Below are 115,343 nucleotides of genomic sequence, written 5' to 3'. Positions count from 1 at the left end.
TTTTTTAGGACTCCAAATGGTTCCTTCCAATGCAACTTGAAGACTTTCATTATCATCTTCTAATTGTTCAATATATTTGATGGTTTCCTCGATAATAAAAGAGTTGGGTTCTTCGCTGATTGACTGAAGTTGTTCTGCTAACCATGTATTTCTCATTTTTCTTCACCTCAAAATGTAGTCTATCATAGGTGAGCTTTTTAGTAATGAAACTTGCTTATTGGTTTTTCATTAAAGTAGCATAAATTCGTTCAATATCCGCTTGGGTACCTCTTAATTCATAGTCAGCTAAGAAGGGGAAGTTAAATTGTTCCGCATACTGTTTAGCTGTCAGGCAGTATTGGTGGTTAAAGTTTTTATTGCCGCTGCCCACCACGCCAGAGCAATAACGATAATTATTTTCAAAAGCAAGATATTCTCGCATGACTTCTGTTAAAATTTCGGTATTGCCGTTGTTGATGCCATCGCCACCATCTAAATAGGTAGGCACAAAGGTAAAAAATGGTTCTGTTTCTACTTCTAACGGAGAATTTTCCGAAATTTCTTTGAAAGTAATCGTAGGATTTTTTTCGTTGTGCTGATGTTGCTCTTCAGCATAAGTTGTTAAACGTTGAACAAATGAGCGTGTATTACCAGAGATTGAAATATATCGTATATTCATCAGAGATCCCTCCAAATAAATTTAATTGTTTACGTAAGTATAGCACATCTATGTGAAAAAAATTCAAGATCAATAATTATAAAGCGAAAAAAATAATGCCTTTTTATTACCTATTATAAAAGTGAAAATTTGTTATTTTAATTCATTTGGGTAAGTATTGAATTTTGCGAAAAACTTTGCTAAGATGGTAGAGTATTGAATAAAGAATGGTTGGGCGAAAGCTTCAAGGATTCAGTTCTTCAAGGGGTGAGAAGAACAATTTTTGAGTTTGCGCCTTTTTGCATACCTAAAACAAAAGGGCTGAGCGTATCTCTATTTCGCTAGTCCTTTTTCTTATATGCTAAAGGTGTAAAAACTAAGGAGGTGGAGACAATGGTACAAGAAGTACTAGAGCAAATCAAGGCAGCGGAAGATGCGGTGGAAGAGCATCGGCAACAAGCTAAGATGAATTGTCGTTTATATGAAGAACAGAAGCAAGAACGTTTAGCTGAACTACGTCAAGAGAGTGAAGAAGCTGTTGAAAAAGTGCTGACGGATTCACTAGCAACGCAAGAAAAGATGTTACAACTTGAAAAAGAACAACTTTTAGATGAAACAAAGCGCACTGAACAAGCGCTTCACGAACGTTACGAAGCGAACAAAGAACAAGTCATTGATTCAATTATTGAGAGGGTGAAAGACGTTTATGGCAGTTAGTAAAATGGAAAAAATGACAATAATTGCCGCTGCCGAAAAAGAAGCAGCAATTCTACAAGCCATTCAAGGCTTGCAAATTGTCGAAGTAAAACGGATTTTTCATTCGCCTGAAGAAGAACAAGCCTTAAAGAGTCAATATTCTTTTTTACAAGCAGAACAGTCAACTGAACAGCTACGTAAATATGAAACGATGCTACAACAATTGCAAGAGCTTCTTTTATTTTTGACACGCTCTTCAGGAAAAGGGTTAAAGATAAAAAGAAAAGTCTATACTTTGGAAGAGTTGGAACAAACCTTTGATGAAGAAACATTACAAAGCTATTTGACGGAATTAAAGAATATTCAAGAATCTTTGAAACAAATTCAAACGGATCGTCAAGGATTAGAAACCGAAGAAGAATTATTAGGCCGCTGGCAATATCTGGATGTTCTACCGCACAAACAGCAGTTAAAAAGTAGTTATGTCGTTCATGGTTCGATAAATCTAGCCAATAAAGCCAGTTTCTTGAGCGCTTTGTCTCAATGGCCAACGGTTTATTTTGAAGAAATTTATCAAAGTATGCATCATAGTTACTTTACACTCGTTTACCTGAAGGAACATCAGCAGAGTGTAACCGAGTTATTAAACCAATATAGTTTTGAACCACTCCAATACCGTTATGATGTTCCGCCTAAAGAGGCATATCAACAAGTCAAAGAACGATATGAAATTTTACAAAAAGAAGAAAAAGTCTTAAAGCAACAACTGGCTTCTTATCATGATTTTTATGAAACGTTTTGCTTGGCTGAAGAAGTCTTATTGGCGGTTATCCAAAGAGAACAAGCACGTCAACATTTGTTAAATGCTTCATCATTTTTCATCTTGCAAACGTGGATTCCAGTCGAAGAAAAAGCCGATATTTTGACAGCGATTGAAGAAAAAGTTCCTAAGGACGAAATAGCTCTTACTTTTGAAAATCCTACGAAGGCGGAAATTGAGACGGATATACCAGTTAAACTAGCGAATAATAAATTGGTGCAGCCGTTTGAAATGTTAACAGAGATGTATAGCTTACCAAAATATGAAGAAGTTGATCCGACACCTGCGATGATGCCGTTTTATCTAGTCTTTTTTGGCATGATGGTAGCGGATATTGGCTATGGCTTACTGATGCTACTCTTGTCTATTATTGCTCTGAAAGCATTTGTTTTACCGAGAGGCATGAAACGTTTTGCCGACTTTTTCTTGATTTTATCATTTCCAACAATTATTTGGGGCTTCATTTACGGTTCGTTTTTCGGTGCAGCATTACCGCCAACAATGTTTGGAATCAAATCACCATTTCCGATTTTATCAACGACCGAAGATGTAAATACGATTCTTATTTTATCGGTTATTTTTGGGTTTATCCAATTGGTTGTCGGTTTAATGATTAATGGGATTCAGTTATCAAAACAAAAGCGCTATTTAGATAGTATTAACGAAAGTTACGCTTGGTTAGGGATTTTGTTTGGTTTAGCATTGTTAGTCGTTGGTAAATTAGTGGTTAAAAATGAAGGCTTATTTACAGCAGGTGCGATTTTAGCAAGCCTTTCTGCCATTGCAATTATTGTGATTCCAATGATTCAATCGAAGGCCAAATTAAAAGGCTTAGCCAAAGGACTGTATGGACTATACGGTGTGACAGGTTATGTCGGTGATTTAGTTAGTTATACACGTTTGATGGCGTTAGGAATTGCTGGGGGAAGTATTGCTTCAGCGTTTAATATGCTCGTAGAGTTCATGCCGCCAGTTGCCCGTTTTAGCGTGGGCATCTTGCTGTTAATTGTTTTACATGCGTTAAACATATTCTTATCGTTATTAGGTGCGTATGTTCATGGCGCACGTTTGCAATATGTTGAGTTCTTTGGAAAATTTTACACAGGCGGTGGCCGGGCGTTTAATCCGCTAAAAACAAAAGAAAAGTATGTCAATGTTGAGAAAAAATAGAAAATTATTTATTGGAGGAAAATAGAGATGATGGATTACTTAATTAATAATAATGGTGGAATTGTTTTTGCAGTATTAGGAATGGCAATGGCGACAATTTTTGCTGGGATTGGATCAGCCAAAGGGGTTGGCTTTACTGGGGAAGCAGCAGCAGCTTTAACGACGGAGCAGCCAGAAAAATTTGGTCAAGCGTTAATTTTACAGTTATTACCAGGTACACAAGGACTATACGGTTTCGTTATTGCTTTCTTAATTTATATTAACTTAGGAAACGATATGAGTATGGTTCAAGGATTGAACTATTTTGTAGCAGCTTTACCAATTGCTTTTGCAGGATTGTTCTCTGGGATTGCCCAAGGTCGTGTAGCCGCTGCGGGGATCCAAATTTTAGCGAAGAAACCAGAACATGCAACAAAAGGAATTATCTATGCTGCCATGGTTGAAACTTATGCCATCTTAGGGTTCGTAATTTCCTTCTTACTTGTATTGAACGTCAAATAATTGAGGAGGCAGATGGATGGATGCCATTGAAAAAATCATCAGTGAAATTAAGCAACAAGGAAAGCAAGAAGTCGAAGCCTATGTCACCAGTGAACAAACGCGCATCGATCAAGAATTCCAAGCAGCACAACAAGAAATTTTGCTGAAGCAAGAACATGAAATAGAAAAACGACAACAACAATTATTAAAAGAATTTAAACAACGCCAACAACGGCAAACACTAGAAATTCGTCAGTATGCATTAAATAAAAAACAAGCATATCTTAACCAATTATTTGACGAAGTGGTCTTAAAGATGAGTGAATGGTCAGCAGAAGAATTTCAACAATTTATGAAAGCACAATTAGGTTCACTTGAATTAACAGGAAAAGCGACCATTCTTTTAGGCGAGTATTCTCAAACGAAAGTGACGCAAGAATGGCTGACCGCTCTTTCTGATGCTACTGTTCAATGGGAGCTTTCAGAGGAAGTTGTTCCAAAAGAAAGTGGCTTTATCGTTGCAAAAGACGGTTTGGATTATAATTTTCTCTTTTCAGCATTAGTTGAAGAGATTCAAAAAACAGAAGGCTTTAAAGTAGCAGAAAAACTTTTCAGTTAAGAAGGGAGGACGTAGCATGAGAAAACCAACGTATCATCAAATTAATCCGCTGATTCGTTTAAAAGAAACGGAGCTGCTTTCTGAGCAACAGTTTCAACAACTTTTAGAAGCGGAAACAGTTGAAGACGTTAAAAATATGTTAAAAAGTACGGTTTATCAACCTTATTTAACCGAAACTTTTGAAGAAAAATTTGACTACCATTCTTCTGAAGCGCTGGGAAGTCTTTATCGCTGGTTATATGAAATGGCTCCAGAACCAGCTGTAGTAACGTTGTATACGATGCGTTTTACCTTCCATAACTTGAAAATTTTGACGAAAGCTGAGCGAACAGGTAAAGATTTTGATTATCTTTATTTAGAAGATGGTCGTTATTCTCTAAACACAGTCAAAAGTGCCATTCATACAAAAAACTCTTCCGAACTTGAGCCAGCGTTGTTAGAAGTGATCCGTGATGTTTTTGCCTATCTGGAAGAAGGCGGTTTGCCACAAGCAATTGATATCCTTTATGATCGAGCATTTTTACAGCAACAGCGAAAATTGGCGGATGAATTGGGCTATGAAGAGTTAACGAAGGAAGTCATCGCTTTTATTGATTTAACCAATCTATCAACGATGGCTAGAGGGATTGTTCAACATCAAAACAGTAACTTTTTATCAACCGTGATTTCTAGCGCTGGCAGTCTCTCAAAGAAAGAGCTGTTGACCTATGCGGAAAAGTCACTTGTAGAATTTACAGCATTTGTCAGAACAACGAATTACGGACAACTATTAGAAAAGATTATCAATAAAGAAACCAATGAATTAAATTTATTGGCTTTTGAAAAACTCAAAGATGATTACCTGACCTCAATGTATGAAAACGGTCGGACGGTTGCTTTTGGGCCGCTCCCATTACTAGCCTTTTTGAATGCGAAAGAAGTTGAATGGAAAAATTTGCGTTTAATTTTGGTCGGAAAACATAGTGGGTTTTCAAATGAAAAAATTCGAGAAAGGATGCGAAAAGTCAATGGGGTATAAAATTGGTGTCATTGGAGACAAAAATTCAATCTTACCATTTAAACTGTTTGGCTTTGAGGTCCATCATGCCATTTCAGAAATGCAAGTTAGAGAAGCCATTGAAACTATGGCAAAAAATAAGTTTGGGGTCATTTTCATAACGGAAGAAGCCTCTACTTTAGCAGAAGAAACGATTGAACGATACAAAGAACAAGTGACACCAGCGATTATTTTAATCCCAAGTCATAATGGTACAATCGGAATCGGTTTAAGTGAGATTGAAAAAAATGTTGAAAAAGCAATTGGACAAAATATTTTATAATGCAAAGGAGAATGAGCGTGCAAATTGGAAAAATTGTCAAAGTTTCAGGTCCTTTGATTTTAGCTGAAAACATGTCAGATGCTAGTATCCAAGACATTTGTCATGTAGGAGATTTAGGCGTTATCGGAGAGATTATTGAAATGCGAGGCGACGTCGCTTCGATTCAAGTATATGAAGAAACAACAGGCATTGGACCAGGAGAACCAGTTATTTCAACAGGAGAACCATTATCTGTTGAATTAGCCCCAGGTTTAATTGCCGAAATGTTTGATGGTATTCAACGACCATTGGATACATTTCAAGAAGTAACCCACAGTAACTTTTTAGGCCGTGGCGTTAAAATTGATGCGTTAGATCGTGAGAAAAAATGGACGTTTGAACCGACTGTGTCAGTTGGTGAAGAAGTGTCGGCAGGTGACATCGTCGGTGTGGTTCAAGAAACACCGATTATTCAACATAAAATTATGGTGCCTTTCGGCGTTTCAGGAACGATTGCCGAAATTAAAGCAGGTGACTTTGCCATTGATGAAACAGTTTACTCAGTGGAAACGGCTAAAGGAACGGAAAGTTTTAGCATGATGCAAAAATGGCCCGTTCGGCGGGGACGTCCCATTTTAGAAAAACTAAGTCCCAAAGTACCGATGGTGACCGGACAACGCGTAATTGATACCTTTTTCCCAATTACGAAAGGCGGAGCGGCAGCAGTTCCAGGACCATTTGGCGCTGGAAAAACAGTCGTTCAGCACCAAATTGCCAAGTGGGCCGATGTCGACTTAGTCGTTTACGTTGGTTGTGGGGGAACGCGGGAATGAAATGACAGATGTTTTAAATGAATTTCCAGAATTAATTGATCCAACAACTGGTGAGTCTTTGATGAATCGGACGATTTTAATTGCGAATACGTCAAATATGCCGGTGGCGGCACGGGAAGCCTCGATTTATACAGGGATTACCATTGCAGAATATTTCCGTGATATGGGTTACTCAGTCGCAATTATGGCGGATTCTACTTCTCGTTGGGCAGAAGCGTTACGAGAAATGAGTGGTCGGTTAGAAGAAATGCCTGGTGATGAAGGCTATCCAGCCTATTTAGGTAGTCGCTTAGCTGAATATTATGAACGAGCAGGACAAGTCATCGCGTTAGGAAAAGATCATCGTGAAGGAAGCATTACAGCGATTAGTGCGGTTTCGCCATCTGGTGGGGACATATCAGAACCTGTCACTCAAAATACGTTACGCGTTGTTAAAGTATTCTGGGGCTTAGATTCCCAATTAGCACAAAAACGTCATTTTCCTTCTATTAACTGGTTGCAAAGTTATTCTCTTTATTCCACAGAAGTAGGGCAATATTTAGACTTGGAATTGCAAGGAAACTGGGCCGCTATGGTAGCTGAAGGGATGCGGATTTTACAAGAGGAATCTCAATTGGAAGAAATTGTTCGCTTGGTTGGGATTGATTCCTTGTCGGATAAAGACCGTTTAACGTTGGAAACAGCCAAATCATTACGGGAAGACTATTTGCAACAAAATGCTTTTGATGACGTGGATACGTTCACTTCTCGAACAAAACAAGCGAAAATGTTGCAATTGATTCTAACTTTTGGTGAAGAAGGTCAAAAAGCCTTAAGTTTAGGCACTTATTTCTCTGAGTTAATGGCGGGAACAGTTGAAATCCGCGATCGCATTGCTCGTAGCAAGTATTTACCAGAAGAGGAATTAGAAAAATTGGATCGTTTACAAGCAGAAATTAAAACAACGATAAAAGAAATCATTGCTGAAGGAGGAATGACGAATGATTAAAGAATATCGCACAATCAATGAAGTCGTTGGTCCTCTGATGATTGTTGAAAAAGTAGCAGGCGTAAAGTACGAAGAATTAATTGAAGTACGCATGCAAAATGGCGAAATTCGCCAAGGGCAAGTTTTAGAAATCAATGGAGATAAAGCGATGGTCCAAATTTTTGAAGGAACGAGTAACATCAATATTCGTGATTCAAAAGTTCGCTTTCTGGGACATCCTTTAGAATTAGGGGTTTCGCCAGATATGATGGGGCGCGTTTTTGACGGCTTAGGTCGCTTAAAAGATAATGGACCAGAATTATTACCTGAGAAAAAATTAGATATTAACGGCGAAGTTATCAATCCAGTCGCTCGTGATTATCCCGATGAGTTCATCCAAACAGGGATTTCAGCGATTGACCATTTAAATACCTTAGTTCGTGGTCAAAAATTACCTGTTTTTTCAGCATCTGGCTTACCTCATAAAGAATTAGCGGCACAAATTGCCAGACAAGCCAACGTGTTAAATAGTGAAGAAGAATTTGCCGTAGTTTTTGCGGCCATTGGGATTACCTTTGAAGAAGCGGAATATTTTATGGAAGATTTCCGTCAAACAGGCGCAATTGATCGTTCAGTCTTGTTTATGAACTTAGCGAATGATCCAGCCATTGAACGGATTGCAACGCCTAGAATGGCTTTGACAGCCGCTGAATATTTAGCTTATGAAAAGGGCATGCATGTCTTAGTTATCATGACGGATATGACCAATTATTGCGAAGCGTTGCGAGAAATTTCAGCAGCACGCCGTGAAGTTCCAGGACGTCGTGGTTACCCAGGTTATCTTTACACGAACTTAGCAACGTTGTATGAACGGGCAGGCCGAATTCGTGGCTCAAAAGGTTCCGTAACACAGATTCCTATTTTAACAATGCCAGAGGAGGATAAAACACATCCAATTCCCGATTTAACTGGCTATATTACAGAAGGGCAAATTATCTTGTCCCGGGAACTATATAAGAGTGGTATCCAACCACCAATTGATGTATTGCCATCACTTTCCCGTCTTAAAGACAAAGGAACTGGCGAAGGCAAAACGCGCGGGGATCACGCAGCGACGATGAATCAATTGTTCTCAGCTTATGCACAAGGGAAACAAGCCAAAGAATTAGCTGTCATTTTAGGAGAATCAGCTCTTTCCGATGTCGATAAAATTTACGCAGCCTTTGCCCAACGTTTTGAAGAAGAATATGTCAACCAAGGATTCGATACAAACCGTTCGATTGAAGAAACGTTAGATCTTGGGTGGGAACTATTAAGTATGCTACCGAGAACAGAACTAAAACGAATTAAAGAGGATATGCTCGATCAATATTTAACTGAAGGGAAGTAGAAAAATGGCTCGATTAAATGTTAATCCAACCCGTATGGAACTTTCCCGATTGAAAAAACAGTTAACTACGGCCACGAGAGGTCATAAGTTGCTGAAAGACAAACAAGATGAATTGATGCGACGGTTTATTGCGCTAGTCAAAGAAAACAATGAGTTACGTATTCAGGTTGAACAAGAAGTGACGGATGCGTTATCAAATTTTGTATTGGCAAACGCAACGTTGAACGAAGCCTTTATTGAAGAGTTAGTGGCAATTCCAGCCGAAAAAGTTGAATTAGAAATTATTGAACAGAACATCTTAAGTGTGCCAGTTCCTAAAATGATTTTTGATTACGATGAATCGGTTCAAGAAGCACCCTTAGATTATGGCTACGTGAATTCAAACAGCGAGCTTGATCAAGCTTTTGCTAAAATTTCAAGCATTTTACCGAAATTATTAGCACTTGCAAATGTTGAAAAGACGTGCCAATTATTATCAAAAGAAATTGAAAAAACGCGTCGTCGTGTCAACGCCTTAGAGTATATGACGATTCCACAATTAGAAGAAACAATTTACTACATTCAAATGAAATTAGAAGAAAATGAACGTGGCGAAATTACACGTCTAATTAAAATTAAAAGCATGAACAAAGAAAATTAATGGTTAGAAAGAACGAGTGCGAAGCCAGTTGGTAGCTTTCGGGCTCGTTTTTAATAAAAAAGGGAGTGGAAAAAATGAAAAATGAAGAACGCCGCAAAGCGATTGCACTGAATTGTCAAAAGTATGAAAGTGACTATGCTCGCTTGGTGGAACCAATCAATGAGCTACTGTTAAACTTGGGAGCGACTATTTCAGAAGAAGCCGCGAAGCAAATCATTCTGAATGTAAAACGATATCATCACGGCGTGAAATATCTTCCTGAGTGTCATTTAGATGAAAGTAACCAATTTATCGAAGATGGGCTTGAAGCTCTTAAAAAGGGAGATTTAGGCAACGGTGCGTTACAACTATTTGGGGCTGGCTTAAACTTTGCTAGTTTTGCAGCAAAAGCACAAGGAACCAAAAAAATTGATGCCCACCAAATGTTGGCAGAACGTTTTACGAAGTTGTTGTCTGTACAAACGGATAATAATAACAAACAATAAAAATACCCTTGGTTTATTAAGGCGTCTTAATAAACCAAGGGTATTTTTTAACTGTTATTGATTAGGATATTCAGACACCTGTAATTGCCATAACTTATCTGTCACTGAAGCAATAAACGCAGCACTCTTAGCATTATCAGGTCCTTTCGTAAAAATTGCTAAAGCAAAGGGGTGAGGTGTTTCTAAAATCCCCATATCATGAATAAATTCATCATAGGAACCAATTTTATGAGCAACTTTTCCTTGAGTTGTGGGAGTTTCCATTCTTTCATGGAAAACACTTTGTTTCATAGAATCATAAATCGCTTGGTAATCTGGTTTTGTTGCTTTTTCAGTATATAATTTTTGTAGAATAACAAGCGCATCTTCCGAAGAAAATTGTGGCTCTTCAATCGAAGGCGTCTTGTGCAAATAACGCTGATACATTTCTCGTTTTGCTTTTGCATCACCACCCAATGTGTCATAGAGCATATTTTTAGCGATATTATCAGAATAGGTGATGGCATATTCTTGTAACGTTTTTAATGGATATTCTGGTTGGATATTATAGGCAATGATCCCAGTTCCTTCTTCATAATCTTCTTCGGCGTTATAGGGAATCAGGTCTGTCCATTTTTTTTGACCAGAAGAAACCGTGTCGGCGACTAGCATCGTCAGTGGTACTTTAATAGTACTAGCTGTATAAAATTCATGTTGGCCATTCACGGAACGTTGTTCGCCAGTTTCCAAATCCAAATAACTAATCCCGACCGTTCCTTCAAATTCTTTGACAGAAGCGACGAGCAGGTCATTTATTTTATCAAAAAATACTGTATTTGCTGAATTATTTTCTTCCTTGTCTTTCGTATGCTTCTCATGTTTGGCGGAATCAATTGTAACTTTTTGTTCAGATTCTTTGGCATAATCTTCGCCACGACTTGAGAAGAAGAAGCCCACAATTAGGAAAAAGCAAAGAAAGAAAATGGTGCCGTATAGTGAGAGTTGCTGTTTCTTCAATGTAAAACCCTTTCCGTTTCTCTAATAGATATTTTTCTCAACTCCTCCATTTAATCATTTTTCGGATAAGAGCGCAAGCGTCTTTTTAACGGCACTACTGGTTTTGTTTCATTTGTTTTTGGAGTGCTTGCGATTGCTTTAATAGCTCTTTGCCGATAGTGGTATCTTTCACCAATAGCCGCTGTAAGGGGCGATCGATGACTTGTTTGATGGAATGAATGTCTTGATTATTTAAAATGGCTGTTTCTTTACTAGAAAAAGATTTATGCGCGGTCAGTTGTAAACCAAACGAGTTGTACAACAATGTATAACCAGCAATTCCAGTAATTGTCTGATAAGATTTTGAAAAGCCGCCGTCAATTACGAGAAGCGTGCCATTTGCTTTGATTGGCGATTCGCCTTTTGTTCGTTTAACTGGTGTATGGCCATTAATGATATGTCGATTTTCACCAGTCACTTCAAATTCATCTAGGATTCTTTCACAAACTTCAACCGTATCACGCAAAGAGTAATAAGGATTCTTTTCTTCGTAATGTGTTTCTTTTTCAGCGAGAAAATAACGCTCGAAGGTTTTCATAGCTCGTTTACCAAATAATGAGGAACCTTCGCCACACCAAAGATACCATAAACAATCTGTTGCATAGTCATCTGTGCTAGCAGGCTGAGCATAAGCTTCTTCTAACATTTCCTGAAAGAAGTCAACTAAAGCTTTTCCTGAATAGGAGTGGCCTTTAAATGTATAAGCTTGAAAAGTACCGTCCGCATTCAGAGGCAGACAGCCGTGGATCAATAAATTTTGATTATACACAAGGTAAAGAGAGGCTTTTTCCATTAGAAAGCGCATGTGTTTTGTTAACCGCGGTGAAGACTGAAATTGCGTTAATAAATCATCAATTATCTGTTTTTCCTCACGTGTTAGTTGGTAAGGCTGCTCTTCAGAAACGGTTTGGAAACAGCTGTTAATTAATGTATAACGACATTCGTCAAAAGTAATAGTTTCCCCTTGAATCTTATCTAGGCGTAGCCGATGTGCCAAGTTAAAATCAGGGCGTCGACCAATAATTTGGCCTTCTAGTTTTTCTTGAATAATGGTAATGGCTTGTTGCACACGCATCGCTACTTGTTTTTCATCTTCAGTTAACGCACGATAGGGATTTTTCTTGGGTGCAAAAGCAGGATTTTCTTTATACGTTTCTAAACTAAATTTTTTTAAGGCGGTTAAATCGATAGCATAACGTTCTTCTAACAAATCTAAATTTCCATAGCGAGCACAAATACGTACTACATTGGCTAAACAAGCCAGTGAACCACTATAAGCAGCCAGCCAAATCATATCATGATTGCCTAGTTGAATATCCAAGGAGTGATAGGACATTAATCGGTCCATAATTTTATCTGGTGCTGGCCCCCGGTCATAGATATCCCCAATAACATGTAGGTGATCGATAATCAGACGTTGGATTAGATAAGCTAATTCTGTCACGAAACGTTTGGCTTCACCTAGTAAAATAATTTTTTCAATAATTTGTTGATAGTAACCGTTTTTGGTTGTTGTTTCATCATATTGATAAATCAATTCTTCGAGAATATACCCATAGGTTTCAGGAAGGGCTTTGCGAACTTTAGAACGTGTGTACTTCATCGAAGAAGAACGGACGATTTCAACCAGACGGCGAATCGTTAATAGCCACCATTCATAAGAGAGGGCGCTTTCATTTTCTAAAAGTGTTAATTTTTCTTCTGGATAGTAGATAATAAAACAAAGCTCGTCCATCTGATGGGCATTTAATTCTTGTTTAAATAAAAATTGAACTTTTTCTCGGATTCGCCCAGAACCATTTCTTAAAATATGGTCAAAAGCTTCAAATTCACCATGTAAATCACTGACAAAATGTTCTGTTCCTTTCGGTAAATTCAAAATTGCTTCCAAATTAATAATTTCTTCAATTTGTTGATCGCGGTTCAGTGTAGCCAAGTCATCTGCCTTCTTTCTTTTTCGTATATACCAATTTTTATTTAAAAGATTAAAGTATTGATAATAAAGGTTTTTTATTCGTATGCCAATTATTGTAGGCTATTTGGCGAAAAAAAGCAACAGGAGAAAGTCAGAGAAAAATGTGGAAAATTATAGGAAGCTACTGGGTTTTATGCTATGATTTTTAATAAAACAAAATGAAGGGGCGGGAAAACATGTTATTTGGTACAGCAAAAATGAATCGGGAAAATCATTTAGAAATCGGTGGTTGTGACACCGTAAAGTTGGCGCAAAAATTCGGGACGCCGTTATTTGTCTATGATGTCGCTCATATTCGCGCACAAGCACGTGGTTTTAAACAAACGTTAAATCAATTAGGTATCAAAAATAAAGTGGTTTATGCAAGTAAAGCATTTAGTTGTTTAGCTATTTATCAAGTGTTAAAGGAAGAAGATATTGCTTGTGATGTTGTCTCTGGTGGAGAACTATTCACAGCTTTAAAAGGGGGAATGGAGCCAGCGGAAATTGAATTCCATGGAAATAACAAAACCCCTGAAGAATTACGTTACGCCTTGGATAACAAAATAGGTACAATTGTCATCGATAATTTTTACGAAATTGACTTGTTGGAAGAATTATTAGCTACACGAAACCAAACACAAAAAGTTCTTTTTCGGGTGAGTCCTGGCGTGGATGCAGAAACACATGATTACATTTTGACAGGCCAAGAAGATTCAAAATTTGGTTTTGATGTTGCAAGTGGCCAGGCAACAGAAGCGCTCGTTCGCCTTTTATCAAATCCCTCTTTTGATGTGCAAGGGGTCCATTGCCATATTGGCTCGCAAATTTTTGCTGTGGAAGGCTTTTTAGCTGCTGTTGAAAAAATGTTCACTATTTTAGAAGACTGGCGGCAAGTCCATCAATTTACAGCACGTGTTTTAAATATGGGTGGTGGTTTTGGTGTGCAGTACACGCAGCAAGATGAGCCATTAGCACCAGCAACATTTGTTGAAAAAATTGTTTATTCCTTGAAAGGTCATTGTGAACAATTAGGGTATCCACTGCCTGAGCTTTGGATTGAACCAGGCCGCAGTTTAATTGCCGAAGCGGGCACAACGATATATACAGTTGGCGCGCAAAAAGAGGTTCCTGGTGTTCGTCATTTTGTTTCCGTAGATGGTGGCATGGGTGATAATATACGGCCTGCTTTGTATCAAGCAGTTTATGATGGTTTTCTAGCGAATCGTGATGGGCATGATTCAGTCAAGAAAGTCACAGTGGTTGGTAAATATTGCGAATCAGGCGATGTCTTACTCCGAGATATTTTATTGCCAGAAGTTAAAGCAGGGGATTTATTGGCCATTAGTAGTACTGGGGCTTACGGTTATTCAATGGCAAGTAATTACAACCGAAATCCTCGACCAGCGGTGGTTTTTGTCGAAGATGGACAAGCAAAATTAGTTGCTCGCCGTGAGACATATGAAGATATGACAACGTTGGATTGTTGATAGATTAAAAGTAGCCGCCTCTTTTTGAGACGGCTGTTTTTTTTCAAAAAATAACAAAATGTAAGGGTGATTTCTTTCAGAAATGAAAAATCCATAGTATATTAAATGAAGAAGGAAATACTTTAGAAGAGGGTGTGATTTGCAGATGAAATGGCTCCTCGGGTTACTGATCATTTTTGCAATGATTGGCGTTGTTTTTTCTGTTTACATTGCCAATTATTTTTTGAAAATCGCGTTGCTTAAAGACAACCCTTGGTATCATAAAAAAGGGCATCGGTTATTAAATCCTGATAATTTTCAAGAACGAGAAACAAGATATACTAAAATAGAAGAACAACAAAAACAAGAAGGCGAAGCTTTTTGGACAGAGTCTTTTGCTGAAGATCGTTGGTTGAAAATTAAAGATGAAACATTGTATGCACGGTGCTTTATTCCTTATCCAGATAACCATCGTTGGGCGATTTGTGTGCATGGTTATCGTTCAAACGGAAAACGCGATATGGCATATACTGCATTACGTTTTGCAGAAGAAGGCTACAATGTTTTAGTTCCCGATTTGCGTGCGCACGGGAAAAGTTCAGGGAATAAAATTGGGATGGGATGGCTGGATCGGTTAGATTTATTAAGTTGGATTAGTGAAGTTCTTGCCATTGATATGGAAGCAGAAATTATTTTAGTGGGCGGTTCCATGGGAGCGGCTACTGTCATGATGGCAAGTGGTGAAAAGTTACCAACGAATGTCCGCGGATTAATAGTGGATTGTGGCTACACTTCTGTTTATGATGAATTTAAATACGTCCTACATGAATCTTTTCATTTACCCGCTTTTCCTATTTTAACAATTGCTAATCAATTAGCATTAAATAACTATGGCTTTCAATTGAAAACCGCTTCTTCCGTGAGACAATTACACAAAAATACGTTGCCCACATTCTTTATTCACGGTACAGGTGATCGCTTTGTTCCAATGACAATGTTTGAAGAAAATTTAGCGGCAACTCAGGGGATACAAAAAGGTCTCATTGTTGCTAAAGCACCACATTTATCTTCAAGTGTCTACGAACCTGAAAATTATTACAGTAGTATTTTTGAATTTTTGGAAGAAAACTGTCCTGCAGTAAAAACAACATCCGACTAAAAAAGACATGGATTTTCATGATCCCATGTCTTTTTTTGTCTGACTCGTTTAGCTAAATTTAAAGTGCTTAAAAAGAAAAATAACGGCGCCAAACTACCAAGGCAAAGGAACCATTTCATTGAATAAGTTAACTCTTGCTGTAAAAGAGATTCTCGTATATAGCTGAAACCTTCGCCATGGACCCGCAAATAAATATAAATGTAAGCAAAAAGAATCACTAAAGGCAAAATACAGACTTCTAATATTTCCAAAAGATAAGGAAAGGTTTTATTTAATAATTTGAGGCGTGTCTTATTCAATAGATAAGCAAAAATGAAAATTGACCATAAAAAACCAAAAAAACTAATCAAATAAAAAATCAGATTCGCACTTCCTGCATTCATAAAAGCTTTCGGGAAAAGTAGTCTGCCGATGAATGTATTTTTAATTGTAAAAGGAACATCAAAAATGGAAATATAAAGACAAAAAAGTACTAATGTTAACAAGGCATGCCAAATCTTTTTCTCCATTTCATTTAAAAAATATCTAATTACTTGGTACATTTCCATAAACTGTCGCTCCGTGTTTGAAATAATCGTAGTTTTGACTATACCATAGCTGTTCTCAATTTTCTTGAAAAAAATACACGCAACCAGCCTCGACTATACGAAACACACAGAGTGTCTAAAAAATAAGTTGCCGATCGCATTTTTTCGCATGCTAGTGTTGCACTTCTGTTTCGCTGGTGTTTTCTAATTGCTGATTTGTTGATTAAAAAAGGGCAGGAGGGAGCGTTTTTTTAGTATAATAATATAAAAGAATATAGAAAAAATCGTAGGATGGGAGTTATTCAAAGTGGCGGAGATTACAGTTAAGACAATTTCAGCGAAAGATGATTTAAAGAAGTTGCTTTTGGGTCAAGAGTATGACCAACAGCAGCCAGTTAAAAATATTTTAAAAGCTAGAACATCGAATGTCCATATTGAAAAGTACGAGGTTGTGGAGGATGTTTTTTTAAAGTTAACTGGGAAGGCGACCGAGCACAAAGATATTATGAACTCATTTTGGACAACGTATAAAATTATGTTACAACTTGTTTATCCCAATTTCTTTAGACCAGCGGAAGTAATTGGGGAAAATCAAGAAAGCTATTTAGAAAAACCTTCTGAACAGAATTTGCTTGCAGTAAATAGCAAGTATCCGCCTCATGATTCCGGGACATCGGCTGTGATTTCGGACCGATATTTAACTTATTTTGACCAAGCTTTTCCTGACTATTTACCAAATCCTGTACCCAAAAAATATACATGGAATGAATTCCTTCTCGACAATTTTACTAACTTTGAGCGAGTTCATCAGGACCCACAATTAAAGCGTTTTGCCGAACTTACCCATTCAATTGGAAACATTACAGTAGTTCCAATAGGATTTAACAGCGGAAGAAGCTTATCGTTTAAAGATTATTGGGATTATTCCTTAGAACAACTTTCGATATTTTTAGCTTCATTTCATTCATGGGAAAGCTACGTTCATACGTATGAGATGCAACCATTTTTAAATGAACAGTATCAACCAGTAGCGCTATGGAAAAATCATTTGAAAAAAGACTCGTTTATCTTACCTCAGAATATAGAGGAGATAAATGAATATTTAGTTCAAGTAAATCAACGAATAGAAAAAAGAGGGCAGCGAATAGTGAATCGGTTGTAATGAAATAAGAATCGCCTTTTCGCTAAATGTTGAAAGACTCGAATCTTGTGCTCTTTTATTGACTCAGAAACAGAGAACAATTAAACTACTAGATTAGTATCAAAAAATAATTGCGTATAGGGATAACCAGTCGCATGTTTAAATAATTTTTAGGTCTTATGTACGTAACAAAAGTTATTAGTACGAAGCAATCATTTTAGAAAGGAGCTTTTATGCAATTCACATTATTAAATCAAGGAAATCAAGCCTATTGGGAAGCAACCTACATAGAAGCTTTTCCAGAAGAAGAGAGACTGCCGTTTGATCAATTATTGACGTCTTCTCAAGCAGGAAAATTTCATTTGTTTGTTATTCAAGAGGCGGATGAGAACGTGGGGATTTTGTTAAATAGTCAAATTGCACCTGAAGCAACCTATGTCTTTTTCTTCGCAATTGATCAGCACCACCGAAACAAACGATTAGGCTCAACCGTGTTAGCGTTATTGAAGACACGTTATCCTAAGGGGGTTCTTTTAGAAAGTGAAGAAATTGGCAAAAATGCAGCGAATGAAGCCCAAAGAGAAAAACGTTATCAGTTTTATGAAAGAAATGGCGTGCTGGATACAGGGTATCTGATTATGGATAGAGGGCTCACTTTTCATATCATGTTTGCTGGAGCGTCAGGCTTCGGTGGAACGCAGCTACAGTTTTTATTAGACTTCCATCCAGTAGCAAAAATTTGGAAAAAGCCAAGTATTGATGGCATCAGGTAGTTTTTTTCAAATAAGTAAATTAAACAAACAAAAAAACATATGAAAGAACGGACCAATCGGTTCTTTCATATGTTTTTTATCATTAGTCTCGAAATAACTAGCGAATACCCAAAGCAATTCGTGCGTAACGGCTCATTTTATCCGTTGTCCAAGCAGGATACCAGACTAATTTTACTTCGATATTATTCACTTCAGGAATATCTTTTAAAACACCATGGATTTGTTCTGTTAAAACATCTGCTAACGGACAACCCATTGTGGTTAAGGTCATTTTGATGACAGTATCACCAGTTTCTTCTGCAAATTCAACTTCATAAATTAGTCCTAAATTAACAATATCGATGCCTAATTCAGGGTCAATCACTGTTTCTAATGCAGTTAAAATATCTTCTTTAATTGCTTCAACTTCTTCGGTTGAACGTTGTTGAGGTTGTTCACTCATTCGTCTTCTACTCCTTTGCAAGTTGCCTCTTTACTATCATACCTTTTTTAAGAATGTTTGTAAATGAGAAGTATCTCACATGTCATGGAATTTACTGATTTATTAAAAAAGCTCATAAAATTAGAAATTCATTTTATTTTAATTGAAATCTCATTATTTTGTTGACATTAGAAAACAATGAGTTTAGAATGATCGATAACAATCTAAATTTAATTTTTGGATATTTTTAAAAAACTGAATTTTCAGTCAATTGGAAATATCAAAGGGAGGATTTTATGAAAATTAAGCAGGTACATGTTAGGGCATCGAAAATTAAACTGAAAGAAACATTTACGATCGCTTTGGGGACGATAGAATCAGCGGATAGTGCAATTGTGGAAATTGAAACAGAAGAGGGATTAGTTGGATATGGAGAAGGAGGGCCAGGCATTTTTATTACCGGTGAAACGTTGGCTGGCACGATTGAAACGATCGAATTATTTGGCCAAGCAATCATTGGCTTAAACCCCTTTAATATTGAGAAAATTCATGAAGTGATGGATAAAATATCTGCTTTCGCTCCAGCGGCAAAAGCAGCAATCGATATTGCTTGTTATGATTTGATGGGTCAGAAAGCTCAACTGCCTCTTTATCAATTGTTAGGCGGCTATGATAACCAAGTAATAACGGATATTACACTAGGTATTGATGAACCAAATGTGATGGCACAAAAAGCCGTCGAAAAAGTCAAACTAGGTTTTGATACATTAAAAATTAAAGTCGGAACAGGAATTGAAGCTGATATATCAAGAGTAAAAGCGATTCGTGAAGCAGTTGGCTTTGATATCAAGCTCCGCTTAGATGCGAATCAGGCTTGGACGCCCAAAGATGCAGTTAAAGCGATTCAAGAATTAGCAGATTATCAAATTGAATTAGTGGAACAGCCAGTTAAAAGACGCGATTTAGAAGGTCTAAAATACGTTACTTCACAAGTTAATACGACAATTATGGCTGATGAAAGCTGTTTTGATGCTCAAGATGCGTTGGAATTAGTTAAAAAAGGCACAGTCGATGTTATCAATATAAAATTAATGAAGTGTGGCGGCATTCATGAAGCGCTGAAAATTAATCAGATTTGTGAAACAGCAGGCATCGAATGCATGATTGGTTGCATGGCGGAAGAAACAACCATTGGCATCACGGCTGCTGCCCATTTAGCTGCTGCTCAAAAGAATATCACACGAGCAGATTTAGATGCGACATTCGGTTTAGAAACTGCGCCCGTAACTGGGGGCGTATCCTTAGAAGCAAAACCATTATTGGAATTAGGAGAAGCAGCTGGATTAGGCATTTCTCATTAAAAAAGGAGTAAAGCAAATGAAGTATGATTTAAAGTATCTTAGTGTCCCTTTGCCTGAGGAAATTCAAAGGGTGAAAGAATTTGGCGATTTTGCAAGTGCGGATATTGCCATTGATTTTTGGTTGACAAAAGAACTTCCGCAGGCATTAAAAGAACGTTTGATAATTGAAAAAGATGTCATTAAAATGATGCGTATGAATGAGTATCCTCATAGCTTTGCAAAAGCTGATCAAATGATGAGAGATACTTTTCAGGATTATCAAACAGAGGAATTAATTCGTTTAAAAGAAACGGGATTAGTGGACTGGGTTTATATTGACGGTGAACCGTATTTCCAACTTCGATTTTTGGCCAATTTAATTAAAACAAATGCGGCATATGTTGCACGTTTACGGGAAGCAGAAAGCAATCAATTAGAAATTCTCCGCAAAAAAGAACTAAAAGAGAACATCGAACAAATGCAAAAAAACGGTGGTAGAAAAGTGAGAACAACAATTAAAGCCACCATTCAGGTGAAAAAAGAATTTGAGCGTCCAGGTGAGCGTGTTCGTGTCCATTTGCCGCTGCCCAAAGCGTGTCAACAACAATCAGAAATTGAAATCCTAGCTACGTCACCTGAAGCAACCTATATTGCGGCAGAAGATGCGCCTCAACGAACACTGTGTTTTGAAACAATCTTAAAAGAAAATCAAACGTTTACAGTTGAATATTGTTATGTTAATCGGATGGTTTACCAACAGTTAGAAGAAAATAACGTAGACAAAATGCAACCAAGCTTTGATTTAGAGGAACAGTTACCGCATATTCGATTCACGCCTTATTTAAGAAATTTAGCAGATGAGATTGTGGGCGATGAAAGTAATCCCTTAAAAAAGGCACGCTTGATTTATGACTTTGTGACGACAAAGATTCATTATTCTTTCATGCGTGAATATTTTACAATTTCCAATATTTCAGAGTATGCTGCAACTAATTTAAAAGGTGACTGCGGCGTGCAAGCGATTTTGTTTATCACGCTTTGTCGGATTGCAGGGATACCAGCCAAATGGCAATCGGGATTATATGTTTCTACACATTATACAGGCTGTCATGATTGGGCACAATTTTATATAGAACCGTACGGCTGGCTCTTTGCGGATTTGTCTTTTGGCGGAGGTGCTTACCGAGACGGGGATAGACAGCGGTGGAATCATTATTTCGGCAATTTAGATGTTTTTAGAATGGTCGCAAATAGTGAGATCCAGGCAGACTTTCAGCCGTCAAAAATGCAATTGCGTGCAGACCCAATTGACAACCAGCGGGGAGAATTTGAGTACGAAAATGAGGGCTTGCCCTACGCATGCTTGATAGTTTCGCAAGAACGGCTTTCCATGGAAGAGTTGCCATTTGATTGACACATAGGGGGAATAGTATGAAAAAGTTAAAAATGATGGGGATTATGTTATTTGTTAGTACGGTCTTGGTAGGTTGTGGCACAACAGCAGAAACAAAAATAGACGAGAAAGCAACTGAGAAAACCAGTGTCTCGAAAAAAGTTTTAAATTTAATGGAGAACTCGGAAATCGGTTCAATGGATTCTATTTTTACACAAGATGAAGCCAGTATTAACGCACAGTCCAATGTCTTTGAAGGGTTATATCAATTGGATGAAAAAGATCAACTAATACCAGCTGCCGCTAAAGAGATGCCTGAAATTTCTGAAGATGGCAAACGATATACCATTAAACTAAGAGAAGATGGTAAGTGGTCCAATGGTGATGCTGTAACAGCCAATGATTTCGTTTTTGCTTGGCGTAAATTAGCGAATCCCAAAAACCAAGCCAATTACTTTTTCTTGTTAGAAGGAACGATTCTGAACGGAACAGCTATTACAAAAGAGGAAAAAGCACCAGAGGAATTGGGTGTCAAAGCGCTTGATGATTATACTTTGGAGGTTACTTTGGAAAAGCCTGTACCGTATTTTACGTCGTTATTGGCATTTTCTCCATTTTTCCCACAAAACGAAGCATTCGTGAAAGAAAAAGGGCAAGCCTATGGCACTTCTAGTGAAATGATTGTATCTAATGGTCCATTTTTAATGAAAAATTGGGATCAGTCAGCGATGTCGTGGGATTTTGTGCGTAACCCCGACTATTACGATAAAGAAAAAGTAAAATCAGAAACGATTCATTTTGAAGTTCTTAAAGAAACCAATACCGTTTATAATTTGTACGAATCAGGTGAATTAGATGTGGCTGTCTTAACAGGAGATTTTGCTAAACAAAATCGAGACAACCCAGACTATGAAGCAATCGAACGGTCAAAAGTATATTCCTTACGTTTAAACCAAAAAAGAAACGAAAAACCATCCATTTTTGCAAATGAGAATGTCCGCAAAGCTTTAGCTTATGCTTTGGATAAAAAAAGTTTAGTCGATAATATTTTAGCAGATGGTTCAAAAGAAATTTATGGGTACATTCCAGAAAAATTTGTATATAACCCAGAAACGAATGAAGATTTTCGTCAAGAAGCAGGCGCCCTTGTCAAAACAGACGCCAAAAAACCCAAAGAGTATTTAGATAAAGCAAAAGCAGAGCTAAACGGAGATGTAGCCATTGAACTTCTTTCAAGAGATGGTGATAGTGACCGAAAAGTTGCTGAATTTATCCAAGGTCAGTTACAAGAAACGTTGCCAGGTCTCACTATTAATGTCAAAACAGTTCCTTTAAATAATGCGATTGAATTAATGAGAAAAGGAGATTATGAATTGTCTGTTGGCATGTGGGGACCCGATTATCAGGATCCAATGACTTTTTTAGAAAGCTCAGTTAGTGGTAACCGTATGAACTATTCTAGCCCAACGTTTGATCAACTAATTGAAGAAGCAACAACTAAATACGCAAATGATCCTGAAACTCGTTGGCAAACATTAATTAAAGCTGAAAAAGTATTGGTGGAAGAAGATGCCGCTTTAATTCCTTTATACCAAGAGGCCCGTAGTCAGCTTGTACGACCAGGTGTCAAAGGCATTCAGTATCATAACTTCGGTGCAACGAGCACATATAAGTATGCCTATAAAGAATAAATTAGTGAACGAGCGTGGGACAAAAATCACTTTGGATTTTTGCTCCACGCTCAAAAACTGATAAACGGCGGGAACAGAAGCAACACTACGCGTTGCTCCGATCTCAACAACTTCTAAGGTGTTTTATCGACATGCGTCTCGTCACAGTACAGCCTTCAAAAGAGCTACAGCTCTAAGAGTTGCGATGTTTCACTGTGAAGCATGAACAGATGAAATCATCGTACCTACTTGGTCTCCCAAAATTAAAGAACACCGGGTAGGTATCATGCAACATCAACTCGTTCCTCGTTGTGTTTTATGACAATTTTCGGAAATTCCTTCTTATTGCTGAGAAACACTATTTGCAAAGCAAATAGATGTTGAACAGTACCTATTTGGTTCTCGGAGTTAAACACTTCTGTCCTGACCTCTTCCCGATAAGAGCTTCTTTTTTATTAATAGTCAACAATTAATAAAAAAATAATTGAAAAAGGTTGACAAAAATAATGATACTCGTTAGAATAAGCACTGTTAACAAATGAATAGCGTTTTCATGTGACTAGATAATACTAGGCATGGAAGAATTTCGTAATATAATGTGGTGTACAATGGTTACGCAACATGTTTAACGGGATTGTTCTATGCTTTTTTTGTTGTTTTCACTGAAAATGTTAGAATTACTTCTGCAGAAGAGGGTCATTTATGAAAATTAAAAAGGTGCTAAATCAAAATGCTGTACTTGTTCTTGACGAAGGACAGGAGAAAGTAGCTGTCGGTAAAGGCGTCGGGTTTAATAAGACTAAAAATGATGTCTTATCTCGACAATTGGTGGAGCGGATGTTTGTGATGGAGCCAGAAGGACTGAAAAAACTTCAAGTACTGCTATCACAAATTGAAGACAAATACTTTTTAGCGAGTGAAGAAATTATCCAACATGCTGAAACGGTATTGGGTGAAAAGTTGAATGAACATATTAATATTGGGTTGAGTGATCACATTGCTTTTGCAGCTGAAAATATTCAAAATAATATTATTGTTCGGAACAAGCTTTTAAGTGAAATTGAGATTTTATATAGTGAAGAATTTGCTATTGCTCAATGGGCTGTAGAATATTTAACACAAACCTTAGAGATTCCATTTAGTTATGATGAAGCGGGGTATATTGTAATTCATATCCATAGTGCTCGCAGCGGGCGTACTGATAATAGTAAAAGTATCCGTGAAGTTACAATCGTTTCTGAAATTATTCATTTAATCGAGCAGGAATTGGCTATTGATATTCATGATGATAAAAATAGTCTCAGTTATTCACGTTTGGTGAATCATTTACGTTTGTTTATTCATCGCTTCCAACAAAATCAATATGCTGTTTTAGATGAAGAAATTTTGGAAGTCGTAAAGAAAAAGTATGCTGAAAGCTATGAAATCTCAAAAAAAGTACAAGTCTTATTAATGAGAAATTTTCATTATCAAGTACCAAATGAAGAACTTGGTTATTTATCGATTCACATTGAACGATTAAGAATGACCAAATAATAAAAATTAAATAGTTTATGTGAGGAGTTACGTATAATGAAAGCGTATATGCAAAGAATGGGACGTTCGTTAATGTTACCAGTTGCTGTATTACCGGCGGCTTCTTTATTAGTCGGTATTGCTAACTGGATCGTGGGAACAATCGGCGCTAGTCCAGCCACAACTTTTCTAATGAATGGTGGTTTGGCTATCTTAAACAACTTAGCATTATTATTTGCGGTTGGTTTAGCGTTAGGAATGTCAAAAGATAAAGATGGATCGGCAGCATTAGCTGGTTTAGTCGCTTATTTAGTACCAAAAACTGTTTTAGCGCCTGCTTCTATCCAAGCCATTAAAGGCTTCAAGGATATTGCTGAAGTAAACCCAGCCTTCAACAGCATGGACAACAATGTCTTTGTCGGGATTGTCGCTGGTTTAGTTGCCGCGGCAATGTATAATCGTTTCTCTGGTGTGAAATTGCCAATGGCTTTATCATTCTTTAGTGGAAAACGTTTAGTTCCTATTATGTCAGCTATTTCGATGTTAGCAATCTCAGCTGTCTTATTCTTCTTCTGGCCAGTTGTTTATAACGGATTAGTTGCTTTTGGTAAAGGAATCTCTAGCTTAGGTTTCGTAGGAGCTGGCTTGTATGGTTTCTTTAACCGACTATTAATTCCAACAGGCTTACACCATGCTTTGAATTCTGTTTTCTGGTTTGATGTTGCTGGTATCAATGATATTGGGAACTTTTTAGCTGGTCAACAAGCGTTAGATACTGGTAAAGCAATTGTAGGACAAACGGGTATGTATCAAGCTGGTTTCTTCCCAGTAATGATGTTTGGTTTACCAGCAGGCGCTTTTGCTATTTATCAATGTGCACGTCCTGAGAAGAAAAAAGTTACAGCTTCATTAATGTTAGCTGCTGGTTTTGCGGCTTTCTTTACAGGCGTAACTGAACCTTTAGAATTCTCATTTATGTTCGTTGCTTGGCCTTTATATGTTTTACATGCAGTCTTTACAGGTATTTCTTTAGCATTCGCTGCGTTTATGCATTGGACAGCTGGCTTTGCCTTCAGTGCAGGTTTTGTAGACTTCTTCTTAAGTTTAAAAAACCCAGTCGCGAATCATCCAATGATGTTGGTGGTTCAAGGACTTGTCTTTGCAGCAATTTACTACTTCGGTTTCCGTTTTGCAATCACTAAGTTTAACTTAATGACACCAGGACGTGAAGAAGGCGATGGCGAAGAAACGCCAGATGTTGCAGAAGGCGACAACAAATTTGCTTCTCTAGCTCGTCGTATTTATGATGGTTTAGGCGCTGATGCTAATGTAACTTCTATTGATAACTGTACAACTCGTTTACGCTTAACAGTGAAAGATACAGGCAAAGTGGATCAAGCAAAAATTAAAGCAACTGGGGTTCCAGGTGTGAAAGTCATTGATGACACCAATATCCAAGTGATCGTTGGTACGGAAGTACAATTTGTTGCTGACGAAATGCAACGATTATATAACCACCAAGCGCCAGCAACACCAGTCAAAGAAACACCTGTTTCTCAACCAGTTGTTGAAGAAAAAGCACCAGTTTCAACGAAAGAAACTGAATTATATTCTGTAGCGAATGGGAAAGTTATTCCTATTTCTGAAGTACCAGATGATGTTTTCTCAGCAAAAATGATGGGTGACGGTTTTGCTGTCGTACCAACAGACGGCGAAGTTTCAACACCCGTTGCTGGTAAAATTACTAGCATTTTCCCAACAAAACATGCGTTAGGTATCCAAACAGATTCAGGCATTGAAGTATTATTACACATGGGTCTAGATACTGTTGAGTTACAAGGTGGACCATTTACATTACATGTTGAAGAAGGCCAAGTTGTAAAACAAGGCGATAAAATTGCAACCATTGATTTAGCCGCATTAGAACAAGCTGGCAAAAAATCAGATTTAATTGTTGTTTTCACAAATCAAGATATCGTTGCTCAATACGATTTACAAAAAGCAGGTCAAACGACTTCAATAAATGATGTAATCGGGAATGTTACCGTAAAATAAAAGTAAAAAAGGGCTAGCCGCAAGGCAGCCCTTTTTTTGTATTCTTTGAAAGTATTAGTGTCTGTAGAGCCAGTAATAAAAATCGCTTGCTCTACAGGTTTTTATTTATAAATAGCCTTAGAAAGTTTCGCATAATTGAACACTTTAACTACTCACAAAAATGGCCAATGTAACGGACAAAAAACAAGGAAGCGTTTTCTTTTATATGGATTATAATAAATATATCAAGGAGGGGTTGCTATGAGTTCGAAAAAAGAACGTGGACAAAAATTGTTGTTACTTCTCTCAAAAAAACAAGATTATATGACTGCAGAAGAATTGGCAAACTGCCTAAGTACTTCTCCTAAGACAGTTTATCGTTTGATAAAAACAATTAACGATGAATTTTCAGAAGGTTCACTCATATTATCTGAGAAAGGACGAGGATATAAGCTAGACTATGAACGATTTATGGAACAGAATCGACATTTAGCCGAAAAAGAAAGTGATTTTTCGCCAAGGGAAAGACGCAATCGAATTCTGGAGGAATTGTTGTTAGCTTCTCCACAAGCTAAAAATGTTTATGAATTATTTGCAAGATATTATGTTGGCGATTCTGTGATATTTAGCGATGAACAACAATTATCCGAAGATTTAAAGAAATATGATTTAACACTCAAACGGAAAAATCGAACGTTGGCAATTATCGGTGAGGAAAGAGCTATCAGGAAAGCCATTTCCGATAGAATACAACTGTTGAACATTATCGATATTGAGGACCTTCGAAACAACAAAGCATTAAATTTTAATAATTATGATGTCCTTTTTACGTTAGATCAAGTCAGGAACATTGAAAAGAAACTGGATATTACTATTCCACATCCATATAACGTAAACATCTTTTCACATCTTTATATCTTAATTAGTCGTTCACGAAAAGTAGCTATTTCTGAAAAATACCAATTATCTAACGAAGAAGAACAAGAATTAACAAAGGACTTAGTACTCAAAAAGGTCGCGCAAACAACGATTCAACAGATTGAAACTTATTTAAATAAGAGACTGCCTAACGTTGAAATTTATTACTTATATCAATATTTGGTTTCTTCTAGGATGCAAGGTTCATTTAGTAAAGTAACTAATTTTTCTTTCAAAGTAATGCAAATTACTCAATTTTATTTAGAGGAAATGAGTGCACAACTAAAAATTTTAACTGATAATGATCAGCTACTTCTTGAATTGGCTAGTCATATAAAACCAATGATAAATCGTCTTGAAAACGGCATACATGTTAAGAATAGTTTATTGGATCAAATAAAAATGACGTATGAAACAATTTTCAGAAAAATTGTGCAAGTTTCTAAGCAAGTAAGTAAAAACTATCAACTACCGGCTATAAACGAAGACGAGAATGGGTTTATTACATTGTATTTTGCGCGAATGATTGAAACCAATCAGTTACCTATTCGTACTTTGATTATGTGTACCACTGGAATTGGCACTTCAGAACTATTGAGAGTAAAAGTTGAAAAGAAATTCCCTGAATTACAAATTGTTGAAATTATTGCCACACGAAATATAAGGAAATCATTAAAAGATTATTCTGATATTGAATTGATTCTTACAACGATTCATTTACAGGAAAAGGTCCCCATTAAATCATTGTTGGTAAGTGCCATGTTTACAATGGATGATCAGTATCGATTACAAAGAAAAGTTGAGGAAATCTATCATGAACGTTAATCCTTTATACCAAGTTTTCCTAAACCAAGAACTTCTTTCAAAACAGCAAGTATATCAATTCATTGCAGAAACAGCAGCACCTTTGTTAACGCCCGAAGAAAAAAAGCAGATGGAGGAATCTTTGGTAAATCGTGAGAAGATGGGAAGTAATCAGATTGCAGAGCAAGTTGTCTTGCCACATTTAGAGAATGCACTCTTGAAAAAAAGTGAAATATATCTGATTGGCTTAAAAACAGAAATCCAAGCATGGACGGCAGACATTAAGCAAGTGAAATTAATTATTGTCATCTTACTAAAAGAAAATGAACGGTTAAAAGTAAAAAAAGAAATCAGTCGATTTACTAGAAAATTAGCAAATGAAGACTTCTTAGAAAAGTTGTTGCGTTTAAAAACAGAAACAGATTTTTATAAAATTATAGAAAAATTTGAGGAGGAAAAATAATGAAGATAGTCGGCGTAGCAGCCTGCACAGTAGGAATTGCTCACACATATATCGCACAAGAAAAATTGGAGAACGCTGCAAAAAAAGCAGGAGTTGAGATTCATGTAGAAACACAAGGGACCATTGGGATTGAAAACAAACTAACGGATGAACAAATTAAGGAAGCGGACATTGTTATATTAGCCATTGATGTAAAAATTTCTGGAAGAGAGCGTTTTGATGGGAAACGAATCATTCAAGTACCTACAGAAGTTGCTGTAAAATCACCCACTAAACTAATTGAAAAAGCAGAAGAAGTTATGACACAAGAAAAGTAACCTTCTAGGAGGAATTGTAATGGAAGTAAAGGATATCATTGACTTAAAAACCGTTAAAACGAATATGAATGTAAATACAAAAGAGGAAGCGTTAAAAGAATTAGCCAATCTTTTGCTTGAAAATGGCAATATTTCAGATGAAAAAGGCTTTATAAAAGATATCTATGTTAGAGAGGCGGAAGGCCAAACAGGCATCGGAAACTATCTAGCCATTCCACATGGCAAAAGTGCGTATGTAAAAAAAATAGGCGTGGCCATTGGTATTAATGGTACAGAAATTCCTTGGGAATCTTTAGATGATAATGGCGTAAAAGGAATCATTCTTTTTGCTGTGGGTAATGATCATAAAGAAACAACTAGCCATCTTAAACTATTATCATTGTTTGCCAGAAAACTCGGAAATGATGAAGTAGTGAGAGAATTCCTTCAATCAAAATCGCCAGAGGATGTAGTAAAGGCATTCTCTTAATGAAATTACTAAGACAGCATATTGTGGATATTTTCTACAGAAGAATCCACAACAGTAATTTTTTTAAATAGAAAATAAAATGAAAAGAACAATGTTTAGGAGGATAAAAATGAAAAAACTAAAAGAGTTAAATCTTAAAGGTCATTTATTAACAGCAATCTCATATTTAATTCCAATTGTCTGTGGTGCTGGCTTTTTAATTGCAATTGGTATGGGGTTTGGCGGCTCAAGTCAAGGAACCTTGGTACCAGGTGAATTTTCGCTTTGGGATGCTTTAGCTACTATGGGTGGCGCTGGCTTAGGCTTACTTCCGGTTGTTATATCTACTGGCATTTCTTTTTCAATCGCCGGTAAACCTGGAATTGCTCCAGGCTTTATTATTGGTTTAACTGCGAATGCAGTTGGTGCCGGCTTTATTGGTGGTATTTTAGGTGGTTACTTGGCAGGATATCTTGTATTAGCTATTTTAAAATATGTGAAATTACCAAACTGGGCGAGAGGGTTAATGCCAACATTAATTATTCCATTTTTAACCTCAATTACTGGTGGATTAATCATGGTATATATTATCGGGACCCCAATAACGGCATTTACTTCATTATTAACGAACTTTTTAGATAGCTTAGGTAACTCGTCATTATTAATTTTTGGTGGTGTAATTGGTTTATTAAGTGGTATAGACTATGGCGGACCCATTAACAAAACTGTTTTTGCCTTTGTTTTGACAATGCAAGCGGAAGGACTTAATGGACCAATTACAGCATTGCAATTAGTAAATACAGCAACGCCAATAGGCTTTGGATTAGCTTTCTTCTTTGCTAAATTATTTAGAAAAAATATTTATACAAAACTAGAAGTTGAAACGTTAAAGTCTGCCGTACCAATGGGCGTGATTAACATTGTTGAAGGTGTTATTCCTTTAGTTATGAATGATATTGTCCGAGGAGTCATTGCTACAGCGATTGGTGGCTTCGTGGGTGGCGCAACAACAATGATCTTAGGGGCAGATGCGACAGTTCCATTTGGCGGTGTTTTAATGATTCCAACAATGAGTAAACCGCTGGCTGGCATTATTGCAATTGTTGTAAACGCTGTGGTTACCGGTTTAGTTTTAGCTATTATTAAGAAAGATGTAACTGAGAAAGATATGGAAGCGTTAGTAGAAAAAGAAGAAGAGGAGATAAACTTGGAAGATATTCAGATTTTCTAAACAAAATGAAAAAGCGCAACAAAATTAATGCAATTTATATTGCCTGTCAGAGATGTGTCAACGTCTGAATATAACGAGTTAGAAAAATTTTCAAAAACATCAACCAAATAATCAGATAGAAAGAGTTGAAAATTAGAATGAACAAAGTTGAATTTTCTCCGTCACTAATGACGATGGATTTGGACAAGTTTAAACAACAAATCACCTTTTTGAATGATCATGTTGCTTCGTATCACATAGACATTATGGATGGTCACTATGTGCCAAACATTACATTATCTCCGTGGTTTATTGAGGAGTTAAGAAAAATTTCGAAGCTCCCAGTATCTGCCCATTTAATGGTTACGAATCCAAGCTTTTGGGTACAACAACTAGTAGATATCAAATGTGAATGGATTTGTATGCATGCAGAGGTTTTAGATGGTCTAGCATTTCGCTTAATTGACCAAATTCACAATGCTAATCTTAAAGCAGGGATCGTCCTTAATCCCGAAACGCCTATTGAATCAATCTTTCCATATATTGAATTGTTGGATAAAATCACAATCATGACCGTTGATCCAGGCTTTGCTGGCCAGCGATTTATTGAAGGAACACTTGATAAAATTGTTGCTCTTCGTAATTTACGTGAAGAAAAAGGGTATCGTTATGTAATTGAAATGGACGGCTCATCGAATAGAAATTCATTTAAGCGAATTGATGCTGCAGGACCTGATATTTATATTGTTGGTAGAAGCGGATTGTTTGGATTGAATGAAGATATTGAAAAAGCTTGGAGAATGATGAGTAGAGACTATGAAGAAATGACTGGGAAAAAAATTCCATAAAACATTTGACTGTTTGTTAAAAGAATAGATAAGTTGTATAAAGTCAAGCCTAGAAAAGAATTTTGTTCATTCTTATCTGGGCTTTTTTGATGCAATAAATAAGCGCCAATAGAACAAAATTACTTGTTATTCTATTCTAGGTGAAAACGTTCAATCTTGCGAAGTTACGGTTTGTTCACAAAAAAGTTACTTTTATTAAATAAAACTAAAGAAGTAACAAAAACTTCGCTTTTTTCAGTTATTTCAAGTAACATAGAACGTATCTTAAAAGAAAAAGTTTGGATGATTCGATGCGTAGAGTAAGAAAAATAATTTATAAAATCATGCTACTTTTGTTTGTTGGTTTAGTTGCTGGTCTTGGCTATCTTGGCTATAAAATACATCAAAATGTTGAAACGGTAATGACCTTTGAAAAACAAGTAGAAGCAGAAGTCAAAAAAAATAAAATACCTGAATACAAAACATTAGCTTTAGCGATTATCTATACAGAATCTAAAGGGAAATCTGGCGATATTATGCAGAGCAGTGAAAGTGTTTATGGACAACAAGAAGTGATTGAAACACCAGAGGAAAGCATCGCACATGGCGTCAAATTTCTCGCGGAAGCGTTAGCGAAAGCAAAAGAAGCTGGCTGTGATGAATGGACAGGCGTACAAGCATATAATTATGGACTGGATTATATTCAGTTTGTTAAAGAACGCGGCGGGAAACACACGACAGAGTTAGCAGAAGAATATTCAAGAGAAGTCCTTTCGCCGTTGCTAGGGAATGACCAAAATACGAAATATCGTTATTATCGTTGGCAAGCGTTAGTTTACAATGGTGGTTACCTTTATCAAAATGGTGGCAATATGTTCTATGCGGAAATTGTCAAAATGAATCGTTGGTTTATTGAAAAGTTAAATTAAAACGAGAAAAGTCTAAAGAATTCTTTCAACTTACAGGAATTTTTTAGGCTTTTCTTGCAGTTTCATGAAAATGCAAGTAAACTAGAAGAGATGTAACTGATTAATTGAAAAGGTAGGGAAAGAGCTGGATGTTGAATAAAGTCGACCTGAAAAAAGGGTTAAGTACAGAAGAAGTTGCCAAGCAGAAAGAGTTAGGCCTTCAAAATAATTATGAGGAAAATGTAGCAAAATCTACAAAAGATATTATTTTTGATAACGTCATGACGTTATTCAACTTTTTAAACTTTGCAATCGCTGTTTGTTTACTATTTGTCGGAGCGTATTCCAATCTGGCTTTCTTAGCGATTATTATTGTGAACATGTCAATCGGGATTTTCCAAGAAATTCATGCCCGTAATTTAGTTCAAAAATTATCTATTGTGGCAAAAGAAAATGTTCATGTTGTTCGAAATGGCGTACAACAAGAAATTGATACAAAAGAACTAGTTATGGAAGATATTGTTATTATCTCTGCAGGGGAACAAGTTCCTTCTGATATGGAAGTTATTGACGGTAAAGTCGAAGCGAATGAAGCGTTGTTAACAGGTGAATCAGATTTAATTGAAAAGGAAATCGGCGATACCTTGCTTTCTGGAAGTTTCATTGTTAGCGGACAAGCCTATGCCCGTGTTATCCACGTTGGTGCCGAAAACTATGCTGTGAAAATCACCCAAGAAGCCAAAGTGCATAAACCAATTCAATCAGAGTTAGTCAATTCGATTCGTAAAGTCTCTAAATTTACAAGTTGGGTGATTATTCCTCTAGGGATTATTTTATTTGTTGAAGCTTTTTGGTTAAGAGATGCTGGCATTAAAACATCTGTTGTTGCTTCTGCAGCTGCTTTGTTAGGGATGTTACCAAAAGGATTAGTACTATTAATTAGTATTGCGCTGACAACAGGTGTCATTAAGTTAGCCAAAAAACGTATTCTAGTACAAGATATGTACTCAATTGAAACATTGGCCCATGTGGACACTTTGTGTTTAGATAAAACTGGAACGATTACAGAAGGTAAAATGAAAGTGCAAAAGGCGATTATCTTGCATGACAAATATGAAGAACTTTTCCCGCAGATTATCGGAAGCTACCTATCTGAAAGTACGGATAATAATATTACAATGCAAGCAATTCGTGATCATTATGAAGTATCCAATCGATTTGGCGCAAAAGAAGTCTTGGCTTTTTCTTCTGAACGAAAATGGGGAGCTATTGAATTTCCAGAAATTGGGACAGTTTATTTAGGGGCTCCTGAGCGTTTGGTAGACGATAGTCGGTTGCCAGAAGCTGTCTTTACAGCACAAGAGAATGGGTATCGCGTCTTGATGTTAGCCATTGCGGAACAACAACCGTTAAACGAAACCAAAATGCCTTATTTAGAGCCATTAGCAATTCTAGAAATTGATGATCCAATTCGCCAAAATGCCAAAGAAACACTGGCTTATCTAAAAGAAGAAGGAATCGACTTAAAAGTAATTTCTGGTGATAATCCGGTGACTGTTTCAAATATTGCTCGTCGTGCTGGGCTACCCAGTTATGAGTCTTATATTGATTTGTCGACCAAAACGACAGAAGCAGAAGTGCGTGAAGCGGTTCAGCAATACACGGTGTTCGGACGTGTATCGCCTCAGCAAAAACGAACCATTGTACGTGAGTTGAAAGACACAGAGCATGTGGTGGCGATGACCGGCGATGGCGTCAATGATGTTTTAGCGTTACGAGAAGCGGATTGTAGTATCGCCATGGCAGAAGGAGATGGCGCTACTCGGCAAATTTCTAATCTAGTTTTGCTAGATTCTGATTTTACAACGTTACCAGATGTCTTGTTTGAAGGACGACGTGTGGTAAATAATGTAACCCGAGTTTCCAGCGTTTTCTTCATTAAAACGATTTATTCGTTTATTCTCTCAATCATTTGTGCCTTAACAGCCATTGCGTTCCCGTTCATTCCGATTCAAGTGACCTTGATTGATTTAGCAATTGAAGGATATCCAGCCTTCTTCTTATCTTTCGAAGGGGACAAGCGAAAAGTTGTCGGGAAGTTTTTACCAACGGCTTTGAAAAATGCGTCTGTTAATGCGCTTTTAGTTGTAGCGAATATCATTGCTGTTTATCTAATTGGACAAAATCAAGGATTTTCTTCTTTAGACACCACGACGTTAATGTATTATTTATTAGTTGGAATTAGCTGTATGGCTGTTGTTCGAGCATGTCTGCCTTTAAATCCATTACGCATTTTCTTGGTTTTCAGTACCATTATTGGTATTTATGTAGCAGCTATGTTATTCCACAACATTTTAGAAATTGGTTTCTTAACTTCGCAAACAATGGGTCTCTTCTTTATTATGATGGCCATTAATATTGTGGTGCGTGTAGCAATTGGTTTCGTACAAATGAAACGTGCTGGAAAAACAATTAAAGATTTATAAAAAACAGAGGTTGAGCTAAAAGTATTCGTCTCCAGAAATGCAGTTCTTCTTTAAATCTTGAAGGAAGTCGGAGCAAGCTTGATGTTTAACTGATTATTTTAAGAGTTAGTGTCTGGGGCAGGAGTCAGGATGACTTTTGTCCTAGATACTTTCTTTTTTTGTTGAGTTGAAACAAGATACTTGAAAAACAGAGATTATGTGATACAATAAATCATGTGTAAATGTGTCCATTGGAATTCGCACTGAAATGACAGTGCGTTTTTTAAACGGTCAATCACATGAGTTAGCACAATGCTATTCTTAGGAGGTGAGGACAATGGCACAACGCATTCCTCAGGAAGTCATTGAGGAAGTTCGTCACCGAACGAATATAGTAGATATTATTGGGCAGTATGTCCAGTTAAAAAAATCCGGTAAAAATTATATGGGTTTATGTCCGTTTCACGAAGAACGTTCCCCTTCATTTTCAGTAGCAGAAGACAAACAAATTTTTCACTGTTTTGGCTGCGGGAAAGGTGGAACTGTTTTTAATTTCTTGCAAGAAATTGAAGGCATTAGTTTTCCAGAATCCGTGAAACGTGTTGCAGATTTGGAACATTTATCTGTGGACTTTGATTGGTCAGAGCCGCGTGAAGTAGCGGATACCCCAGAAAACCAACAAAGACGGAGTTTGTTACAACTGCATAGTAAAGCCGCAGAACTTTACCATCATATTTTAGTGAATACTAAAATTGGCGAACCCGCATTAAACTATTTATTAGAGCGGGGGTTAACACAAGAACTAATTGAGACCTTTCAAATTGGATTTGCGCCGCAAAAACGTGATTTCTTAAGTCAAGTTTTTAAAAATGAACAACTGGATGAAGCGCTTTTTGAGCCTTCGGGGCTGTTTGTCCAAAGAGATAACGGTACGTTTTTGGATCGTTTCTATCAACGAATCATGTTTCCAATTAATGATCCCCAAGGCAATGTCATCGCCTTTTCTGGTCGCTTGTTAAAAACAGCTGATTTTCCAGGGGATGAGATGCCTAAATACTTGAATAGTCCTGAAACAACACTTTTTAATAAGCGAGAAACGCTGTTTAACTTTGATAAAGCCAGAAAAGAAATTCGTAAAGAAAATACAGTCTTGCTTTTTGAAGGATTCATGGATGTTATCGCTGCTTGGCAATCAGGCGTAAAAAGCGGGGTGGCTTCAATGGGGACTAGTTTGACCAATGAACAAATTCGGCGTTTGGAACGGGTCGCTAAGGAAGTAGTTATTTGTTACGATGGCGATAATGCCGGTGTTCAAGCCACAAACCGTGCGATTCAATTATTGCAAGAAAACAGTCATTTTGACTTGAGTATTGTCAGCATCCCTGAAAAGCTGGATCCTGATGAATATGTGCGGAAATATGGCGCAGAAGCTTTTCAAAATTTAGCCAATCATGGCCGAGAAACAGTTTTTAGTTTTAAAATGAACTATCATCGGTTAACTAGAAACATGAATAACGAAAAAGAACAATTGGATTATGTGAACGAATTGTTACGGGAGTTAACCAATGTTCAATCTCCCTTGGAACGTGATCGTTATTTAAACCAAATTGCTCAGGAATTTCAACTTTCTGTTCATAGTTTAGAAGAACAATTCAATCAATTGAAGCAAGCGCAACGTTCAGTCCAACGGCAAGAAAGGCAACAATTTTATCAAGATGAAATGATGCCACCACCAATGGAAGAGCCTGTTTTTGAAGAGAATCACGTCCAGAACAAGTTACCGTTAACACAAGTTCAAAAAGCAGAACGTTCCTTATTATTTCGTTTAATGAATGAACAAGGAGTACGGCAAACCATTCAACAATTGCCAGATTTTTCATTCGCTCATGATGAATACCAAGAATTATATTTCTTGCTAGAAAGTTATGCGACACTGCATCAAAGTTTCGACATTGCCGATTTTATTAATTTCTTGCAAGATAATCAAACCAAACAATTAGCAATTGAAATTGCGTATCAGAATTTATCGGAAGAAAGCTCTGAGCGAGAAGTTGCCGATTTATTACATGTAATTGCCTTATCAAGTATTGCAGAGGCAATTGAGCAGAAAAAGATTCAACAGCAAGAAGCAAAACGAGTGGGCAACCAACAGCTTGAAGCCGAATTAACAATGGAGATTATCCAATTGGCTCGACAGCTTAAAGCTCAACGAACATTTACTTAAGCAATATAATGAATAGAACTAAGCGTTTTGTTCATTTTATTTTGATAAGTCCCAGTGATTTATCAGTTATTTCAAGCGTGAACCGAAAAATGAAGGGGGCCTTCTTTCATGGAAAAAGAAACAAGTAAAAAATATGAAGCTGCAGTGGCAGCATTTATCAAAGAAAACAAGCCTAAAGGAACAGTGGTTTATGATGATCTAGCGAATCAATTAGCCACACCGTATACTTTGGATGCAGAAGCTATGGAAAAATTGATCCAAAAAGTTGAAGATGCTGGTATCAGCGTGGTCGATGAAAATGGAGACCCAAGTGAACATAGCTTGAAAAAAGATGAAAAAGAAGCGGAAAAGGCCCAAGCAGAAGACTTATCTGCGCCAACAGGTGTTAAAATTAATGATCCCGTGCGTATGTACCTAAAAGAAATTGGGCGCGTTCAATTATTAACTGCCGCAGAAGAAGTTGAATTGGCACTTAAAATTGAAGAAGGCGATCAAGAAGCAAAACAACGTTTAGCAGAAGCCAACTTACGTTTGGTTGTTTCAATTGCCAAACGATATGTAGGTCGTGGTATGCAATTCTTGGATTTAATTCAAGAAGGTAATATGGGCTTAATGAAAGCTGTTGAAAAATTTGACTACCGTAAAGGGTTCAAATTCTCTACGTATGCTACTTGGTGGATTCGTCAAGCGATTACGCGGGCAATTGCGGACCAAGCTAGAACAATTCGAATTCCTGTTCACATGGTTGAAACAATCAATAAATTGATTCGGATTCAACGCCAACTATTGCAAGATTTAGGTAGAGAACCAACGCCAGAAGAAATTGGTGCGGAAATGGATTTACCAACAGAAAAAGTTCGTGAAATCCTAAAAATCGCACAAGAGCCAGTCTCTTTAGAAACACCAATTGGTGAAGAAGATGATTCACATTTAGGTGATTTCATTGAAGACCAAGATGCTACCAGTCCTGCTGAACATGCAGCTTACGAATTGTTAAAAGAACAACTAGAAGATGTTCTGGATACTTTAACAGACCGTGAAGAAAATGTTTTACGTTTACGTTTTGGTTTAGATGATGGTCGGACACGTACGCTAGAAGAAGTCGGAAAAGTTTTCGGTGTCACTCGCGAACGTATTCGTCAAATTGAAGCAAAAGCGTTAAGAAAACTAAGACATCCTTCTCGTTCAAAACAATTAAAAGACTTTTTAGAATAAACATACCGTTTAGCGGCTCTTTTCGTGCATGCGAGAAGAGCCGCTTTTGATTTTTAAAAAGTCTCTAAATGTCATTGCTAGTTATTGGAAGAAGGCGCAAGTTGTGGTAAATTAGAAGTAATGGAATATTAGCAGAATGTGAGGCGGAAGAATGACAAAAAAATGTCCGAAGTGCGGGAACGAATTCGATGCAGAATTAACGACCTGCCCAACATGTGGCTATTCACTAACTGACACAACAGTTGATAAAGAAGAAGCGGAAACGACTTCAACAAATATAGATTTTGAAACACAGGAAAATGAACAACACGAAGATCAATTAAATGAGAATATTGAATGGTCTGAGTTAAAAGATATGAGCTTAGGCCATGTGATGGAACTGTTTGGCGAATCACCAGAAGAAGAAAGTAATGATGACAAAAAAGAAGAGTCGACAGAAGATAACTTAATAGTCTCTGATTCAGAGGATGTTTCTGGTCTAGAAACATCGCTTCAAGAAGGGGCTAGTGAGGAGACTCATGATTCGGTGGAGAAGTCGACACCAGCGACAGAAGAGACGCCTACTCATTCAACAGAAGAAAAACTAGCAACGGACGAAGCAGTTAATTTAGAAGAAACAACGGAAGAAACAACTACTGTTGAAGCAGAAACAGCTGAGGTATCTAAGACGGTGAAGTCAGAAGAGGAAGCTTTAACAGAGATTTCAGGAACTGAAGTTATCTCTACTACTTCTGAAGAAGAAATTTTTTCACAACCACCGATAGAAGATCAAGATGTAACACCAAACGAAACTTTGCAAGCTTATATTCAAGCGCATCGAGCAGATACAGAAATGTCTGAAAATCCATCAGAAGAAACAGCAGAGACCCAAGAGTTAGAAAACAGCGGTGAGGCAGTATTAACCCAAGCCGAAACACCAACTGAATCCATTTCAGATTCTGAAGAAGGGTTAACAAGTGCAGCGTCGCTAGAAGCACCGAGCGACGCTGATGCAACCGAGGAAAAAGTTTCAAATTCAGGTGTGATACCACCGATGAATGAAACTGGGAATGCTCAACCAGCGCCTGCTCCGAAGAAACCATCAAAAAAAGTGGCTTTCGTTGCGCTTGCGGTTGTTTTATTAGCTGGAGGTAGTGCTTGGGCGTATCATGATCAAACGCAAAAAGCTGCCGCACAAGAGGCGGCGGCACTAACCAAGAAAACAGATACGCTGAAAGATGAACTAGCAGCCTTTTATACCACGAAGGAGCAAGCTTTTATTAAACCCGATATGGTGACTGTTAGTCCAGAAAAACTCTCAAAACAAGTCGCGGAAATTAAAGATTCAGAAGAGTATTCTCAATTAAATAAACAAATTCAAACATTGAAAGAGAAGCAACAAACCATTCAACAAATCAACCAATTATTTGAGGCGCCGATTGTCAATGGCAATGAGTTGAAACCGGCGATTCTAGCTGCTGATCAACCAATTTCCGTAAAGAAATTAACAGGAAATGATCCATTTAACCAATTGATGAACCAAGCAATCGATCAAGCGAACCAACAATACAACCAATTACAAAAAGCTAAAAAAGCGGTTGAGGTCATTTATAAAGATGGAAAAACTACCAATCAGCTGAATCGAGACACGTATCAAGCTGCTAAGGCAGAAGTAGATAAAGTAACAAGTGATAAGCTGAAAAAAGAACTGGTAAAACAAGTCACGACAGCTGACCAAGCGTTAACCAAGGTTGAAGAAGAACAGAAAAGAATTGCAGAAGAACAAGCTGCCGCAGAGCAAGCAAAACAAGCAGAAGAACAAGCAAAACAAGCTGCTGCCGCGAAAAAAGAGAACGCTAAGAAGGAAGAACCAGCAAAAACAGAAGCGAATGGCTACACGGCGCCGAACAGTGACGGGGTTTACACTAGTCCGCTTTATGCGCCAGATGCTGCTGATATCGCTGATAGTAGCAATCCAGCGTGGACATGGGCACCAGGTGTGAAAGAAAAAGTCTTAGACACAGTGATTGCTCGTGGCTATGTGGTTCCTGGCGGATATTCTTTAGAACCTGCCAAAATTGTGAATGGCGAAGGTTACTACAATCTTTATGCAACAAACAATCAATCAAAATTATTAGAAGGCACTACAGAGAAAAATGTTCACATGTATTTAGTTACAATCAATGCTAAAACAGGTTGGTTCAAAGGGAACGCTTCTCGTAATGCAGGGCAATAAAAGAAAATAGAAACAATCGAACGAAAGCGGAAATCTTTTGTTCGATTGGCTTTCCTTGAGGAGTTAATGATAAATGAGAGAATTACTAGCAACAACATTTACCGGCATTGTGGTCGATGAAAATGAACAATTTTATTTTGTTCAAAAAAATGGTATCACATTCCGTTTAAAAAAAGAAGAAGGTACGCATGCTATAGGGGAGGCTGTAGAAGGCTTTGGTTATTTAAATCAAAAACAAGAGCCAGCACTGACAACTACAATTCCTACTGTGCGCATTGGTAGCTATGGCTTTGGTACTGTCACAGGAACGAGACGTGATTTAGGTGTCTTTGTGGATGTTGGCTTACCAGATAAAGATGTCGTTATTTCGTTGGATGAATTACCAACCATGCGGGAACTTTGGCCTAAAAAAGAAGACCGAGTAATGGTTACTTTAAAAGTGGACAGTAAAGACCGCATTTGGGGCGAATTAGCAGATGAAAAAGTCTTTAAAGCCATGGCAAAACGCGGGAATGCTGAAATGCAAAACCAAAACTTAACCGGGCATGTGTATCGTCTGAAACTTGCAGGAACGTATATTTTAACTGATGATTTATACATTGGATTTATCCATCCTTCTGAACGATTCCAGGAACCACGTTTAGGTGAAAAAGTAGTGGGGCGTGTGATTGGCGTGCGGCCGGACGGCGTATTGAATCTTTCATTAAAACCAAGAAGTCATGAAGTAATCAGCGATGATGCGTTAATGATTCTAACTTTCTTAGAAAGAGCAAACGATCACCAAATTCCTTTCACCGATAAATCAAGCCCTGATGAAATTAAACAAACCTTTGGCATTAGTAAAGCTCAATTTAAACGCGCCTTAGGCCATTTAATGAAACAAAAATTAATTAAACAAGAAGATGGTAAAACAATTCTAATTGGCTCGTTGGAACAATCAAAAGAAAAAAATTAAGGTAGCTAATTGAGAATATCTTGCAAATTACAGTTATTTCTTTTATAATTATTTTAATTTGATTGATAAATTAAGTTTCTTAATTTGTAATCATTCTAAACAAGGAGCTGTAATAATGGATTCGACTGCTGCTTTAAAAAAGACAAAAAAACAATTACATGAATCAGGCTTTAAATTAACACCACAACGGGAAGCAACCGTACTTGTATTATTGGAAAATGAAAAAGATCATTTATCAGCAGAAGAAATTTACTTCTTGGTAAAACAAAAAAGTCCGGAAATTGGTCTAGCAACAGTCTATCGAACGCTAGAAATTTTAACAGACTTAAAAGTCGTTGATAAAGTGAGCTTTAACGATGGTTTAGCTCGCTATGATTTAAGAAAAGAAGGCGCCAAACACTTTCACCACCATTTGTTATGCTTAGAATGTGGCACAATTGAGGAAGTGGAAGAAGACTTGCTTGGTGAAGTAGAGCAAATTGTTGAAAGTCGGTATCATTTTTTAGTCAAAGATCATCGCTTAACTTTTCATGGTATTTGTCAAAGTTGTCAAAGTAAACATTAAAAAAACTGCCTTGCATTAATTTATGCAAGGCAGTTTTTTATTCATTGGAATTATAAATTAGCGAATTTTTCCAATAAGCGAATCATTTGGCAAGTAAAACCATATTCATTGTCATACCAAGCCACAGTTTTCACTAATTGGAAATCGCCAGCTGTCGTTACTTCTGTTTGCGTTGGGTCAAAAATCGAACCTTCTGTCGTGCCGATTATGTCTCCAGAAACAATTTCACGATCATCATAACCGAAAGAAGGGTTATCAATGGTGTGTTTTTTCATTGCTTCATTTACTTGATCAGCTGTTACTTTTGTTTTTAAAATGCTAACTAATTCTGTTAAGGATCCATCCACAACGGGAACACGTTGGGCATGGCCTTGTAATTTTCCATTAAGTTCTGGAATAACTAAGCCAATTGCTTTAGCAGCACCAGTTGAATGGGGAATAGTATTGTCTGCAGCAGAGCGTGCCGCACGAAGATTTCCGCCACGAACAGGGCCATCTAATAGCATTTGTGTTGATGTGTAGGCATGAACAGTTGTCATGGTACCAACTTCAATACCAAATTCATTATTTAAAAAGTAAGCCATCGGTGCTAGACAGTTTGTCGTACATGAGCCGGCAGAAATGATTTTATCGTTGGCATCAAGTGTATCATCATTGACGTTATAAACGATTGTTTTCATTGCGCCTGCAGGAGCAGAGATAACCACACGTTTCACACCTGCATCTAAATGAGCTTGTGCTTTTTCTTCAGAGGTATAAAAACCTGTACATTCAAGGACAATGTCTACTCCGTTTTCTTTAACCCAAGGGATTTTACTTGCATCTGGTTCTGCGTAGACACGGGTTTCTTCGCCGTCCACAACAATGCCATTTTCAGTGGCTGTCACGGTGCCAGGATAGGTGCCATGCGTAGAGTCAAATTGTAATAAGTGAGCCAACATTGTTGGGCTAGTCAAATCATTGATTGCCACAACTTCAATATCATCAGAAACTTCTTTTATTCGGCGAAAGGCTAAACGACCAATTCTTCCAAAACCGTTAATTCCTACTTTGACTGTCATAACAAAAATTCCTCCTTTAGATGTTTGTGTTTCTTTGGACCCTTGCTGAAAAAGTGATTTTCTTCAACTATCTATAGTATGAACCTCTAAAATTTTTTTGTCAAAAGACTGATAGCGAAGCGACAAAAAGAAAGCGAAAGATTCATGAGAAATTTTGCTTTTTCCAACGATAACTAACTAGAATTGCTAGACAAACGGTTGTTTTCCCGATACAATAATAAAGACTTTCGAATCACGCTTTTTGAGGTGATTAAAGATAGTAGAAGTAGAATAGGAGGACAAATTATATGTCCATGTTTTTAGATCAAGTGACGATTGATGTCAAAGCTGGTAAAGGCGGCGACGGAATGGTTGCTTTCCGTAGAGAAAAATATGTACCAGACGGGGGTCCCGCTGGTGGTGATGGCGGTCGCGGTGGCGACGTTGTTTTAGTTGTTGAAGAAGGATTACGCACATTAATGGATTTCCGGTTTAATCGTCATTTTAAGGCGACACCTGGAGAAAATGGTATGAGTAAAGGAATGCACGGTCGTGGTTCAGAAGATTTACTTGTCAAAGTTCCACCAGGTACAACAGTTCGTGATGCAGAAACTGGAGCCTTAATTGGGGATTTAATTGAGAATGGTCAAACCTTAGTAGTAGCAAAAGGCGGACGCGGTGGTCGCGGGAATATTCGCTTTGCTTCCCCAAGAAACCCTGCACCAGAAATTGCCGAAAACGGCGAACCGGGCCAAGAACGTAAAATCGAATTAGAATTAAAAGTCTTAGCAGATGTTGGCTTAGTTGGGTTTCCTTCTGTAGGGAAATCAACGTTACTCTCTGTTATCTCGTCCGCTCGTCCGAAAATTGGTGCCTATCATTTTACGACGTTAGTTCCAAACTTAGGGATGGTGACTACTAGTGACGGTCGAAGCTTCGCTGCAGCAGATTTGCCAGGCTTAATTGAAGGAGCTTCTCAAGGTGTCGGCTTAGGAACACAGTTCTTACGCCACATTGAACGGACGCGTGTTATTTTACATGTCATTGATATGAGTGGCATGGAAGGACGCGATCCTTACGAAGATTATTTGGCAATCAATAAAGAATTGGCTTCACACAATTTACGTTTGATGGAGCGACCTCAAATTATTGTTGCCAATAAAATGGACATGCCTGAAGCAGAAGAGAATTTAGCGAAATTTAAAGAGCAACTTGCGAAGGAACGCACCGATGAGTATGCTGATGAGCTACCTATTTTCCCAATCTCTGGGGTTACTCGTAAAGGTATTGAACCTTTATTAAATGCAACAGCTGACTTGTTGGAAGTAACGCCTGAATTCCCATTATATGAAGATGAAGTGGTAGAGGAAGAAACCGTTCGTTATGGCTTCCAACCAGAAGGTCCAGAATTTACGATTGATCGTGAACCAGATGCTTCATGGGTTTTATCTGGTGAAAAATTAGAAAAATTATTTGAAATGACGAATTTCGATCATGATGAAACAGTAATGCGTTTTGCACGTCAATTACGTGGTATGGGTGTCGATGAGGCATTACGAGCACGTGGCGCGAAAGATGGCGACATTGTTCGGATTGGTAATTTTGAATTTGAATTTGTCGAATAAGCATAAAACCAGTTCACTCAGTGAACTGGTTTTTTATTTTAAAATTAGTATTAAATCAGCGAATAGATTGAAATAATATTTTTAATAGCTTATAATTTTAAATGTAACAAAATAACAAACGAAAGGAGCGAAATTGAAATGGAAAACAATCAAGCAATGGTTCCTAAGTTTTCAGTTAAAAGTGCCGGTTTTCTTTTTAGTATGGGGCTCTTATGTGGTGTCCTGTTGCCGAGTGTTTTATTATGGACTTTCAGTCTGCCGTTTAATATTGGTGCCATGATTTTTTTGCCTGTTGGGATTGCTTTTGCGTTAGCGTATAGTCATTATTTTATTGAAACGAAAACAGGTTTTTGTAAGCGTTTTATTTGGTTGTTTTTAATTTCTCTTATTTTATTAGAGCTTATCTCTTATTTATGGCTGATTAAAGGAGTTATTTTTTAAGAGAAAAACAGAGGAGAGTGTTATTTATGTTAGATAAACTGACTGTTTGGATTGAAAATCATCTAGCTGGACCAATGGCTAAAATTGCCAATCAGCGCCATTTACGTGCGGTGCGGGATGGGATTATTGCGACATTACCTTTAATTATTGTCGGTTCTTTTTTTCTAATTATTGCGTTTCCGCCGTTACCAGAATCTTGGGGCATTACTCAATTTTTAACAAGTAATGCTGCTACAATCTTATTGCCTTACCGAATGACAATGTACATTATGGCGTTATATGCGACTTTTGGCATTGGCGCTAGTTTAGCGAAATCATATAATCTTGATCAAGTCTCTGGAGGGATTTTGGCTACGATTGCTTTTTTATTAACATTAGTACCTGTAGCGATTCCTGAAGAAGCCAGTAAAGCAGCTGGCGTTTCTGGGTTTGTTTTACCAATGGCTAATTTGGGTGGTGCAGGGATGTTTGTCGGGATTGTGACGTCAATTATTGCTGTCGAAATCTATCGAGTGACAGATAAGTCTAAGTTCAAAATTACAATGCCTGATAACGTTCCACCTGCTGTTGCTCGTTCATTTGAATCGTTGACTCCGACGTTAATTGTCATGTTATTGATTGGTTCAATCACTTATTATTTAGGCTTTGATTGGCACACATTTGTAGGGAACTTAGTAGGACCACTAGTTCAAGCAGCGGACTCTTTATTGAGTGTCTTGTTGTTAGTCTTTTTAACCACATTTTTCTGGTTCTTTGGGATTCACGGCGCTTCAATCGTAGGATCGTTGGCGCGTCCTCTATGGCTACAACTATTAGAGGAAAACACGACTGCTAAAGCAGCTGGCGAAGCATTACCTCGGATTGCGGCAGAACCTTTTTACCAATGGTTTATTTGGATTGGTGGTGCTGGAGCCACAATTGGTTTAGCTATATTATTAGCCTTCCGGGCAAAATCAGAATATGGTTCAAAACTAGGAAAAGCTATTTTAGCACCGTCTATTTTTAATATTAATGAGCCAGTTATTTTCGGTGTACCGATTGTCTTAAATCCTATTTTAATGATTCCTTTTATCTTTGCACCAATGGTTTTAGCAACGATTGCTTGGTTTGCCACAAAATTAGGTTTAGTAAGTGAAGTTGTCTTTACCGCTCCTTGGACCTTACCAGGACCAATTGGCGCCTTTATGGCGACAGGCGGCGATTGGCGTGCTGCTGTTTTGAATATTGTTTTAATTCTAGTGGCCATCTTGATTTACTATCCGTTCTTTGTAGCTTATGATAAAAATGAGCTTGCCAAAGAACAAGGCAAACAAATAGAAGAATAAAGAGTGCAGCCGTTTAGTGTCCAGAACAAAAGGTGATGACCTTTTGTTCTGGACACTATTTGTTTATAGGTGATGAAAATTCTCAATTTTTTTGAAATGTATAGAAAATTTTGAGAAAAGAAACGCATAAAAAAGTGTAAAATATTATATATATAATGAAAATGGTTTTCTTTTGTGTGAACATAATAAAGTTATTGTTAACTAAAAGAGAAAAGGGGTATGAAAATGGTTAGAACGAAGGTATATACAAAGGAAAAAATCTTAAACGTAGCTGAAAAAATTTTAGTAGATAAAGGTTTTTCTAATTTAACTGCTAGAAATATTGCAGATGCTATGGGGATTTCTACGCAGCCAATTTATTTAGAATTTGTCAACATGGACGATTTAAAACGAACCTTAATTAAATCGTTATTTCATCGTATGCAATTATTTTATAAAGCAGATGTCGGTGCCTCAGACCCAGTGATTGCATTGGGTCTGAACTTTATATTATTTGCCCAAAAACATCAAAAAATCTATACGGCGTTATTTATGAAAGCACATGGTTATGAAGAAGAATTGCAGCAAATGCTTCAAACTTTTTTTGAAGAGCATTTATTATTGGATAAAAAATATGTACAAATGGACAAAGGAAAATTTGTCGAATTATTTCCTAAAATGGTGGTAATCTATTTAGGTTTAGCCACAGCGGTTACAATGAAAACAATTGACTTAACTAAGAATCAAGAAATTCAATTATTAAGTCAATTATTGATAGAAGAGTAGTGTTTTGTTATTTATTCAAAATAACAAAAATACGACATAAGTCTGAGAAAAAACTGGTCGTTGCGCCCGAGGAAGGATTGTTTAAAACTTGCTATACTTTGGAAGAAGTAACAGAGAATAATTACTCGGGAGGATTTATGTGATGAAATTTATTAAATTTTTAGTGGTGACAGCAATTGTTATTGGTGGTGGTTTATTTGGGGCCAAGTTTTACGCAGAGAAGAACTCTGGCGAATTAGCTGGTGTGTTAGATCAATTAAATCCATTGGTTAAAGAAGGAAATGTGTATGTTAAAACAAAGAAAGCCGATAGCGTTAATGGCTATGGAATTGCTAGTTATACGCAAGTAGCCGCAGATGAGGAAGGCAAAACGCGAGAAATAACTTTCACAGCGGACCATGAATTAAAAACAGATCATTATCTAAAAGTCTCAAATAAAGGGGCCCACATCAATACGTATGAAGAGGTCAATCAAGACTAAGTACCAGAAAAGGCATTACAAGCGATTCAAAAATAACAAAAAGTCAGAACGTATCTTCAGCGTACGTTCTGACTTTTTGTTATTTTTTTGCTTCTTGAAGAATATTGATTTTTTCAATTTTAACATCGGTTTTTGGTTTATCATTGGCACCAACTTCGACTTTGGCAATTTTATCGACAATATCCATTCCTTTGGTAACTTGACCGAAAACAGTATGTTTTTTATCAAGAGAAGGATAGCCGCCTTTTTTGTAAGCATCAATGATTGCTTTTGGATAATCATCATATAAAAGACCATCAGATTGATCATCTGTATTTTGGACAATAAAGAACTGACTGCCGTTAGTATTAGGTCCTGCATTCGCCATTGATAACGCGCCACGAATGTTATATAACTGGTTTGAAAATTCATCTTCAAATGGTTTATTCCAGATGCTGTTTCCGCCAGTTCCATCACCGCTAGGATCGCCACCTTGGATCATAAAGTTATTGATGACGCGGTGGAAAGTCAAGCCATCATAATAGCCATCTTTGGCATGTTTCATAAAGTTCTCAACAGTTTTTGGAGCCTGTTTAGGAAATAGTTTGATTTCAATATTTCCCATTGAAGTAACCATTTGGACTAAGTCTTGATCTTCGGCAACTTTGTCATCTAGTTGTGGTAAATCTAGTGAATTTAAGTCGACCGAGTCCTTTGTTTTACTTTCGCTGGATTTAGCGACAGAATCACTCGTTGCGGTCGTGCCTTTATTATTGGTTGTGTTACAGCCTGCTAAAAGCAAGGTGAATGCTGCAACTGAAGCAACAGCAAGCATTTTCTTATGTTTCATCTGTTTTCCTCTTCCTTTCACACTGACAATTAGGTTCTTTTTTATCATAACAAAAGAGAAGATAACAAACCAGTGGAATTTTTATAAGATTTCCTATAGGAAAGGTGTAGACCACTTTTGTTTTTTTTGCTACAATGTAAGCAGATACATTATTATGTTTTACAATTTAGGAGGCAATCACATGGGAAAATTAGGTATTTCAATTTATCCAGAACGTTCAACATTTGAAAAGGACAAAGCATATTTGGATTTGGCTCATAAATACGGCTTTAAGCGTGTCTTTACTAGTTTATTGCAAATCAATGATGATCGGGAAAAGGTATTAGCAGAGTTTAAAAAAGTCGTAGATTACGCCAACCAATTAGGTATGGAAGTGATGGTCGATATTAATCCTGCATTGTTCGAACAATTAGGCATCTCTTATGATGATTTATCATTTTTCCATGATATGGGCGCTTACGGTATTCGTTTAGATCTTGGTTTTACTGGGCAAGAAGAGGCGAATATGACAAGAAACCCTTATGGCATTAAAATTGAAATTAATATGAGTTCAGGGACAAGTTATGTAGATAATATTATGGCCTACTCACCAAACACAGAAAATTTACTAGGCTCACATAATTTCTATCCACATCGCTATACCGGCTTAGGCTATGATCATTTTGTTTATTGTTCAGAAAAATTTAGAAAATATAATTTAAATACGATGGCGTTTGTGAACTCACACGATGCTACATTTGGACCATGGCCGACACAAGATGGATTATGTTCTTTGGAAGACCACCGCGATTTAGAAATTGCAACGCAAGTTAAGCATTTAGTTTTAACAGGATTAATCGATGATATTTCTGTCGGAAATGCTTATGCCTCAGAAGCAGAATTAGCAGCAATGGCAGAAGCCTTTCATGCACCGTATCCTTCGATCAAAGTGGATACAGAACCAGAAATCACAGAAGATGAAAGAATTGCATTGTTCGATAACTTACACAGTTATCGTGGAGATCGTTCTGATTACGTTTTGCGTTCAACGATGACACGTGTTTACTATAAAGATCGTCCTTTCCCAGCTCATACAACGAGAGATATTGTTCGAGGCGATGTCTTGATTGACAACGTTGGCTATGGACAATACAAAGGGGAAACACAAATTGCTTTAAAAGAAATGAAAAATGATGGCCGTGTAAATGTGGTTGGTCGTATTTCTGATGACGAACGTTTCTTATTAGAATTTTTGAAACCATGGTCAAGTTTTAAACTTATTGAAAATAAATAATTTTTAGTTTCCTATAAATAGATAAGTGGAGCATAGCGTAAAAGGTAATATTTTTGTGCTATGCTTTTTTGTCGCAACAAAATTGTCCCATTGTAGTGGTAAAGAAAGATGGCTGAATCTTTGAATGGTAGTTGTCAAAAAAAGGGCGACAACTTATAATGAATCATACAGTTTAAATAAAAGGAGTACGTAGATGAATCGATGGTTAAAAATTTTGATTGCGCTTATTGTAGTAATTGCAATTGGTTTAATTGCGGCAGGCTTATATTTTTATAATTATGCAGTAGTTCCAGGAAAGAAAGACTTTATAAATGAGAATACCCCAGGGTCAAAAGTGGTCCAGACACCTGAAGGCGCGTGGTTTAAAGATGACAAAAATCGACAAGAATGGTCAATTACTTCGGAAGATGGGCTACGTCTAAAGGCCATTTATTTACCAGCCGACAAAAAAAGTAATCGTACCGTTATTATGGCGCATGGTTATATGGGTTCGGCAGAAACGATGTCTGTCTTTGCGAAAATGTATCATGATTGGGGATACAATGTGTTAGCGCCAGATGCGCGTGGTCACGGGAAAAGTCAAGGAGATTATATTGGGTTCGGCTGGCCCGATCGTAAAGATTATGTCCAATGGATTGAGAAAGTTTTAACCGAAAATGGTCAGCAAGAACAAATCACTTTATACGGTGTCAGTATGGGTGCTGCTACAGTCATGATGACGAGCGGGGAAAAATTACCAGATAACGTGAAAGCCATTGTGGAAGATTGTGGCTATTCTACAGTCAATCAGGAATTGCAATATCAATTGAAAGAGCTTTTCAATTTACCAAGTTTCCCATTAGTTAATGTTACTAGCGGGATTACGAAACTTAGAGCTGGCTATTTCTTTGGGGAAGCAAGTGCTGTTAAGCAATTGCAAAAGAATCATTTACCAATGCTCTTTATTCATGGTGAAAATGATACGTTTGTGCCGTTTAGTATGTTAGACGAAGTTTATAATGCAACCCAAGGACCTAAAGAGAAATATGTCGTGCCTGGAGCAGAGCATGCGAAAGCTTATAATAAAAACCCAGAAAAATATAAGGAAACAGTAGCTGCTTTTCTAGATAAATATATAAAATAACAAATTTATTCTTTACTAATAGTAGCAACAACAAAAGACTTGTTCTTAAGTTAACGACTTAGTGAACAAGTCTTTTGTTGTCAGTTGATTTTTTTTAATAAGTTGGAATTTACCCATGCAATCTAGGGCATAATCTGATAGGATAGTACTAGAAATGAGGGAAGGATAATGGAAGAACAATTAGTCGATTATTTACACTATTTACAAATAGAGCGGGGCTTATCAAATAACACACGACGGAGTTACGAACGAGATTTAAAAAAATACGTAGCCTTTTTACAAGAACAAGGCCTGCATTCTTGGGACGAAGTTGACCGTTACATGATTACAGAATTTTTGCAATCCCTTCACGAAGAACAGCAAGCTTCAGCAAGTGTGATTCGGATGATTTCTAGTTTGAGAGGATTTCATCAATTTTTACGTCAAGAACGCTTAAGCGAACATAATCCGATGCAACATATTGACTCCCCCAAGAAAGTTCAAAAATTGCCAAGTACATTATCTGTTGACGAAGTGACTCGATTAATTGAAACGCCTGATACAAGTAAACCACTAGGTATGCGGAATCGTGCTATTTTAGAAGTGATGTATGCAACGGGCCTGCGAGTTAGTGAACTAATTGAAATAAAATTAGGGGATCTGCATTTATCCATTGGTTTATTGCAGACAATCGGAAAAGGGGACAAAGAACGAATTATTCCTTTAGGCGATTATGCGATTCAATGGATTGAGCGCTATATGAACGAAGCCAGACCTCAATTGATTAAAAACCATCCGAATGAAACACACCTGTTCGTTAATCATCATGGCGAACCGTTATCTAGACAGGGCATTTGGAAAAATTTAAAACAGATTGTTCGAGAAGCCCAGATAGAGAAAAATATTACGCCGCATACATTGCGGCATAGCTTTGCGACACATTTGTTGGAAAATGGCGCAGATCTTAGAATCGTGCAAGAATTATTAGGACATGCAGATATCTCCACGACACAAATTTATACACATATTACCAAACAACGAATGGCAGATGTTTATAAGGAACATTTTCCTCGGGCTTAATTTGCGAGAATGCCCACAAACGAATAAATTTATGGTAAACTAGGAAGTCGAGAAAAGAAAGTAGGTGTCGTTTTTGCAAGAAATTAATTTAAAACTAGATGTCTTTGAAGGACCACTGGATCTTCTACTACATTTAATTCAAAAATTAGAAATCGATATCTATGACATTCCCATTACAGCAGTAACTGAACAATACATGTCTTATATTCATGCGATGCAAACCTTAGAGTTAGAAGTCGCTGGAGAATATCTAGTCATGGCTGCCACCTTAATGGCTATTAAAAGTCAGATGTTGCTTCCAAAACAAGAGCTTGAAATCATTGATGATGAAGATTTTTTTGAAGAGGAAGACCCACGGGAAGCTTTAGTAGCTCAGTTATTGGAGTATCGGAAATTTAAATATGCAGCGACTGTTTTACATGAAAAAGAAGAAGAACGTAAACTCTATTATACAAAAGAACCAATGGATATGGATGATTATAAAGAGGAAGATACAACACTACCGCCTAATCAAATTAATACAATTGATTTATTTCTAGCCTTTCATGCCATGTTAGAAAAGAAAAAAAATCGCCAGCCTGTTGAAACAACTGTTGCTAGTGACGATGTTTCCATCGAAGAAAAAATCACCGCTATTTCAGAACGTATGCGTCAAGTACAGAAAGGGAAGGCAGTGTCGTTTGATTCTTTCTTCGATTCTTATTCCAAACAAGAAATTGTGACAACGTTCATGGCTCTTTTAGAATTAATGAAAACAGGCGTGATTTATGCTGAACAAGAAAATAATTATAGTGAAATTTTGTTATTTAATACAGAAACCCAGCAGGAAGATACAACAGAGGTGGAGGAAACACAGTGACATTAGTTAGTCAAATTGAAGCAATTTTATTTGTGGTTGGCGAAGAAGGAATTGGCTTGGAAGAGCTTGCGTACTTATTAGAGAAGTCAACAGCAAAAACCTATGAAGAATTAACGAAATTGAAAGAACATTATGCTTCTGACAATAAATCGGCGTTAAATATTTTAGAAGTCGGCAATCATTTTGTCTTAACAACTAAGAAAAAATATGCCTCATTACTAAAAAAATATGCGCAATCGCCTATGTCGAACGCCTTATCACAAGCGGCGCTAGAAACATTATCCATTATTGCTTATAAGCAACCAATTTCGCGTATTGAAATTGATGAAATTCGTGGCGTACAGACTTCTGGCTCTATCCAAAAGTTAGTTGCCCGTCAGTTGATAGAAGAAAAAGGCCGCGTCGATGGTCCTGGTAGAGCAATTTTGTATGGCACAACGAAGTATTTTATGGATTACTTTGGGTTGAAAAGTTTAGATGAATTACCAGATATCCAACAAATGGAAGATGAATTAGAAGAAGAACTACCAATGGATCTATTTTTTGATCGTTATCAAGAAACGAACCCAATGTCTGAAACAACAGAAGGCGAGGAAGCTTAAACAATGGAAAGATTACAAAAAGCAATTGCTCATGCTGGGGTGACTTCGCGTCGCAAAGCAGAGGAATTAATTGTCAAAGGCCGCGTAAAAGTCAATGGCCAAGTGGTCAAAGAATTAGGAACGCAAGTAAGTAAACAAGATACTGTTGAGGTTGATGGTGTACCAATTTATCAAGAAGAATATGGTTATTATTTATTCTATAAACCAAGAGGGGTTATTTCTGCGGTGTCTGACGATAAAGGCCGTAAAGTAGTAACGGATTATTTTACAGATGTTACTGAGCGAATTTATCCAGTCGGTCGTCTGGATTATGATACTTCTGGGTTGTTACTTTTAACGAATGATGGAAGTTTTTCACAAAAATTAACCCATCCTAAACATGAAGTAGATAAAGTCTACGTAGCAAAAATTAAAGGTGTACCTACTAAACGGGATCTATTGCCATTAGCCAAAGGCATTCGCATTGATGGCAAACGCACAGCACCAGCCAATTTTCAAATTCTTTCAGCGGATATTAAAACAGGTAGCAGTGTCGTGGAATTAACGATTCATGAAGGACGTAATCATCAAGTGAAGAAAATGTTTCAAGCTGTTGGTTTCCCTGTTCAAAAATTAAAACGTGAACGTTACGGTGAGTTGACCTTACAAGGTTTGCGACCAGGGCAATATCGTGATTTAACTAAAAAAGAAATCAGTCAATTATTAAATCAAGCTAAATAAGATAAAATGACTCGATCTCTTCGCGCTTATGGCGAAGGGATTGTTTTTTTTGAGAAATGAAACAATCAATGAAATTTAATAAAAAAGCTTAGTTAGTTGCATTCATTGTTCAAATGGGTTACACTAAGTAAGTAAAAAAATATAATACAAGGTTCGTCTTCAGGGGCAGGGTGTAATTCCCGACCGGTGGTTATAGTCCACGACTCGTTTTTAACGATTGAATTGGTGTAATTCCAATACCGACAGTATAGTCTGGATAAAGAAGATAGGGCTTATTTGAGACGCTTTTTCATCAGATAATCCTACTCTATTTTTCCCTGCAGAAAAATAGAGTTTTTTTGTATGACAAAGAAGCGAATCAAAAAGTTCGTTGAAGATGGGTCCTTAATTGGAAGATTTCAGATGAACAACAAGGTACAAAAAATGGTCAGCATTGCAATGTTGGCCGCAATCGGTACAGTATTACAATTTGTGGCATTTCCGATTATGCCGGCGTTTAGTTTTTTGAAAATCGATTTTAGTGATATTCCGATTCTACTCGGAATGTTCTTGTACGGACCGTTAGCAGGAGTAATTACTGCTTTTGTTCGTTCGTTGCTACACCTGTTCTTAACCGGACTAGCACCGCAAAATATGGTGGGAGATTTCGCTAGCTTTTTAGCAAGTAGTATCTTCACCTTGCCAATTTTTTATTTCTTTGGTAAAAAGAAAAATATCCGTACAAATCGGATAGTGGGCTTAGTAAGTGGGATCTTAGCCTTGACAATTTTCATGAGTATTGCGAATTATTTTGTCATTACACCCATTTACTTACAATTATATGGTGTGACCACACAACAATTTTTAGGAACATCTTTAGCAAGCTATGTGGCGATTGGTATTGTGCCATTCAACCTTATTAAAGGCCTCTTAGTCAGTGGTGTTTTTCTAGTACTACATGCGAAGTTATTGCCATGGCTATCAAAAAAACAACATACTATTCAGAAAAAAACACCGTTAACAAAATAAATGATAAAAAACCTGCTGTTGAACAATGTTTGACAGTGGGTTTTTAAAATTTACGCCTAAAAGAAAAGAGGTTGTCATAATCTGTCATCATTCTGTTAAAAAATACTAAACCATCTGCATTGTAATTTTAACTTTCCCTTGGTATGATAGAAATCATCAAAGAAAGAGGAGTTTTCCTGAGTGAAAAAGTGTAAAAATTGTCGTCACGTGAATCGTGATACGGAGTCCTTTTGTGAAGAATGCGGCGCTCCGCTAATGAATGAATCAATGCATCAAGAGGAAAACCAAGCACAACCATCAATGAATAAAGGGAACGAATCTACTCCTCTCAGATCAAAAAGAAGCTGGATCTGGGTGTTTCTTTTTGTGTTCATCGTTCTTGGAGCGGGTAGCTATTTTCTCGGGACGCATTATTTTTCTAAGGAACAACAAATTTCTCATTTTATTGAAGCGATTGAGAATGGTGATGCCCAAGAATTAAGTAAAAAAATGAGGACGAACGAGTCTGAATTTCAAGTGAATCCGCAAAGCATTAAGCCTTTAATCACTTATTATCAAAAAAATCCAACTGAGCTAAAAAAATTAGAAAAAGCGCTATTAAAGGATAAAAAGCTACATGGTTTAACTATTCGTGAAACAAGTCAAACAGCATTTTTCTTTCACCGTTATCAATTCATTTTAACGCCTGTTTCTGTTCAGTTAACGACGAATCAGCGCGGTGTGACGCTAGCAATGAACGGGCGGGAAGTGGGCACTTCCGACTCAACCACTTATCAAAAGGAATTGGGACCCTTAGCGCCAGGACAATATACCTTTACAGCCACAGTGAAAGATAGCACCGGCGAACCTGTTATCACAGAAGAGTATCGTTTATTAGAAGAGGAAAATTATATTTCTAGTATTCCTTTAGATTTTAAACGAATGAATTTTGTTGTGGAGAGCAATCTGCCAGACGCAGATATTTATATTAATGATCGGAAAGTTGGTACGCTAACGAATGGAAGCAAAACGATTGGCCCTTTGTTCTGGTCCAAAGGGATGACGATTCAACTTAAAAAGACGATTAATGGAGAAGAAATTCAAACATCAAAAGAAACGATTGGTGAAAATGATTTTGTCGAAGCGCTCTCCGATAATCCAACGCTACAATTGAATTTTCCGTTAGCTAGCGACTATGATGCCCGCAAAGCGCTAGAAACCTTTTATCAAGCATTTGCCAAACAAGTGAAAAGTCATACGGATAGTACAGAATTTGCTAAAAAATATCTCGTTGATGGGGAAAATAATCCTCAATTTCCTTCTTTTATTGAAGCACTTGAACGATTACGTGAAAAGAAATCGACCGATGTTTCACCAGATTTTGAAGTGACCATTAATACGCTACAATTGGATGGTAAAGAAAATTACCATGTCAATTATTATTTAGAAGCTAAAAATTCTAAAGCAAAAGAAAATGGTCTTCGTTATGAATGGATCAATGGCCTAAATGATCAAATTCATTTAGTCAAAGAACCGCTAAAAGAAGGACAATTACAGTTTGTTTCGATAGATGAGCAAACACTTGCTTGGCTCGAAAAAATACTCTAAGCAAAAATGAGTGCTAAATTATTTAGCACTCATTTTTGCTTATTTCTATTGCACGCGTGGGACATTTGCGGTACGCTTTTAACACATTCTCGCGTTCGTTTTCTGGAATAAATTGTTGTCGAGCATGCGGCTCGTCTTTAAAAAGGACAATCCCATGATCATCATAATCAAATATATTGGGCGCATAAACTTGACAAAGTCCACAAGCAATACATTTTTCAGGAACTAAACGTGATTGCATAAACAGTGACACATCCTATCTAAAAGAGGTTTACTATGGAAGCAACTTTTATTTTAGCGTTATTATCTCATGGATACAAGGTACGTGCATCAACTTTGTATCATCTTTTAAAAGGCAAACGGACTAGCTCTGTTTTGATTTATGGTTTTTTATATGATTGTTTACGGTTCATTGGCTGGTGGCCAACGATTTCCGAACAAGCCTATTTTCAATTTCTTGAAAAACTTTCGAAGGCGAAACAAATTCAGTATCACAAAGAGACAAATGAGATTCAACTAACAAAAGAAGGGCAACTATTTTTAAAGGAGCACCATTTTTCGTTGCTGGATTATCCTGCAATTGATCTTTATCGTTTTGGCAGAAGTGATCGAGAAAGTTGGCAACTCATTCAATTTGCCGTGCAAGTGACTTCGTATTTATCATTTGAGGAAAAACAGTATATTCCACTTTTATCAACACCGATTCCGCAACTATATTTGAAACGATGGTTACAACAAGACAAGAAAGAGCAGCGCGTTCAATCAATCAAAGGAGAACTGTTGCGAGGGTTTGAGTTACTACCTGAAGCAGAAAGCGACTATTTGGTTGCGCAACTTTCTGGTTATCAGCAAACTGGCAAAGTTCCTCAGCAATTAACAAGCCATAAGACAGCTCTTGAACAGCGTTTATGGCATACGCAAGCGGTTCATCATTTACTGCAGTTGATAATGTACGGAGGAAACTATCCTGCTTTACAAACGCTTGTATGGCCGTATCTAGAAAAAAATCTAAACCAAAGTATGCAAGAAACCCAACGATTGTTAACGGAAGGCAAGACGCTTCAAGAAATTGCTGAGCAACGAAAAATAAAACCGAGTACCATTCATGACCATCTATTAGAGTTGGCTATTCAAGGGCAGCTGCAGGCGTCTGTTTATCTTGAAAAGGAGGCAATACTCCAAAACTTGGCTCAAACAGAACAAGATCCGCGGTTGTGGGTGTATCGGGATTGGCGAGCGCAAGAAGCGACGCTTTCTTATTTAGATTTTCGGTTATATCAAATCCAACAAATTTGGCAAGAAAAGGAGTGAGTGTTGTTGACATTAGAACAAGAATTATTCACTCGATTTGGTTACGCAGCGTTTAAGCCTGGTCAAAAAGAAGTGATTACAAACTTACTTGACGGTATGAATACATTGGCTGTTTTGCCAACAGGCACTGGCAAATCATTGTGTTATCAATTTGTGGGTCAGAAGTTAGAGGGACTAACGGTAATTGTTTCTCCCTTACTTTCGTTAATGGAAGATCAGGTGCGTCAATTACAAAGACAAGGAATTAAAGGTGCGGTTGCCTTAAACAGTACGTTACAGTATTCAGAAAAGCGTTATATTTTAGCGAAAATGTTCCAATACGATTATCTGTTTTTAAGCCCAGAAATGCTTTTGCAGCAAGAAGTACTTAGTGTGTTACAACGCCAAAAAATTGCATTATTTGTGGTGGATGAAGCCCATTGTGTTTATCAGTGGGGCGTCGATTTTCGCCCTGAATATAGTAAATTAGATCTGGTCCAAAAACAGCTAGACTTTCCTTTGACCTTGGCGTTAACTGCCACAGCGACACCCGTTGTACAGCACGCAATTATAAAACAATTATTTTCTCATGGCAGCTATCAAGAAGTTCTTTCTTCAGTGAATCGAAAAAATATTGGCTTGTTCGTGAAGGAAACGTCAGAAAAAGAAGAAGTGTTACTAGATTACTTATCTAAAACGGCTGGTAAAATCATTATCTATTGCGCCACGCGCAACAAAACAGAACAAATTAGTCAACTTATTCAGGCGAAAACCAGTTTTAAGGTAGCCTATTATCATGGGGGCTTGGAGGCTAGTGAACGTAGTCGCTTGCAAGAACAATTTATTGATAATCAAATCGATATTCTTTGTGCAACGAATGCTTTTGGGATGGGAATCGACAAACCTGATGTTCGTGGAGTGATTCATTTTGATTTGCCTGATAGCTTAGAAAATTACCTGCAGGAAATCGGGCGAGCTGGACGTGATGGTCAAAAAAGTTGGGCGCTATTATTGTATAAAAAAGGGGATGAATTTATTCATCGGTTTTTCTTAGAAGAGACAAGAGCGAATCGAGCGACCTTAAAATCGCTGATTGAAGGAGAAGAACAAGCAGGTTTGTTAGAAAATGCCACCGAGTTACAACAAAAATGGGTCCAAGGCTATTTAGCCAAGGATTATTCTTTTGAAGAGCTAGAGCATCGTTTAGAGGAGAAAGAAAAAGATCGCCAAGCACAATTAAGAGGGATGCTGACGTATATTGAAACCACAACCTGTCGAAGAACGTTGATTCAAACTTATTTTCAAGAACCGATTGTCAAACAATCACCGGAAACTTGTTGTGATAATTGTGCGTTATTCTTTGACATTTACCAAGATTCAATAGTAAAATCGAACAAGACCAGCAATCAAAATGAAGAAGGTTGGCGTTCTAAATTTCTAAAATTATTTAAAGAACGTGATTAATTCATTTTTTTAGTCGGCAGTTGGCAAAAGCTATGATATAATAACAAGCGAGAGAAGTTTAGGAGGAAATTAGCAGTGAGTAAAAAGGACAAAAAGAAAAACCAAGCTCGTGAGCCATGGGAACAATCAATTTATGAACCTGATCAAAATGGTGGTGGTTCTCGTTTAGCAAAACGCCAACAGCAACGAGGAAATTCATTATTTCTAACTGTTTTAGTTATTTTGCTATTATTAATTATTGCCATTCCAATTGGGACTTTCTTATGGATGATGCAAGACAAGAAACCGAACGAAAGTGCTAGCAAAAATAGCCAGCCATCTTCTTCATTAGTCCAATCATCATCAAAAGAGAAGAAAAAAGAAAGTACGTCAAAATCAGTGGAAAGCTCAGAACCAGCAAGCAGCCAACCAGCTGAAAATACAACACCTTCAAGTTCTGATGCTGCTGCACAGCAACAACAGGACCAACAAGCACAACAACAACAGCAACAGCAACAACAAGAGCAGCAACAACAACAAGAAGCTCAAAATCAACAACAGCAACAAGCGCAGAACCAACAACCTGTTTATGATACCGTTCAAAGTGGCGAAGGGGCACGTCAAGTTGCCGAACGTAACGGAATGACATTAGAACAAATTTTAGCGTTAAATCCTGGGATTGATACATCTGTGTTTTATCCAGGACAACCATTACGTATTAAATAATCCAGAAAAAGAGGTTTGGACAGCACTTTCAAGGGCTAAACCGCGACGGATGATTACATGAGAATGCCAATAAGCAGAAATTTCCGAAAGATGTTTTGCGTCTTTCGAGGGATTTCGGCTTATTGCTTTTTCGTTAGAGACTCGTCATCAGTTTAAATCCAAGTTCTTTTCTTCTGATTTTAATATAAAAGAAGAAGCGCATTTTAAAGGATGCATATCAGTTAAGGAGTTTTTTCATGGGGAAAATCAGTATTGCTATTGACGGACCAGCTTCGTCAGGCAAAAGTACAGTTGCAAAAATTTTAGCAAAACAATTGAATTATGTGTATTGTGACACGGGTGCCATGTACCGAGCGATTACGTATCTGGCCTTGCAAAATCAAATCGACATTCAAGCGGAAGAGCCATTAGTAGCGCTTTGTGTCAACCACACTATTTCTTTTCAGCAAGCAGAGAATGGCCAACGTGTTTTTATCGACGGTCATGAAGTGACCGAAGCGATTCGCCAGCCAGATGTAACGAATGCTGTTTCAGCTGTTTCAAAACATGCAAAAGTTAGAGAAGAAATGGTGGCGTTACAACAGAAAATTGGTCAAGCCGGCGGAGTTGTCATGGATGGTCGAGATATTGGTACTGCAGTTTTACCAAAGGCCGAAGTAAAGATATTCTTGGTGGCTAGCGTTGAAGAACGTGCAGAACGTCGTTTTAAAGAAAATCAAGAAAAAGGGATTGAGACGGATTTTGAAACCTTGAAGGCGGAGATTGAACGTCGGGATTATTTAGATTCAACCAGAGAAGTATCACCCCTTGTCCAAGCAAGTGATGCTGTGAAAATCGATACAACAGGGTTGACGATTGAAGAAGTCGTCGCCGCCATACAAAATGTGATTAAACAAAAAGGTTTTGAACTTTTTTAAAGAATTTTAAGAAAAATAGAAGAAATCGCTTTATTTTTTTACAAAAATCTCGTACTATGTAAGTATATATAGCTAAGTTTTGGAATTTTTGTTGGCATAGGAGGATAAGAGGCATGACAGATTTTGAAGACAAACAAGTAGCAAACAACGAAACAATGGAAGATGCAATGAACAGCGTTCAAGAAGTCAGTGTTGGCGATATTGTTAAAGGCGAAGTTTTAGCCATTGAAGACAAACAAGTTGTTGTCGGCATTGAAGGAGCGGGCGTTGAAGGCGTTGTTCCTGCAAAGGAATTATCGACTTTACCAGTTGAAGATGTACACGAACTTGTGAAAGTCGGTGATGTGTTAGATTTAGTTGTTATCACATCAATTGGCAAAGATAAAGAAAACGGCAGTTATTTACTGTCAAAACGCCGTTTAGATGCTAAAAAAGTTTGGGAAGAAATTGAACAAGATTTCCAAGCGGGCAAAGTAATCGAAGCACCTGTTACAAATGTTGTTAAAGGTGGTTTGGTTGTTGATGTCGGTGTTCGCGGATTTGTTCCTGCCTCAATGGTTGAAGATCATTTTGTTGCAGATTTTTCTGAATATAAAGGTCAAACACTAGCATTTAAAATTATTGAAATCGAACCTTCAGAAAACCGCTTAATTCTTTCACATAAAGCAGTTGTTGAAGCTGAAAAAGAATCGAAAAAAGAAGAATTACTTTCTTCTTTACATGACGGAGACGTTGTTGAAGGGAAAGTAGCTCGTTTAACAGATTTCGGCGCATTCATTGATTTAGGTGGCGTGGATGGTTTAGTTCATGTTTCTGAAATTGCTCATCAGCATGTAGGCAAACCAAGTGATGCGTTAACTGTTGGCGAAGACGTTCAAGTAAAAATTCTTTCAATTAATCCAGAAGAAGGACGTATTTCTTTATCTATTAAAGAAACATTGCCTGGACCATGGACAGATATCGAAACAAAAGCAGCCGCTGGGACTGTTTTAGATGGAACAGTAAAACGCCTAACAAGCTTCGGTGCCTTTGTGGAAGTTTTCCCTGGTGTGGAAGGATTAGTGCATATTTCTCAAATTTCTCACAAGCATATTGCAACGCCTCATGAAGTCCTTCATGAAGGGGATCAAGTACAAGTGAAAGTTTTAGAAGTTAATCCAGAGGAACATCGTATTGCTTTAAGTATCAAAGCGTTAGAACCAAAACCTGAGTCTCAAGAAGAACCAAAAGAAGAACAGGAATATGAATTGCCTGAAGAAAATACTGGCTTTACCATGGGCGATATTTTAGGTGACGCTTTATCTGATGCGAAAGAAGAGGAATAACACGTTACTTTCTTGAAATTTATGAGTTTGATATAGCCGTAAACAGATCGGCTATGTCAAACTCATTTTTTCTTAAATTGGTTAGAAAATCAGCAGAAACTAAAACTTTTCTTGCACTTTAAGGTTTGATTAGGTAAACTAGTAAGGATTGAAATTCTCAAGGAGGGAATCAAATGGCAAATCCAACTATTGCGATTGTCGGTAGACCGAATGTCGGTAAATCGACTATTTTTAACCGCATTGCCGGTGAGCGTATCTCGATTGTAGAAGATACTCCTGGCGTAACACGCGACCGTATTTATACAACTGGAGAATGGTTAGGGCGTGAATTTAGTATTATTGATACAGGTGGGATTGATTTAGGTGACGAACCATTTATGGACCAAATCAAACACCAAGCAGAAATTGCGATTGATGAAGCAGATGTGATTATCTTTGTTGCTAGTGGCCGTGAAGGAATTACTGATGCAGATGAGTTAGTAGCAAAAATTTTATATCGTAGTAATAAACCAGTGATCTTAGCTGTTAATAAAGTTGACAATCCTGAAATGCGTAATGATATTTATGAATTTTATGCTTTAGGACTAGGGGATCCTTTCCCAGTTTCTGGTAGTCATGGTTTAGGCATTGGCGATGTGTTAGACGAAGCAGTTAAACATTTTCCTAACACTTCAGAAGAAGAGGACGAAGATACAATTAAATTTAGTTTAATCGGGCGTCCAAATGTCGGTAAATCATCATTGATTAATGCTATTCTTGGTGAAGATCGTGTGATTGTTTCAGATATTGAAGGAACAACGCGAGATGCAATCGATACGTATTTTGAATCTGAAGAAGGTCAAAAGTTCTTAATGATTGATACAGCTGGTATGCGTAAACGTGGGAAAGTATACGAATCAACTGAAAAATATAGCGTCATGCGCGCAATGCGGGCGATTGAACGCTCAGACATTGTTTTAATGGTCTTGAATGCAGAAGAAGGTATTCGTGAGCAAGACAAGCGTGTGGCGGGCTATGCCCATGAAGCGGGTCGCGGTATTATTATCGTGGTCAACAAATGGGATACAGTCAAAAAAGATACAAATACAATGCGTGATTTTGAAGCGGAAATTCGTGATGAATTCCAATATTTAGATTATGCACCCATTATTTTTGTGTCTGCATTAACCAAACAACGTTTAAACAAACTGCCTGAACTAATTGAAACAGTTAGTATGAATCAAAACTTACGGATTCCTTCAGCGTTGTTAAATGACGTTATAATGGATGCTGTAGCAATTAATCCGACACCAACCGATAAAGGAAAACGTTTGAAGATTTTTTATGCAACACAAGTGGCAGTCAAACCACCTACATTTGTTATTTTTGTCAACGAAGAAGAACTAATGCACTTTTCTTATGCCCGGTTTTTAGAAAATCAAATCAGAAAAGCATTTACGTTTGAGGGCACGCCAATTAAAATCATTCCGCGACGCCGAAAATAGTGCATTCTACCATACTTTTTTTAGATATTCAAATAAATTTATCAACTTTGAGAAAAAATGATTATTTTTTGAAAAAACTGGTTAAAATACACTAAAAACCTTGCTATTACAACTTTCTTATGCTATCTTGTTAACAGAATATTGAACCAGATCAATATTTGCTGTCTGTTTTTGGACCACTCAAAAATAGACGGAACTTTAGGTGTGTAAAAACATCGTATCTCTTATAGAGGAGGTGAAATGATCCATGGCAAATAAAGCAGAATTAATCGAAAACGTTGCATCTTCAACTGGTTTAACTAAAAAAGATGCTACTGCAGCAGTAGACGCTGTCTTTTCAACAATTCAAGAAACTCTTGCTAAAGGTGAAAAAGTTCAATTAATCGGTTTTGGTAACTTTGAAGTTCGCGAACGCGCAGCTCGTAAAGGACGTAACCCACAAACTGGACAAGAAATTCAAATCGCTGCAAGCAAAGTACCTGCATTCAAACCAGGTAAAGCATTGAAAGATGCAGTGAAATAAGACAGACAATTAGAACCCTTGGTTTCCAAGGGTTCTTTTTTGAATCATACATAAAAAATGTTATTTTAAGAGGCGGTCGAAACAGCACGCTAAAAGGCTAAATTGTGACGAACCTTGGGTGAGAAAAACGTGCTTCGCTCTGAGAATCACGTGGGAACGGTTCGACACTCGCTCCTTGCTTTTTTGATAAAAAGAGAAAGATTTATGAATGAAGGACAAAAATAAGTTGTTGCCAGTAGCTGTTTTTTAGTGGTTATGCTAGACTTGGGGTGAAGGAAGAGGAAACAGTCTTAAGGTGGTGAATCAATGAAATATAACTATTCTAGAGGGGAAAACAAGGTCGCTATTATTTATGGAGAAACATTTGCTTCGGTCCTAAAAAAACGACCAGTAACGACGGAGTCAATCGTTGTTTTGGCGAATCAGCGTTACTATGATCTTTTTTCTGAGAAGATTAATTATGCCTTTGGGGAACAGTTGGGATTAAACTGGTATATTTGTCGCAATGATGTTCATTGCAATGACTTATCAGAATTAGAAAGTGTGTTACGTTTCTTAGCTGATTGGCCAGAAAATCAGGAGGTTTTATTGATTGGTTTGGGCAATGAAGGGGTACTACAATTAACCGCATTTTTGCACCAAGTAAGTAAGTGTTCCTCCAAATGTTGGCTGATGCCTGTGTCTGTTCAAGCGTTACGCCAAGGACTTTTACCAAGTGTCACAATTCAGCAAGCACAGCATGCAACCATGCATATAGAAAATCATTCAGAAGAAATTTTGTTTGATAGTACCTTGACCAATAAAAAAGGTGCCGCCCCTTTAATTGATTTGCTCGTTTTTATTCGAGCGGGTCTTGTCTGTGATTATGCTTATTTACAAATGCTATACCAAACGTATCCAGATAAAAAACGGTTGAATCAAACGTCATTTAATGGTATTTTAGACGAGTTGTTATCCTTTTATGAACAAGCAGGGGAAAAAGTGGATCAATTTGGCCGAGTTTTTGAAGCGGCCTTTGCTACAACCGAAAATGGCCATTTGTTATCAGGTCCCATGAAACGATTATTGGGATTATTGTTACAAGTTTTATGGAGCCAGCAAGTCAATCACTTTGACTTTCAATTTAAAAATTTTATCGTTTGGTTTATTCGCTTAGGTTTTCCGGTGGCGTTTCCAAAAGAAATTTTAAGTGCTGATTACGCAGAACAAGTCTTGGCTCACACAGAAACACTAGGTCCTCCTATGGTGTTGGAAAAAATCGGTCAACTAGGAGTAGCTTTAAAGCCAACGCCCGATCAACTGTTAACAACGATTGAAAGATACCAAGAAATTTTAAAAGAGATTTGAGGGGAAATTATGTCATATAGTGAAAAAATGGTTCAAGCATTACAAGCTGAAAATTTAGCAGAAGCACAGTTAATGTTTGAAGAAGCATTAAAGAAAGATGATGAAAATACCTTAGCTGATTTAGGGGAAACGTTATTATCTTTAGGTTTTCTAGAAGAAGCCAAACAAATTTTCCAACAATTGTTGGAACAATTTCCCGATGCAGATGGCTTAAACATTCCATTAGCAGAAATCGCCATTGAAAATAATGAAATAGATGACGCATTCATCTATTTAGAAAAAATTCCAGAAACTAGTGATAGTTATGTCCAAAGCCTCTTAGTTACTGCGGATTTGTACCAAGTTTTAGGGATTCCAGAAGTCAGTGAAGCGAAATTAAAAGAAGCAGCCAATCTTATGCCAGAAGAGCCGTTAATTCAATTTGCTTTGGGAGAACTATACTTTACAAATGGTCAATTTGTCGAGGCTATTACTCGTTATCAAAGCATTGTAGAAAGCGGGACAGCGCAAATCTCTGCTATTTCCTTGAATGAACGCTTAGGAAGTAGTTACAGCATGTTAGGTGATTTTGAAGAAGCAGTTCCTTATTTGGAAGCCGCGGTCAAAGAAGAACAAACAGACGATCGTTTATTCCAGTTAGCTTTCACTTATTTACAGTTACATGAGAATCAAAAAGCCATTGCGTTGTTCCAGCAATTAAAAACACTAAACCCACATTATCAATCACTTTATCTATATTTAGCGGAAGCGCTCCAAGAAGAAGAGCAATTAGAGGAAGCAAAAGCGGTGATCGAAGAAGGAATTGCGGAAAACCCCTTCCAAGTAGAGTTATACCAATTTGCCTCTGAAAATGCCTATCGCTTACACGATATTGCTGGTGCTGAAAACTGGTTGTTAAAAGCTTTGGAATTAGGTGAGAAAACAGATGAAAGTCGTTTGACCTTAAGTAATCTCTACATCACGGAAGAGCGTTTTGAGGAAGTAATTACTATCTTAAATGATTTAGAGGAAACGGATCATCCTTATGCTGAATGGAACTTAGCAAAAGCGTACAACGAATTAGAAGACTTTGCCGTCGCTAAAGTTCATTACGAACAAGCAGCGCAAGAATTGTCTCACGAACCAGAATTTCTAAAAGAATACGCATTGTTCTTACGAGAAGAAGGCGAACTTGAAAAAGCAAAACACTTGTTATACCACTATTTGGAACATGAACCTGGTGATGTAGACATGCAATCTGTGCTAGCAGATATGGAAGAAAGATAGGAAACGACGATGTTTGTTAGTTTATCAGAAAAGAAAAAATTTTTAACTTGGTTAGTGAATACCGTGCCTTTTGGAAGAAGAGAAGTACTGTGGATTTTAAATTACTTATTAACGCACGATGCGATTTTAAATAATGTTCATTTTGTTGAGAACGTAGAGAAAACCGATCGGGGGATTCGTGTGGTAGCGGATGGTTTAGGTAAGGAGCCGTTATTGCTTTTTATCCAAGCACAAGAATTTACAGATCCGGAACAAATTTTTCATGAGATTCGAATGAATTGGCGGAAAGCTCTTTATTTAGAATGTGTATTTCCAGAGGCTTGGCAAACGAGCCAGTATTTATCTGTTTTAGAAGACAATCCGTTTGCGCCATGGAATGAACAAGTGGATCAGGAAGTTGCCAGAGCGATTGATCAATATTTTAAGCAAGAAGAACAAACGCAGCGAATGGCATTACTTAAAGCTCAAATTGATGATGCTTTAGAAACAGGCAACAAAGAAGCGTTTTTAGAATTATCCGATGAATTAAATCGTTTGAAACAACAATAAATAAAACCCAGCATTTTCAATAAATGCTGGGTTTTATTTATTGTTTTAATTTAAAGCGCCGTTGTTTGCTGGGTTTTGCATAAGTAAAGCCTTCGCCAATTGCTTCATGTACGTTAATGATGGATACAAAGGCTTTTTCATCTATTTCATTAGCAATCCGTTTGACTTCCATTATTTCTCGAGGACTGACTACCGTGTAGAGAACCCGTTTTTCCACTTGTGAATAAGCACCTTCACCATTTAAATATGTTACCCCACGTTCTAAAGAAGCCATTAAACTTTGACCGATTTCTTCGGAATGATTGGAAACAATTAAAATTCCTTTCGCAGCATAGGCTCCATCGAGTACAGAATCAACAACACGACTGAAAACAAAGGACACAATTAAAGTATACATCATTCGTTTGACATCAATATAGGTCAACGAGAGGAGTAAGACTGCAACATCAAAAAGTAACAACGAGCGGCCCATGCTAATCCCAAAGTATTTTTCGAAAATGCGGGCAATGACGTCGGTCCCACCAGTGGTTCCGCCTACGCGGTAAACAAGGCCACTCCCGAATCCTGCGGCCAAACCAGCTAGGAGAGCAGCAATCAATAAATCATGATCTAAATTAATTTCAACAGGAAATTTTTGCCAAAACCACAAAAATACCGATAACGACACGGTACCAATTAGCGTATAATAGAGGGAGCGTTTGCCTAAAATTTTACCACCAATTAATAAGAGCGGAATATTGATTAATAATGTCGTATATGCTGGGTTAAAATGAAATAAGGCTCTTAAAATCAAAGTAATCCCCGTGACACCACCTTCGGCCAGGTCATTGGCAATATTGAAAGTAACCAAACCAAAGGCATAGATACAGCTTCCTAATACAATAAATAACACATCTTTAAAATAAAATCTTTGTTCTTCCATTTAATCACGTCCTTTTACAGTATAAACTGTATCATTCTCTATATAAAACAACAAGTAGAACCTTTCCAGATAGCCAAGTTTTTGATAAGATGTAGGAGGTAGAGTAAGAAAGGTTGGGGTAAAATGTCAGAATCAGAACAACGTAGTTTGCAATCGATGCAAACAGAAGTTGATGATTATATTCAACAGTTTAAAACAGGCTATTTTTCACCATTAGGACAAATGGCTCGTTTGACGGAAGAGGTCGGAGAATTAGCCCGTGAAGTCAATCATTATTATGGTGAAAAACAGAAAAAAGCAGACGAAAAACCAAAGACAGTATCAGAGGAACTTGGAGATGTCTTTTTTGTATTGATTAGCATGGCAAATTCTTTAGAGATTGATTTAACCGAAGTTTTTGAAGAAAATATGGCCAAATTTAACAAGCGGGATCGCTATCGCTTTGAAAGAAAGGATGGGAAAACACATGATTAAAATAATTGTCGCTGGGTTTAAAGGACGGATGGGCAGTACTGCTACACAAATGGTCTTAGAAACCGCAGACTTTGAATTAGTAGGTGTGTATGATCCTCATGAAGCACAAGAAACTGTTTCTTTCAATGATGAAACAGCAATTCCCGTTTTTCAACGCTTAGAAGAAGTCCTAGCTGTCAAACCAGATGTTTGGATTGATTTTACGGTTCCTGAAGCCGCCTATCCAAATACGCGTTTTGCGTTGGAACATGGTATGGCGCCTGTTGTTGGGACGACAGGCTTTACGGAGGAACAAATCAACGAATTGACAAACCTATCTCGAGAAAAAGCCATCGGCGGCTTGATTGCGCCAAACTTTGCAATTGGGGCAGTTTTAATGATGCAATTTGCCCAAAAAGCGGCGCAGTATTTTCCAGATGTGGAAATCATTGAATTACATCATGATAACAAATTGGATGCACCGAGCGGAACGGCTATAAAAACTGCAGAAATGATTCAAGAAGTTCGGCCAGCAAAAAAACAAGGGAATCCGCAAGAGGTAGAATCAATACCAGGGGCACGCGGGGCTGATTTCGAGGGTCTGCGAATCCATAGTGTCCGCTTACCTGGTTTAGTGGCACACCAACAAGTCCAATTTGGCAGTGTAGGTGAAGGGCTCACTATTCGGCATGATTCTTATGATCGGCGTTCATTCATGACAGGAGTGGCGTTAGCTTGTCGGCAAGTGGTACAGAGAACAGAACTACTTTACGGATTGGAACAGATGCTATGAAATTGACAACTATTCCAAACGAATTTAAAGAAGCCGCTCCCGTTATTCGTGAAATCAATGCACAGGGCTTTGAAGCGTATTTTGTCGGGGGCAGTGTCCGTGATGCTTTATTAAATAAACCAATCCATGATGTCGATATTGCGACAAGTGCCTATCCAGAAGAAATTAAGCAAATTTTTAAACGAACCGTTGATGTGGGCATCGAACATGGCACAGTCCTTGTATTGATGGAAGACCAACAGTATGAAGTAACAACCTTTCGTACCGAGTCAACTTATCAAGACTTTCGTCGACCAGATGAAGTCACCTTTGTTCGCTCCTTGAAAGAAGATTTAAAACGGCGAGATTTTACGATTAATGCCTTGGCGCTTGACAGCACAGGTGAAATCATTGATTTATTTGATGGTATCGAAGATTTAACTAATCAAACCATTCGTGCAGTCGGTAATCCCCATGAGCGGTTTCATGAAGATGCTCTGCGAATGATGCGGGGCTTACGCTTTGCTAGCCAATTAGATTTTAAAATTGAAGAAAAAACCTTAGCCGCTATCGCTGAATTTCATCCTTTATTAGAAAAAATTTCAGTAGAACGCATTACGATTGAATTTGTAAAAATGCTTTTAGGGGTTAATCGACAAGGTGGCTTAGCTCCGTTTATTGAAACAGAATGCTATCAATACTGTCCCGAATTACGAGAACAAGGGGCTGGACTTTTTCGTTTAATGGACTTGCCTGCTCGTCAAATTGAAACAGAAGCAGAAGCGTGGACGTTACTTATCCAATCGTTGAATTTACCAGAAGCAGAAATTCGCTCCTTCTTAAAGGCTTGGAAACTTTCAAATCAATTAATCCAAAACGTTTCACAATTAGTACGCGGTTTGCGTTTTCGCTTGAGTAACGACTGGCAGCCAATGATGCTTTATGAATTAGGCGAAGAATCAGCAGTCCTTGTTGAAAGGCTTTTATATTATTACCAACAAGAGAGTCAAGTACAAGTAACAAAAGAGTTAGTTAAGGCATTACCCATCCATCAAAGACATGAATTGGCCATAACAGGAAAAGACCTTTTAGCCGTCTTAGAAGAAACACCAGGCAAATGGTTAGGGGAACTGATTGCTGAAATCGAGCAACACGTTGTTGAAGGTAGCTTAGAGAATAAACAAGAAGTTCTGCTTTCGTTTGCCAAAAAACAACGTTCAAAAGGAGAGAAAGCATAATGCCAACAGAAATGTTTACAAAAAAATTCTTGGTGAAAGAATCACAAACGGCTAAAATGCTCGGTTCTGGTGACTTAGAAGTTTTAGGAACCCCTGCTTTAGCTGCCATGATTGAACAAACAGCCAAAGAAGCTGTGAAGGACCAATTATCAGTTGGGGAAACAACTGTCGGAACGGTGTTAGAATTGCGCCACTTATATCCATCCGCGGTAGGGGCGACAATCGTTGTTACGATGACCGGCATTGAACAGACTGCACACAAAATACGCTACGAATTTGTTGCTTATGAAGGAGAGCGACAAATTGCCAAAGGTTCTCACCAACGTGCAGTAGTTGAGATTGATTCTTTTTTAAAAAGAATAACAAAATATTAAGAATCTACAGCGAAAGTTTGTGACCGTTTATCAAAAGTATGGTAAACTAATAATGTAAGAAATTATTTTTAAGTAAGGAGATTTGTGCTATGGCTAGAGAAATGACAGGACTTAAATTTTATTTCAGAAATGGTGAAACTTGGACGATTGATCGTCGTTTTATTGGTGATTTATGGATTAAACATATTACAACAAGTTTTGGCCGTATCCATGGTAGTGAATTTGTTGAAATTCATCCATGTGAAGGGTTCAAAATTGAAATTTTCCAAGAAGGAGATCATGTTCAAACCCACGATATTAACTTAGGTGGCTTAGAATTAGGGATGTTCTCTCGTGCTTTAAAATATGAAGATATCGAACGTATGGAAATTCTTTACAAAAATGGCACACCAGATTTAGTTTATTTCCCTTACAAAGATAAAACAGATGAGGGCTTGGATAACATCTATCAATCTACAAAAGTCAGCGAAAAAACTAAAAACTTATACATTGTTATCGACCCAACACAAACAGTTGATGATGTATACGCTGAAGAATTAAAATAATTTTTGCTCCACAGGAATCAGTGAAATGACTGGTTCCTGTGGCTTTTTTCAGTCTTTTGACGAATAAAATAACATTGGTTTTAATGGAATAGTCGAAAAAATAAGCGAATAAGTGTTGACACATGTTTTTTCTAGCGGTATACTGTTAACAATTCTTAATTAAATCAGTTTTGGAGTGATTCTTATGACAACAACGAAGAAAAACCATACACAACTGAATAACTTTTACTTTAGCTATTTTAGATAGGTTTGTATTCATAACATTATGGGTACAGACAACAAACGTTTGTATCTATAATGGCTAGGGAAATTTAAGATGACTTTCAGCCATGTAGATTTAAGAAAATCTATAGTGGCTTTTATATTGCTTTTTTGTAGGGTATTCACTGTAGATTTTTCTTAAAATTTACTGTGAATATCCTTTTTGTTTGGCCAAAAATTAGGATTTCAGAAACTTACTAAAAAAATTTCGTAAAGGAGCACACAGGATGAAAGAAATAACTGGAGCCACTCGTTTAGCTGGGCTATTCGCGAAACCCAGCCAACACAGTATTTCACCGTTGATTCATAATACAGCATTTCAAAATTTAGGAGTTGATGCTCGGTATCTGGCGTTTGACGTTGGACAAGAGACATTGCCACAAGCAATTGAAGCGATTCGAACGTTTCACATGTTAGGGGCCAACTTATCAATGCCCAATAAAGTGGCGGCTGTAAGTTATATGGATGAACTAAGTCCTACCGCTCAACTGGTTGGCGCAATTAATACGATTGTCAACAAAGATGGAAAACTTTACGGAGACAGCACGGATGGTACTGGTTTTATGTGGAGTTTGAAAGAGAAAAAGGTTGACGTTTTTCAGAATAAAATGACCATCTTAGGAACAGGTGGTGCAGCCTTATCAATCATTGCCCAAGCTGCTTTAGATGGCGTGAAAGAAATCGCCGTTTACAACAGGAAAAGCGCGGGCTTTAACGACAGTCAAAAAAAACTGGCAAATTTCACTGAACGAACCAACTGTGTAATCCATTTAAACGATTTAGCGGATACTGAAAAACTAGCAAAAGATGTTGCTGAAAGCGTCTTGTTAGTTAATGCAACGAGTGTGGGTATGCATCCACATGCGCATAGTAGTCCTATAGAAAATTATGCAATGATTCAACCGAAGTTATTTGTGTATGATGCTATTTATAATCCCAGAGAAACACAGTTATTAAAAGAAGCCCGTTTACGTGGTGCAGAAACAAGTAACGGCTTGGACATGCTACTTTATCAAGGAGCTGCTGCTTTTGAACAATGGACAGGACAAAAAATGCCTGTATCAGTCGTAAAACGTAAAATTGAAAATAGATAAAAAGAGCGCCGTTTAAAGGCATGAGGAGAGAATATAATGATCGTAATTATGAAAGAAAATGCAACCGAAAAGCAAATGAAACAAGTCATTGATTTAGTAACAGGTGCAGGCTTAACTACTCAAACAAGTCAAGATAATGGAAAAACAGTGATAGGCTTGATTGGTGATACAGAAAAATTAGTTGAAGCAGAGTTAACAGCATTAGAAGGCGTGGAAAAAAGTGTTCGCATTTCGTTGTCTTACAAACTAACGAGTCGTTTATTTCATCCAGAGAATACAGTGGTTGATGTGAACGGTGTTAAAATCGGTGACGGCAGTATGACCATGATGGCGGGCCCTTGTTCAATCGAAAGCTTAGATCAGATTCGTGAATGTGCGCGAATTGCTAAAGCTGGAGGTGCAACAATTTTACGAGGTGGTGCATTCAAACCTAGAACGTCGCCATACGCTTTCCAAGGACTAGAAGAAGAAGGACTGAAATACATTCGCCAAGCGGCTGATGAATTAGATATGCAAGTCATTACAGAAGTGATGGATGAAGCGAATTTAGAACTTGTCGCAAAATACAGTGACATTTTACAAATCGGTGCGCGCAACATGCAAAATTTCAAGTTATTACAAGCGGTTGGTAAAACTGGAAAACCTATTGGCTTAAAACGCGGGATTGCCGGTACGATTGATGAATGGCTAAACGCAGCTGAATACATTGCTGCGCAAGGGAATTTCAATGTGATCTTCATTGAACGTGGGATTCGTACGTACGAAACCGCTACGCGCAATACACTTGATTTAAGTGCGGTGCCTTTAATTAAAAAATTAAGTCATTTTCCAATTATTGTTGATCCGAGTCATGGTGTTGGTATCTGGGATTTAGTACCGCCAATGGCCCGAGCAGGTGTTGCTTCAGGTGCGGACGGCTTGATTGTAGAAATTCACCCAGATCCAGCGAATGCGTGGTCAGATGGGCCACAATCCTTGAATGAAAAAACTTACCTACGTATGATGAAAGAAGTTCATATCATCGAAAAAGCAATGAAAGAAATTAATGCTTTAGAAGATTAGTAAAGACAGAGGAGTAGAGGACATGAAATTAACCGTAACGTTACCTACACATTCATATGATTTAACCATCGAAACAGGTGCCTTAGATAAAATTGGCACCTGGGTACGTAGCCTGTGGCAGCCACAACGGGTAGCGATTATTACCGATGAAACGGTGAATAAATTATATGGCGCAGCTGTTGAGAAAGAATTGCAAGCTGCTGGTTTTGAAACATCATTGATTGCTGTAGCGGCAGGTGAACAAAGTAAGAGCCTCGAAACAGCTCAACTGCTTTATGATTTTTTAGCGGAACAGCAATTGACTCGAAGTGATGGTCTAATTGCTTTAGGTGGAGGCGTTGTGGGAGATCTAGCTGGATTTGTCGCTTCAACCTATATGCGCGGTATTCACTTTTTGCAAGTACCAACAACCTTACTGGCACAAGTAGATAGTAGCATTGGAGGTAAAACAGCGGTTAATACTAAAAAAGCCAAAAATCTTGTCGGTACTTTTGCGCAACCAGATGGGGTTTTAATTGATCCTAATACACTTAAAACATTAGAACCTAGACGTGTGCGTGAAGGAATTGCAGAAATTGTAAAATCAGCAGCTATCGCTGATGTTGAATTGTGGCACCGTTTATCCTCTTTGGAAAATGAACAAGATTTAGTGGCACATGCAGAAGAAATTATCACGGCCTGTTGCAAGATTAAACGTGATGTCGTCGAAGAAGATGAATTAGATTTGGGCTTACGTTTGATTCTGAATTTTGGGCATACGATTGGCCACGCATTAGAAAATACAGCTGGTTACGGGGTGATTGCTCACGGTGAAGGCGTTTCTTTAGGAATGATTCAAATAACTCAAGTCGCAGAACAACGAGGGCTTTCCCCACTTGGGACTACCCAAGAGTTGGTCACCATGCTAGAAAAGTTCGATTTACCAGTAACGACAGATCGTTGGCCAGAAGAACGTCTCTATCAAGCAATTACACATGATAAAAAAACACGTGGGGGACAGATTAAAATCATTGTCTTAGAAAAAATTGGTCAAGCGAAAATTGTCTCTTTACCAACGGAAGAAATTCGAGCATTTTTAAACAGAGAAGGAGGAATTTAAGATGCGCTTTATTACAGCAGGCGAATCACATGGACCTGAATTAACTGCTATTATTGAAGGCTTACCAGCCGGCTTGCCTTTAAGTAGCGAAGAGATTAACCGAGAATTAGCAAGACGTCAAGGCGGTTACGGTCGTGGGGGACGGATGAAAATTGAAAAAGACCAAGTACGTATTACTTCGGGCATTCGGCATGGTAAAACACTTGGCTCACCAGTAACGTTGATTGTCGAAAACAAAGACTGGAAAAATTGGACCTCCGTGATGTCAGTAGAGCCAGTTCCTGAAAAACAAAAGAAAATCCGCCGCGTCAGTAAACCACGTCCAGGACATGCTGATTTAGTCGGTGGCATGAAATATCAACATGATGATTTACGGAATGTTTTAGAACGGTCTTCGGCACGAGAAACAACGATGCGTGTGGCGATTGGTGCGGTTGCTAAAAAACTCTTAGCTGAACTGGATATCCAAGTCGCTGGGCATGTCGCGGTATTAGGCGGGATTGAAGCTACGATTCCTGAAAATTTAACGATTCGTGAAATTCAAGAACGGTCTGAACAATCTGCCGTTCGCGTATTAGATCCTTCCGTAGAAGAAAAAATGAAAGAACTAATTGACCAAACCAAGAAAAATGGCGATACAATTGGTGGGGTAGTAGAAGTACTTGTGGGTGGCGTTCCAGCTGGCTTAGGTAGCTATGTTCAATGGGATCGTAAACTAGATGCCAAAATTGCGCAAGCTGTTGTAAGCATCAATGCTTTTAAAGGTGCTGAGTTTGGCATTGGATTTGAAATGGCGCAACGCCCTGGTAGTCAAGTGATGGACGAGATTGTTTGGGACGAAAGTACTGGTTATACCAGAACTTCCAACAATTTAGGTGGTTTTGAAGGAGGAATGACCAACGGAATGCCAATCATCGTTCGTGGTGTCATGAAACCTATTCCAACCCTTTATAAACCATTACAAAGCGTGAATATTGATACAAAAGAGCCTTATAAGGCCAGCGTTGAGCGCTCTGATAGCACGGCGGTACCGGCCGCTAGCGTTGTTTGTGAAGCCGTTGTTGCAACGGAAGTAGCGAAGGCTATGCTCGAAAAATTTGATAGTGACTCATTTGAACAAATGAAAGAAGCAGTGAAACGTTATCGTCTATATACTCAAAACTTTTAATGGAAGAAAGTCGCAAGTATATGGAGGGAAAAAATGAAGAAACGTATTTTAATCGTAGGATTAGGGCTAATCGGGAGTTCACTGGCTTTGTGTATCAAAAAAGGACATCCCAGCAGTGAGATTATCGGTTTCGATAATCAAGCGGATACAACTGGATTTGCTAAGAAAACGGGTCTAATTGATGAGATAGCTGAATCTTTAACAAGTGGGGCAAGACGAGCAGAGATTATTTTTCTTTGTTCCCCAGTTAAAGCAACTTTAGTACAACTAGAAGAATTAAACCAATTATCACTAGAAACTGCTCTGATCACAGATGTGGGTAGTACCAAGGTGGAAATTAATCAGTTAGCAACAAAGCTTAACATGAAAAATTTTATTGGTGGTCATCCAATGGCTGGTTCACATAAATCCGGCGTAACAGCCGCTGATGAACGTTTGTTTGAAAATGCCTACTATATTTTTACCGATGACCATGGCGAAAAAAGCAAACAGATTCAGGAGTTACAAACGTTACTAAAAGGAACGCATGCGAAGTTTATTACGATGCCTGCACAGGAACATGATGAAATTACTGGTGCTCTAAGTCACTTGCCACATATTGTTGCCGCAGCTTTAGTGAACGAAAGTCAGCAACTGAATACCACTTACCCTAGAGCACAGCAGCTAGCGGCTGGAGGATTCAGAGATATTACTCGAATTGCTTCCTCTGATGCAACGATGTGGACGGATATTTTATTAAGCAATCGCTTAGTATTATTGGACTTACTAGAAAATTGGCAAAAAGAGATGACTACTGTTTGCCAATGGTTAACAGAAAAAAATGCCCCAGCTATTCGTAATTTTTTTGATAAGGCCAAAGAAACACGTGCTCAGTTGCCCATTCATAAAGAAGGCGCAATCCCAGCTTTCTATGATCTGTTTGTTGATGTACCAGATCAACCAGGAATCATTGCTGAAATTACGCAAATTTTAGGCGAAGCGGACCTTTCTCTTACAAATATTAAAATTTTAGAAACGAGAGAAGAAATCTATGGGATTCTTCAATTGTCTTTTAAAAATCAATCAGACTGCCAAGCTGCAAAACAAATTTTATCTAAAAAAACGAACTATACGTGTTACGAAAAATAAGAGGTGATGAGGGTGCAACTACGTACAAATGTGAAACATTTACAAGGGACTCTGATGGTTCCTAGCGACAAATCGATTTCCCATAGAAGTATTATGTTTGGAGCGATTTCTTCTGGAAAAACGACGATTACAAATTTTCTAAGAGGCGAAGATTGTTTAAGTACCTTAGCGGCGTTTCGTTCTTTGGGTGTGAACATTGAAGATGACGGGACGACAATCACCGTTGAGGGGCAAGGATTTGCAGGTTTAAAAAAGGCGAGGAATACAATTGATGTTGGAAATTCAGGGACAACAATTCGTCTAATGCTGGGCATTTTAGCTGGCTGTCCCTTTGAAACGCGCCTAGCTGGTGATGCGTCTATTGCCAAACGACCAATGAATCGTGTGATGCTTCCTTTAAACCAAATGGGAGCGGAATGTCAAGGGGTTCAGCAAACGGAGTTTCCGCCAATTTCTATTCGCGGGACTCAAAATTTGCAACCGATTGACTACACAATGCCTGTTGCAAGTGCTCAAGTTAAATCGGCTATTTTATTCGCTGCTTTGCAAGCCGAGGGCACTTCTGTAGTGGTTGAGAAAGAAAAGACACGTGATCATACAGAAGAGATGATTCGACAATTTGGTGGGACACTTGAAGTAGACGGTAAAAAAATTATGTTAACTGGACCGCAACAATTAACAGGTCAAAATGTGGTAGTTCCTGGTGATATCTCTTCTGCAGCTTTCTTTTTAGTTGCGGGTTTAGTAGTCCCAGATAGCGAGATACTTCTGAAAAATGTTGGCTTAAATCAAACGCGGACAGGTATTTTAGATGTGATTAAAAACATGGGTGGTTCCGTCACTATGTTAAATGAAGATGAGGCCAATCACTCTGGCGATTTACTTGTAAAAACGAGTCAATTAACAGCTACAGAGATTGGTGGCGCTATTATCCCACGTTTAATTGATGAGTTACCGATTATTGCTTTGTTAGCTACTCAGGCTACTGGCACGACAATCATTCGAGATGCAGAAGAATTGAAAGTCAAAGAAACCAATCGGATTGATGCAGTAGCGAAAGAATTAGCAATTTTAGGCGCCGACATCACGCCTACTGATGATGGCTTAATTATACATGGACCAACTTCTTTACATGGTGGAAGAGTTACCAGTTATGGGGATCATCGTATCGGGATGATGTTACAAATTGCTGCATTACTTGTAAAAGAAGGCACTGTTGAATTAGATAAGGCTGAAGCAGTTTCAGTTTCTTATCCAGCATTTTTTGACGACTTAGAACGTTTAAGTTGTTAACGAAGGAGGATAACGAACCATGGAAAGCATTGTTTTAATTGGTTTCATGGGTGCGGGTAAAACAACTATCGGCCAAAGTTTGGCCAATAAACTAAAGATGCCTCATCTTGATTTAGATACAGCGTTAATTGAAAAAATAGGACGCTCAATTCCTGACTATTTCGAAAAATATGGTGAAGCAGCTTTCCGAGAACAGGAAACCCAACTTTTAAAGGAGCTGTCAAAAAATACAGCCGTCCTTTCAACTGGGGGCGGGATTGTTGTCGGACCAGAAAATCGTAGCTTATTAAAATCTTTTCAGCAAGTGATTTATTTACATGCGACACCAGAAGAGCTGTTAAAAAGAATCAAAGAAGATACTGAAAACCAACGACCCTTAGCTATAGAACGTTCTCCAAAAGAAATCATTACTTTGTTTGAGTCTCGTAAAAATTTTTACGAAGAATGTGCGAAGATGACAATTGATACGACCAATCGCTCACCAGAAGAAATTATCCATGAAATTTTGCAACAATTAAAGGAGTAGAGAAACGATGAAAGTTGGTTATTTAGGTCCGATTGGTTCCTTTACGTACAGTGCAACGTTGGCTGCTTTTCCTGATGCTACATTGATACCGTACGCATCGATTCCAGCTTGCTTGAAAGCAATTGAACAGCAAGAAGTGGCATGTAGCATTATCCCAATAGAAAACACGATTGAAGGAACCGTTAATGCATCGATAGATTATTTGTATCATCAAGCGCAGTTACCTGTCCAAGCAGAGTTGGTTTTACCGATTCAACAACAATTAATGGTGGCAAAAGAGAATCAAGCGATCTGGCAACAAAGTCAGAAAATTTTATCACATCCGCAAGCATTAGCTCAATCGCAGATGTTTCTAGCGAAAAACTTTCCAGAAGCGATTTTAGAAGCAACGCCTTCAACAGCTTACGCCGCCAAATACATTGCAGAACATCCAGAATTACCTTTTGCAGCTATTGCACCAAAACTTTCTGCGGAAATGTATGATTTGACCATTGTTGAAAAAAATATACAAGATTTATCGGTAAATCAAACCCGATTTTGGGTTCTTGGTTCTGAAAATTTAGCGATTTCTTTCCCGCTATCTGAGAAAAAAATAACGCTGGCGATTACGATGCCAAGTAATGTTCCTGGCTCTTTACACAAAGCATTAAGCGTGTTTAGTTGGCGAGGGATTAATCTTAGCAAAATAGAATCGCGGCCGTTGAAAACAAAGCTAGGAGAGTACTTCTTTTTAATGGACTTAGTGAAAGATCAACCAGAAAAATTAATTGAAGCAGCTTTAATAGAACTGGAACTGATTGGCGCAGAAATAAAAATTTTAGGGGATTACCCGATCTATGTTTTGTCCACACTTTAAAGAGTTAAAAATGAAAATGAAGCTTACTTATTAGATAAAGTGAGTTTCATTTTTTATTAAATTACATATTTGTAATAGGAATTTCCTGCGAAATGAGGTATCCTAAGAAAGGTGATAAAACACAGAGGTAAAGGAGTGACACGATGAGTCGTGTAGATCGTTATAAACATATTCATGAAAAATCGAGACCAGCAGAGCATAAAAAGACCTTTAATCCCCGAAAATCAATGGGTGAACATAGAGAAGCAGAACCAGAAGAACTAGCTGAAAGCCTTCAAGAGCCAGTTTACGAAGACAGCTATACTGAGGACAGTCGCAGAAGTGAGAGGCGACATCAAACAGATTCAGGTGGTGGCAACGGTTCTGACCAACCACCCCGCGGAAAAAAAGACAAGAAACCAAAAAAGAAACGTAAAAAATCAAAAACAAAACGCTTTTTCAAATGGCTAGTAATCCTATTGATCCTGTTATTTGCTTATAGTACAGTCATGTTTTTAAAAGGAAAATCTGCAGCAGAACATGATGACTCGTTGCCTCAAGAAAAAGTAGAAACATTTAATGGTGTCAAAAGTAGCAATGGAGCTAAGAATATTTTAATTCTTGGCAGCGATACACGTGGGGAAGATGCTGGACGAGCCGACACAATAATGGTTCTCCAACTAAATGGACCATCAAAAAAACCGAAATTAATTTCATTTATGCGTGATACATTCGTGGACATTCCTGGTGTCGGGCCGAATAAAATTAATGCCGCATACGCTTATGGCGGTGCTGAATTGGTTCGTGAAACGTTAAAACAAAACTTTAATTTAGATACGAAATATTATGCTAAGGTAGATTTCCAATCATTTGAAAAAATTGTTGACTCTATGTTTCCAAAAGGTGTCAAAATCGATGCAGAAAAATCACTGAATTTAGATGGCGTTGATATTGAAAAAGGACAACAGGTCATGGATGGACATGTCTTACTTCAATACGCTCGCTTTAGGATGGATGAAGAAGGCGACTTTGGTCGGGTTCGTCGCCAACAACAAGTTATGTCAGCTGTAATGAGCCAAATGAAAAACCCAATGACTTTATTAAGAACCCCAGAATCACTTGGGAAATTAGTCGGCTATATGTCGACAGATGTGCCTGTTAGTTTCATGTTAACGAACGGACCATCATTGCTGATTAAAGGAAAAGCAGGGGTTGAGTCATTATCGGTTCCGGTACCAGATTCTTGGAATTTTGGTGAATCCTCTTATGCAGGCAGTATTTTAGAAGTAGATGAACAAAAAAATGCTGACGCCATCGAAAAATTCCTGAACGAATAAGGAAAGCATTTTAAAATATCCTTTTTTATGCTATATTAGAAACAACGTGGAAAATTAGTGAAACGAGGTTACAAAATGAAAATTGCTATTGTGACAGATAGTACAGCTTATTTACCCGAGCGCATTAAAGATCATCCGAATCTTTTTGTAATTCCCATCCCAGTCATTTTAGATGGAAAAATATACAACGAAGGCATTGACATTGAAGCAGATGAATATTATGCATTGCTAAATAATAGTAAAGAATTTCCGACGACTTCACAACCTGCTTTAGGAGAAGTGTTAGAGCTTTACAAATCAATCGCTGAACAAGGGTACGACACCATCATCAGCATTCATCTTTCTTCAGGAATCTCTGGTTTTGTTCATACATTGCACGGACTTACCGATGAAATCCCAGGCGTTGCTTTGTATCCATATGACTCAAAAATTACAAGTATGCCAATGGGACACATGGTAGAAGCTGCTTTAGATTTAACAGAAGAAAAAGCCAGCTTAGAAGAAATTTTTGCCAAATTAGATTTAATTCGTGACAATACGTATGCATATCTAATTGTAGAAGATCTGAACAACTTAGTTCGTGGCGGTCGCTTAACGAATGGCGCAGCCTTGATCGCTGGACTATTGAAGATTAAACCTATCTTGACTTTTGAAGATGGAAAGATTGTATTATTTGAAAAAATCCGTTCAACAAAGAAAGCTTTTGCTCGTGCAGAAAAGATTATTGGTGAACGCAACGCAGGGATTGAAGCGCCAGTTAAACTGTATGTGATTCATGCCAATAACCGCATCGTTGCTGAAAAAGAACAAGCAAAATTACAAAAGCTATACCCAAATGCAGAAATTGAAATCGGTCATTTTGGTCCAGTTATTGGGACCCACCTAGGGGAAAAAGCAATTGGCTTAGCGATTTCAGCTCAATAATAAAAGATGAGACAAAAGTAAACTACTTCTGTCTCATCTTTTATTCTATTATTTTGTCGTTTGCTGCTGTTACTCAGCCGAATACTTTTTGTTTATAAGAAAATGTAAAATTACTCCTTTTTATTAGAAAATATCTTGCAAATTAAGCAATTCCTTACAAAGTAATGTATACTAAGGAAGAGGAGGCGGTTAAATGAAAAGAAATATAGCCTTGTTGCAAAGCGAAAAAATGAAAAAAGTTCAAGCTTTAGCAAACTACTACCAAGAATCAATTGACTTACCGCCTGGAAAAAACCGTGAGGCGGTTATCAAAAAGATTAACGAATCAAAAAAAGAAATTAAAGAAATAAATGATATATTAACAGATATTCAAAAGAAAAAGAAATAAAGGAGTCGTTTGTGATTATCGATGGATTTACGTTATTGCTATTTTTATTTGTCGTCGTTATGTATGGTTACTTTTACTTCGTACGTAAAAGTATTGTAATTCCGGCTGCAAAACATCCTACAACAAAATATTTAGTTGCTTTTTTTAGTTTAATGATTCTGGCCAATGCATTTTCGGCAGGAGATAAAATTGAAATGATTCGAAGTGTGTTATATATTTTGATTATCTTCAGTTTTCTTTACGATGCAAGAGGTTTTGCGGAGGACTGTATTATTACGCATCCTTTTGACAATCGGGGCACGGCCTTTAAAGATATCGAAAAGATTGTCCTTGTTCAAAAGCCGAACGGTATTCGTTTAGGGTATTTAAAAAAAGGCAGAAGAGGGGTGGTTTTACGCTTTTCTGCGCCACTAGAAGAAATGGTTCTTTTTCTTTCAACGCGGATGAATGAAGAGGCAGAAATTGATATTATTGTTAATGAAGATTAACCATGTTCAGCTCCTAGAAATCAGCTTTTCCCGCGTTAAGTTTTGTCTGAATTTCTTTTGAAAAAAAGAAAGCAATTTTGCTTGTACTTTTGGTAAAATTTGTTATAATTAGTCAGATTAAATTTTGGAAGGAAGTTGTTTCGGTGAGTGAAGAATTTGAAAAGTGTGTCGCTGACTTGAAAAAGAAATATCAAGCAATCCCTGAAGAAAAACGACAACACTTTGCAGAACGTATGCAAAAGAAAAATTTCTTACGCTACAAAAAGATTGAATTAATTAAAGGAGAACTTCTTCGTTTAGAAGCACGACGCGCTCAATTGGAACTTTGCGAACGCAGTTCTGAGTTAGAAGAAGTCGAAAAGAAAATTATTCTTAAAAAGAAAAAATTACTTAAATGTTTTGATCGGTAAGTCAATAAAAATTTAATATAGAAGGGAATGATAGGATGGAATTTACCTTTCTAATCATTGTTTTTGCACTGTCTATTACCTTCTCAAACATATTCAACCGGATTGTTCCCGTCATTCCGCTGCCAATTGTGCAAATTATTGTAGGCGTTCTAATTGGTTTAACTAAAATGGGGCAGGAAATTGAATTTGAGCCTGAAGTGTTTTTAGTAATGATTATTGCACCGCTTTTATTTAGAGAAGGGGAGCTAATCAATCTGAAAGCAATGATGAAAAATTTCGGGATGATTCTTTTCTTGGCCTTTTTTGGTGTGTTAATTACCTTAGTTGGAGTCGGCTGGACCCTGCATATGATTTTGCCTACTTTACCATTAGCTGCTTGCTTCGCTTTTGGGGCGGCTTTAGGGCCAACGGATGCGGTGGCGGTAGGTTCGTTATCAGGACGAATTGACATTCCTGAACGTTCGATGAACATTTTATCTGGTGAAGGGCTCATTAACGATGCATCAGGCGTTACAGCCTTTCAATTTGCATTAGCGGCTTTATTAACGGGTTCATTTTCGCCGGTGGAAGCGGCAGGGACCTTGGTTATTTCCAGCATTGGTGGAGCGGTAGTCGGAATCGTGTTAGTTCTATTAAAACAGCAAATTGTTCATTTACTTGAAACTGCAGTGGCAAAAGATGTTACAGGCTACTTGTTGATTGAATTACTCTTGCCATTTATTGCTTATTTAATTTCAGAGTTGATTGGCGTTTCTGGAATTATTGCCGCTGTGATTGCTGGAATTATGCAAGCGTCTAGTTTGAAAAAAGTTTCGCTTTTTGAAGCAGAACTGTCAAATGTTGGCGAAAGTATTTGGAGTATGATTGAGTTCACTTTAAATGCCTTAGTTTTCTTATTCTTAGGAATTGAACTTTCTCAAGTGTTTTCGCCAATTTGGATTGACCAACAATATTCAAACTGGTTCCTACTAATGGTTGTTCTAATTATTAGCGCCGTTGTCTTTTTGATTCGTTTCTTAGCCATTTTCAGTGTTTACACGCTTCAACATGGCCTTAAAAAAGTTAAAAACGCAATGAATGAAATGCTGATTTTAACTTTTGGCGGTGTTAAAGGAACAGTGAGTTTAGCCACCATCTTTATTTTGCCAACAGCGATTAACGGCGAGCATTTTAAAGAACGACCGTTATTACTATTCATTACGGCTTGTGTTATTTTGGTGACTCTGATTGGTGGGATTCTAGTTTTACCATTTTTAACTGATTCAGAGACGGAAGTGGAAAATGAAGAGTCAGTCGAAATTGATTTATTACGTGATGTCATTGATGTCTTAAAACAGCAAAATGAAGAGAATCCTCGTGGTGAAATGAATGCGGTCATTGAAAATTATCAAGATCGTTTAAAAGAATTGTATACCGAGCAGCTAAGTGCGGAACGAAAACAAGAAGTGCAAGAGTTGCGGACGTTAATTGTGTCCATTGAACGAGACGGCTTAGAAGAAAGTCTGAAACAAGGAGAAATTAGTGTCAGAAGTTATCGTATGTATCAACGCTTAATTACACGGATGCAACGGTCGATTGCCAAACAATTATTATCGATTGTAGGCTTTTGGTTATTATTTGCTCGACAAATCATTTCGATTCTTTTACATCCTAAGCTATTTTTCAATCGTGGTGAAGCTTCTGAAGAAGAAAAAGAATTACGAAACGAAGAATTAGAAAATATTCGTCAAGTTTTTCTAAGAAATTCTCAAGTTATTCTAAAAAGTTTAGATAATTTGCGCGGTGTCTATGATGATGATTTAATTGATTTTTTCATTGACGGACGCTTGGATTTAGCCCATAAGTTTGAAAAAGGCGAATTTATTGATTCGTATATTGTTCATACGGAGACAGACTATGTCAAAGACCTATTATTAGGCTTCCAAGAAGAACGACGGATGATTGATCATTACGAACAATCTGAACGCATTTCAATTATCGAAGCGAACGAGTTACGAAAAAATGTCAATTTATTAGAGAGTTATTCGATTAGCGGCGAAGTGAATAATGTTCCGCTGAAACGATTTGTTAAAAATTTTAATAAAGAATAAGTATAGTGTATGAGATGAAACCAAGACGATTTTTATCTCATGCACTTTTTTTATAATCCAATTTTTGATACAATAAGCAAGACCAAAATAGAAGGAGTTGGTAGTGTCGGTGAAAGAATTAAAAGTAACAGATTTAACCAAAACATATGGGGAAAAAACACTATTTGATCATCTTTCTTTTTTGATTCATGAAAAAGATCGCATTGGTTTAATTGGGATTAACGGCACAGGCAAAACCAGTTTATTAAATATTATTGCTGGCGTAGATAGCGGTGATGGTGATCTTGCTGCAATTCAGCAGCCAAGTGATTATCAAATTGGGTACCTTTCACAGAATCAAACATTTGACGAGAATATTACGATTGCAGAAGCCGTGTTTCAGGGAGACAGCCCGATCATAAAAGCAGTCAAAAATTATGAATTAGCGTTAGCTGCTTTAAGTGAGAACGGTTTAGACGAAGGGGTTCAAAGACGTTACACGCAAGCAGAAGAAGCCATGAATAAACAAGATGCTTGGACAGCAGATACCAATGCAAAAATTATTTTACAAAAATTAGGCATTCCCACATTGGAAAAGAAAATAGGGGAGCTTTCTGGTGGGCAGTTAAAACGAGTAAGCTTGGCGCAAGTCTTAATTGAAGCGCCTGATTTACTGTTATTGGATGAACCAACGAACCATCTGGATTATGAAACGATTGAATGGCTGGAAAACTTTTTAAATAACTATCGTGGTGCGGTTTTAATGGTGACCCATGACCGCTACTTTTTAGATCGAGTAACCAATCGGATTTTCGAACTTTCTTTTGGAAAACTGTATGAATACAAAGGAAACTATGAAACGTATGTGATGGAAAAAGCCGAACGTGAACGTGTCGCTGTAGAGCAAGAAGAAAAAAGAAAGCGCCTCTTCAAACAAGAACTTGCGTGGATGCGAGCGGGCGTTCAAGCACGAGGAACAAAACAGCAAGCAAGAATTGATCGGTTTCAGGATTTAAAAGAAAACTTGCATCAGGTACAAACCAATGGCACCTTAGAAGCAGACTTTGCCACGCAGCGTTTAGGGAAAAAAGTTCTGGAAATCAAGGAAGGAAATTATGCCATTGATCATAAACAGCTTTTAAAAGACTTTAATTTACTCATTCAAGCAAACGATCGAATTGGCATTACTGGTAAAAACGGTGCAGGCAAATCCACATTATTAAATATTTTAGCTGGCCGCATTCCTTTAGAGAGTGGCCTATATAGTATCGGTGAAACCGTCCGAATTGGCTATTATACCCAGCAAAACGAAGAAATGGACCCTAATCAACGGATGATTGCTTATTTGCAAGAAGCAGCAGAAGAAGTGAAACGCAGTGATGGAAGCAGCGTTGGGGTCGCTGAAATGTTAGAGCGCTTTTTATTTCCTCGTTTTATGCATGGCACACTGATTGGCAAACTGTCTGGTGGAGAAAAACGCCGGTTATATCTCTTAAAATTATTAATTAGTCAGCCTAACGTGTTATTATTGGATGAGCCAACCAACGATTTGGACATTGATACGTTGACCATTTTAGAAGATTATATCCAAACGTTTAAAGGAGCGGTAATTGCGGTTTCTCATGACCGTTATTTCTTGGATAAAACAATGGATAAATTGTTAGTTTTTCAAGGAAATGGTCAGATCCTATCATTTTATGGCACGATGAGTGAATATTTGGCGAACCAAAAAGAACAAGAAAAGGTCAAAGAAAAACCGCTCAATAAACCAGTAAAAGAAGCATCGACAGAAAAGAAAGAAAAAACAAAGCTGACTTATATGGAACAAAAAGAGTGGGCAACAATTGAAGAAGACATCACACAATTAGAAACGAAATTAGAAACATTAACTGAAGAAATGAATCATCAGGGTGATGATTTTGTTCGTTTACAAGAATTGCAAGAAGCAGTAACAGCAACGGAACAATTGTTAGAAGAAAAAATGAATCGTTGGGAATACTTGAGTGAATACGCGGATTAAGAGACGGAGGGAATAAGATGGAAGAAGCATACTTAGCGCTAGGAAAAAAGATTTTAGAAGAAGGTCATTTTAAAGAAGACCGTACAGGAACTGGGACGTATAGTTTATTTGGCTATCAAATGCGTTTTGATTTGGCCAAAGGATTTCCCTTACTAACAACCAAACGAGTACCGTTTGGCTTGATTAAAAGTGAGTTATTGTGGTTTTTAAAAGGCGACACGAATATTCGCTATTTATTAGAGCGAAATAATCATATTTGGGATGAATGGGCGTTTGAACGTTACGTAAAAAGCGCAGATTATCAAGGACCAGACATGACGGATTTTGGGCATCGTGTCTTACAAGATCCAGCGTTTGCAGAACAATACAAAGAAGAACATCAAAAATTCTGTGACGCTATTTTAAACGATGAAGAGTTTGCAGAAAAATATGGTGAATTAGGGAATATTTATGGTGCACAATGGCGTCACTGGGAAACCAAAGATGGTAGCTTTATTGATCAATTAGCTAATGTGATTGAAATGATTAAAACCAATCCTGATTCTCGCCGTTTAATTGTTTCCGCTTGGAATCCAGAAGATGTGCCTTCAATGGCGTTGCCGCCTTGTCACACTATGTTTCAATTTTATGTAAATGAAGGAAAATTAAGCTGTCAACTTTATCAGCGCAGTGCCGATGTTTTTTTAGGTGTTCCTTTTAACATTGCAAGCTATGCTTTATTGACACATCTGATTGCACATGAAACAGGTTTAGAAGTGGGGGAGTTTGTACACACGCTAGGAGATGCCCACTTATATCAAAATCATGTGGAGCAAATGCAAGAACAATTATCACGAGAAGTTCGTTCTTTCCCAACGCTCGTTTTGAATCCAGACAAGGCTTCTGTTTTTGATTTTGATATGGAAGATATTAAAGTAGAAGGCTATGACCCACATCCAACGATTAAAGCGCCGATTGCCGTATAAAAAAGGAGAGAGAAGCTATGTTAGCAGCCATTTGGGCCCAAGATGAACAAGGAGTGATTGGTAAAGAAGGCAAATTGCCTTGGCATTTACCCAACGACTTGAAATTTTTCAAGGAAAAAACAATTCATAATACATTGGTTTTAGGACGTGCAACTTTCGAAGGCATGGGATGTCGTCCGTTACCAAATCGAACAACGATTGTTCTTACCAGTAATCCGGATTACCAAGCTGAAGGCGTTTTGGTTATGCATTCCGTAGAGGAAATTCTTGCGTATGCTGACAAGTATGAAGGCGTGACCGTTATTGGTGGAGGTTCTGTCGTTTTTAAAGAATTGATTCCCGCATGCGATGTCTTATATCGGACGATGATTCATGAAACGTTTGAAGGCGACACCTTCTTTCCAGAAATCGACTGGTCTGTTTGGGAAAAAGTTGCCACTGTTCCCGGCGTCGTGGACGAGAAAAATCTCTATGCACATGACTATGAAACGTATCATCGAAACGATAAATAATAAAATGAAGGGAGGCATGAGCAATGCCGACATTGAAAGAAAAAATTATTCAAGAGAGTCAACGTTTAGGCATCGATAAAATCGGCTTTACTCATGCTGAACCATTTATTGAATTAGAAGATTCTCTGCATGAACAACGAGAGCGAGGATATAACTCGGGATTTGAACATCAAAATGTGGAAGAACGAATTTACCCAGAAAAAACGTTTGAGCATCCTAAAAGTATTATCTCCATTGCTTTAGCTTATCCCACCAAAGCTCAGGAAAAAATGCCTAGAGATGAAAAGCGTGGACAATTTGCGCGAGCCTCTTGGGGAATTGATTATCATCACATTTTGCAGGATCGGTTGCAAAAATTAATTGCTTTTATTGAAGAGCAAGCTGCCACTGAAGCAGAAAAAGAACACTGGCGCTTTCGGCCTCAAGTGGATACTGGCGAATATGTTGACACCGCTGTTGCTCAGCGGGCGGGTTTAGGATTCATTGGTAAAAATGGTCTACTGATTACCGAAGAATTTGGTTCCTTTGTATATTTAGGTGAGGTGACCACCAACATTCAATTTGAACCAGATGAGCCTGTTCCAAATGGTTGCGGTGATTGTACTCGTTGTATCACAGGGTGTCCTACAGGGGCTTTGTTAGGGGACGGTCGAATGAATGCTCAAAAATGTTTGTCTTATCAAACGCAAACAAAAGGCATGATGCCTGAAGAGTATCGGAAAAAAATGCGTAACGTCATTTATGGTTGCGACATTTGTCAGCTGGTTTGCCCTTATAATAAAGGAAAAGATTTTCATTTTCATGAAGAGATGGAACCAAAGATTGAAGAAGTTTATCCCAAATTGGCACCGTTATTAACTATTTCCAATAAAGAATTTAAACAGCAATTCGGACACTTAGCAGGCTCTTGGCGTGGTAAAAAACCATTGCAACGGAATGCTTTAATTGCGTTAGCGAATTTGGGCGGCCGTGAAGCTATCCCACAAATTATTCTCTGTTTAAATGATCAGCGTCCTGTCATTCGCGGAACAGCTGCTTGGTCATTAGGTCAGCTCGCAAAAAGAGAACCCGAGCAAAGTTTAGAAGCTTTAAATTATCTACTTTCTGTAGAAACTGAAGCAGAGGTTATCGAGGAAGCTCAAAAGGCTATTTACTTGTTAACAAGCAAAAAAGGAAGCCGCTCAACGGAGTGACTTCCTTTTTTTATTAAATATGATTGCGATATAAACCAACAACTTTACCTAAAATTGTAACGTTATCTAAAAGAATAGGAGCTAATGCATCATTTTCAGGCTGCAAGCGGATATGATCTACTTCTCGGAAGAATCGTTTACAGGTTGCTTCATCTTCATCGGTCATTGCGATTACGATGTCGCCATTATTGGCATTCGATTGCTTACGAACAATCACTTGGTCGCCATCTAGAATACCTGCGTTAATCATACTTTCTCCTCGAATCGTCAACATAAATAAAGCATTTTCTTCTGTACGTAAATCAGGAGGTAACGGGAAGAAATCTGATGCTTCTTCCACCGCTAAAATTGGTTCACCAGCAGTTACGACACCTAACATCGGAATAGTTGTCGGTTGAATCCCAATCTTTTCCAAGCCTTCTGGTGTTAATTCGATTGCTCGCGGTTTTGTTGGGTCACGTAAGATTAGACCCTTTTTTTCAAGACGAGCTAAATGTCCGTGAACGGTAGAAGTTGAGGATAAATCAACAGCCTTCCCAATTTCGCGAACGGTTGGCGGATAGCCCTTTAATTCGACTTGTTCGTATATATATTTAAGTACTTCTAATTGTCTTGTTTCTGTACGTTTCGCCAAAACCCGCACCTTCTTTCAATTGATAAAATTAGTGTACCATAAAATGCGAACGAAATCAAACAAGCGTTCGTGTTTTATAAATATCAGAATATAGTTGTTTTTTTAAGGCAGTTCTTATAATATAGACAGTGAGAGTAAGGAGGGATTTTGATGTTATCGAAAGAAAAAATTGCCCGTATAAATGAATTAGCGAATAAAGCAAAAGTGGAAGAACTTAGTGCGAAAGAAAAAGTCGAACAACAAGAATTACGTAAAGAGTATTTAGAAGCATTTCGTGGAGGGATGCGTCACCATATCGAAGGAATGAAGGTCGTGGATCAAGAAGGGACCGATGTGACTCCTGAAAAACTAAAACAAATTCAGCGTGAAAAAGGACTTCACAACAGAAAGTAATTGCTTTCATTGTCGAAATAAGCTACACTATGAATAAAGGTAAAAAAAACCTAAATTAGGAGATGATTTTTTTGTTTGACAAGACAGATCAATTAGGCGTTAATACAATCCGGACATTAAGTATTGAAGCCGTACAAAAAGCGAACTCAGGACATCCTGGTTTACCAATGGGTGCTGCCCCAATGGCGTATGCACTTTGGACAAAACATTTAAAGGTGAACCCAACAACTTCTAGAAACTGGGTTGATCGTGATCGTTTTGTACTTTCAGCAGGCCACGGCTCTGCAATGTTGTACAGCTTATTACATCTATCAGGATACAACGTAACAATTGACGATTTGAAAAATTTCCGTCAATGGGATAGTAAAACACCAGGGCATCCAGAAGTGCACCACACAGATGGTGTTGAAGCAACAACAGGACCTCTAGGACAAGGGATTGCTATGGCTGTTGGTATGGCAATGGCTGAAGCGCATTTAGCTGCAACTTATAATCGTGATAGTTTCCCTATTATGGATCATTATACGTACGCAATTTGTGGTGATGGCGATTTAATGGAAGGTGTTTCTCAAGAAGCAAGTTCAATGGCTGGTCATATGAAATTAGGTAAATTAATTGTCTTGTACGATTCAAATGACATCTCATTAGATGGACCAACTTCTAAAGCCTTTACTGAAAATGTTGGGGCTCGTTATGAAGCATACGGATGGCAACATATTTTAGTTAAAGATGGCAATGATTTAGATGAAATAGAGGCTGCGATTGAAGCGGCTAAAGCTGAAACAGATAAACCAACATTGATTGAAGTTAAAACAGTCATCGGTTACGGAGCACCAAAAGAAGGAACTTCTTCCGTTCACGGCGCGCCGATTGGTGAAGAGGGCATTACAGCGGCTAAAGCTGTTTATGGTTGGGAATATCCTGACTTTACTGTGCCAGAGGAAGTCGCTGCTCGTTTTAAAGAAACGATGATTGACGAAGGCCAAAAAGCAGAAGCGGCTTGGAATGAGATGTTTAAGAACTATGAACATGCGCATCCAGAATTAGCCAAACAATTTAAAGAAGCTTTTGCCAACCAATTACCTGAAGGTTGGGAACAAGAATTACCTAAATATGAACTAGGAACAAGTGCCGCAAGTCGTGTAACAAGTAAAGAAACGATTCAAGCTATTTCAAAAGTTGTTCCAAGTTTCTGGGGCGGTTCAGCTGATTTATCTGCCTCAAATAATACAATGGTTGCTGCAGAAAAAGATTTCGAACCTGGTCAATACGAAGGCCGTAATATTTGGTTTGGTGTTCGCGAATTTGCAATGGCTGCAGCAATGAACGGGATTCAATTACATGGTGGTAGCCATGTTTATGGCGGGACATTCTTCGTCTTTACTGACTACTTACGTCCAGCAATCCGTTTAGCCGCTTTACAAAAAGTTCCTGTAACTTACGTCTTAACGCATGACTCTGTTGCGGTGGGTGAAGATGGGCCAACACACGAACCAATTGAGCAATTAGCAAGTGTTCGTTGCATTCCAAATGTTCATGTGATTCGTCCAGCAGACGGCAATGAAACTGTTGCTGCTTGGAGAATTGCTATGACTTCTACGGAAACACCAACTATTTTAGTTCTAAGTCGTCAAAACTTACCTGTTTTAGAAGGAACGTTAGAACACGCTTCTGATTCTGTTCAAAAAGGTGCTTATGTATTGTCACCACAAAAAGGTGAACAACCAGCAGGGATTTTAATTGCGACTGGTTCTGAAGTAAATCTAGCAGTGGAAGCACAAGCTAAATTAGCGGAAGAAGGCATCGATGTATCTGTCGTGTCAATGCCAAGTTTTGATTTGTTTGAAAAACAATCTGCTGAATATAAAGAAAGTGTGTTACCTAAAGCTGTGACAAAACGTGTGGCGATTGAAGCTGCAGCAAGCTTTGGTTGGGAACGCTATGTAGGAACAGAAGGCAAAACAATCACAATTGATCACTTCGGCGCTTCTGCACCTGGCGGTCTAGTTCTTGAAAAATTCGGCTTTACTCCTGAAAATGTGGTTAATACCTATAAATCACTATAAATAAAGATTAAAAAACCTGAATGCTTGTGATAGCATTCAGGTTTTTTTGCTTCATTTCTTTTTGGGAGCAAAGAGCATAAAGTGGAAAAATAATGCGAACAATTGGAACCCAATACCAGTTAAAGTAACACCAGACCAACCATAGTTTTGCCACATTAATGTACCAATCAATGAACCCAGTGAACCGCCGATGAAATAGAAAAACATAAAGACGGTATTGTTACGATTGCTGGCTTCTTCTCCCAAATTTTGGACGCGTGTTTGATTGGCTACTTGCCCAAATTGAGTACCGATATCTAAAACAATAATTGCTAAGATTAGTAAGACCACATGTGTTCCACCTAGAAAAAGTAAGATAAAACTACCGAACTGCATCAGCAGGCCAATCAAAACAATCTTCCGTTCTGGATAATAATCGGATAGACGACCAATGATGGGTGCTACGAAAGCCCCTGATAACCCAAAAATTGCTAAAATACCGACTTCTTTCGGTCCCCAATAATAAGCTGGACTACTAACAAAGAAAATTAATGTAGACCAAAAGATTGAAAAGGTTGCAAACATAAAAAAGCCATTGACAGTTGCTTCTCTTAACAAAGGTTGCGATTTGATTAGCTTAGGAAGACTTTTCAAAGAACCTGAATAAGTTAATCGATTTGAAGTTTGAGTATGTATCACTGTTTTGGGCAATTTTAATTGAAGTAGAACGACCAATGCTAACACGAATATTACGGCGATTAGGTACACTGCTCGCCAAGAAGCTGCACTAGCAATGAAACCCGAGATCGTTCGAGACAATAAAATCCCTGTCAATAGTCCGCCAAGCATTCGACCTGTTACTTTACCACGGTTCGCTGGCCCCGCCATGACCGCTGCATAAGGAATAATGATTTGGGCGACAATAGAGAGCAACCCAATAAAAAAAGAAGAGAGTGCAAACAGGAGAAAACTTGGTGCAAAAAACGCAGCACTTAGAGACAGCGAGGAGAGCGCAGCTACTCGAATGATTAATTTGCGGCGATCAACGACATCGCCTAATGGAACAAGAAAAAGTAAGCCTAGCGCATAGCCTAATTGGGTCAGCATAGTAACAAAACCAATAGAACCAATACTGACTTGAAAGGCCTGAGCAATTTGGGTGCCAATTGGTTGAATATAATACATATTGGCGACCACGACCCCGCAAGTTAACGCTAATAAAAACGTCACTTGATTTGTTAAACCCGATTGTTGTTTCTTCATCTAACCACCTACATTTCTATGTAATTCATTTTGTAATACAACAACTACTCGGCAATAGTTGTTTTGACTACAAAAACAGACTTCTCTTATAAAGTTTGTTCAAAAAGTGACAAGTCCATTAAAAATTTTATCACAATAAATAAAGAAAAGTAAGAGGATAAATAACAAAAATCTCATCAAATTGAAAAGAAGAAGTGGTTGTTTTCACAAGTGTGAAGAGGGTTAATTAAATACAAACAAGATTTCAATTACATTACAGAAATTTTAAAACTCAAAATTTAATACGTTTATTTCTTGTTTCAATAGGAAATTAACGGTAAAATAGAAAAGTGAGACAGTGAGGAGGAAAAATGAATGAGCGAACAGTTAACAAGAAGTAGTAAACATATTCAAAAAGCTCTTAAAAAGCAAAAAGCTTATAAACGTGCTACCGCCGTTGCGGGGACTTCAATGATTTTAGCACCTGTGGTTGGTGCTGCGGTACCTGCCCAAGCAGAATCAAGCCAGCAAGCATTTATTAATGAAATCGGAAATTCAGCAGCAGCCGTTGCCAATAGCAATGATATGTATGCTTCCGTCATGATTGCTCAAGCGTTGCTAGAAAGTAGTTATGGTAGTTCTGGGTTAGCATCTGCACCGAACTATAACTTGTTTGGTGTAAAAGGAAGTTATAATGGACAATCTGTTTATATGCCAACAAAAGAATATTTAGACGGACAATGGGTGACCGTCACAGCAGCATTTAGAAGTTATAATTCTTATGCGGAATCGTTCCAAGATCATGCCAATGTTATTCGTTCCACTGCTTTTGGGGATACATACCATTATTCAGGCGTTTGGAAGAGTAATACTAGCAGTTATCGCGATGCAACAGCCGCTTTAGCTGGAAGTTATGCAACTGATCCAGGCTATGCCGAAAAATTGAATTGGTTAATTGAAGCATATAATTTAACTCAATATGATTGGGGAGCACCAGTCGCTCAAACCACTAGTTATTCAGATACAACGGGAACCGTTGATACAACAATCGATACAGCGGCTTCTGCAACAGCAACAGCAGAAACTGTAGCTAGTCAAAGTTACACTGTCGCAAACGGCGACACATTGTGGGACATTGCTGCACGTTTTGGAACGACAGTTGATAATTTAATGTCACTAAATGGATTAACATTGGATTCTGTTTTATCGGTGGGTCAAACCATTCAAATCGGTTAACTTTGCAATTATTTAGTTGAAGAAGGACCTTACAAAAGCGGCAGTTTTTGTAAGGTCTTTTATCGTGAAAATAGGTAGGGCTAGCAGCAATTATTTGATGAGCATAATCCGTTTTTTTATTTAATTTTTCACAAACTAAAATTCGTTTTTCTGGTAGAAATCGTTTTTTTGAGCTATGCTTAGAGAAAGAATTATTATATTGTTTGTAAAATTGGAGGATGTAGGATTATGACTAAAGGTTATGTAAAATCAGTAACAGAGTTAATTGGTCAAAGCCCAGTTGTGAAATTAAAACGGATGGTACCAGAAGGAGCTGCAGATGTTTTTGTTAAACTAGAGTTCTTTAATCCTGGTGGCAGTGTGAAAGATCGAATTGCTTTAAGCATGATCCAACAAGCCGAAGCAGATGGTCGCCTAAAACCTGGACAAACGATTATTGAGCCGACTAGTGGTAATACAGGCATTGGGTTAGCAATGGTAGGTGCTGCGTTGGGATATCCAGTTAAGATTGTGATGCCAGATACTATGAGTATTGAACGCCGCAAATTAATGCAAGCATATGGGGCTGATCTATTATTAACCCCTGGTGCCGAAGGAATGAAAGGGGCAATTGCAAAAGCTACAGCATTAGCAGAAGAACACGGGTACTTCATGCCTTTGCAATTTAATAATCCAGCTAATCCAATGGTACATGAACAAAAAACAGGAAAAGAAATTGTTGATGTCTTTGGTAAACGTGGCTTAGATGCGTTTGTTTCTGGTGTTGGCACTGGAGGAACCGTTACAGGAGTTGGCCATGAATTGAAACGGATTTTTCCAGATATTGAAATTGTTGCAGTAGAACCAACGGAGTCGCCTGTTTTAGAAGGTGGCGAACCAGGTCCACATAAAATCCAAGGAATAGGTGCTGGCTTTGTCCCAGACGTTTTAGACACCACCGTTTATCAAAAAGTTGCCGCTGTTTCTAGTGAAGACGCGTTAGAAACTGCTCGTTTAATGGGGCCAAAAGAAGGCATCCTTGTGGGGATTTCAGCAGGGGCAGCAATTAAAGCGGCCATTGATTTGGCAGTCGAATTAGGCGCAGGCAAACGTGTCTTAGCGCTGGTTCCAGATAACGGTGAACGTTATCTTTCGACAGCTCTTTACGAATTTCCAGAATAAAAAACACGCAAAAAAACGAGCATTTCTCTTAGTTTAGTAAAATGCTCGTTTTTTCCACGAGAATCCTACAATAATTCTTGTCAATCGTAATAAGAAATAGTATTATTTAAGAAAGATAGACAGGGGAGGGATACAAAGATGGACAACGTATTGGTTAAAAATGCACTCGCTGAATTAAAAGAAGCCAATATCCGAATTACTCCGCAACGTTATGCTATCTTGGAATATTTAATCGAAAATCATACACACCCAACAGCTGATGAAATTTATCGCGCACTAGAAGATCATTTTCCAAATATGAGTGTAGCAACGGTTTACAACAATCTACGTTTATTTACTGAAATCGGTTTCGTTCAAGAAATGAGTTATGGCGATGCATCTAGTCGTTTTGATTTTAGTTCGAAGAAACATTATCACGTGATTTGTCAAAAATGTGGTAAAATCGTTGATTTTCATTATCCAGGGTTAGAGGACGTTGAAATGGCCGCTAGTAAATTAACAGGCTTCGAAATTAATGAACATCGTTTAGAATTATATGGATTATGTCCAGATTGCCAACAAGCACAACAGGAGAATGTGTAAAAAATTACATACTGTTAAAAATTTATCAAAAGATAAGTCACTTGTCTAGGCAAATTTCACAAGCGTAAGAGTTTTCACTCTTATGCTTGTTTTTTTGTGTGGTTATTGACTTTTAAATTCTTAAAAACAAAAAATTAACTAGCTATTATTAAGAATTAGCAACAGTTTGTGAATTTTTTTATATGCGATTCACAAGCATAGAACTCGAATAAGCTTGATTCCTCTGATATATTTTAAACAGACAGAGGGAGACGTCACCTCTGCAAAACAAAGATTGTGAAAGAAGGGATTTACAACATGAAAGTCGTAGTCGTAGGATGTACCCATGCTGGAACTTCAGCAGTTAAAAGTATTTTAGCAAATCACCCGGAGGCGGAAGTCACTGTATATGAAAGAAATGACAATATTTCCTTCCTATCTTGCGGAATTGCCTTGTACGTTGGAGGCGTAGTTAAAAATGCTGCTGATTTATTTTATTCAAATCCAGAAGAACTGGCTTCTTTAGGAGCAACAGTGAAGATGGAACACAATGTTGAAGAAATCAACGTGGACGACAAAACTGTTACAGCGAAAAACTTACAAACGGGTGCAACTGAGACCGTTTCTTATGATAAATTAGTGATGACAACTGGTTCTTGGCCAATTATTCCACCAATTCCAGGAATTGATGCTGAAAATATTTTATTATGTAAGAACTATTCACAAGCCAACGTGATCATCGAAAAAGCGAAAGATGCCAAACGTGTCGTTGTCGTTGGTGGCGGTTATATTGGTATTGAATTAGTAGAAGCTTTTGTAGAATCTGGTAAAGAAGTCACTTTAGTTGACGGGTTAGACCGCATTTTAAATAAATATTTAGATAAGCCATTCACAGATGTTCTAGAAAAAGAATTAGTTGATCGTGGCGTTAATTTAGCTTTAGGTGAAAATGTCCAACAATTCGTAGCAGATGAGCAAGGAAAAGTAGCAAAAGTCATTACACCAAGTCAAGAATTCGAAGCAGATATGGTGATTATGTGTGTTGGTTTCCGTCCAAATACAGAATTATTAAAAGATAAAGTTGACATGTTACCAAATGGTGCAATTGAAGTCAATGAGTATATGCAAACAAGCAATCCTGATATTTTTGCTGCGGGTGATAGTGCAGTTGTTCACTACAACCCAAGTCAAACAAAAAATTATATCCCATTAGCAACGAATGCTGTTCGTCAAGGTATGCTAGTAGGTCGTAATTTGACTGAACAAAAATTGGCTTATCGTGGCACACAGGGAACTTCTGGCTTATATTTATTCGGTTGGAAAATTGGTTCAACAGGTGTGACAAAAGAAAGTGCCAAATTAAACGGACTAGATGTCGAAGCAACTGTTTTCGAAGATAACTATCGTCCAGAGTTTATGCCAACAACTGAAAAAGTTCTGATGGAATTAGTCTATGAAAAAGGAACACAACGCATTGTTGGTGGTCAATTGATGTCTAAATATGATATCACACAATCTGCCAATACTTTATCATTAGCGGTCCAAAATAAAATGACTGTCGAAGATTTAGCGATTTCTGATTTCTTCTTCCAACCACATTTTGATCGCCCTTGGAACTACTTAAACTTATTAGCCCAAGCCGCTTTAGAAAATATGTAATTAATAATGATAGAAAAAGGATGAAGAACAGAAGTTCTTCATCCTTTTTGTTAGTCACTAAGCGCTCCAGTTGTTTGGTTCATTAATGCCATTAATTGCTCTTTCGTTGTTCGTTTGATAGAAAGAGGGGGGAGATTATCTAAAGAAAAATAAGCACAATTCGAGGTTTCAATGTTTTTTTCAAAGGGATGATTTTCTAAAATCTCACAAGAAAAGATCATTTTATAGTACTGAAATAGTTGAGGAATGTCTTTTCGTTTATCTGTATCATAAACAGCAAGCAATTCTTTTGCTGTAACAACTAAGCCAGTTTCTTCCAATACTTCTTTTTCAATATTTTCTTTAGGAGAGCAGCCAATTTCGGCATAGCCACCAGGTAATGACCATTCTTTGGTCCGTAAATCTTCAACTAATAAAAAACGATTCTCTTTTTTTATCAAACCGCGAACATCTACTTTCGGTGTTGGATAACCTTCTTCTTTAGTTAAGATTTTTTCTAAGTCGGGCAAGACAGTCGCTTCGTGTCCGGTTGCGCTAATAAGTTGTAACGTAAGTTCTCGTAGTTCTTGGTAACGTTCTTGATCAAAAGCATCTTTCCCGTAAAAAAGACCTGCATCTGCCAATGCTAGCAACCGCTTATAGGTGTTCAGATAATCCATATACGCACGCTCCTCATAGAGTTAATACGTTTAGTTTAACAGAAAAAAATAAAGGAAGGGCAGATTTAGCGAGAAAAGGCGTCGTTTTAAGGAAATAATAAAGAATAAATGACTAACTTACATTTTTAAACTACCTATGCTATTATTTAATAAAAAGGATTGGGTATACAATAATTTTGTTATGTAAACAAAAAGGAGGTTGTAAATTGAAAGAATTTACAATTATAAGGGAAAAAAATGCAGATAAAAAGACTCAGGCAGCACAAGAAGTATTGTTTAATCTTCCAGAATGGTTTGGCCTTGAAAAAGAGACCCGAAAGTATATCGATATAGCTAGCACTTTACCTATGTGGGTGGCAAAGGATGTAGAGAATAAAACACTCGGTTTTATAACACTTTCAGAAACAAGTAAAGATACAGTAGAAATCCATTGTATGGCAGTTAAAAAGCGGTATCATCGCAAAGGTATCGGCAAGTTATTGATAGAAAGCGTGGAAACGCATTCTAAAAATAACTATTTTTTTATTCAAGTCAAAACAGTTGACGAAGGAAATTATTCCGTGTACGATCATACTATTCGTTTTTACGAATCATTGGGTTTTAAGCGCCTTGAGGTTTTTCCGACATTATGGGACGCTTGGAATCCTTGTTTAATTTTAATTAAACAGTTGATTTAATCTACAAAGGAGTTTTAGTATGTCAGTATTTATTAGAGAGTGTACCGTCGCAGACGTACCAGAATTAGAGGCCATTTGCCAAGAGACTTTTGCAGATACTTATGGAGATGGCGAAAACGAAGAGGATTTACAGGCACATTATGAGAGGAAATTTAGTCCAGCAGTTTTAGAAAGCGAAATCTTACATAAAGATTCGCAATATTTCTTTGCTTTTTATAATAATGAACTTGCAGGTTATGTGAAATTAAATCACGGTGATGCTCAGATTACCTATCAACATCCACAAGCGTTACAAGTTGAGCGCATTTATATTCGTAAATCTTTTAAGCGTTTAGGCTTAGGCAAACATTTGATTACGAAAGCAATTGAATTAGCAGAAGAAGCAGAAAAAGAGACGGTTTGGTTAGGTGTTTGGGAACATAATCATCCAGCGCAAAAATTTTATCAATCGTTAGGCTTCGTCAAAACAGATGAACATGATTTTTATATGGGAAATGAACGCCATACCGATTATACAATGACGAAACAGTTAAAAGAGTCAACGTAAAGCAAAAACAAGGAAACGGACGCAATGAAGCCGACGATTCCTTGTTTTTTTATCTTAAAATTGTGAAGGAGATTTTCCATAATATTTTTTGAATAATTTACTAAAGTGATAGGCATCTTCGTAACCAACCGTTTTTGCTACTTCTTTGACACTTAAGGAATCATTTTTCAGCAATTCTTTCGCATGGTTTAAGCGGATTTGAATTAAATAATTGATTGGCCCAACGCCTGTGGCCGCTTTAAAGGTTTTCGACAAATAAGTCGGGGTCACATATAACATTTCAGCTAACTGTTCCAAAGTAATTTCTTCGTCATGGTGCGTTTCCAGATAATAAATCGTATGATTGACTAAATTTCGTTTTCTTTTTTCCGTTTTCGATAGCCGAGTTTCAATTTTATTTTCTTGATCAACTGCTAAGCTTCTTAAAATATAAACCAATAGTTCAATAACTAAAGCTTTAATTTGTAACGCTGATTCAACTTCTTGATGGTTTAATTCATGAACAATTTGCCAAGCTTTTTCTAAAAAAGCACCATGTAAATGACTTAAATCTAATAAAGCTGATTTATTTGGAAATACGTTTCGCGCTAAGCCTTCTAAATAGAGATTTGAAATGCCAATGTGTAGTTGATGTGAGTAAGTTCCTACTTTTTGTTGCTCACCATGTTCCGTTCGCGGATTAAAAAGAAACACCGTACCAGCAGTGGCATGGTACTGTTGCCCTTGAACAATATATTCAGATTCACCTTCTAAAAGAATAGATATTTCCAGAAATTCATGATGATGACAATTATAAGGGTGGGTCTCTTCGTTCCAAGGATCGAAGGCATATAAAATTTCAGGATTAAACGTTCGACTATTTGTGTAGTTCATAAAAAATCACTCCTACTTGTATCCGCTTTCTATACTATATTGTACATCAAAATATACAAGAATGCCCATTTCTTTTCCTATAAAAAAACAGTAATCTTATACACGTCCATAAAAACAAGAGAGAGTAGGGGAGAAAATGAATAGTTTTGAATGGATTTGGCAATATGCTAAAAAAAATAAGAATAAGTTACTGCTAGCTGTTATTTTTGTCGTTATTAACGCTATTTTAATTGTTATTATTCCATTGTTATCTGGCAGAATTGTAGACCAAGTAATCAATCAGGGGAAAACTGAAGAGCTTGTCCCAATTCTTGGGATTATGATTGGGGTGACCGTTATTCGGACAGTTGTTCGTTATAGTTATCAAGTCTTGTTTGAATCGGTCGGACAATCTGCGTTATTTGACTTAAGAAAAGATATGTATATCAAACTTCAAGAATTAGATTTTGATTTCTTTAATCATACACGTGTTGGCGACATTATGGCGCGAATGACAGGGGATACAGACGCTATCCGCCATTTCGTTTCTTGGGTCACTTATAACCTCTTAGAATGTATTTTATGGTTCATCGCAGCCGTGATTGTGATGGGGACGATCAATTGGCAATTGATGCTGGCATTAATTTTAATTACGCCTTTGATTTTTCTGTTAACACAAAAAATGTCGAAGGAATCGCATCCGGTTTTTTTTGAGATTCGGGAAAGTTTTTCTCGGCTAAATTCGATGGTCGAAGAAAATATTGGTGGAAATCGGGTGGTTAAAGCTTTTTCTCAAGAACCTTATGAAATTGAAAAGTTTAACAAGCACAATGAAGACTATAAAAAATGGAATATGGCTTCTGCAGATGTCTCAAAAAAATATTTACCGTGGTTAGACGGTTTTGCAGGTAGTTTAAATGTTATTGCCTTAGTTCTTGGTGGCCTCTTTGTGATTCAAGGTCGAATGACAATTGGTGATTTAGTGGCCTTTAACGGCTTTCTCTGGATGTTGAACATGCCGATGCGAATGAGTGGCTGGTTGATCAATGATGTGCAACGCTTTACGGCATCGTCCATTAAAATTCGTCAGTTATTAGCAACGAAACCGAAGATTCCCATTGCTCGGGAAAAAGAAGCAGAACCAATCCAAGGCTATGTGACGTTTGATCACGTGTCCTTTCATTTTTCAGATGATCCTGAAACCCCCATTTTATCGGATGTTTCATTTTCAGCAAAACCTGGTGAAACAATTGGTATTTTAGGGGAAACTGGTTCAGGCAAAACCACTTTAGTTAACTTAATCGCTCGGTTCTACGATCCAACAAAAGGCACTGTTTATATTGATGGAAAAGATGCTAAAAGCTATTCTGTTCGTAAATTGCGAGAAAATATCTCCATGGTTATGCAAGATGTCTTTCTTTTTTCCAATACAATAGAAGATAACATTGCTTTTGGTAACACATTGGCTAACTTGGAACAAGTGCAAATGATGGCTGAAATTGCTGATGCCCATAGCTTTATTTCCAGAATGCCCGAAGGTTATGCAACAATTGTTGGTGAACGCGGCGTTGGCCTATCTGGTGGCCAAAAACAGCGGATTTCACTGGCCCGTGCTTTAACCAAAGATCCAGCTATTTTAATTTTAGATGACACAACTTCCGCTGTTGATATGGAAACAGAATCAAAAATTCAAAAAGAACTAGGCCGTTTGACGGAAAAGAAAACGACATTTATTATTGCCCACCGAATTTCTTCTGTGAGAGAGGCCAATTTAATTTTGATGATGGAAAAAGGCCGCGTGGTGGAAAGCGGTACGCATAGCGAATTAGTCGAACAAAAAGGCAAATATTTTGACGTATATCAAAAACAATTAGGTCTGACAAAGGAAGGTGAGTCGCGTGGCTAGAAATACGTTTGATGTGGATGAGGCTTTAGAAAAAGAATTTAATTGGTCTCACTATAAACGATTAGGCGTCTATATTAAACCTTACAAAAAAGCTGTTTTTAAAACATTATTTGTCATCATATTAGCTAATCTGGCAAGTATGTTAGGCCCTTACTTTACTAAAATTGCGATTGACCAAGTAATTCCACAAAAGAATCTCTCGTTACTCTTGATACTAGGGGCTATTTTCCTATTTTCCTTGGTGATTATTGGTTGGTGTATGCGTTATCGAATATATGCCATCACAGAAATTGGACAAGATATTTTAAAAGATATGCGTTTTTCAATTTTTGAGCATCTACAAAAATTACCATTTTCTTATTTTGACAGTCGGCCGCATGGAAAAATCTTAATTCGGGTAGTCAATTACATCAATACGTTAAGTGATTTATTAAGTAACGGATTGATCAATTTAATTTCTGATTTATTTAATGTGATTATTACCTTAATTTTTATGTTATTTATTGATGTGAAATTAACCTTATACAGTTTACTGCTATTGCCTGTGTTATTCGTGATGGTTCTGTTTATCCAAGGGAAACAACGGAAAGCTTACCAAGAGCTTAGCAATAAACAATCAAACTTAAATGCCTATATTCATGAAAGTATTTCAGGAATTAAAATTACGCAATCTTTTGCACGAGAAGATAAAAATTTCCAGATTTTTAACGAAGTAAGCGAAGAATATCGTCAATCCTTTATGAAAGCTGTGCGTGTCCAGTATTTATTATGGCCAGCAGTGCAAAATATATCCGTCATTACGACTTGTTTTATCTATTTCGTAGGAATCCGTCAATTAGGTGTGTCCGTTACCACTGGGACGCTAATTGCTTTTATCGGTTATATCAATAACTTTTGGAATCCGGTCATCAATATTGGTAACTTCTACAATTCTCTGATTACTGCAACAGCCTATTTGGAAAGGATTTTTGAAACGATGGATGTTGTTCCAGAAATTCAAGATGCGCCGCACGCTATTGCGTTGCCGCCAATTAAAGGAACCGTTGACTTTCAGCATGTTTATTTCCGTTATGAAGAAGGAAAAAATATTTTGACCGATGTTAGTTTTCATATTGAGCCAGGACAAACAATCGCCTTGGTTGGGCCAACAGGTGCGGGTAAAACAACAATCATCAATTTATTAAGTCGTTTTTATGATGTGAATGAAGGGGCCGTTAAAATTGATGGTTATGATGTTCGCGATGTGACACTCCGTTCGTTAAGAAAACAAATGGGGGTAATGCTTCAAGATACGTTTATTTTTTCAGGAACGATTATTGAAAACATTCGGTACGGAAATTTAGCAGCCACAGAGGAAGAAGTCATCCAAGCCGCAAAAATTGTTCGTGCGCACGACTTTATCAAGGATTTAAAAGATGGCTATGAAACAGTTGTGGAAGAGCGGGGGAGTACTCTCTCGGCAGGACAACGCCAATTAATTTCATTTGCTCGTGCTTTACTGGCAGATCCCAAAATTTTAATTTTAGACGAAGCTACCTCCAGTATTGATACAAAAACAGAAGAATTGTTACAAGAAGGACTACAACAACTTCTAAAAGGACGGACATCGTTTATTATTGCTCATCGACTTTCTACCATCAAAAATAGCGATAAAATTTTCTATATTGATGGTGGTCGTATTGTGGAAGAAGGATCTCATGATCAACTAATGGCAAAACATGCGTTATATCATCATTTATATCAATCGCAATACGACTTATTAAAGAGTTAGATGATAAAACAGAGAAAATTCTTAGTTGAATCTTTCTCTGTTTTTCTGTATCGTAACCTTAACAAAGGAAAAAATGATGAGGTGCCAAATGAATCGGAATTTTGAAGTAGAATTAACAACATTATGTATGATTAGAAATCAGAAAAATGAAATCCTTGTGCAAGAACGACAAAAAAAGGATTGGCCTGGTTGGACGTTCCCTGGCGGGCATGTTGAAAAAAACGAGGGTATGGAAACAGCCATGGTTCGCGAACTCCTTGAAGAAACAGGCTTAGTGCTGAAACCACAATTAGTAGGTGTTGCAGAATGGCTGAATGATTGTTCGGGTGCGCGGGAATTAGCCACATTATTCATTGCAGAAACAGCGGATGAACTACCAGAAGAAACGGAACAACCCTTGTTTTGGGTCACTGAAAAAGAATTGCGAGAAGGTCCTTTAGCTGGCAGTTTAGCAGAACTTTTCCCAGTATTTTTTGGCGAAAAGCAATTTTATTTTAAAAATAATACAGCTTAATGATTCAAACCTAAAAGATTAAATCAATCCCATTTATTAAAAGAGAGGAAATCTAAAATTAAACATTGCTATTTATAAGCAATGTTTGCTATTCTTAATAAAAGGGAATTAATTTTTTATATAATGAGGGGGAAAAAGTGTGTTAAAAAGAAAAGTGGGGATTGTCGCAGGCGTTTTCTGTTCAGCTTTGTTACTGACAGGTTGTGGCAAAAGTGCGAAAGATGAGTTCATTCAAGGAATCGGCAATCAAAACGCACAAGAATCTGGGGTTTGGGATTTCTCTATGTCAATTAGTGACATGAAATTTTCACAAGAAGATGGTGCACAAACGAATCCTATGATTGGGATGCTCATCACGCAAATCAAAGACGCATCGCTTTTTGGGAAGATTCAAGTAGATGCCAAAAAAGAAAAAGCATTCAACTTAGAGATGAAATTAAAAGCGATGGGAATGGATGTACCGATTTCATTGGTTGGATCGTTAGATAACGAGGGCAAAGAGCCAAAACTCTATTTAGCAACAGATATGATGGAATATATTGTCGCTGTCGCAGACTCAATGACTGACGGTGCTATCGATAGTTCTCAGTTAGATACAGAAAAACTAAAAGGAAAATACATTGATCTTTTAGCCATGAACGAGGAAAGTACGAAAGAATGGCAAGATACAATCAAAGAGTATCAAGAATCGGAAAAAGAACGAAAACAGTCTGCTAAGGAATACAAAGAGTTTTTAGAAGGATTAGACAAGGATACGTTCGAGAAAAAAGGGGACACCATTACCCATACGTTTACAAAAAAAGAATTACAAAAGTTAATCAAAATTACGACAGAAACATCTGAAAAAGGTAAAGAACAAGATCCTTTCGAAAAAGTCAAAGATGTTTCTGCTAAAGTTTCTGTTAATACAAAAGAAAATAAAACAAATATGTTGATTAATGTGAAACCGCAACAAGACAAGAACGTTGACATGGGACTTGAATCATTATCTAGTAAAATTAGCATTACACAAAAAGCCAAAAAAGCGTCGATTTCAATGCCTAAGAAAGAAAATATTTTATCAGAACAAGAAGTTGAAAAAATATTTTCCGATAGTACCTCTATGACAGGTCTATCGACTGAAGATACGACTGTTGCGATCAATCAATAACGCTGAATGACCAATAAAAACGGTCCCTCAAAAAAAGTAACGAAAGACCTAGCATGATTGGGATGCTAGGTCTTTTTTGAATAAAAAAACAGCATTTTAGTTTTCTTTGAATTATTGGTTGTTATTTTAGATGGTGTAAACAGTTTAAAATTAATACATTTGTTTTTGATTTAAATTCTACTGCTATTTTTAATCATTCTATTAAATAACAAATGTTTTCGAGTGTTTTTAAGCATTATTTTTGTTATGCAGAGTGGTTTTTTTATACAATGAGTATAATTTTAGATGAAGGAGTGTTTTAGGTGAAAAATCAACATTTAACTACGTCACAAGGAAGTCCAGTTGGCGATAATCAAAATTCGCTAACTGCAGGAGAATTTGGTCCTGTCCTAATCCAAGACGTTCATTTATTAGAAAAATTAGCTCATTTTAATCGTGAGCGCGTGCCAGAACGGGTTGTTCATGCCAAAGGTGCTGGTGCTCATGGGATTTTCAAGGTGAGCCAATCAATGGCACAATATACTAAAGCCGATTTTTTATCTGAAGTTGGCAAAGAAACACCTTTATTCGCTCGTTTTTCAACTGTAGCTGGAGAATTAGGTTCATCAGATACATTGCGTGATCCTCGCGGTTTTGCGCTTAAATTCTATACAGACGAAGGAAATTACGACTTAGTTGGCAATAATACGCCCATTTTTTTCATTCGTGATGCAATTAAGTTTCCAGATTTTATTCATAGCCAAAAAAGAAATCCGCGGACGCATTTGAAAAGTCCAGAAGCAGTTTGGGATTTTTGGTCTCATTCACCGGAAAGCCTTCATCAAGTAACAATTTTAATGAGTGATCGTGGCATTCCGTTGTCGTTCCGTCACATGCATGGTTTTGGTAGCCATACATTCAAATGGGTCAATGCTGCTGGAGAAGTATTTTTTGTTAAATATCACTTCAAGACGAATCAAGGAATCAAAAATCTAGAGAGTCAATTAGCAGAAGAAATTGCTGGGAAAAATCCCGATTTCCATATTGAAGATTTGCATAATGCAATTGAAAATCAAGAATTTCCTTCTTGGACATTATCTGTGCAAATTATCCCGTATGCAGATGCGTTAACAATGAAAGAAACTCTTTTTGATGTAACAAAAACGGTTTCTCAAAAAGAGTATCCGCTGATTGAAGTTGGCACGATGACTTTAAATAGAAATCCAGAGAATTATTTTGCAGAGGTTGAACAAGTAACCTTTTCACCAGGGAATTTCGTTCCTGGTATTGAAGCTTCTCCAGATAAATTATTGCAAGGACGTTTGTTCGCTTATGGGGATGCACATCGTCATCGTGTGGGCGCTAATAGTCACCAATTGCCGATCAACCAAGCAAAAGCGCCTGTAAATAACTACCAAAAAGACGGCAATATGCGTTTTAACAATGGCAATAGCGAAATTAATTACGAACCAAATAGTTATACTGAAACACCAAAAGAAGATCCTAAGGCGAAAATTAGTTCCTTTGAAGTTGAAGGAAATGTTGGTAATTATAGCTATAATCAAGATCACTTTACACAAGCAAACGCTTTGTATAATTTGCTGCCAAGCGAAGAAAAAGAAAACTTAATTAACAATATAGCGGCATCTTTAGGTCAAGTGAAAAATCAAGAAATCATCGCGCGTCAAATTGATTTGTTCACTAGAGTAAATCCAGAATATGGAGCACGTGTCGCACAAGCAATTAATCAACAAGCATAATTTATATAACGTACGTGACAAAACCAGTCTAGATAAATTAAAGACTGGTTTTGTTTGCTTTTCAATGCCTTTTACTCTACTTTGTATAATGTATATTATGTTAACTAGAATAGAATAAAAAACTTTAGCTGATAAATTGCACCTCTCTTTCGACTAATTAATTACCCAACTAACCTTACAAGTTATTTGCTAAGCTAGTTGGGTTTACTGTTTATTTAAACCTTGGATTGTTCATTTCTTGATGAATTTCTTTGCTCGCTTCATATAGAAACAATGTTTGTTTTTTACTTGATGCATAATCGACAATGGGTTTTGGATAATTTTCTCCTAAATGTACATGATATTGCGTTTGTAAAGCTTCGTTCATTATATTTGGTTGATGAATATACTTTTGTGGCACTTGCTTAAGTTCTGGAACATATTTTTTGATGAACTGGCCGTCATTATCAAATTTTTTTGACTGGATAATTGGATTAAAAATCCGAAAATACGGGACAGCGTCCGTTCCCGTTGAAGCAGCCCATTGCCAGCCACCGATATTATTGGCGGCATCATAATCAATCAACATTTTTTGAAAGTATTTTTCACCCCAACGCCAATCGATGTGTAAATTTTTAACTAAAAAAGAGGCAGTAATCATTCTTAAGCGATTGTGCATCCAACCAGTTTGATTCAGTTGTCGCATTGCGGCATCAATTATAGGGTACCCCGTCTCCCCTTTTTGCCACTTGACAAACATTTCTGGGTCATTTGTCCATTGAATATAACGAAATTTTTCTTGAATAGCTTCCTCTTTTTGTTGTGGAAACGCACTATAGATCATATTGTAAAAGTCGCGCCAAGCTAATTCTTTTTTGAAGGTTTCTTTACTTAAGCTAGAAGGCACAGATGCAAGCTCTTGCCAAATGGTGCGAATCGAAAGTTCTCCCGTTCTTAAAAAAGTAGACAGATGACTCGTTTGATCCTGATAAGGAAAATCACGCTTATTTTCATAGGATTGAAGTTTTTGATCAATAAAAGTATTTAAGCGCCTTCTGGCTGTTTCTTCGCCGACACTATAGTGTGTTAAAGGAATCCTCGCAATCTGTTCACGATAAGCTGCTTCCTCTTCTGGAAAAAGACACGCACTAAAAATTTTTTCAGCTGTATAGGAAACAGGAATCGGTGTTTCTTTAGGCGCCTCTTTCCATTTATTGTAATAGGGCGTAAACACTTGGTACTTGCTGCCATCGTTCTTCTTAATTTCTTCAGAGCCATGCAAATAGGCATCTTGAAAAGAGAAAGACTGAATATTATTTTCTTCAAAAAAGCGCATAGCTTGCTGGTCCCGCTTTGCCCCAAAGCCACAAGTATCTTCATTAAAATAAATGGCCTGCCAATCGGGTAATTTGCGTTTCAAACGTGAAAATAAATCTAATGGTTCGCCGACCATGATTTGTAAATGTGCCTCTTGATCGATTCGTTCTTTAAGCGAGGCTAAACTTGCAAAAAAAGCGTTATGATTAGCACTTTCTTGAATAAATTGTTGAGGATTCATTTGGAATAATAAAATCAATTCATCAGCTGCAGAATTTTGTAACGCGTGTGCTAATGCTTTATTATCCTGTAATCGTAAATCACGTCTAAACCACATTACTCTTTTCATTTTTAAATCCTCCTAAATACTTCGTCTTGCTTATCGTAACCGTGACTGCTGATTTTTAAAAGCAACTTGCCTAGACTTTTCAAAAAGCCGATAAAAACTGGGTTTTCAGCTTTTATCGGCTTTTTGATTAAATTAATAGGAAATATTAAAAGCTTTCATATCTTTCTCAATATATTGTAGGACTTCTGTATTGCCAAAAAATTGTGTAAAATAATAGGCTTGACGATAGTCATCGGCTGTGTCTTCCCCGAGCATTTGTTTATTAAAGGCTTTTTCATATAAAAGATAATCTAGCAAATAAATGGAGTGTTTGTCACGACAAATCTGAATCCCTTTTTCGCTTAAAATGACACTTTTTTGGTAGTCTTTCATTTCCGAGTAGAATTTAGCAGAATTATAATAAATTCTACAACGCTCCAAGGAACATTCTAATTTAAATTGTTCCAATTCTTGTAATGATTTTTCGTAATACACTTGCGCTTTTCTCATATCTTTTTCCAGTTCATATAGCGTACCTAGCGCATTCAGGCTTAAAATGTTGTAAATATTGACTTTACGGTCAATTTCCGCGCCCCGGTATAGGTAAAACAAGGCCTCTGCTTTATCTTTTTTTCCTAATAAACAAGTAATTCCCTTATAATATAACAATTTAGTCGTTAGTTCATTATTAGATAAGATAAGACCTTCAGGCACTTCTTGTAATAAATTGTAGGCCTCTAAGTGAAATAACCGTAAAGATAAATCCTCGACTTTGTTTAGTAGATTTTCAATTTTCTTTTCTTCAGAAATCATCATGCATTCTTCTACTTCTAAATCTAATCGGAGGCAAATAGATGAGAAAATATCTAAACTGTCACATAGATTACGGTTTTCAATATTACTAATTGTTGCTTGCGTACAGATGCCGTTAGCCAGCTCTGATTGTGTGATTTTTTTAAGTTTTCTCGCTTGTTTTATTTTGTCTCCTGCTACCTTCACGAACAGACCTCCACTTGTATTATTATGTAAATTCATTAAAAAATGTTATACTTTGATTATCAATTAAAGGAGGTACATGCTATGTTTGATTTACTTGCATTATTGACTGGAACATCAACTTATGGCAACGTTCCCCATGTTTAATTAGTCAATGCGTGTCAAGTATGGTCTTCCATACTTGGCATGTTTCCTTTAAAACTGACTCAATCATACTACAAACGGATAGACAAATACAACCGAAAATCATTGGTTTTTTATTAAGAAAAAGAACAGCAAGAAGTGATAACTACTTCTTGCTGTTCTTTTGTTTAGTTAGGTGTATTTAGATTTAAAATGATTTGTTCCGGCGTAATTTCATTATGATCTGACATCATTGGCTCTACGCTTAAATAACTTGAAGTATTTGTAATGATAACCATGACAGTTGAGTCAAGCCCAGCTTCTTTAATGGCTTTTCGATCGAACGTTCCTAAAAGATCTCCTTTTTTAACACGGTGACCTTGGGTTACTTGTGTCTGAAAGACCTCCTGCCCCAATGTGACAGTATCAATTCCTATATGAATTAATACTTCAGCTCCTGCGTCCGTTTGGATACCATAAGCGTGCCCAGTTTCTGCAACCAAGTTTAATAAACCATCTGCAGGCGCGTAAACCTTGTTCGCTGTTGGCATGATTGCTAAACCTTTGCCCATCATCTCGCTTGAAAATACTGGGTCATTAACAGCAGTAAGATTCATGGCGTAACCAGTTACCGGAGAAAAAAGTTGTTCATCTAAGGTATTGTGTTGCATTTCAAAGACTTCGCGTTCTTCCTCTTCGATTACTTTATCTGAAATCAAAACTTCTTGCGGAATTGCAAATAGACTGGTTAATGCATAACATACACCGACAGATAAAAGTGCGACTAATAAATAGATCACTAATTGATGTGCACTATAGATATACATTAAGAAAGAAGGAATAACGGCTAAGCCATAAGAATTTGATTGAATATGAAAAATAGCTAAAATTGCTCCGCCTAAACCTGATGTAAACAAGACACATAGCAGCGGTTTTAAGTTCCAACGAATAAGTAATCCAAATAACACAGGCTCACTAACTCCAAATAATTGAGACAACATAGAACCAATGGCTGTCGACTTCACTTTGCTATCTTGCGCTTTTTTCGCAAAAGCTAAACAACTGCCAACGTTGGCAAACCCATACATGGCACATATTGTAATCAATGCATTAAATCCTGTATTTGCTAATAATGATGTTTCTACCATAGTTAGTGTATGATGAATACCAATCAAAACCATTAAAGGATATGAGGCACCAATCACGAAACCACCTAATCCTAAGGGTAACCCAATCAACCATTGGACAACATCTACCATGCCTAACTCAACGGTATGCAAAATTGGGCCAATTCCGAGAATCATGATTAAAAAAGTAATTAACATAGTCATAAAGGGTGTAAAAATTTGATCAAGAATATTCGGCATCTTTTTTCGGAAAAAAAGTTCAATCTTTGCGCCAATTATACCAGCAGCAATTGCACTTAAAACGGACCCTTGTGCACCGACAACTGGGATAAAACCAAAAGCCATAATAGCTTTCACGCCAGAATCTGGTGTTGCAACTGCATAAGCGTTTGGTAAAATGGGTGATACCATCATTAAGCCAATAACAATCCCGATTACAGGTGTCGCATTAAATGCTTTAAAGGTAGACCAAACAATCAAAGCTGGCAAAAAGGCAAAGACGGTATCTGTAATGACAGAGACAATTTGTTGAAAGCTTTCAGGAATATTGGCTACACTTGCTCCGAATAATTGTAAAAAAGTATCGTTAAAAATAACACCTTTTAACCCTAGGAACAATCCTGTTGCTGCAATTACTGGAACAATTGGAATGAATATTTCACTTAAAATGCGCATTGTTTTGCGCATGCCTGTTTCATTATTTTTTAAAATTGCTGTTTGCTCTGCTTTTGACACAACATTGATTCCAAGTTTTTCTATTTCATCATACACTTTAGTCACAATACCAGTTCCTAAAATCACTTGGTATTGACCACCATTATAAAAAACACCCTTGACTAAATCGATTTTTTCTAGTTGTTTACCATCTACTTGTTCGTGGTCCTTCAAAATAAAACGTAACCGCGTTTGACAATGGGTGACCGATATAATGTTATCCATACCGATTAATTGAATAATGTCTTTGGCTGCCTGCTGATAATTTTCTGCCATGTTATACTCCTCCTAGCTACTCATTTATAGTAATCAATAGTCCTTGATAGCTTTTTAATAATGTTCCCTGCTGAACTAACTGCTCTCGTTCTTCAGACTGTGTATCAAAAATAACTGTGCCATTAACTAAATAATGAGGGATTGGAACCGCCTCACCAAAATTAAAAAAGGCGTAAATCGTTTTTTCATTTAATTTGCGTTTATAAGCAATAACATTATCTGGAAGATTTGATAGACCCTCAAATGTTCCATAAAGTAAGATGTCTGTATAGGGACTCTTTTGACGAAATGCAATCATCCGCTTATAGAAATGAAAAATACTTTGACTATTTTTTATTTCTGCTTCGGCATTGATTTCTTTATAATTATCCGCCATTCCTAACCAAGGTTTGACGCTTGAAAAACCGCCATACATAGAATCATTCCATGGAAAAGGCGTGCGGGCATTGTCTCGACTACGCAAATTGACAAGTGACAAGGCTTCTTTGGGCGTAAATCCTTCTTTTATTGCTCGATAGTATTGATCAATGCTAGAAATATCATCGAATTCATCAATCGAACCCCTTTCAAAATTGGTCATTCCTAATTCTTGTCCTTGGTAAATAAAAGGCGTGCCCCTTAAAAAGAAATACATGGCGCCGAATGTTTTAACCGCATTTGGCTGTTGAGCCTGTTCTTTTAAATATTTCGTTGTCGCTCGAGGTTGATCATGATTTTCAATAAAATTTGCACTCCAACCAGCCTCTTGCATGGCTTCTTGCTGTTTGAAAATTAATGTGCGTAAATCATTCCAAGACCAATTGATTCTATAAAACCATTCGCTTCCTGATTTCACATCCAAATCAGCCCATTTGAAGTCAAAAATCATGTCGAAATACCCTGTTTCTCCAATAAATTCTGATAAATTTGGATAATTGACGCCGGCCGCTTCGGCAACTGTGACAATATCAAAGCCAGCAAAAGCTTTTTCTTTTAATGGCTCTTTGTCAAATGATGTTGGTAAAGAGAAATCTTAGAATAATTGGAGATCAAGTGGATCAGTTCCTCTTGATCT

The 115,343-nt window shown here is 37.5% G+C and carries 107 protein-coding genes, 2 pseudogenes, 1 riboswitch and 1 other annotated feature (1 of these 111 running past the window's edge); of the genes and pseudogenes, 91 read left to right on the top strand and 18 right to left on the bottom strand.

Annotation, left to right across the window (positions count from 1 at the left end; all coding sequences use genetic code 11):
• A protein-coding gene (locus KQI94_RS01740; RefSeq protein ID WP_002357684.1) for a hypothetical protein crosses the window boundary here: on the bottom strand, positions 1-156 show its 5' portion. The gene continues 24 nt to the left of window position 1, outside the view; only the first 156 of its 180 coding nucleotides appear in the window; the start codon lies at positions 154-156; the stop codon falls past the left edge of the window.
• Between the two features lie 58 nt (positions 157-214).
• A complete protein-coding gene (gene nrdI, locus KQI94_RS01735; RefSeq protein ID WP_002390609.1) occupies positions 215-658 on the bottom strand; it encodes a class Ib ribonucleoside-diphosphate reductase assembly flavoprotein NrdI in 444 nt (147 codons plus the stop codon).
• A 208-nt stretch (positions 659-866) separates the two neighbouring features.
• Positions 867-914 (top strand) — a sequence feature (sodium ion sensor (DUF1646 type); this cis-regulatory element may regulate processes involved in with the transportation of sodium ions).
• A 116-nt stretch (positions 915-1,030) separates the two neighbouring features.
• Here nrdI and KQI94_RS01730 point away from each other — a divergent pair.
• The 10 genes and pseudogenes from KQI94_RS01730 (at position 1,031) to KQI94_RS01685 (ending at position 10,035) form a co-directional block, all read left to right on the top strand.
• Entirely contained in the window at positions 1,031-1,354 is a 324-nt protein-coding gene (locus KQI94_RS01730) for a V-type ATPase subunit F (RefSeq protein ID WP_002381927.1), read from the top strand.
• Positions 1,344-3,323: a V-type ATP synthase subunit I gene (locus KQI94_RS01725; protein ID WP_002369449.1), complete on the top strand. Its 1,980-nt coding sequence runs from the start codon at positions 1,344-1,346 to the stop codon at positions 3,321-3,323. Before KQI94_RS01730 ends, KQI94_RS01725 begins: the two co-directional genes overlap by 11 nt.
• A gap of 27 nt (positions 3,324-3,350) precedes the next feature.
• Positions 3,351-3,824, top strand: coding sequence for a V-type ATP synthase subunit K (locus KQI94_RS01720; RefSeq protein ID WP_002363905.1), 474 nt, complete (start codon positions 3,351-3,353; stop codon positions 3,822-3,824).
• Positions 3,825-3,840: 16 nt separating this feature from the next.
• Positions 3,841-4,422: a hypothetical protein gene (locus KQI94_RS01715; RefSeq protein ID WP_002369448.1), complete on the top strand. Its 582-nt coding sequence runs from the start codon at positions 3,841-3,843 to the stop codon at positions 4,420-4,422.
• A 16-nt stretch (positions 4,423-4,438) separates the two neighbouring features.
• Positions 4,439-5,440 carry a V-type ATPase subunit gene (locus KQI94_RS01710; protein WP_002369446.1) on the top strand — a complete coding sequence of 334 codons (1,002 nt, stop codon included), beginning with the start codon at positions 4,439-4,441 and terminating at the stop codon, positions 5,438-5,440.
• A complete protein-coding gene (locus tag KQI94_RS01705) occupies positions 5,430-5,741 on the top strand; it encodes a V-type ATP synthase subunit F (protein ID WP_002357676.1) in 312 nt (103 codons plus the stop codon). The genes KQI94_RS01710 and KQI94_RS01705 overlap by 11 nt, the downstream gene beginning before the upstream one ends.
• A gap of 17 nt (positions 5,742-5,758) precedes the next feature.
• A pseudogene (locus KQI94_RS01700) lies at positions 5,759-7,541 on the top strand (V-type ATP synthase subunit A).
• A complete protein-coding gene (locus tag KQI94_RS01695; protein WP_002357674.1) occupies positions 7,534-8,910 on the top strand; it encodes a V-type ATP synthase subunit B in 1,377 nt (458 codons plus the stop codon). Before KQI94_RS01700 ends, KQI94_RS01695 begins: the two are co-directional and overlap by 8 nt.
• A 4-nt stretch (positions 8,911-8,914) precedes the next feature.
• Positions 8,915-9,550, top strand: coding sequence for a V-type ATP synthase subunit D (locus KQI94_RS01690; RefSeq protein WP_002357673.1), 636 nt, complete (start codon positions 8,915-8,917; stop codon positions 9,548-9,550).
• Positions 9,551-9,624: 74 nt separating this feature from the next.
• Complete coding sequence (locus KQI94_RS01685; protein ID WP_002369444.1) at positions 9,625-10,035, top strand: hypothetical protein; 411 nt, start codon at positions 9,625-9,627, stop codon at positions 10,033-10,035.
• A gap of 54 nt (positions 10,036-10,089) precedes the next feature.
• Here the strand turns inward: KQI94_RS01685 and KQI94_RS01680 are convergent, their stop codons facing one another.
• Both KQI94_RS01680 and KQI94_RS01675 read right to left on the bottom strand, forming a co-directional pair.
• On the bottom strand, positions 10,090-10,971 hold the full coding sequence (locus KQI94_RS01680; protein WP_002390613.1) for a serine hydrolase: 882 nt from the start codon (positions 10,969-10,971) through the stop codon (positions 10,090-10,092).
• A gap of 154 nt (positions 10,972-11,125) precedes the next feature.
• On the bottom strand, positions 11,126-13,006 hold the full coding sequence (locus tag KQI94_RS01675) for a fructose-bisphosphatase class III (protein ID WP_002369442.1): 1,881 nt from the start codon (positions 13,004-13,006) through the stop codon (positions 11,126-11,128).
• A gap of 197 nt (positions 13,007-13,203) precedes the next feature.
• Between KQI94_RS01675 and lysA the strand changes: the two genes are divergently transcribed.
• Together lysA and KQI94_RS01665 are read left to right on the top strand one after the other, a co-directional pair.
• Positions 13,204-14,514 carry a diaminopimelate decarboxylase gene (gene lysA, locus KQI94_RS01670; protein ID WP_002369441.1) on the top strand — a complete coding sequence of 437 codons (1,311 nt, stop codon included), beginning with the start codon at positions 13,204-13,206 and terminating at the stop codon, positions 14,512-14,514.
• Between the two features lie 145 nt (positions 14,515-14,659).
• The gene (locus KQI94_RS01665) at positions 14,660-15,652 is read left to right on the top strand and encodes an alpha/beta hydrolase (RefSeq protein ID WP_002390614.1); all 993 of its coding nucleotides are present in this window, start codon (positions 14,660-14,662) and stop codon (positions 15,650-15,652) included.
• Here the strand turns inward: KQI94_RS01665 and KQI94_RS01660 are convergent.
• The gene (locus KQI94_RS01660; RefSeq protein ID WP_002369438.1) at positions 15,649-16,200 is read right to left on the bottom strand and encodes a hypothetical protein; all 552 of its coding nucleotides are present in this window, start codon (positions 16,198-16,200) and stop codon (positions 15,649-15,651) included. The genes KQI94_RS01665 and KQI94_RS01660 overlap by 4 nt on opposite strands.
• A gap of 286 nt (positions 16,201-16,486) precedes the next feature.
• On the opposite strand from KQI94_RS01660, the gene KQI94_RS01655 reads away from it, so the two are divergent.
• On the top strand, positions 16,487-17,341 hold the full coding sequence (locus KQI94_RS01655) for a hypothetical protein (RefSeq protein WP_002369437.1): 855 nt from the start codon (positions 16,487-16,489) through the stop codon (positions 17,339-17,341).
• Positions 17,342-17,553: 212 nt separating this feature from the next.
• Positions 17,554-18,093 carry a GNAT family N-acetyltransferase gene (locus tag KQI94_RS01650; protein ID WP_002369435.1) on the top strand — a complete coding sequence of 180 codons (540 nt, stop codon included), beginning with the start codon at positions 17,554-17,556 and terminating at the stop codon, positions 18,091-18,093.
• 97 nt (positions 18,094-18,190) lie between these two features.
• Here the strand turns inward: KQI94_RS01650 and KQI94_RS01645 are convergent, their stop codons facing one another.
• Positions 18,191-18,535: a metal-sulfur cluster assembly factor gene (locus KQI94_RS01645; protein WP_002357660.1), complete on the bottom strand. Its 345-nt coding sequence runs from the start codon at positions 18,533-18,535 to the stop codon at positions 18,191-18,193.
• Positions 18,536-18,810: 275 nt separating this feature from the next.
• On the opposite strand from KQI94_RS01645, the gene KQI94_RS01640 reads away from it, so the two are divergent.
• The 18 genes from KQI94_RS01640 (at position 18,811) to KQI94_RS01555 (ending at position 42,000) form a co-directional block, all read left to right on the top strand.
• Positions 18,811-19,875 (top strand): dipeptide epimerase, encoded by a 1,065-nt coding sequence (locus tag KQI94_RS01640; RefSeq protein WP_002369434.1) that lies wholly within the window; start codon positions 18,811-18,813, stop codon positions 19,873-19,875.
• A 16-nt stretch (positions 19,876-19,891) separates the two neighbouring features.
• Positions 19,892-21,268, top strand: coding sequence for a transglutaminase domain-containing protein (locus KQI94_RS01635; protein ID WP_002369433.1), 1,377 nt, complete (start codon positions 19,892-19,894; stop codon positions 21,266-21,268).
• A gap of 17 nt (positions 21,269-21,285) precedes the next feature.
• A complete protein-coding gene (locus KQI94_RS01630) occupies positions 21,286-22,938 on the top strand; it encodes a peptide ABC transporter substrate-binding protein (protein WP_216454306.1) in 1,653 nt (550 codons plus the stop codon).
• A 681-nt stretch (positions 22,939-23,619) separates the two neighbouring features.
• A complete protein-coding gene (locus tag KQI94_RS01625; protein WP_002369432.1) occupies positions 23,620-24,453 on the top strand; it encodes a PRD domain-containing protein in 834 nt (277 codons plus the stop codon).
• A 36-nt stretch (positions 24,454-24,489) separates the two neighbouring features.
• Complete coding sequence (gene nagE / locus KQI94_RS01620; RefSeq protein ID WP_002369431.1) at positions 24,490-26,487, top strand: N-acetylglucosamine-specific PTS transporter subunit IIBC; 1,998 nt, start codon at positions 24,490-24,492, stop codon at positions 26,485-26,487.
• A 240-nt stretch (positions 26,488-26,727) separates the two neighbouring features.
• On the top strand, positions 26,728-28,209 hold the full coding sequence (locus KQI94_RS01615; RefSeq protein ID WP_002369430.1) for a PRD domain-containing protein: 1,482 nt from the start codon (positions 26,728-26,730) through the stop codon (positions 28,207-28,209).
• Entirely contained in the window at positions 28,199-28,651 is a 453-nt protein-coding gene (locus tag KQI94_RS01610) for a PTS sugar transporter subunit IIA (RefSeq protein WP_002390615.1), read from the top strand. The genes KQI94_RS01615 and KQI94_RS01610 overlap by 11 nt, the downstream gene beginning before the upstream one ends.
• Positions 28,651-28,968 (top strand): PTS fructose transporter subunit IIB, encoded by a 318-nt coding sequence (locus tag KQI94_RS01605; RefSeq protein WP_002357651.1) that lies wholly within the window; start codon positions 28,651-28,653, stop codon positions 28,966-28,968. The genes KQI94_RS01610 and KQI94_RS01605 overlap by 1 nt, the downstream gene beginning before the upstream one ends.
• Positions 28,969-28,987: 19 nt before the next feature.
• Positions 28,988-29,437: a fructose PTS transporter subunit IIA gene (locus KQI94_RS01600; protein ID WP_002369427.1), complete on the top strand. Its 450-nt coding sequence runs from the start codon at positions 28,988-28,990 to the stop codon at positions 29,435-29,437.
• A gap of 109 nt (positions 29,438-29,546) precedes the next feature.
• The gene (locus KQI94_RS01595; RefSeq protein WP_002369426.1) at positions 29,547-30,647 is read left to right on the top strand and encodes a PTS fructose transporter subunit IIC; all 1,101 of its coding nucleotides are present in this window, start codon (positions 29,547-29,549) and stop codon (positions 30,645-30,647) included.
• A gap of 137 nt (positions 30,648-30,784) precedes the next feature.
• The gene (gene alsE, locus KQI94_RS01590; RefSeq protein WP_002369425.1) at positions 30,785-31,474 is read left to right on the top strand and encodes a D-allulose 6-phosphate 3-epimerase; all 690 of its coding nucleotides are present in this window, start codon (positions 30,785-30,787) and stop codon (positions 31,472-31,474) included.
• Positions 31,475-31,764: 290 nt separating this feature from the next.
• Entirely contained in the window at positions 31,765-32,382 is a 618-nt protein-coding gene (locus KQI94_RS01585) for a lysozyme family protein (protein ID WP_002357646.1), read from the top strand.
• 128 nt (positions 32,383-32,510) lie between these two features.
• A complete protein-coding gene (locus KQI94_RS01580) occupies positions 32,511-34,847 on the top strand; it encodes a cation-translocating P-type ATPase (RefSeq protein WP_002369424.1) in 2,337 nt (778 codons plus the stop codon).
• A 316-nt stretch (positions 34,848-35,163) separates the two neighbouring features.
• Entirely contained in the window at positions 35,164-37,050 is a 1,887-nt protein-coding gene (gene dnaG / locus KQI94_RS01575) for a DNA primase (RefSeq protein WP_002369423.1), read from the top strand.
• A 108-nt stretch (positions 37,051-37,158) separates the two neighbouring features.
• Positions 37,159-38,265: an RNA polymerase sigma factor RpoD gene (rpoD, locus tag KQI94_RS01570; protein ID WP_002360364.1), complete on the top strand. Its 1,107-nt coding sequence runs from the start codon at positions 37,159-37,161 to the stop codon at positions 38,263-38,265.
• Positions 38,266-38,416: 151 nt separating this feature from the next.
• Positions 38,417-40,480 (top strand): cell division site-positioning protein MapZ family protein, encoded by a 2,064-nt coding sequence (locus KQI94_RS01565; RefSeq protein WP_002369422.1) that lies wholly within the window; start codon positions 38,417-38,419, stop codon positions 40,478-40,480.
• A 73-nt stretch (positions 40,481-40,553) separates the two neighbouring features.
• Positions 40,554-41,435 (top strand): S1-like domain-containing RNA-binding protein, encoded by an 882-nt coding sequence (locus KQI94_RS01560; protein ID WP_002361792.1) that lies wholly within the window; start codon positions 40,554-40,556, stop codon positions 41,433-41,435.
• A gap of 115 nt (positions 41,436-41,550) precedes the next feature.
• Entirely contained in the window at positions 41,551-42,000 is a 450-nt protein-coding gene (locus KQI94_RS01555; protein ID WP_002357640.1) for a Fur family transcriptional regulator, read from the top strand.
• A gap of 50 nt (positions 42,001-42,050) precedes the next feature.
• Here KQI94_RS01555 and gap read toward each other — a convergent pair whose 3' ends face one another.
• A complete protein-coding gene (gap, locus tag KQI94_RS01550; protein WP_002357638.1) occupies positions 42,051-43,061 on the bottom strand; it encodes a type I glyceraldehyde-3-phosphate dehydrogenase in 1,011 nt (336 codons plus the stop codon).
• A gap of 287 nt (positions 43,062-43,348) precedes the next feature.
• Between gap and obgE the strand changes: the two genes are divergently transcribed.
• The 5 genes from obgE (at position 43,349) to KQI94_RS01525 (ending at position 47,677) form a co-directional block, all read left to right on the top strand.
• The gene (obgE, locus tag KQI94_RS01545; protein WP_002384537.1) at positions 43,349-44,665 is read left to right on the top strand and encodes a GTPase ObgE; all 1,317 of its coding nucleotides are present in this window, start codon (positions 43,349-43,351) and stop codon (positions 44,663-44,665) included.
• Between the two features lie 138 nt (positions 44,666-44,803).
• Positions 44,804-45,106, top strand: coding sequence for a hypothetical protein (locus KQI94_RS01540; RefSeq protein WP_002363933.1), 303 nt, complete (start codon positions 44,804-44,806; stop codon positions 45,104-45,106).
• A gap of 26 nt (positions 45,107-45,132) precedes the next feature.
• Positions 45,133-46,431 carry a PTS sugar transporter subunit IIC gene (locus KQI94_RS01535; RefSeq protein WP_002363934.1) on the top strand — a complete coding sequence of 433 codons (1,299 nt, stop codon included), beginning with the start codon at positions 45,133-45,135 and terminating at the stop codon, positions 46,429-46,431.
• Positions 46,432-46,650: 219 nt separating this feature from the next.
• The gene (locus KQI94_RS01530; RefSeq protein WP_002369419.1) at positions 46,651-47,196 is read left to right on the top strand and encodes a TetR/AcrR family transcriptional regulator; all 546 of its coding nucleotides are present in this window, start codon (positions 46,651-46,653) and stop codon (positions 47,194-47,196) included.
• Positions 47,197-47,338: 142 nt separating this feature from the next.
• Positions 47,339-47,677: a YxeA family protein gene (locus KQI94_RS01525; RefSeq protein ID WP_002390621.1), complete on the top strand. Its 339-nt coding sequence runs from the start codon at positions 47,339-47,341 to the stop codon at positions 47,675-47,677.
• A 79-nt stretch (positions 47,678-47,756) separates the two neighbouring features.
• Here the strand turns inward: KQI94_RS01525 and KQI94_RS01520 are convergent, their stop codons facing one another.
• Positions 47,757-48,506, bottom strand: a complete 750-nt coding sequence (locus KQI94_RS01520; protein WP_002374887.1) for a peptidylprolyl isomerase — start codon at positions 48,504-48,506, stop codon at positions 47,757-47,759.
• Between the two features lie 181 nt (positions 48,507-48,687).
• Between KQI94_RS01520 and KQI94_RS01515 the strand changes: the two genes are divergently transcribed.
• The 8 genes from KQI94_RS01515 (at position 48,688) to KQI94_RS01480 (ending at position 56,737) form a co-directional block, all read left to right on the top strand.
• Positions 48,688-49,779: a DUF871 domain-containing protein gene (locus tag KQI94_RS01515; RefSeq protein ID WP_002357630.1), complete on the top strand. Its 1,092-nt coding sequence runs from the start codon at positions 48,688-48,690 to the stop codon at positions 49,777-49,779.
• Positions 49,780-49,972: 193 nt separating this feature from the next.
• Positions 49,973-50,902 carry an alpha/beta hydrolase gene (locus tag KQI94_RS01510; RefSeq protein WP_002357629.1) on the top strand — a complete coding sequence of 310 codons (930 nt, stop codon included), beginning with the start codon at positions 49,973-49,975 and terminating at the stop codon, positions 50,900-50,902.
• Positions 50,903-51,070: 168 nt separating this feature from the next.
• Positions 51,071-51,961, top strand: a complete 891-nt coding sequence (xerD, locus tag KQI94_RS01505) for a site-specific tyrosine recombinase XerD (RefSeq protein ID WP_002360354.1) — start codon at positions 51,071-51,073, stop codon at positions 51,959-51,961.
• A gap of 64 nt (positions 51,962-52,025) precedes the next feature.
• Positions 52,026-52,820 carry a segregation/condensation protein A gene (locus KQI94_RS01500; protein WP_002390627.1) on the top strand — a complete coding sequence of 265 codons (795 nt, stop codon included), beginning with the start codon at positions 52,026-52,028 and terminating at the stop codon, positions 52,818-52,820.
• Positions 52,817-53,422, top strand: a complete 606-nt coding sequence (scpB, locus tag KQI94_RS01495) for an SMC-Scp complex subunit ScpB (RefSeq protein WP_002357625.1) — start codon at positions 52,817-52,819, stop codon at positions 53,420-53,422. The genes KQI94_RS01500 and scpB overlap by 4 nt, the downstream gene beginning before the upstream one ends.
• A gap of 3 nt (positions 53,423-53,425) precedes the next feature.
• Positions 53,426-54,142, top strand: coding sequence for a pseudouridine synthase (locus KQI94_RS01490; RefSeq protein WP_002357624.1), 717 nt, complete (start codon positions 53,426-53,428; stop codon positions 54,140-54,142).
• Positions 54,143-54,293: 151 nt separating this feature from the next.
• A riboswitch (FMN riboswitch) is annotated at positions 54,294-54,413 on the top strand.
• Positions 54,414-54,484: 71 nt separating this feature from the next.
• Positions 54,485-55,150, top strand: coding sequence for an ECF transporter S component (locus KQI94_RS01485; protein ID WP_216454305.1), 666 nt, complete (start codon positions 54,485-54,487; stop codon positions 55,148-55,150).
• A gap of 255 nt (positions 55,151-55,405) precedes the next feature.
• Positions 55,406-56,737: a hypothetical protein gene (locus KQI94_RS01480; RefSeq protein WP_002390629.1), complete on the top strand. Its 1,332-nt coding sequence runs from the start codon at positions 55,406-55,408 to the stop codon at positions 56,735-56,737.
• Positions 56,738-56,759: 22 nt separating this feature from the next.
• Here KQI94_RS01480 and KQI94_RS01475 read toward each other — a convergent pair whose 3' ends face one another.
• The gene (locus KQI94_RS01475) at positions 56,760-56,978 is read right to left on the bottom strand and encodes a ferredoxin (RefSeq protein ID WP_002357617.1); all 219 of its coding nucleotides are present in this window, start codon (positions 56,976-56,978) and stop codon (positions 56,760-56,762) included.
• A 35-nt stretch (positions 56,979-57,013) separates the two neighbouring features.
• Between KQI94_RS01475 and KQI94_RS01470 the strand changes: the two genes are divergently transcribed.
• The 10 genes from KQI94_RS01470 to KQI94_RS01425 all read left to right on the top strand — a co-directional run bounded on the left by KQI94_RS01470 (position 57,014) and on the right by KQI94_RS01425 (position 67,607).
• On the top strand, positions 57,014-58,048 hold the full coding sequence (locus tag KQI94_RS01470) for a helix-turn-helix domain-containing protein (protein WP_002369413.1): 1,035 nt from the start codon (positions 57,014-57,016) through the stop codon (positions 58,046-58,048).
• Positions 58,049-59,491, top strand: a complete 1,443-nt coding sequence (locus KQI94_RS01465) for a RecQ family ATP-dependent DNA helicase (protein WP_002390631.1) — start codon at positions 58,049-58,051, stop codon at positions 59,489-59,491.
• 75 nt (positions 59,492-59,566) lie between these two features.
• On the top strand, positions 59,567-60,196 hold the full coding sequence (locus tag KQI94_RS01460; RefSeq protein WP_002369411.1) for a LysM domain-containing protein: 630 nt from the start codon (positions 59,567-59,569) through the stop codon (positions 60,194-60,196).
• Positions 60,197-60,432: 236 nt separating this feature from the next.
• Positions 60,433-61,113, top strand: coding sequence for a (d)CMP kinase (gene cmk, locus KQI94_RS01455; RefSeq protein WP_002357612.1), 681 nt, complete (start codon positions 60,433-60,435; stop codon positions 61,111-61,113).
• Between the two features lie 113 nt (positions 61,114-61,226).
• Entirely contained in the window at positions 61,227-62,438 is a 1,212-nt protein-coding gene (rpsA, locus tag KQI94_RS01450; protein ID WP_002360341.1) for a 30S ribosomal protein S1, read from the top strand.
• A gap of 173 nt (positions 62,439-62,611) precedes the next feature.
• Entirely contained in the window at positions 62,612-63,922 is a 1,311-nt protein-coding gene (der, locus tag KQI94_RS01445) for a ribosome biogenesis GTPase Der (RefSeq protein WP_002360340.1), read from the top strand.
• Between the two features lie 247 nt (positions 63,923-64,169).
• Complete coding sequence (locus KQI94_RS01440) at positions 64,170-64,445, top strand: HU family DNA-binding protein (RefSeq protein WP_002357604.1); 276 nt, start codon at positions 64,170-64,172, stop codon at positions 64,443-64,445.
• Between the two features lie 306 nt (positions 64,446-64,751).
• Positions 64,752-65,792 (top strand): hypothetical protein, encoded by a 1,041-nt coding sequence (locus KQI94_RS01435; protein WP_002369410.1) that lies wholly within the window; start codon positions 64,752-64,754, stop codon positions 65,790-65,792.
• 9 nt (positions 65,793-65,801) lie between these two features.
• The gene (locus KQI94_RS01430) at positions 65,802-67,058 is read left to right on the top strand and encodes a tetratricopeptide repeat protein (protein WP_002360336.1); all 1,257 of its coding nucleotides are present in this window, start codon (positions 65,802-65,804) and stop codon (positions 67,056-67,058) included.
• Between the two features lie 9 nt (positions 67,059-67,067).
• The gene (locus KQI94_RS01425; RefSeq protein WP_002360333.1) at positions 67,068-67,607 is read left to right on the top strand and encodes a ReoY family proteolytic degradation factor; all 540 of its coding nucleotides are present in this window, start codon (positions 67,068-67,070) and stop codon (positions 67,605-67,607) included.
• Between the two features lie 37 nt (positions 67,608-67,644).
• Here the strand turns inward: KQI94_RS01425 and KQI94_RS01420 are convergent, their stop codons facing one another.
• Positions 67,645-68,529 carry a YitT family protein gene (locus KQI94_RS01420; protein ID WP_002357595.1) on the bottom strand — a complete coding sequence of 295 codons (885 nt, stop codon included), beginning with the start codon at positions 68,527-68,529 and terminating at the stop codon, positions 67,645-67,647.
• 123 nt (positions 68,530-68,652) lie between these two features.
• Between KQI94_RS01420 and KQI94_RS01415 the strand changes: the two genes are divergently transcribed.
• The 23 genes from KQI94_RS01415 (at position 68,653) to queG (ending at position 90,683) form a co-directional block, all read left to right on the top strand.
• Positions 68,653-69,003: a nucleotide pyrophosphohydrolase gene (locus KQI94_RS01415; RefSeq protein ID WP_002363944.1), complete on the top strand. Its 351-nt coding sequence runs from the start codon at positions 68,653-68,655 to the stop codon at positions 69,001-69,003.
• Positions 68,996-69,775, top strand: coding sequence for a 4-hydroxy-tetrahydrodipicolinate reductase (gene dapB / locus KQI94_RS01410; protein ID WP_002357591.1), 780 nt, complete (start codon positions 68,996-68,998; stop codon positions 69,773-69,775). The genes KQI94_RS01415 and dapB overlap by 8 nt, the downstream gene beginning before the upstream one ends.
• The gene (locus KQI94_RS01405) at positions 69,772-70,992 is read left to right on the top strand and encodes a CCA tRNA nucleotidyltransferase (RefSeq protein WP_002390632.1); all 1,221 of its coding nucleotides are present in this window, start codon (positions 69,772-69,774) and stop codon (positions 70,990-70,992) included. Before dapB ends, KQI94_RS01405 begins: the two co-directional genes overlap by 4 nt.
• Entirely contained in the window at positions 70,992-71,366 is a 375-nt protein-coding gene (locus tag KQI94_RS01400) for a hypothetical protein (protein ID WP_002369403.1), read from the top strand. Before KQI94_RS01405 ends, KQI94_RS01400 begins: the two co-directional genes overlap by 1 nt.
• 89 nt (positions 71,367-71,455) lie before the next feature.
• Positions 71,456-71,911, top strand: a complete 456-nt coding sequence (locus KQI94_RS01395; RefSeq protein ID WP_002357586.1) for a hypothetical protein — start codon at positions 71,456-71,458, stop codon at positions 71,909-71,911.
• Positions 71,912-72,399: 488 nt separating this feature from the next.
• Positions 72,400-73,266, top strand: a complete 867-nt coding sequence (gene aroE / locus KQI94_RS01390; protein ID WP_002369402.1) for a shikimate dehydrogenase — start codon at positions 72,400-72,402, stop codon at positions 73,264-73,266.
• A gap of 36 nt (positions 73,267-73,302) precedes the next feature.
• Entirely contained in the window at positions 73,303-74,328 is a 1,026-nt protein-coding gene (gene aroF, locus KQI94_RS01385) for a 3-deoxy-7-phosphoheptulonate synthase (protein ID WP_002363948.1), read from the top strand.
• A 22-nt stretch (positions 74,329-74,350) separates the two neighbouring features.
• Positions 74,351-75,427, top strand: a complete 1,077-nt coding sequence (gene aroB / locus KQI94_RS01380) for a 3-dehydroquinate synthase (protein WP_002369401.1) — start codon at positions 74,351-74,353, stop codon at positions 75,425-75,427.
• Between the two features lies 1 nt (position 75,428).
• Positions 75,429-76,595: a chorismate synthase gene (gene aroC / locus KQI94_RS01375; RefSeq protein ID WP_002357582.1), complete on the top strand. Its 1,167-nt coding sequence runs from the start codon at positions 75,429-75,431 to the stop codon at positions 76,593-76,595.
• Positions 76,596-76,628: 33 nt separating this feature from the next.
• Positions 76,629-77,723 (top strand): prephenate dehydrogenase, encoded by a 1,095-nt coding sequence (locus tag KQI94_RS01370; RefSeq protein WP_002369400.1) that lies wholly within the window; start codon positions 76,629-76,631, stop codon positions 77,721-77,723.
• A 6-nt stretch (positions 77,724-77,729) separates the two neighbouring features.
• On the top strand, positions 77,730-79,016 hold the full coding sequence (gene aroA / locus KQI94_RS01365; protein WP_002369398.1) for a 3-phosphoshikimate 1-carboxyvinyltransferase: 1,287 nt from the start codon (positions 77,730-77,732) through the stop codon (positions 79,014-79,016).
• 19 nt (positions 79,017-79,035) lie between these two features.
• Positions 79,036-79,542: a shikimate kinase gene (locus tag KQI94_RS01360; RefSeq protein WP_002369396.1), complete on the top strand. Its 507-nt coding sequence runs from the start codon at positions 79,036-79,038 to the stop codon at positions 79,540-79,542.
• A 7-nt stretch (positions 79,543-79,549) separates the two neighbouring features.
• Positions 79,550-80,398: a prephenate dehydratase gene (pheA, locus tag KQI94_RS01355; RefSeq protein ID WP_002369395.1), complete on the top strand. Its 849-nt coding sequence runs from the start codon at positions 79,550-79,552 to the stop codon at positions 80,396-80,398.
• 143 nt (positions 80,399-80,541) lie between these two features.
• On the top strand, positions 80,542-81,714 hold the full coding sequence (locus tag KQI94_RS01350; protein WP_002369393.1) for an LCP family protein: 1,173 nt from the start codon (positions 80,542-80,544) through the stop codon (positions 81,712-81,714).
• A 75-nt stretch (positions 81,715-81,789) separates the two neighbouring features.
• Positions 81,790-82,638, top strand: coding sequence for a DegV family protein (locus KQI94_RS01345; protein ID WP_002382324.1), 849 nt, complete (start codon positions 81,790-81,792; stop codon positions 82,636-82,638).
• 193 nt (positions 82,639-82,831) lie between these two features.
• On the top strand, positions 82,832-83,026 hold the full coding sequence (locus tag KQI94_RS01340) for a hypothetical protein (protein WP_002357574.1): 195 nt from the start codon (positions 82,832-82,834) through the stop codon (positions 83,024-83,026).
• Positions 83,027-83,037: 11 nt separating this feature from the next.
• The gene (locus KQI94_RS01335; RefSeq protein ID WP_002369392.1) at positions 83,038-83,514 is read left to right on the top strand and encodes a hypothetical protein; all 477 of its coding nucleotides are present in this window, start codon (positions 83,038-83,040) and stop codon (positions 83,512-83,514) included.
• A 77-nt stretch (positions 83,515-83,591) separates the two neighbouring features.
• Positions 83,592-83,924 carry an ACP phosphodiesterase gene (locus tag KQI94_RS01330; RefSeq protein ID WP_002357572.1) on the top strand — a complete coding sequence of 111 codons (333 nt, stop codon included), beginning with the start codon at positions 83,592-83,594 and terminating at the stop codon, positions 83,922-83,924.
• A gap of 35 nt (positions 83,925-83,959) precedes the next feature.
• Complete coding sequence (locus KQI94_RS01325; protein WP_002360309.1) at positions 83,960-86,014, top strand: cation:proton antiporter; 2,055 nt, start codon at positions 83,960-83,962, stop codon at positions 86,012-86,014.
• A gap of 109 nt (positions 86,015-86,123) precedes the next feature.
• Positions 86,124-88,013, top strand: coding sequence for an ABC-F family ATP-binding cassette domain-containing protein (locus KQI94_RS01320; RefSeq protein ID WP_002365663.1), 1,890 nt, complete (start codon positions 86,124-86,126; stop codon positions 88,011-88,013).
• 17 nt (positions 88,014-88,030) lie between these two features.
• Positions 88,031-88,978, top strand: a complete 948-nt coding sequence (locus tag KQI94_RS01315; RefSeq protein WP_002369390.1) for a thymidylate synthase — start codon at positions 88,031-88,033, stop codon at positions 88,976-88,978.
• Between the two features lie 17 nt (positions 88,979-88,995).
• Positions 88,996-89,490 carry a trimethoprim-sensitive dihydrofolate reductase gene (gene dfr, locus KQI94_RS01310; protein ID WP_002360302.1) on the top strand — a complete coding sequence of 165 codons (495 nt, stop codon included), beginning with the start codon at positions 88,996-88,998 and terminating at the stop codon, positions 89,488-89,490.
• A gap of 23 nt (positions 89,491-89,513) precedes the next feature.
• On the top strand, positions 89,514-90,683 hold the full coding sequence (queG, locus tag KQI94_RS01305) for a tRNA epoxyqueuosine(34) reductase QueG (RefSeq protein WP_002369389.1): 1,170 nt from the start codon (positions 89,514-89,516) through the stop codon (positions 90,681-90,683).
• A 13-nt stretch (positions 90,684-90,696) separates the two neighbouring features.
• Here queG and lexA read toward each other — a convergent pair whose 3' ends face one another.
• Complete coding sequence (lexA, locus tag KQI94_RS01300) at positions 90,697-91,317, bottom strand: transcriptional repressor LexA (protein WP_002357566.1); 621 nt, start codon at positions 91,315-91,317, stop codon at positions 90,697-90,699.
• Between the two features lie 150 nt (positions 91,318-91,467).
• On the opposite strand from lexA, the gene KQI94_RS01295 reads away from it, so the two are divergent.
• Positions 91,468-91,710 carry a DUF896 family protein gene (locus KQI94_RS01295; protein WP_002384502.1) on the top strand — a complete coding sequence of 81 codons (243 nt, stop codon included), beginning with the start codon at positions 91,468-91,470 and terminating at the stop codon, positions 91,708-91,710.
• Between the two features lie 71 nt (positions 91,711-91,781).
• Complete coding sequence (gene tkt / locus KQI94_RS01290; RefSeq protein WP_002369388.1) at positions 91,782-93,776, top strand: transketolase; 1,995 nt, start codon at positions 91,782-91,784, stop codon at positions 93,774-93,776.
• Positions 93,777-93,827: 51 nt separating this feature from the next.
• On the opposite strand, the gene KQI94_RS01285 is transcribed toward tkt, so the two are convergent.
• Complete coding sequence (locus KQI94_RS01285) at positions 93,828-95,018, bottom strand: MFS transporter (RefSeq protein ID WP_002390634.1); 1,191 nt, start codon at positions 95,016-95,018, stop codon at positions 93,828-93,830.
• A gap of 354 nt (positions 95,019-95,372) precedes the next feature.
• Between KQI94_RS01285 and KQI94_RS01280 the strand changes: the two genes are divergently transcribed.
• The 4 genes from KQI94_RS01280 (at position 95,373) to KQI94_RS01265 (ending at position 99,614) form a co-directional block, all read left to right on the top strand.
• Positions 95,373-96,233 (top strand): glucosaminidase domain-containing protein, encoded by an 861-nt coding sequence (locus KQI94_RS01280; protein ID WP_002357562.1) that lies wholly within the window; start codon positions 95,373-95,375, stop codon positions 96,231-96,233.
• A gap of 228 nt (positions 96,234-96,461) precedes the next feature.
• The gene (cysK, locus tag KQI94_RS01275) at positions 96,462-97,394 is read left to right on the top strand and encodes a cysteine synthase A (protein ID WP_002366697.1); all 933 of its coding nucleotides are present in this window, start codon (positions 96,462-96,464) and stop codon (positions 97,392-97,394) included.
• Positions 97,395-97,532: 138 nt separating this feature from the next.
• Positions 97,533-97,976 carry a Fur family transcriptional regulator gene (locus tag KQI94_RS01270; RefSeq protein WP_002357560.1) on the top strand — a complete coding sequence of 148 codons (444 nt, stop codon included), beginning with the start codon at positions 97,533-97,535 and terminating at the stop codon, positions 97,974-97,976.
• A 297-nt stretch (positions 97,977-98,273) separates the two neighbouring features.
• The gene (locus KQI94_RS01265) at positions 98,274-99,614 is read left to right on the top strand and encodes an NADH oxidase (RefSeq protein ID WP_002369384.1); all 1,341 of its coding nucleotides are present in this window, start codon (positions 98,274-98,276) and stop codon (positions 99,612-99,614) included.
• 50 nt (positions 99,615-99,664) lie between these two features.
• Here KQI94_RS01265 and KQI94_RS01260 read toward each other — a convergent pair whose 3' ends face one another.
• A complete protein-coding gene (locus tag KQI94_RS01260) occupies positions 99,665-100,273 on the bottom strand; it encodes an NUDIX hydrolase (RefSeq protein WP_002360295.1) in 609 nt (202 codons plus the stop codon).
• A 176-nt stretch (positions 100,274-100,449) separates the two neighbouring features.
• On the opposite strand from KQI94_RS01260, the gene KQI94_RS01255 reads away from it, so the two are divergent.
• Positions 100,450-100,950, top strand: coding sequence for a GNAT family N-acetyltransferase (locus KQI94_RS01255; protein ID WP_002390637.1), 501 nt, complete (start codon positions 100,450-100,452; stop codon positions 100,948-100,950).
• Between the two features lie 19 nt (positions 100,951-100,969).
• Entirely contained in the window at positions 100,970-101,497 is a 528-nt protein-coding gene (locus tag KQI94_RS01250) for an N-acetyltransferase (protein WP_002357555.1), read from the top strand.
• A 54-nt stretch (positions 101,498-101,551) separates the two neighbouring features.
• Here KQI94_RS01250 and KQI94_RS01245 read toward each other — a convergent pair whose 3' ends face one another.
• The gene (locus KQI94_RS01245) at positions 101,552-102,370 is read right to left on the bottom strand and encodes an AraC family transcriptional regulator (protein ID WP_002369381.1); all 819 of its coding nucleotides are present in this window, start codon (positions 102,368-102,370) and stop codon (positions 101,552-101,554) included.
• Positions 102,371-102,506: 136 nt separating this feature from the next.
• Between KQI94_RS01245 and KQI94_RS01240 the strand changes: the two genes are divergently transcribed.
• The 5 genes from KQI94_RS01240 to KQI94_RS01220 all read left to right on the top strand — a co-directional run bounded on the left by KQI94_RS01240 (position 102,507) and on the right by KQI94_RS01220 (position 109,429).
• A complete protein-coding gene (locus KQI94_RS01240) occupies positions 102,507-104,255 on the top strand; it encodes an ABC transporter ATP-binding protein (protein WP_002369380.1) in 1,749 nt (582 codons plus the stop codon).
• Positions 104,248-106,026 (top strand): ABC transporter ATP-binding protein, encoded by a 1,779-nt coding sequence (locus KQI94_RS01235; protein WP_002369378.1) that lies wholly within the window; start codon positions 104,248-104,250, stop codon positions 106,024-106,026. The genes KQI94_RS01240 and KQI94_RS01235 overlap by 8 nt, the downstream gene beginning before the upstream one ends.
• Before the next feature lie 88 nt (positions 106,027-106,114).
• Positions 106,115-106,540, top strand: coding sequence for an NUDIX domain-containing protein (locus KQI94_RS01230; RefSeq protein ID WP_002385906.1), 426 nt, complete (start codon positions 106,115-106,117; stop codon positions 106,538-106,540).
• 139 nt (positions 106,541-106,679) lie between these two features.
• On the top strand, positions 106,680-107,690 hold the full coding sequence (locus tag KQI94_RS01225; RefSeq protein WP_002369377.1) for a hypothetical protein: 1,011 nt from the start codon (positions 106,680-106,682) through the stop codon (positions 107,688-107,690).
• Between the two features lie 302 nt (positions 107,691-107,992).
• A complete protein-coding gene (locus KQI94_RS01220) occupies positions 107,993-109,429 on the top strand; it encodes a catalase (RefSeq protein ID WP_002357549.1) in 1,437 nt (478 codons plus the stop codon).
• A gap of 211 nt (positions 109,430-109,640) precedes the next feature.
• Here the strand turns inward: KQI94_RS01220 and KQI94_RS01215 are convergent, their stop codons facing one another.
• The 4 genes and pseudogenes from KQI94_RS01215 to KQI94_RS01200 form a co-directional block, all read right to left on the bottom strand.
• Complete coding sequence (locus tag KQI94_RS01215; RefSeq protein ID WP_002369376.1) at positions 109,641-111,074, bottom strand: deoxyribodipyrimidine photo-lyase; 1,434 nt, start codon at positions 111,072-111,074, stop codon at positions 109,641-109,643.
• Positions 111,075-111,206: 132 nt separating this feature from the next.
• Positions 111,207-112,088 (bottom strand): helix-turn-helix domain-containing protein, encoded by an 882-nt coding sequence (locus tag KQI94_RS01210; protein WP_002363971.1) that lies wholly within the window; start codon positions 112,086-112,088, stop codon positions 111,207-111,209.
• 272 nt (positions 112,089-112,360) lie between these two features.
• Complete coding sequence (locus KQI94_RS01205; RefSeq protein WP_002360285.1) at positions 112,361-114,289, bottom strand: sucrose-specific PTS transporter subunit IIBC; 1,929 nt, start codon at positions 114,287-114,289, stop codon at positions 112,361-112,363.
• A gap of 16 nt (positions 114,290-114,305) precedes the next feature.
• A pseudogene (locus tag KQI94_RS01200) lies at positions 114,306-115,265 on the bottom strand (alpha-amylase family glycosyl hydrolase); the annotation flags it as partial.
• Positions 115,266-115,343: the final 78 nt, after the last annotated feature.

It is taken from the genome of Enterococcus sp. S183_ASV_20, from assembly GCF_018919685.1.
In the GTDB taxonomy this organism is placed as follows: Bacteria; Bacillota; Bacilli; order Lactobacillales; family Enterococcaceae; genus Enterococcus; species Enterococcus faecalis.
Note: the sequence above shows the minus strand (reverse complement) of the source record. Positions and strands in the feature narration are given on the sequence as shown.

What these genes read in the sequence shown, in the direction of transcription:
- nrdI (WP_002390609.1), bottom strand. Translation starts at nt 658, where the DNA reads ATGAATATACGATATATTTCAATCTCTGGTAATACACGCTCATTTGTT.
- KQI94_RS01730 (WP_002381927.1), top strand. Translation starts at nt 1,031, where the DNA reads ATGGTACAAGAAGTACTAGAGCAAATCAAGGCAGCGGAAGATGCGGTG.
- KQI94_RS01725 (WP_002369449.1), top strand. Translation starts at nt 1,344, where the DNA reads ATGGCAGTTAGTAAAATGGAAAAAATGACAATAATTGCCGCTGCCGAA.
- KQI94_RS01720 (WP_002363905.1), top strand. Translation starts at nt 3,351, where the DNA reads ATGATGGATTACTTAATTAATAATAATGGTGGAATTGTTTTTGCAGTA.
- KQI94_RS01715 (WP_002369448.1), top strand. Translation starts at nt 3,841, where the DNA reads ATGGATGCCATTGAAAAAATCATCAGTGAAATTAAGCAACAAGGAAAG.
- KQI94_RS01710 (WP_002369446.1), top strand. Translation starts at nt 4,439, where the DNA reads ATGAGAAAACCAACGTATCATCAAATTAATCCGCTGATTCGTTTAAAA.
- KQI94_RS01705 (WP_002357676.1), top strand. Translation starts at nt 5,430, where the DNA reads ATGGGGTATAAAATTGGTGTCATTGGAGACAAAAATTCAATCTTACCA.
- KQI94_RS01695 (WP_002357674.1), top strand. Translation starts at nt 7,534, where the DNA reads ATGATTAAAGAATATCGCACAATCAATGAAGTCGTTGGTCCTCTGATG.
- KQI94_RS01690 (WP_002357673.1), top strand. Translation starts at nt 8,915, where the DNA reads ATGGCTCGATTAAATGTTAATCCAACCCGTATGGAACTTTCCCGATTG.
- KQI94_RS01685 (WP_002369444.1), top strand. Translation starts at nt 9,625, where the DNA reads ATGAAAAATGAAGAACGCCGCAAAGCGATTGCACTGAATTGTCAAAAG.
- lysA (WP_002369441.1), top strand. Translation starts at nt 13,204, where the DNA reads ATGAAGGGGCGGGAAAACATGTTATTTGGTACAGCAAAAATGAATCGG.
- KQI94_RS01665 (WP_002390614.1), top strand. Translation starts at nt 14,660, where the DNA reads ATGAAATGGCTCCTCGGGTTACTGATCATTTTTGCAATGATTGGCGTT.
- KQI94_RS01660 (WP_002369438.1), bottom strand. Translation starts at nt 16,200, where the DNA reads ATGGAAATGTACCAAGTAATTAGATATTTTTTAAATGAAATGGAGAAA.
- KQI94_RS01650 (WP_002369435.1), top strand. Translation starts at nt 17,554, where the DNA reads ATGCAATTCACATTATTAAATCAAGGAAATCAAGCCTATTGGGAAGCA.
- KQI94_RS01645 (WP_002357660.1), bottom strand. Translation starts at nt 18,535, where the DNA reads ATGAGTGAACAACCTCAACAACGTTCAACCGAAGAAGTTGAAGCAATT.
- KQI94_RS01640 (WP_002369434.1), top strand. Translation starts at nt 18,811, where the DNA reads ATGAAAATTAAGCAGGTACATGTTAGGGCATCGAAAATTAAACTGAAA.
- KQI94_RS01635 (WP_002369433.1), top strand. Translation starts at nt 19,892, where the DNA reads ATGAAGTATGATTTAAAGTATCTTAGTGTCCCTTTGCCTGAGGAAATT.
- KQI94_RS01630 (WP_216454306.1), top strand. Translation starts at nt 21,286, where the DNA reads ATGAAAAAGTTAAAAATGATGGGGATTATGTTATTTGTTAGTACGGTC.
- KQI94_RS01625 (WP_002369432.1), top strand. Translation starts at nt 23,620, where the DNA reads ATGAAAATTAAAAAGGTGCTAAATCAAAATGCTGTACTTGTTCTTGAC.
- nagE (WP_002369431.1), top strand. Translation starts at nt 24,490, where the DNA reads ATGAAAGCGTATATGCAAAGAATGGGACGTTCGTTAATGTTACCAGTT.
- KQI94_RS01615 (WP_002369430.1), top strand. Translation starts at nt 26,728, where the DNA reads ATGAGTTCGAAAAAAGAACGTGGACAAAAATTGTTGTTACTTCTCTCA.
- KQI94_RS01610 (WP_002390615.1), top strand. Translation starts at nt 28,199, where the DNA reads ATGAACGTTAATCCTTTATACCAAGTTTTCCTAAACCAAGAACTTCTT.
- KQI94_RS01605 (WP_002357651.1), top strand. Translation starts at nt 28,651, where the DNA reads ATGAAGATAGTCGGCGTAGCAGCCTGCACAGTAGGAATTGCTCACACA.
- KQI94_RS01600 (WP_002369427.1), top strand. Translation starts at nt 28,988, where the DNA reads ATGGAAGTAAAGGATATCATTGACTTAAAAACCGTTAAAACGAATATG.
- KQI94_RS01595 (WP_002369426.1), top strand. Translation starts at nt 29,547, where the DNA reads ATGAAAAAACTAAAAGAGTTAAATCTTAAAGGTCATTTATTAACAGCA.
- alsE (WP_002369425.1), top strand. Translation starts at nt 30,785, where the DNA reads ATGAACAAAGTTGAATTTTCTCCGTCACTAATGACGATGGATTTGGAC.
- KQI94_RS01585 (WP_002357646.1), top strand. Translation starts at nt 31,765, where the DNA reads ATGCGTAGAGTAAGAAAAATAATTTATAAAATCATGCTACTTTTGTTT.
- KQI94_RS01580 (WP_002369424.1), top strand. Translation starts at nt 32,511, where the DNA reads ATGTTGAATAAAGTCGACCTGAAAAAAGGGTTAAGTACAGAAGAAGTT.
- dnaG (WP_002369423.1), top strand. Translation starts at nt 35,164, where the DNA reads ATGGCACAACGCATTCCTCAGGAAGTCATTGAGGAAGTTCGTCACCGA.
- rpoD (WP_002360364.1), top strand. Translation starts at nt 37,159, where the DNA reads ATGGAAAAAGAAACAAGTAAAAAATATGAAGCTGCAGTGGCAGCATTT.
- KQI94_RS01565 (WP_002369422.1), top strand. Translation starts at nt 38,417, where the DNA reads ATGACAAAAAAATGTCCGAAGTGCGGGAACGAATTCGATGCAGAATTA.
- KQI94_RS01560 (WP_002361792.1), top strand. Translation starts at nt 40,554, where the DNA reads ATGAGAGAATTACTAGCAACAACATTTACCGGCATTGTGGTCGATGAA.
- KQI94_RS01555 (WP_002357640.1), top strand. Translation starts at nt 41,551, where the DNA reads ATGGATTCGACTGCTGCTTTAAAAAAGACAAAAAAACAATTACATGAA.
- gap (WP_002357638.1), bottom strand. Translation starts at nt 43,061, where the DNA reads ATGACAGTCAAAGTAGGAATTAACGGTTTTGGAAGAATTGGTCGTTTA.
- obgE (WP_002384537.1), top strand. Translation starts at nt 43,349, where the DNA reads ATGTCCATGTTTTTAGATCAAGTGACGATTGATGTCAAAGCTGGTAAA.
- KQI94_RS01540 (WP_002363933.1), top strand. Translation starts at nt 44,804, where the DNA reads ATGGAAAACAATCAAGCAATGGTTCCTAAGTTTTCAGTTAAAAGTGCC.
- KQI94_RS01535 (WP_002363934.1), top strand. Translation starts at nt 45,133, where the DNA reads ATGTTAGATAAACTGACTGTTTGGATTGAAAATCATCTAGCTGGACCA.
- KQI94_RS01530 (WP_002369419.1), top strand. Translation starts at nt 46,651, where the DNA reads ATGAAAATGGTTAGAACGAAGGTATATACAAAGGAAAAAATCTTAAAC.
- KQI94_RS01525 (WP_002390621.1), top strand. Translation starts at nt 47,339, where the DNA reads ATGAAATTTATTAAATTTTTAGTGGTGACAGCAATTGTTATTGGTGGT.
- KQI94_RS01520 (WP_002374887.1), bottom strand. Translation starts at nt 48,506, where the DNA reads ATGAAACATAAGAAAATGCTTGCTGTTGCTTCAGTTGCAGCATTCACC.
- KQI94_RS01515 (WP_002357630.1), top strand. Translation starts at nt 48,688, where the DNA reads ATGGGAAAATTAGGTATTTCAATTTATCCAGAACGTTCAACATTTGAA.
- KQI94_RS01510 (WP_002357629.1), top strand. Translation starts at nt 49,973, where the DNA reads ATGAATCGATGGTTAAAAATTTTGATTGCGCTTATTGTAGTAATTGCA.
- xerD (WP_002360354.1), top strand. Translation starts at nt 51,071, where the DNA reads ATGGAAGAACAATTAGTCGATTATTTACACTATTTACAAATAGAGCGG.
- KQI94_RS01490 (WP_002357624.1), top strand. Translation starts at nt 53,426, where the DNA reads ATGGAAAGATTACAAAAAGCAATTGCTCATGCTGGGGTGACTTCGCGT.
- KQI94_RS01485 (WP_216454305.1), top strand. Translation starts at nt 54,485, where the DNA reads ATGACAAAGAAGCGAATCAAAAAGTTCGTTGAAGATGGGTCCTTAATT.
- KQI94_RS01480 (WP_002390629.1), top strand. Translation starts at nt 55,406, where the DNA reads ATGAATGAATCAATGCATCAAGAGGAAAACCAAGCACAACCATCAATG.
- KQI94_RS01475 (WP_002357617.1), bottom strand. Translation starts at nt 56,978, where the DNA reads ATGCAATCACGTTTAGTTCCTGAAAAATGTATTGCTTGTGGACTTTGT.
- KQI94_RS01470 (WP_002369413.1), top strand. Translation starts at nt 57,014, where the DNA reads ATGGAAGCAACTTTTATTTTAGCGTTATTATCTCATGGATACAAGGTA.
- cmk (WP_002357612.1), top strand. Translation starts at nt 60,433, where the DNA reads ATGGGGAAAATCAGTATTGCTATTGACGGACCAGCTTCGTCAGGCAAA.
- rpsA (WP_002360341.1), top strand. Translation starts at nt 61,227, where the DNA reads ATGACAGATTTTGAAGACAAACAAGTAGCAAACAACGAAACAATGGAA.
- der (WP_002360340.1), top strand. Translation starts at nt 62,612, where the DNA reads ATGGCAAATCCAACTATTGCGATTGTCGGTAGACCGAATGTCGGTAAA.
- KQI94_RS01440 (WP_002357604.1), top strand. Translation starts at nt 64,170, where the DNA reads ATGGCAAATAAAGCAGAATTAATCGAAAACGTTGCATCTTCAACTGGT.
- KQI94_RS01435 (WP_002369410.1), top strand. Translation starts at nt 64,752, where the DNA reads ATGAAATATAACTATTCTAGAGGGGAAAACAAGGTCGCTATTATTTAT.
- KQI94_RS01430 (WP_002360336.1), top strand. Translation starts at nt 65,802, where the DNA reads ATGTCATATAGTGAAAAAATGGTTCAAGCATTACAAGCTGAAAATTTA.
- KQI94_RS01425 (WP_002360333.1), top strand. Translation starts at nt 67,068, where the DNA reads ATGTTTGTTAGTTTATCAGAAAAGAAAAAATTTTTAACTTGGTTAGTG.
- KQI94_RS01420 (WP_002357595.1), bottom strand. Translation starts at nt 68,529, where the DNA reads ATGGAAGAACAAAGATTTTATTTTAAAGATGTGTTATTTATTGTATTA.
- KQI94_RS01415 (WP_002363944.1), top strand. Translation starts at nt 68,653, where the DNA reads ATGTCAGAATCAGAACAACGTAGTTTGCAATCGATGCAAACAGAAGTT.
- dapB (WP_002357591.1), top strand. Translation starts at nt 68,996, where the DNA reads ATGATTAAAATAATTGTCGCTGGGTTTAAAGGACGGATGGGCAGTACT.
- KQI94_RS01405 (WP_002390632.1), top strand. Translation starts at nt 69,772, where the DNA reads ATGAAATTGACAACTATTCCAAACGAATTTAAAGAAGCCGCTCCCGTT.
- KQI94_RS01400 (WP_002369403.1), top strand. Translation starts at nt 70,992, where the DNA reads ATGCCAACAGAAATGTTTACAAAAAAATTCTTGGTGAAAGAATCACAA.
- KQI94_RS01395 (WP_002357586.1), top strand. Translation starts at nt 71,456, where the DNA reads ATGGCTAGAGAAATGACAGGACTTAAATTTTATTTCAGAAATGGTGAA.
- aroE (WP_002369402.1), top strand. Translation starts at nt 72,400, where the DNA reads ATGAAAGAAATAACTGGAGCCACTCGTTTAGCTGGGCTATTCGCGAAA.
- aroF (WP_002363948.1), top strand. Translation starts at nt 73,303, where the DNA reads ATGATCGTAATTATGAAAGAAAATGCAACCGAAAAGCAAATGAAACAA.
- aroB (WP_002369401.1), top strand. Translation starts at nt 74,351, where the DNA reads ATGAAATTAACCGTAACGTTACCTACACATTCATATGATTTAACCATC.
- aroC (WP_002357582.1), top strand. Translation starts at nt 75,429, where the DNA reads ATGCGCTTTATTACAGCAGGCGAATCACATGGACCTGAATTAACTGCT.
- KQI94_RS01370 (WP_002369400.1), top strand. Translation starts at nt 76,629, where the DNA reads ATGAAGAAACGTATTTTAATCGTAGGATTAGGGCTAATCGGGAGTTCA.
- aroA (WP_002369398.1), top strand. Translation starts at nt 77,730, where the DNA reads ATGAGGGTGCAACTACGTACAAATGTGAAACATTTACAAGGGACTCTG.
- KQI94_RS01360 (WP_002369396.1), top strand. Translation starts at nt 79,036, where the DNA reads ATGGAAAGCATTGTTTTAATTGGTTTCATGGGTGCGGGTAAAACAACT.
- pheA (WP_002369395.1), top strand. Translation starts at nt 79,550, where the DNA reads ATGAAAGTTGGTTATTTAGGTCCGATTGGTTCCTTTACGTACAGTGCA.
- KQI94_RS01350 (WP_002369393.1), top strand. Translation starts at nt 80,542, where the DNA reads ATGAGTCGTGTAGATCGTTATAAACATATTCATGAAAAATCGAGACCA.
- KQI94_RS01345 (WP_002382324.1), top strand. Translation starts at nt 81,790, where the DNA reads ATGAAAATTGCTATTGTGACAGATAGTACAGCTTATTTACCCGAGCGC.
- KQI94_RS01340 (WP_002357574.1), top strand. Translation starts at nt 82,832, where the DNA reads ATGAAAAGAAATATAGCCTTGTTGCAAAGCGAAAAAATGAAAAAAGTT.
- KQI94_RS01325 (WP_002360309.1), top strand. Translation starts at nt 83,960, where the DNA reads ATGGAATTTACCTTTCTAATCATTGTTTTTGCACTGTCTATTACCTTC.
- KQI94_RS01315 (WP_002369390.1), top strand. Translation starts at nt 88,031, where the DNA reads ATGGAAGAAGCATACTTAGCGCTAGGAAAAAAGATTTTAGAAGAAGGT.
- dfr (WP_002360302.1), top strand. Translation starts at nt 88,996, where the DNA reads ATGTTAGCAGCCATTTGGGCCCAAGATGAACAAGGAGTGATTGGTAAA.
- queG (WP_002369389.1), top strand. Translation starts at nt 89,514, where the DNA reads ATGCCGACATTGAAAGAAAAAATTATTCAAGAGAGTCAACGTTTAGGC.
- KQI94_RS01295 (WP_002384502.1), top strand. Translation starts at nt 91,468, where the DNA reads ATGTTATCGAAAGAAAAAATTGCCCGTATAAATGAATTAGCGAATAAA.
- KQI94_RS01285 (WP_002390634.1), bottom strand. Translation starts at nt 95,018, where the DNA reads ATGAAGAAACAACAATCGGGTTTAACAAATCAAGTGACGTTTTTATTA.
- KQI94_RS01280 (WP_002357562.1), top strand. Translation starts at nt 95,373, where the DNA reads ATGAGCGAACAGTTAACAAGAAGTAGTAAACATATTCAAAAAGCTCTT.
- cysK (WP_002366697.1), top strand. Translation starts at nt 96,462, where the DNA reads ATGACTAAAGGTTATGTAAAATCAGTAACAGAGTTAATTGGTCAAAGC.
- KQI94_RS01270 (WP_002357560.1), top strand. Translation starts at nt 97,533, where the DNA reads ATGGACAACGTATTGGTTAAAAATGCACTCGCTGAATTAAAAGAAGCC.
- KQI94_RS01265 (WP_002369384.1), top strand. Translation starts at nt 98,274, where the DNA reads ATGAAAGTCGTAGTCGTAGGATGTACCCATGCTGGAACTTCAGCAGTT.
- KQI94_RS01260 (WP_002360295.1), bottom strand. Translation starts at nt 100,273, where the DNA reads ATGGATTATCTGAACACCTATAAGCGGTTGCTAGCATTGGCAGATGCA.
- KQI94_RS01250 (WP_002357555.1), top strand. Translation starts at nt 100,970, where the DNA reads ATGTCAGTATTTATTAGAGAGTGTACCGTCGCAGACGTACCAGAATTA.
- KQI94_RS01245 (WP_002369381.1), bottom strand. Translation starts at nt 102,370, where the DNA reads ATGAACTACACAAATAGTCGAACGTTTAATCCTGAAATTTTATATGCC.
- KQI94_RS01240 (WP_002369380.1), top strand. Translation starts at nt 102,507, where the DNA reads ATGAATAGTTTTGAATGGATTTGGCAATATGCTAAAAAAAATAAGAAT.
- KQI94_RS01230 (WP_002385906.1), top strand. Translation starts at nt 106,115, where the DNA reads ATGAATCGGAATTTTGAAGTAGAATTAACAACATTATGTATGATTAGA.
- KQI94_RS01215 (WP_002369376.1), bottom strand. Translation starts at nt 111,074, where the DNA reads ATGAAAAGAGTAATGTGGTTTAGACGTGATTTACGATTACAGGATAAT.
- KQI94_RS01210 (WP_002363971.1), bottom strand. Translation starts at nt 112,088, where the DNA reads ATGAATTTACATAATAATACAAGTGGAGGTCTGTTCGTGAAGGTAGCA.
- KQI94_RS01205 (WP_002360285.1), bottom strand. Translation starts at nt 114,289, where the DNA reads ATGGCAGAAAATTATCAGCAGGCAGCCAAAGACATTATTCAATTAATC.